This is a genomic window from Azospirillum sp. A1-3 (assembly GCF_023806445.1).
GTDB lineage: Bacteria > Pseudomonadota > Alphaproteobacteria > Azospirillales > Azospirillaceae > Azospirillum.
This window is the reverse complement of the sequence record NZ_JAMSLU010000002.1, coordinates 55,589-169,223: the sequence shown is the minus strand read 5'-3', so window position 1 is coordinate 169,223 and position 113,635 is coordinate 55,589. Positions and strand designations below refer to the sequence as shown.

101 protein-coding genes and 11 pseudogenes (1 of these 112 only partly in view) are annotated in these 113,635 nt (G+C 66.7%); 45 read left to right on the top strand and 67 right to left on the bottom strand.

The genetic code is table 11. The features are described 5' to 3' along the window. Window positions 1-53 precede the first annotated feature (53 nt). The 3 genes from M5E06_RS14125 to M5E06_RS14115 all read right to left on the bottom strand — a co-directional run bounded on the left by M5E06_RS14125 (window position 54) and on the right by M5E06_RS14115 (window position 3,323). On the bottom strand, window positions 54-785 hold the full coding sequence (locus M5E06_RS14125; RefSeq protein WP_252138699.1) for an HAD-IA family hydrolase: 732 nt from the start codon (window positions 783-785) through the stop codon (window positions 54-56). A gap of 266 nt (window positions 786-1,051) precedes the next feature. Beyond that, entirely contained in the window at window positions 1,052-2,428 is a 1,377-nt protein-coding gene (locus M5E06_RS14120) for an aspartate aminotransferase family protein (RefSeq protein ID WP_252138698.1), read from the bottom strand. Window positions 2,429-2,441: 13 nt separating this feature from the next. Next, window positions 2,442-3,323, bottom strand: a complete 882-nt coding sequence (locus M5E06_RS14115) for a GNAT family N-acetyltransferase (protein ID WP_353654329.1) — start codon at window positions 3,321-3,323, stop codon at window positions 2,442-2,444. Window positions 3,324-3,661: 338 nt separating this feature from the next. Between M5E06_RS14115 and M5E06_RS14110 the strand changes: the two genes are divergently transcribed. After that, complete coding sequence (locus M5E06_RS14110; RefSeq protein WP_109072791.1) at window positions 3,662-4,330, top strand: haloacid dehalogenase type II; 669 nt, start codon at window positions 3,662-3,664, stop codon at window positions 4,328-4,330. A gap of 45 nt (window positions 4,331-4,375) precedes the next feature. Further along, window positions 4,376-5,650, top strand: coding sequence for an NAD(P)/FAD-dependent oxidoreductase (locus tag M5E06_RS14105; protein ID WP_252138696.1), 1,275 nt, complete (start codon window positions 4,376-4,378; stop codon window positions 5,648-5,650). 67 nt (window positions 5,651-5,717) lie between these two features. Here M5E06_RS14105 and M5E06_RS14100 read toward each other — a convergent pair whose 3' ends face one another. Genes M5E06_RS14100 through argE form a run of 6 tightly spaced genes read right to left on the bottom strand, consistent with a single transcriptional unit; the run spans window position 5,718 to window position 12,245 of the window. After that, window positions 5,718-7,178, bottom strand: a complete 1,461-nt coding sequence (locus tag M5E06_RS14100; RefSeq protein WP_252138695.1) for an NAD-dependent succinate-semialdehyde dehydrogenase — start codon at window positions 7,176-7,178, stop codon at window positions 5,718-5,720. 43 nt (window positions 7,179-7,221) lie between these two features. Further along, window positions 7,222-8,265 carry a tartrate dehydrogenase gene (locus M5E06_RS14095; RefSeq protein ID WP_252138694.1) on the bottom strand — a complete coding sequence of 348 codons (1,044 nt, stop codon included), beginning with the start codon at window positions 8,263-8,265 and terminating at the stop codon, window positions 7,222-7,224. 10 nt (window positions 8,266-8,275) lie between these two features. After that, a complete protein-coding gene (locus tag M5E06_RS14090) occupies window positions 8,276-9,739 on the bottom strand; it encodes an aldehyde dehydrogenase family protein (RefSeq protein WP_252138693.1) in 1,464 nt (487 codons plus the stop codon). Window positions 9,740-9,748: 9 nt separating this feature from the next. Next, the gene (locus M5E06_RS14085) at window positions 9,749-10,102 is read right to left on the bottom strand and encodes a cupin domain-containing protein (RefSeq protein WP_252138692.1); all 354 of its coding nucleotides are present in this window, start codon (window positions 10,100-10,102) and stop codon (window positions 9,749-9,751) included. A gap of 54 nt (window positions 10,103-10,156) precedes the next feature. Then, window positions 10,157-11,080: a 2-hydroxyacid dehydrogenase gene (locus tag M5E06_RS14080; RefSeq protein WP_252138691.1), complete on the bottom strand. Its 924-nt coding sequence runs from the start codon at window positions 11,078-11,080 to the stop codon at window positions 10,157-10,159. Window positions 11,081-11,120: 40 nt separating this feature from the next. Continuing rightward, complete coding sequence (gene argE / locus M5E06_RS14075; protein ID WP_252138690.1) at window positions 11,121-12,245, bottom strand: acetylornithine deacetylase; 1,125 nt, start codon at window positions 12,243-12,245, stop codon at window positions 11,121-11,123. Between the two features lie 305 nt (window positions 12,246-12,550). Between argE and M5E06_RS14070 the strand changes: the two genes are divergently transcribed. Both M5E06_RS14070 and M5E06_RS14065 read left to right on the top strand, forming a co-directional pair. Further along, complete coding sequence (locus tag M5E06_RS14070; RefSeq protein WP_252138689.1) at window positions 12,551-13,474, top strand: GNAT family N-acetyltransferase; 924 nt, start codon at window positions 12,551-12,553, stop codon at window positions 13,472-13,474. A 36-nt stretch (window positions 13,475-13,510) separates the two neighbouring features. Then, entirely contained in the window at window positions 13,511-14,500 is a 990-nt protein-coding gene (locus M5E06_RS14065) for a DMT family transporter (protein WP_252138688.1), read from the top strand. 22 nt (window positions 14,501-14,522) lie between these two features. On the opposite strand, the gene M5E06_RS14060 is transcribed toward M5E06_RS14065, so the two are convergent. Next, window positions 14,523-15,653, bottom strand: a complete 1,131-nt coding sequence (locus tag M5E06_RS14060) for an NAD(P)/FAD-dependent oxidoreductase (protein ID WP_252138687.1) — start codon at window positions 15,651-15,653, stop codon at window positions 14,523-14,525. 257 nt (window positions 15,654-15,910) lie between these two features. Here M5E06_RS14060 and M5E06_RS14055 point away from each other — a divergent pair, with 257 nt between their 5' ends. The 7 genes and pseudogenes from M5E06_RS14055 to M5E06_RS14025 all read left to right on the top strand — a co-directional run. Continuing rightward, a complete protein-coding gene (locus M5E06_RS14055; protein ID WP_252138686.1) occupies window positions 15,911-17,959 on the top strand; it encodes a hydantoinase/oxoprolinase family protein in 2,049 nt (682 codons plus the stop codon). Between the two features lie 5 nt (window positions 17,960-17,964). After that, window positions 17,965-19,953, top strand: a complete 1,989-nt coding sequence (locus tag M5E06_RS14050; protein WP_252138685.1) for a hydantoinase B/oxoprolinase family protein — start codon at window positions 17,965-17,967, stop codon at window positions 19,951-19,953. Beyond that, the gene (locus M5E06_RS14045; protein ID WP_252138684.1) at window positions 19,950-20,258 is read left to right on the top strand and encodes a (2Fe-2S)-binding protein; all 309 of its coding nucleotides are present in this window, start codon (window positions 19,950-19,952) and stop codon (window positions 20,256-20,258) included. Before M5E06_RS14050 ends, M5E06_RS14045 begins: the two co-directional genes overlap by 4 nt. Next, on the top strand, window positions 20,255-21,616 hold the full coding sequence (locus M5E06_RS14040; RefSeq protein WP_252138683.1) for an NAD(P)/FAD-dependent oxidoreductase: 1,362 nt from the start codon (window positions 20,255-20,257) through the stop codon (window positions 21,614-21,616). Before M5E06_RS14045 ends, M5E06_RS14040 begins: the two co-directional genes overlap by 4 nt. 140 nt (window positions 21,617-21,756) lie before the next feature. Continuing rightward, window positions 21,757-22,746 (top strand): IS110 family RNA-guided transposase, encoded by a 990-nt coding sequence (locus tag M5E06_RS14035; RefSeq protein WP_502801980.1) that lies wholly within the window; start codon window positions 21,757-21,759, stop codon window positions 22,744-22,746. 377 nt (window positions 22,747-23,123) lie between these two features. Further along, window positions 23,124-24,080, top strand: a pseudogene (locus M5E06_RS14030) (IS630 family transposase); the annotation flags it as partial. A gap of 55 nt (window positions 24,081-24,135) precedes the next feature. Continuing rightward, window positions 24,136-24,771, top strand: a pseudogene (locus M5E06_RS14025) (IS6 family transposase); the annotation flags it as partial. A 312-nt stretch (window positions 24,772-25,083) separates the two neighbouring features. On the opposite strand, the gene M5E06_RS14020 reads toward M5E06_RS14025, so the two are convergent. The 5 genes from M5E06_RS14020 to M5E06_RS35565 form a co-directional block, all read right to left on the bottom strand. Next, window positions 25,084-26,739 (bottom strand): ABC transporter ATP-binding protein, encoded by a 1,656-nt coding sequence (locus M5E06_RS14020; RefSeq protein WP_252138681.1) that lies wholly within the window; start codon window positions 26,737-26,739, stop codon window positions 25,084-25,086. Beyond that, window positions 26,739-27,593, bottom strand: coding sequence for an ABC transporter permease (locus M5E06_RS14015; RefSeq protein ID WP_252138680.1), 855 nt, complete (start codon window positions 27,591-27,593; stop codon window positions 26,739-26,741). The genes M5E06_RS14020 and M5E06_RS14015 overlap by 1 nt, the downstream gene beginning before the upstream one ends. After that, complete coding sequence (locus M5E06_RS14010; RefSeq protein ID WP_252138679.1) at window positions 27,590-28,540, bottom strand: ABC transporter permease; 951 nt, start codon at window positions 28,538-28,540, stop codon at window positions 27,590-27,592. The genes M5E06_RS14015 and M5E06_RS14010 overlap by 4 nt, the downstream gene beginning before the upstream one ends. 121 nt (window positions 28,541-28,661) lie before the next feature. After that, window positions 28,662-30,266 carry an ABC transporter substrate-binding protein gene (locus tag M5E06_RS14005; RefSeq protein ID WP_252138678.1) on the bottom strand — a complete coding sequence of 535 codons (1,605 nt, stop codon included), beginning with the start codon at window positions 30,264-30,266 and terminating at the stop codon, window positions 28,662-28,664. 26 nt (window positions 30,267-30,292) lie between these two features. Continuing rightward, complete coding sequence (locus M5E06_RS35565) at window positions 30,293-32,356, bottom strand: oxidoreductase (protein WP_286208815.1); 2,064 nt, start codon at window positions 32,354-32,356, stop codon at window positions 30,293-30,295. Between the two features lie 108 nt (window positions 32,357-32,464). On the opposite strand from M5E06_RS35565, the gene M5E06_RS13990 reads away from it, so the two are divergent. Then, window positions 32,465-33,385 carry a LysR substrate-binding domain-containing protein gene (locus tag M5E06_RS13990; RefSeq protein WP_252138677.1) on the top strand — a complete coding sequence of 307 codons (921 nt, stop codon included), beginning with the start codon at window positions 32,465-32,467 and terminating at the stop codon, window positions 33,383-33,385. Here M5E06_RS13990 and M5E06_RS35560 read toward each other — a convergent pair. From M5E06_RS35560 to M5E06_RS13955, 6 genes are all read right to left on the bottom strand, one after another. Next, complete coding sequence (locus M5E06_RS35560; RefSeq protein ID WP_286208814.1) at window positions 33,273-34,028, bottom strand: FAD-dependent oxidoreductase; 756 nt, start codon at window positions 34,026-34,028, stop codon at window positions 33,273-33,275. The two genes, M5E06_RS13990 and M5E06_RS35560, sit on opposite strands and share 113 nt — an antisense overlap. A gap of 13 nt (window positions 34,029-34,041) precedes the next feature. Further along, a complete protein-coding gene (locus tag M5E06_RS13975; protein ID WP_252138676.1) occupies window positions 34,042-34,728 on the bottom strand; it encodes a cupin domain-containing protein in 687 nt (228 codons plus the stop codon). Beyond that, on the bottom strand, window positions 34,715-35,749 hold the full coding sequence (locus M5E06_RS13970; protein WP_252138619.1) for an alcohol dehydrogenase catalytic domain-containing protein: 1,035 nt from the start codon (window positions 35,747-35,749) through the stop codon (window positions 34,715-34,717). The genes M5E06_RS13975 and M5E06_RS13970 overlap by 14 nt, the downstream gene beginning before the upstream one ends. A 166-nt stretch (window positions 35,750-35,915) precedes the next feature. Then, window positions 35,916-36,452 carry a peptide deformylase gene (gene def, locus M5E06_RS13965; RefSeq protein WP_252138618.1) on the bottom strand — a complete coding sequence of 179 codons (537 nt, stop codon included), beginning with the start codon at window positions 36,450-36,452 and terminating at the stop codon, window positions 35,916-35,918. A gap of 89 nt (window positions 36,453-36,541) precedes the next feature. Continuing rightward, window positions 36,542-39,031 (bottom strand): bifunctional diguanylate cyclase/phosphodiesterase, encoded by a 2,490-nt coding sequence (locus M5E06_RS13960; RefSeq protein WP_252138675.1) that lies wholly within the window; start codon window positions 39,029-39,031, stop codon window positions 36,542-36,544. Window positions 39,032-39,341: 310 nt separating this feature from the next. Further along, complete coding sequence (locus tag M5E06_RS13955; protein WP_252138674.1) at window positions 39,342-39,611, bottom strand: LysR substrate-binding domain-containing protein; 270 nt, start codon at window positions 39,609-39,611, stop codon at window positions 39,342-39,344. 62 nt (window positions 39,612-39,673) lie between these two features. Here M5E06_RS13955 and M5E06_RS13950 point away from each other — a divergent pair, with 62 nt between their 5' ends. Further along, window positions 39,674-40,387, top strand: a complete 714-nt coding sequence (locus tag M5E06_RS13950; protein ID WP_252138673.1) for an IS6 family transposase — start codon at window positions 39,674-39,676, stop codon at window positions 40,385-40,387. Between the two features lie 91 nt (window positions 40,388-40,478). Beyond that, window positions 40,479-41,474 (top strand): MDR family oxidoreductase, encoded by a 996-nt coding sequence (locus M5E06_RS13945; protein WP_252138672.1) that lies wholly within the window; start codon window positions 40,479-40,481, stop codon window positions 41,472-41,474. A 206-nt stretch (window positions 41,475-41,680) separates the two neighbouring features. On the opposite strand, the pseudogene M5E06_RS13940 reads toward M5E06_RS13945, so the two are convergent. After that, window positions 41,681-42,888, bottom strand: a pseudogene (locus tag M5E06_RS13940) (IS256 family transposase). A gap of 384 nt (window positions 42,889-43,272) precedes the next feature. Here M5E06_RS13940 and M5E06_RS13935 point away from each other — a divergent pair. The 4 genes from M5E06_RS13935 (at window position 43,273) to M5E06_RS13920 (ending at window position 46,129) form a co-directional block, all read left to right on the top strand. Continuing rightward, the gene (locus tag M5E06_RS13935; protein ID WP_252138671.1) at window positions 43,273-43,662 is read left to right on the top strand and encodes an MbcA/ParS/Xre antitoxin family protein; all 390 of its coding nucleotides are present in this window, start codon (window positions 43,273-43,275) and stop codon (window positions 43,660-43,662) included. Further along, on the top strand, window positions 43,649-44,434 hold the full coding sequence (locus tag M5E06_RS13930; RefSeq protein WP_252138670.1) for an RES family NAD+ phosphorylase: 786 nt from the start codon (window positions 43,649-43,651) through the stop codon (window positions 44,432-44,434). The genes M5E06_RS13935 and M5E06_RS13930 overlap by 14 nt, the downstream gene beginning before the upstream one ends. A gap of 89 nt (window positions 44,435-44,523) precedes the next feature. Next, entirely contained in the window at window positions 44,524-45,723 is a 1,200-nt protein-coding gene (locus M5E06_RS13925) for an IS256 family transposase (RefSeq protein ID WP_252138668.1), read from the top strand. A 205-nt stretch (window positions 45,724-45,928) separates the two neighbouring features. Beyond that, window positions 45,929-46,129, top strand: coding sequence for a site-specific integrase (locus tag M5E06_RS13920; RefSeq protein ID WP_252138669.1), 201 nt, complete (start codon window positions 45,929-45,931; stop codon window positions 46,127-46,129). A 297-nt stretch (window positions 46,130-46,426) separates the two neighbouring features. Here the strand turns inward: M5E06_RS13920 and M5E06_RS13915 are convergent, their stop codons facing one another. After that, the gene (locus M5E06_RS13915) at window positions 46,427-47,626 is read right to left on the bottom strand and encodes an IS256 family transposase (RefSeq protein ID WP_252138668.1); all 1,200 of its coding nucleotides are present in this window, start codon (window positions 47,624-47,626) and stop codon (window positions 46,427-46,429) included. A 138-nt stretch (window positions 47,627-47,764) separates the two neighbouring features. Next, on the bottom strand, window positions 47,765-47,962 hold the full coding sequence (locus M5E06_RS35555; protein ID WP_286208813.1) for a helix-turn-helix domain-containing protein: 198 nt from the start codon (window positions 47,960-47,962) through the stop codon (window positions 47,765-47,767). 547 nt (window positions 47,963-48,509) lie between these two features. On the opposite strand from M5E06_RS35555, the gene M5E06_RS13905 reads away from it, so the two are divergent. Beyond that, a complete protein-coding gene (locus M5E06_RS13905) occupies window positions 48,510-49,478 on the top strand; it encodes an IS5 family transposase (protein ID WP_252138667.1) in 969 nt (322 codons plus the stop codon). Window positions 49,479-49,532: 54 nt separating this feature from the next. Further along, window positions 49,533-49,991, top strand: a pseudogene (locus M5E06_RS13900) (DDE-type integrase/transposase/recombinase); the annotation flags it as partial. 74 nt (window positions 49,992-50,065) lie between these two features. On the opposite strand, the gene M5E06_RS13895 reads toward M5E06_RS13900, so the two are convergent. The 13 genes and pseudogenes from M5E06_RS13895 to M5E06_RS13835 form a co-directional block, all read right to left on the bottom strand. After that, complete coding sequence (locus M5E06_RS13895) at window positions 50,066-50,482, bottom strand: hypothetical protein (RefSeq protein ID WP_252138666.1); 417 nt, start codon at window positions 50,480-50,482, stop codon at window positions 50,066-50,068. A gap of 82 nt (window positions 50,483-50,564) precedes the next feature. Beyond that, window positions 50,565-51,182 carry a TetR/AcrR family transcriptional regulator gene (locus tag M5E06_RS13890; RefSeq protein ID WP_252138665.1) on the bottom strand — a complete coding sequence of 206 codons (618 nt, stop codon included), beginning with the start codon at window positions 51,180-51,182 and terminating at the stop codon, window positions 50,565-50,567. 190 nt (window positions 51,183-51,372) lie between these two features. Further along, window positions 51,373-51,987: an isochorismatase family protein gene (locus M5E06_RS13885; protein WP_252138664.1), complete on the bottom strand. Its 615-nt coding sequence runs from the start codon at window positions 51,985-51,987 to the stop codon at window positions 51,373-51,375. Then, entirely contained in the window at window positions 51,984-53,030 is a 1,047-nt protein-coding gene (locus M5E06_RS13880) for a 2,5-dihydroxypyridine 5,6-dioxygenase NicX family protein (RefSeq protein WP_252138663.1), read from the bottom strand. The genes M5E06_RS13885 and M5E06_RS13880 overlap by 4 nt, the downstream gene beginning before the upstream one ends. A gap of 26 nt (window positions 53,031-53,056) precedes the next feature. Beyond that, the gene (locus M5E06_RS13875) at window positions 53,057-53,863 is read right to left on the bottom strand and encodes an alpha/beta fold hydrolase (RefSeq protein WP_252138662.1); all 807 of its coding nucleotides are present in this window, start codon (window positions 53,861-53,863) and stop codon (window positions 53,057-53,059) included. 11 nt (window positions 53,864-53,874) lie between these two features. Further along, window positions 53,875-54,630 carry a maleate cis-trans isomerase family protein gene (locus tag M5E06_RS13870; RefSeq protein WP_286208811.1) on the bottom strand — a complete coding sequence of 252 codons (756 nt, stop codon included), beginning with the start codon at window positions 54,628-54,630 and terminating at the stop codon, window positions 53,875-53,877. Window positions 54,631-54,643: 13 nt separating this feature from the next. After that, entirely contained in the window at window positions 54,644-55,864 is a 1,221-nt protein-coding gene (locus M5E06_RS13865; RefSeq protein ID WP_252138661.1) for an FAD-dependent monooxygenase, read from the bottom strand. Window positions 55,865-55,965: 101 nt separating this feature from the next. Then, window positions 55,966-56,724 (bottom strand): ABC transporter ATP-binding protein, encoded by a 759-nt coding sequence (locus M5E06_RS13860; protein ID WP_252138660.1) that lies wholly within the window; start codon window positions 56,722-56,724, stop codon window positions 55,966-55,968. Next, on the bottom strand, window positions 56,721-57,509 hold the full coding sequence (locus M5E06_RS13855; protein ID WP_252138659.1) for an ABC transporter ATP-binding protein: 789 nt from the start codon (window positions 57,507-57,509) through the stop codon (window positions 56,721-56,723). The genes M5E06_RS13860 and M5E06_RS13855 overlap by 4 nt, the downstream gene beginning before the upstream one ends. Beyond that, the gene (locus M5E06_RS13850) at window positions 57,506-58,465 is read right to left on the bottom strand and encodes a branched-chain amino acid ABC transporter permease (protein WP_252138658.1); all 960 of its coding nucleotides are present in this window, start codon (window positions 58,463-58,465) and stop codon (window positions 57,506-57,508) included. The genes M5E06_RS13855 and M5E06_RS13850 overlap by 4 nt, the downstream gene beginning before the upstream one ends. A 1-nt stretch (window position 58,466) precedes the next feature. Further along, the gene (locus M5E06_RS13845) at window positions 58,467-59,339 is read right to left on the bottom strand and encodes a branched-chain amino acid ABC transporter permease (protein ID WP_252138657.1); all 873 of its coding nucleotides are present in this window, start codon (window positions 59,337-59,339) and stop codon (window positions 58,467-58,469) included. A gap of 52 nt (window positions 59,340-59,391) precedes the next feature. Then, a complete protein-coding gene (locus M5E06_RS13840) occupies window positions 59,392-60,528 on the bottom strand; it encodes an ABC transporter substrate-binding protein (RefSeq protein WP_252138656.1) in 1,137 nt (378 codons plus the stop codon). A gap of 762 nt (window positions 60,529-61,290) precedes the next feature. Continuing rightward, window positions 61,291-62,095, bottom strand: a pseudogene (locus tag M5E06_RS13835) (IS6 family transposase); the annotation flags it as partial. 304 nt (window positions 62,096-62,399) lie between these two features. Here M5E06_RS13835 and M5E06_RS13830 point away from each other — a divergent pair. Together M5E06_RS13830 and M5E06_RS13825 are read left to right on the top strand one after the other, a co-directional pair. Beyond that, a complete protein-coding gene (locus M5E06_RS13830; protein WP_252138655.1) occupies window positions 62,400-62,633 on the top strand; it encodes a hypothetical protein in 234 nt (77 codons plus the stop codon). A 5-nt stretch (window positions 62,634-62,638) separates the two neighbouring features. Further along, window positions 62,639-62,956 (top strand): type II toxin-antitoxin system RelE/ParE family toxin, encoded by a 318-nt coding sequence (locus tag M5E06_RS13825; RefSeq protein WP_252138654.1) that lies wholly within the window; start codon window positions 62,639-62,641, stop codon window positions 62,954-62,956. Window positions 62,957-63,364: 408 nt separating this feature from the next. Here M5E06_RS13825 and M5E06_RS13820 read toward each other — a convergent pair. Continuing rightward, a pseudogene (locus M5E06_RS13820) lies at window positions 63,365-63,661 on the bottom strand (IS110 family transposase); the annotation flags it as partial. Between the two features lie 82 nt (window positions 63,662-63,743). Beyond that, window positions 63,744-64,238, bottom strand: a pseudogene (locus M5E06_RS13815) (transposase family protein); the annotation flags it as partial. A gap of 289 nt (window positions 64,239-64,527) precedes the next feature. On the opposite strand from M5E06_RS13815, the gene M5E06_RS35845 reads away from it, so the two are divergent. Then, entirely contained in the window at window positions 64,528-64,689 is a 162-nt protein-coding gene (locus tag M5E06_RS35845) for a BBE domain-containing protein (RefSeq protein WP_252138653.1), read from the top strand. Between the two features lie 157 nt (window positions 64,690-64,846). On the opposite strand, the gene M5E06_RS13805 is transcribed toward M5E06_RS35845, so the two are convergent. Then, window positions 64,847-65,740, bottom strand: a complete 894-nt coding sequence (locus M5E06_RS13805) for a LysR family transcriptional regulator (protein ID WP_252138652.1) — start codon at window positions 65,738-65,740, stop codon at window positions 64,847-64,849. Window positions 65,741-65,877: 137 nt separating this feature from the next. Between M5E06_RS13805 and M5E06_RS13800 the strand changes: the two genes are divergently transcribed. Further along, a complete protein-coding gene (locus M5E06_RS13800) occupies window positions 65,878-67,440 on the top strand; it encodes an MFS transporter (RefSeq protein ID WP_252138651.1) in 1,563 nt (520 codons plus the stop codon). An 82-nt stretch (window positions 67,441-67,522) separates the two neighbouring features. Continuing rightward, window positions 67,523-68,422 carry an alpha/beta hydrolase gene (locus M5E06_RS13795; protein WP_252138650.1) on the top strand — a complete coding sequence of 300 codons (900 nt, stop codon included), beginning with the start codon at window positions 67,523-67,525 and terminating at the stop codon, window positions 68,420-68,422. Window positions 68,423-68,705: 283 nt separating this feature from the next. On the opposite strand, the gene M5E06_RS13790 is transcribed toward M5E06_RS13795, so the two are convergent. After that, window positions 68,706-69,305 carry a TetR/AcrR family transcriptional regulator gene (locus M5E06_RS13790; protein ID WP_252138649.1) on the bottom strand — a complete coding sequence of 200 codons (600 nt, stop codon included), beginning with the start codon at window positions 69,303-69,305 and terminating at the stop codon, window positions 68,706-68,708. A gap of 86 nt (window positions 69,306-69,391) precedes the next feature. Here M5E06_RS13790 and M5E06_RS13785 point away from each other — a divergent pair, with 86 nt between their 5' ends. From M5E06_RS13785 to ltrA, 4 genes and pseudogenes are all read left to right on the top strand, one after another. Next, the gene (locus tag M5E06_RS13785) at window positions 69,392-70,201 is read left to right on the top strand and encodes a crotonase/enoyl-CoA hydratase family protein (RefSeq protein ID WP_252138648.1); all 810 of its coding nucleotides are present in this window, start codon (window positions 69,392-69,394) and stop codon (window positions 70,199-70,201) included. Window positions 70,202-70,204: 3 nt separating this feature from the next. After that, window positions 70,205-70,435 carry a DUF1330 domain-containing protein gene (locus M5E06_RS13780; protein WP_252138647.1) on the top strand — a complete coding sequence of 77 codons (231 nt, stop codon included), beginning with the start codon at window positions 70,205-70,207 and terminating at the stop codon, window positions 70,433-70,435. 92 nt (window positions 70,436-70,527) lie between these two features. Then, window positions 70,528-71,220 (top strand): annotated as a pseudogene (locus M5E06_RS13775) (ISL3 family transposase); the annotation flags it as partial. 606 nt (window positions 71,221-71,826) lie between these two features. Next, the gene (ltrA, locus tag M5E06_RS13770; protein ID WP_252138646.1) at window positions 71,827-73,494 is read left to right on the top strand and encodes a group II intron reverse transcriptase/maturase; all 1,668 of its coding nucleotides are present in this window, start codon (window positions 71,827-71,829) and stop codon (window positions 73,492-73,494) included. 289 nt (window positions 73,495-73,783) lie between these two features. Here ltrA and M5E06_RS35840 read toward each other — a convergent pair whose 3' ends face one another. Next, window positions 73,784-74,029 carry a winged helix-turn-helix transcriptional regulator gene (locus M5E06_RS35840; RefSeq protein ID WP_353654328.1) on the bottom strand — a complete coding sequence of 82 codons (246 nt, stop codon included), beginning with the start codon at window positions 74,027-74,029 and terminating at the stop codon, window positions 73,784-73,786. Between the two features lie 99 nt (window positions 74,030-74,128). Between M5E06_RS35840 and M5E06_RS13765 the strand changes: the two genes are divergently transcribed. Continuing rightward, window positions 74,129-75,328 carry an IS256 family transposase gene (locus tag M5E06_RS13765; RefSeq protein WP_252136941.1) on the top strand — a complete coding sequence of 400 codons (1,200 nt, stop codon included), beginning with the start codon at window positions 74,129-74,131 and terminating at the stop codon, window positions 75,326-75,328. A 45-nt stretch (window positions 75,329-75,373) separates the two neighbouring features. Here the strand turns inward: M5E06_RS13765 and M5E06_RS13760 are convergent, their stop codons facing one another. After that, window positions 75,374-75,643 carry a winged helix-turn-helix transcriptional regulator gene (locus M5E06_RS13760; RefSeq protein ID WP_252138645.1) on the bottom strand — a complete coding sequence of 90 codons (270 nt, stop codon included), beginning with the start codon at window positions 75,641-75,643 and terminating at the stop codon, window positions 75,374-75,376. A gap of 98 nt (window positions 75,644-75,741) precedes the next feature. Here M5E06_RS13760 and M5E06_RS13755 point away from each other — a divergent pair, with 98 nt between their 5' ends. Continuing rightward, on the top strand, window positions 75,742-76,659 hold the full coding sequence (locus M5E06_RS13755; protein ID WP_252138644.1) for an NmrA/HSCARG family protein: 918 nt from the start codon (window positions 75,742-75,744) through the stop codon (window positions 76,657-76,659). A 12-nt stretch (window positions 76,660-76,671) separates the two neighbouring features. Here M5E06_RS13755 and M5E06_RS13750 read toward each other — a convergent pair. Continuing rightward, a pseudogene (locus M5E06_RS13750) lies at window positions 76,672-76,800 on the bottom strand (IS5/IS1182 family transposase); the annotation flags it as partial. A gap of 244 nt (window positions 76,801-77,044) precedes the next feature. Here M5E06_RS13750 and M5E06_RS13745 point away from each other — a divergent pair. After that, window positions 77,045-77,179: pseudogene (locus M5E06_RS13745) on the top strand (IS6 family transposase); the annotation flags it as partial. Between the two features lie 24 nt (window positions 77,180-77,203). On the opposite strand, the gene M5E06_RS13740 reads toward M5E06_RS13745, so the two are convergent. The 14 genes from M5E06_RS13740 to M5E06_RS13675 all read right to left on the bottom strand — a co-directional run bounded on the left by M5E06_RS13740 (window position 77,204) and on the right by M5E06_RS13675 (window position 91,160). Further along, window positions 77,204-78,088, bottom strand: coding sequence for a transposase (locus M5E06_RS13740; RefSeq protein ID WP_252138643.1), 885 nt, complete (start codon window positions 78,086-78,088; stop codon window positions 77,204-77,206). 310 nt (window positions 78,089-78,398) lie between these two features. Beyond that, entirely contained in the window at window positions 78,399-79,220 is an 822-nt protein-coding gene (locus tag M5E06_RS13735) for an amidohydrolase family protein (RefSeq protein ID WP_252138642.1), read from the bottom strand. Then, entirely contained in the window at window positions 79,213-79,983 is a 771-nt protein-coding gene (locus M5E06_RS13730; protein ID WP_252138641.1) for an enoyl-CoA hydratase/isomerase family protein, read from the bottom strand. Before M5E06_RS13730 ends, M5E06_RS13735 begins: the two co-directional genes overlap by 8 nt. Before the next feature lies 1 nt (window position 79,984). Next, window positions 79,985-81,184, bottom strand: a complete 1,200-nt coding sequence (locus tag M5E06_RS13725; RefSeq protein WP_252138640.1) for an amino acid ABC transporter substrate-binding protein — start codon at window positions 81,182-81,184, stop codon at window positions 79,985-79,987. A gap of 52 nt (window positions 81,185-81,236) precedes the next feature. Next, window positions 81,237-81,653, bottom strand: a complete 417-nt coding sequence (locus M5E06_RS13720; protein ID WP_252138639.1) for a Zn-ribbon domain-containing OB-fold protein — start codon at window positions 81,651-81,653, stop codon at window positions 81,237-81,239. Then, a complete protein-coding gene (locus M5E06_RS13715) occupies window positions 81,653-82,816 on the bottom strand; it encodes a thiolase family protein (RefSeq protein WP_252138638.1) in 1,164 nt (387 codons plus the stop codon). The genes M5E06_RS13720 and M5E06_RS13715 overlap by 1 nt, the downstream gene beginning before the upstream one ends. Before the next feature lie 24 nt (window positions 82,817-82,840). Then, on the bottom strand, window positions 82,841-83,563 hold the full coding sequence (locus M5E06_RS13710) for an ABC transporter ATP-binding protein (protein WP_252138637.1): 723 nt from the start codon (window positions 83,561-83,563) through the stop codon (window positions 82,841-82,843). Beyond that, window positions 83,560-84,330 carry an ABC transporter ATP-binding protein gene (locus M5E06_RS13705; protein WP_252138636.1) on the bottom strand — a complete coding sequence of 257 codons (771 nt, stop codon included), beginning with the start codon at window positions 84,328-84,330 and terminating at the stop codon, window positions 83,560-83,562. Before M5E06_RS13705 ends, M5E06_RS13710 begins: the two co-directional genes overlap by 4 nt. Beyond that, the gene (locus M5E06_RS13700) at window positions 84,323-85,291 is read right to left on the bottom strand and encodes a branched-chain amino acid ABC transporter permease (RefSeq protein WP_252138635.1); all 969 of its coding nucleotides are present in this window, start codon (window positions 85,289-85,291) and stop codon (window positions 84,323-84,325) included. Before M5E06_RS13700 ends, M5E06_RS13705 begins: the two co-directional genes overlap by 8 nt. After that, window positions 85,288-86,169 carry a branched-chain amino acid ABC transporter permease gene (locus tag M5E06_RS13695; RefSeq protein WP_252138634.1) on the bottom strand — a complete coding sequence of 294 codons (882 nt, stop codon included), beginning with the start codon at window positions 86,167-86,169 and terminating at the stop codon, window positions 85,288-85,290. The genes M5E06_RS13700 and M5E06_RS13695 overlap by 4 nt, the downstream gene beginning before the upstream one ends. Window positions 86,170-86,181: 12 nt before the next feature. Beyond that, window positions 86,182-87,363: an acyl-CoA dehydrogenase family protein gene (locus M5E06_RS13690; protein WP_252138633.1), complete on the bottom strand. Its 1,182-nt coding sequence runs from the start codon at window positions 87,361-87,363 to the stop codon at window positions 86,182-86,184. Then, the gene (locus M5E06_RS13685) at window positions 87,360-88,937 is read right to left on the bottom strand and encodes a class I adenylate-forming enzyme family protein (protein ID WP_252138632.1); all 1,578 of its coding nucleotides are present in this window, start codon (window positions 88,935-88,937) and stop codon (window positions 87,360-87,362) included. The genes M5E06_RS13690 and M5E06_RS13685 overlap by 4 nt, the downstream gene beginning before the upstream one ends. Window positions 88,938-89,039: 102 nt before the next feature. Next, the gene (locus M5E06_RS13680; protein WP_252138631.1) at window positions 89,040-89,957 is read right to left on the bottom strand and encodes a hydroxymethylglutaryl-CoA lyase; all 918 of its coding nucleotides are present in this window, start codon (window positions 89,955-89,957) and stop codon (window positions 89,040-89,042) included. Between the two features lie 3 nt (window positions 89,958-89,960). Then, window positions 89,961-91,160, bottom strand: coding sequence for a CaiB/BaiF CoA transferase family protein (locus tag M5E06_RS13675; protein ID WP_252138630.1), 1,200 nt, complete (start codon window positions 91,158-91,160; stop codon window positions 89,961-89,963). 264 nt (window positions 91,161-91,424) lie between these two features. On the opposite strand from M5E06_RS13675, the gene prpR reads away from it, so the two are divergent. Beyond that, on the top strand, window positions 91,425-93,419 hold the full coding sequence (prpR, locus tag M5E06_RS13670; RefSeq protein WP_252138629.1) for a propionate catabolism operon regulatory protein PrpR: 1,995 nt from the start codon (window positions 91,425-91,427) through the stop codon (window positions 93,417-93,419). 7 nt (window positions 93,420-93,426) lie between these two features. On the opposite strand, the gene M5E06_RS13665 is transcribed toward prpR, so the two are convergent. Next, on the bottom strand, window positions 93,427-94,917 hold the full coding sequence (locus M5E06_RS13665) for a class I adenylate-forming enzyme family protein (RefSeq protein WP_252138628.1): 1,491 nt from the start codon (window positions 94,915-94,917) through the stop codon (window positions 93,427-93,429). Next, on the bottom strand, window positions 94,914-96,080 hold the full coding sequence (locus M5E06_RS13660; RefSeq protein ID WP_252138627.1) for an acyl-CoA dehydrogenase family protein: 1,167 nt from the start codon (window positions 96,078-96,080) through the stop codon (window positions 94,914-94,916). The genes M5E06_RS13665 and M5E06_RS13660 overlap by 4 nt, the downstream gene beginning before the upstream one ends. Window positions 96,081-96,287: 207 nt before the next feature. Here M5E06_RS13660 and M5E06_RS13655 point away from each other — a divergent pair, with 207 nt between their 5' ends. From M5E06_RS13655 to M5E06_RS13630, 6 genes and pseudogenes are all read left to right on the top strand, one after another. Then, window positions 96,288-97,118, top strand: a complete 831-nt coding sequence (locus M5E06_RS13655) for a phytanoyl-CoA dioxygenase family protein (protein WP_252138626.1) — start codon at window positions 96,288-96,290, stop codon at window positions 97,116-97,118. A 5-nt stretch (window positions 97,119-97,123) separates the two neighbouring features. After that, window positions 97,124-98,239 (top strand): alcohol dehydrogenase catalytic domain-containing protein, encoded by a 1,116-nt coding sequence (locus M5E06_RS13650; RefSeq protein WP_252138625.1) that lies wholly within the window; start codon window positions 97,124-97,126, stop codon window positions 98,237-98,239. After that, window positions 98,232-99,035: an enoyl-CoA hydratase-related protein gene (locus M5E06_RS13645; protein WP_252138624.1), complete on the top strand. Its 804-nt coding sequence runs from the start codon at window positions 98,232-98,234 to the stop codon at window positions 99,033-99,035. Before M5E06_RS13650 ends, M5E06_RS13645 begins: the two co-directional genes overlap by 8 nt. A 103-nt stretch (window positions 99,036-99,138) precedes the next feature. Further along, a complete protein-coding gene (locus tag M5E06_RS13640) occupies window positions 99,139-100,419 on the top strand; it encodes an ABC transporter substrate-binding protein (RefSeq protein WP_252138623.1) in 1,281 nt (426 codons plus the stop codon). A 109-nt stretch (window positions 100,420-100,528) separates the two neighbouring features. Further along, window positions 100,529-101,260, top strand: coding sequence for a GntR family transcriptional regulator (locus M5E06_RS13635; protein WP_252138622.1), 732 nt, complete (start codon window positions 100,529-100,531; stop codon window positions 101,258-101,260). A gap of 175 nt (window positions 101,261-101,435) precedes the next feature. After that, window positions 101,436-102,404: pseudogene (locus M5E06_RS13630) on the top strand (IS5 family transposase). 174 nt (window positions 102,405-102,578) lie between these two features. Here M5E06_RS13630 and M5E06_RS13625 read toward each other — a convergent pair. From M5E06_RS13625 to M5E06_RS13595, 6 genes are all read right to left on the bottom strand, one after another. After that, window positions 102,579-103,442 (bottom strand): VOC family protein, encoded by an 864-nt coding sequence (locus tag M5E06_RS13625; RefSeq protein WP_252138621.1) that lies wholly within the window; start codon window positions 103,440-103,442, stop codon window positions 102,579-102,581. After that, entirely contained in the window at window positions 103,439-104,554 is a 1,116-nt protein-coding gene (locus M5E06_RS13620; protein ID WP_286208810.1) for a flavin monoamine oxidase family protein, read from the bottom strand. Before M5E06_RS13620 ends, M5E06_RS13625 begins: the two co-directional genes overlap by 4 nt. Before the next feature lie 13 nt (window positions 104,555-104,567). After that, complete coding sequence (locus M5E06_RS13610) at window positions 104,568-105,254, bottom strand: cupin domain-containing protein (RefSeq protein WP_252138620.1); 687 nt, start codon at window positions 105,252-105,254, stop codon at window positions 104,568-104,570. Next, complete coding sequence (locus M5E06_RS13605; RefSeq protein WP_252138619.1) at window positions 105,241-106,275, bottom strand: alcohol dehydrogenase catalytic domain-containing protein; 1,035 nt, start codon at window positions 106,273-106,275, stop codon at window positions 105,241-105,243. The genes M5E06_RS13610 and M5E06_RS13605 overlap by 14 nt, the downstream gene beginning before the upstream one ends. A gap of 166 nt (window positions 106,276-106,441) precedes the next feature. Next, complete coding sequence (gene def / locus M5E06_RS13600) at window positions 106,442-106,978, bottom strand: peptide deformylase (protein WP_252138618.1); 537 nt, start codon at window positions 106,976-106,978, stop codon at window positions 106,442-106,444. 103 nt (window positions 106,979-107,081) lie between these two features. Beyond that, a complete protein-coding gene (locus tag M5E06_RS13595; protein WP_252138617.1) occupies window positions 107,082-107,855 on the bottom strand; it encodes an urea carboxylase-associated family protein in 774 nt (257 codons plus the stop codon). A gap of 19 nt (window positions 107,856-107,874) precedes the next feature. On the opposite strand from M5E06_RS13595, the gene M5E06_RS13590 reads away from it, so the two are divergent. Both M5E06_RS13590 and M5E06_RS13585 read left to right on the top strand, forming a co-directional pair. Beyond that, on the top strand, window positions 107,875-108,087 hold the full coding sequence (locus tag M5E06_RS13590; protein WP_252138616.1) for a hypothetical protein: 213 nt from the start codon (window positions 107,875-107,877) through the stop codon (window positions 108,085-108,087). A gap of 36 nt (window positions 108,088-108,123) precedes the next feature. Beyond that, the gene (locus M5E06_RS13585) at window positions 108,124-108,807 is read left to right on the top strand and encodes a GntR family transcriptional regulator (protein WP_252138615.1); all 684 of its coding nucleotides are present in this window, start codon (window positions 108,124-108,126) and stop codon (window positions 108,805-108,807) included. Window positions 108,808-108,848: 41 nt separating this feature from the next. Here M5E06_RS13585 and M5E06_RS13580 read toward each other — a convergent pair whose 3' ends face one another. Continuing rightward, window positions 108,849-109,781, bottom strand: coding sequence for a LysR family transcriptional regulator (locus M5E06_RS13580; protein WP_252138614.1), 933 nt, complete (start codon window positions 109,779-109,781; stop codon window positions 108,849-108,851). A 236-nt stretch (window positions 109,782-110,017) separates the two neighbouring features. Between M5E06_RS13580 and M5E06_RS13575 the strand changes: the two genes are divergently transcribed. From M5E06_RS13575 to M5E06_RS13560, 4 genes are all read left to right on the top strand, one after another. Next, window positions 110,018-110,950 carry an ABC transporter ATP-binding protein gene (locus tag M5E06_RS13575; protein WP_252138613.1) on the top strand — a complete coding sequence of 311 codons (933 nt, stop codon included), beginning with the start codon at window positions 110,018-110,020 and terminating at the stop codon, window positions 110,948-110,950. Beyond that, the gene (locus M5E06_RS13570) at window positions 110,947-112,464 is read left to right on the top strand and encodes an ABC transporter permease (RefSeq protein ID WP_252138612.1); all 1,518 of its coding nucleotides are present in this window, start codon (window positions 110,947-110,949) and stop codon (window positions 112,462-112,464) included. The genes M5E06_RS13575 and M5E06_RS13570 overlap by 4 nt, the downstream gene beginning before the upstream one ends. Window positions 112,465-112,544: 80 nt before the next feature. Then, complete coding sequence (locus M5E06_RS13565) at window positions 112,545-113,567, top strand: amidohydrolase family protein (RefSeq protein WP_252138611.1); 1,023 nt, start codon at window positions 112,545-112,547, stop codon at window positions 113,565-113,567. Next, window positions 113,564-113,635, top strand: partial view of an ABC transporter substrate-binding protein gene (locus M5E06_RS13560; protein ID WP_252138610.1) — the 5' end (the start) only. Its footprint extends 909 nt past the window's final position; 72 of the gene's 981 nt are visible here — the first part of the coding sequence; it begins with the start codon at window positions 113,564-113,566; the stop codon falls past the right edge of the window. Before M5E06_RS13565 ends, M5E06_RS13560 begins: the two co-directional genes overlap by 4 nt.

Here is a 113,635-nt window from a genome sequence, read left to right as displayed (position 1 = left end):
CTGTTCGTGTGTTGTCTGTTTCTTATTTTTTGGCGCGCTCCGGTTTGGCCCGGTTACGCGGAGACGGTCTTCGGCGTAGCGGTGGCATCGACCGCATCGGCCAGTTCCGCCATCGAGCGGAAATGGAAATCCGGTTCGGTGAATTCGGCGGGTTCGATGGTGCCGCCATAGCCCTTCTGCGCATGCCGCCGCTGGATCCAGCAATTGGTCATGCCGAGGCGACGCGAAACGCCGATGTCGTGATACTGGCTCTGGGCGACGTGCAGGATGTCGTCCTTGTTGCCGCCGTCGCGTTCGACGAAGTCAAACACCTGCTGAAAAAAGGCGGGGTCGGGCTTCTCGACGCCGGTGTCGTCAGCGGTGAAGCCGGCATAGAAGGGGTCGCCCAGCTCGCGGGAGAAATGTGTGAAGGCCCAGCGTCGCGCATTGGTCATCGCGATCAGCTTGTAGCGCTTGGCCAGACGGGCCATGGCGTCCCTGCTGTCGGGGAAGCCGGCCCAGGACGCCGCGGAATCACGCAGGCGTTCACCGTACTGCGTGCCGGTGGGAAGTCCCAGCTTCGGCGCGATGACCGAATAGACCCGTACCAGATCGTCCGGGAAAAGGTCGGTGGCGTCGGTGTAGCGCGCTTCGCGGTAGAGGGTCAGCGCCGCTTCGCCGTCCACCGTGGTTCCCGCCTCCGCCGCGATTTCGGCGAGGCAGTCCTTGATGCCGCCTTCGAAGTCGATCAGCGTGCCAACGACGTCGAAGGTCAGATATTTGAAATTCAGCAGACTCTTGGGCAACGCACCAACTCCTCATCAAGGACCGCGTGGGAACCGTGTCGGTTCGGCGGGGCGTTTCAGGTCCGGCGGGATCGGCCGCCGGGTGTATCGGGCCGACGCCGGGGTGCCGTCCCGGCGTCTGTGGAGGTGGTCCGGAGAACCGGTCTTCTGTCCCATCAGTGTGGTCGATGGGCCGGACGCGGGTCTCTGAATTTCGGTGCCGGACGGCAGAAAATGCTGGATATGGGGATATTCGCGGATTCTTCCGCGGGCTGCCCCTTTTTCGTCTATCGCATCGCCCGGCGGACATCGGGATCCTCCAGAGTCTGGTCGAGCGTGCGGGCCGTGCGCTCCAGGATCGCGTCGATGTCGTCGTCGGTGCAGCAAAGCGGCGGGGCATAGCCCAGGACGCCGTTCGCGAAGGCGCGGATGACCAGTCCGTTTTCCCAGGCTCGGTCGAAAATCCGCCGGGACGGCTCGGCGGCGGCCGGCAGCGGGGTCTTGCGGTCCTTGTCCACCACCAGCTCAATGGCGGCCAGCATGCCGCGCCCGCGCACATCGCCGACCAGCGGGTGGTCGCGTAGGGCATGCAGTCCGGCCATCAGTCGGGCGCCGGCCTTCACGCCGTTGGCCAGCAGGCCGTCCTCGTAGAGCCGCAACGCCTCCAGCCCCACCGCGGCACTCACGGGGTGGGCGGAGTAGGTGTAGCCATGACCGACCGCGGCGGTGCCGGCGGCATCGGCGATGGTGGCATAAACCGCGTCGGACAGGAAGACGGCCCCCATCGGCACATAGCCGGAGGTCAGGCCCTTGGCGGTGGTCATCAGGTCGGGGACCACGCCGTCGTCGGTGCAGGCGAACAGCGGGCCGGTGCGGCCGAAGCCGGTGATGACCTCGTCGGCGACGAACAGGATGCCGAGGCTGCGGCAACGGTCGCACATCGCCTTCATCCAGCCGTCGGGCGGAACCAGGACGCCGCCGGACCCCTGGATCGGTTCGGCATAGAAGGCCGCGACCCGCTCCGGCCCGCCGATCTCGGCGATCTTGGCGTCGAGCGCGGCCAGCGATGCGGCGATGATCGCGTCGGCATCGTCGCCGACCGGGTTGCGGTAGGCGTAGTGCGACGGAATCTTGTGCTGCCAATCGAACGGCACGCCGAAGCCGGCATGGAAGGCGGGCAAGGCGGTCAGCCCGGCGCCGACGGTGGAGGAGCCGTGATAGCCCTGTTCGATCGAGATGAACTGATCGCGCAGCGGCTGGCCCTTGGCCTGCCAGTAGTAGCGGATGTAGCGGATGGTGCTGTCCACCGCGTCCGACCCGCCGAGCGTGAAGAAGACGTGGTTCAGGTCGCCGGGAGCGCGTTCGGCCAGCGCCGCCGCCAGCCGGATCGCCGGTTCGCTGCCGAGCCCGAAATAACCGGTGGCGTAGGGCAGTTCCTGCATCTGGCGGGTGGCGGCCTCGACGAGGCTCTGCTGCCCATAGCCGGCATTGACACACCACAGGCCGGCGAAGCCATCCACCAGTCGGTGGCCGGAGGTGTCGGTGAGGGTCGCCCCGGAGCCGGAGGCGATCACCCGGACGCCGGCCTTCTCATGGCCGCGGTAAGAGGCGACGGGATGCACCAGATGGGCACGGTCGAGTTCGATCAGGGAATTGCTGAGCATGGTCCTCTCCGGATCAGCCGAGTGCCTGGCTGGCGAGCGCGAAAGTCGAGACGGGGGCTGCCGCTGCGGGCGCCGATGCCGTTGGAGCGGGGCGGCGCATGGCGATGCCGCCGCCGACATGGCGAAGACCACAGTCGGCCAGCCATGGGCCGAGGCCGGTGTCGGCGGTGGTGTCCACCCGCAGGAATTTGCTGGGATTTGCGGCGATGATCGGGCCGATCAGGGCCTTGGCGCCGTCCACATCGGGCGCCACCGCCGGGCCGATGACCTGACCGCGGCCGAAGTCGCGCAGCGCGGCGAATCCGACGGGGTTACCGTTCCGGCGCAGCAGCGTGAAGGAACCAAGCTCGGCGAACCGCTCCAGCAGCAGGCCGCGGTCGGCGCCGAAGGCCTGCCAGTCGAGGGCAGCGATGGCGGTGCGGTCGTTGGCGCCCGCTGGCGTGACGTCTTCCGTTGCAAACGGCGGAACCGGACCGCCTTCTCCCTGGTGCTGAAGGACGGTGCCGACCTCGCGGAAACCCAGCTTTTCGTAGAGCGGCAGCCCATCGGTCGTGGCGACAAGGCGCAAGGGGCGGTCTTCCGCGAGAGCCATGGCCTCGTCCATCAGGCGGCGGCCAAGGCCCTGCCCCCGCCAGCCTTCATCGACGATGACCATGTTGATGGTGGCGGCATCCTCGCCATAGGGGGTCATCAGCACCGTGCCGACCACATGTGCACCCTCCGGCGCCTCCGCATCCACAGCGACAAGCCCCTGGCTGAGCGCGAGGGTCAAGGACCAGTCTTCCAGACGGTGCGGCCATTGCGCCTGCCGCGACAAGGCGAGCGCATCCTTAAGATGCTTCGGTTCGAAAGCCAGACAGTGAACCGTTCTTTTGGAAACCGTATTTTTGCTCATGGGCAGTCCTTTCACCCTCTGCCTCAAGAGTGAGCGCACAGGCCCCGGACGTTCGTCTGAAGGCGACGCCCGCCGCGACATCTTCCACCTTTGCTTCGGCGGCCGGCCGCATCTTATGCCGTGGCGGAGCGCCTGGGTTAGGTTCCGAGCCGGCTCTGGGGGCGCGAACGCCGCTCCGCTCCCAACCAAATGCTGAGCGTCGAGACGGAAACGGAACTTTGTGCTTTCGCGCCGGGCAATTCGGTCAGGCCCGGCATTGCGACAAGGCTAGGATCATGGGGCAGGGCGAGATCGCGCCCCAATCCATTCCCCCACCGCTCCATCCCGAGGAAGCAGCCATGAGCCAGTTTCGGCCGAAATACGTCACCTTCGATTGCCACGGCACGCTGATCAACTTTCAAATGGCTGAAGCCGCGCGCGATCTGTACGGGTCGATCCTCGATGAGGCGCGAATGACGGAGTTCATCAAGAACTTCGCCGCTTATCGCCTCGACGAGATCATGGGCGACTGGAAGCCCTACGCCGAGGTCGTGCACAATTCGCTGGAGCGCACCTGCAAGCGCAACAACGTCGTCTTCCGCGACGAGGATGCGCGGATGGTCTATGAGCGGGTTCCAACCTGGGGGCCGCACCCGGACGTTCCGGCCGGGCTGGCGAAGGTCGCCAAGGAAATCCCGCTGGTCATCCTGTCCAACGCCATGAACGACCAGATCCCGTCGAACGTGGCGAAGCTGGGCGCGCCCTTCCACGCCGTTTACACCGCCGAACAGGCGCAGGCCTACAAGCCGCGATTCAAGGCGTTCGAATACATGTTCGACATGCTCGGCTGCGGGCCGGAGGACATCCTGCACTGCTCGTCCTCCTTCCGCTACGACCTGATGTCGGCGCATGATCTGGGGATCCGCAACAAGGTGTGGGTCAACCGCGGCCACGAACCGGCCAACCCCTATTACGGCTATACCGAGATCCGCGACATCTCCGGCCTGCCCGGCGTGGTCGGGCTGTAAGGGACGGATTTCACGGTTCAGGCTGTAACGAGAAGGACCCAGGTCATGAAATTCGTCTCCTACTGGCACGACACCGCTCCCGCCTTTGCGGGCGGCGCCGAGGGAATTGTCGAGGGCCAGTATGACGTCGCCATCGTCGGAGGGGGGTTCACCGGCCTGGGTGCCGCCCGCCAGCTGGCCAAGGCCGGCGCGCGGGTGATCGTGCTGGAGGCCGGCCGCGTCGGCGGCGGGGCATCGGGGCGCAACGGCGGGCACCTCAACAACGGTCTGGCGCACAGCTTCATCGCCGCCAAGGCGGCGCTGGGGGCGGAGCGCGCCGTCGCGCTCTACCGCGCCTTCGACCAGTCCATCGACATGCTGGAGGCGCTGATCGCCGAGGAGGGCATCGAGTGCGATTTCCGCCATGCCGGCAAGTTGAAGCTGGCCTCCAAGCCGGCGCATTTCGACGCCATCGCCCGCAATTTTGAGGTCGTCCACCGCGAGGTCGATCCCGACACCGCGCTGCTGAGCGCCGAGGAGTTGAAGGGGGAGGTCGGCTCGCCCTTCTATGGCGCGATGCTGTCGCGCAAAAGCGCCATGATGCACATGGGCCGCTTCGTCGTTGGGCTGGCGGATGCCGTCAAGCGGCATGGCGCGGTGCTGGTGGAGAACGCGCCGGTTGAAGCCATCACCCGCTCGGGCGACCGCCACACGCTGTTCACCCCGCGCGGGACGGTGACCGCCAAGGAGGTGCTTGTCGCGACCGGCGCCTACACCACGCCGAATTTCAGCCATTTCCGCCGCCGCATCATCTCGGTCGGCAGCTTCATCATCGCAACCAGGCCGCTGAGCGACGACGAGGTGGCGTCGGTGGTGCCCGGCAACCGCACCTACGTCACGTCGATGAACATCGGCAACTACTTCCGCCTGTCGCCCGACCGGCGACTGATCTTCGGCGGCCGAGCGCGCTTCTCGGCGAGCTCGGACCAGCAGTCCGACGCCAAGAGCGGCGCGATCCTGCGGGCGAGCCTTGCGAAGATCTTCCCGCAGATCGCCGGCGTCGACATCGATTATTGCTGGGGTGGGCTGGTGGATATGACCAGCGACCGCTACCCGCGCGCCGGCTATCACGACGGGCAGTGGTACGCCATGGGCTATTCCGGCCACGGGGCGCAGCTGTCCACCCATCTCGGCATGACCATGGCCGACGCGATCCTGGGGCGGGAGGACAAAAACCCGCTGAAGGGGTTGTCCTGGCCCGCGGTGCCCGGCCATTTCGGCAAGCCCTGGTTCCTGCCGCTGGTCGGACTGTACTACAAGGCGCTCGACCGGATTCAGTAATCGTCGGAAAACAAAAGGCCCGGCGGGAGTGCTTCGCTCCTGCCGGGCCTTTTGTTGCGCTTTGGCGTCAGCCCAGCCCGCCGATGTGGAAGGTCTTCAGCTCCAGATATTCCTCGATCCCCACCTGCGCCCCTTCGCGGCCCAAGCCGGACTGCTTGACGCCGCCGAAGGGGGCGACCTCGGTGGAAATCAGGCCGGTGTTCAGCCCGACCATGCCGGCCTCCAGCGCTTCGCCCACCCGCCAGGACCGCGCGAGGTTCTGCGTGTAGAAATAGGCGGCGAGACCGAAGGGCGTGGCGTTGGCGAGCGCGATGGCCTCCTCCTCCGTCTCGAAGCGGAACAACGGCGCCACCGGGCCGAAGGTCTCCTCATGGGCGAGCAGCATGTCGGTGGTGGCATCGGTCAGCACCACCGGTGCGACGAACTGCGGACCTGGCGTCGTGACGGCGGCGGCGGATGCGATGCTCGCCCCTTTGGCGACGGCGTCGGCGACGTGGCGCTCGATCTTTTCAACGGCAGCGGCGTTGATCATCGGACCGATGGCGACCCCCGGCTCCAACCCGGATCCAACCCGCATGGCGTTGACGCGGGCCACCAGACGGTCGCGGAATGCGTCATAGACGCTCGCCTGCACCAGGATGCGGTTGGCGCAGACGCAGGTTTGTCCGCCGTTGCGGAACTTGGACAGGAGCACGCCTTCCATCGCCTGATCCAGATCGGCGTCATCGAACACGATGAAGGGCGCGTTGCCGCCCAGCTCCAGGCTCAGCCGCTTGATCCCGGCCGCGGCCCCGCGCATCAGCAGCGAACCGACGCGGGTGGAGCCGGTGAAGGAGATCTTGCGGACGGTCTCGTTCGCCAGGATTTCCTCGCCGATGGCCTCGGGACGGCCGGTCAGAATGTTGACCACGCCGGCCGGGATGCCGGCCCGTTCGGCCAGCACGCCGAGCGCCAGTGCCGAATAGGGGGTGAAGTCCGACGGCTTGATGACCACGGTGCAGCCGGCGGCCAGGGCCGGGGCCACCTTGCGGGTGATCATGGCGTTGGGGAAATTCCACGGCGTGATGATCCCGCAGACGCCGACCGGCTCCTTCAGCACGACGATGCGCCGGTCGGGGGTAGGGGAGGGGATGGTGGTGCCGCCGATGCGTCGCGCCTCTTCGGCGAACCATTTGACGAAAGAGGCGCCGTAGCGGATCTCACCCCGCGCCTCGTCCAGCGGCTTGCCCTGCTCCAGCGTCAGGAGGCGGGCCAGATCCTCCAGATTCTCGAACATCAGGGCGTGCCAGCGCTCCAGCAGAGCGGCACGGTCGGCATGGGTGCGTCGCTTCCAGGCAGGGTGGGCCTCGGCTGCGGCGGCGATGGCGTCGCGGGCGTCGGTGCCGTCCATGTCGGGAACGCTGCCGAGGGCGCGGCCGGTCGCCGGGTTCTGGACATCGATGGTCCGTCCGGCCACCCCGTCGCACCAGCGCCCGCCGATCAGCCCCTGTTCGCGGAACAGGGAGGGGTCCGTCAGGTGATGGGTCATGATCGTGTGGTTTCCGCTGCGGGTATTCTTGAAGGGGCTGGCATCACGACAGCGCCGACAGCACGGCGGCGGTGATCGCGTCCGTCTTGTCCTTGCCGGGAACCGTGCCGATGCCGCGTCCGGTGGTGTCGCCCAGCGCCGCCATCACACGGTCGGCGGCCGCCTTTTCCCCCAGATGCTCCAGCATCATCGCGCCCGACCAGATGGCGGCGATCGGGTTGGCGATGCCGAGATGGGCGATGTCGGGCGCCGAGCCGTGCACCGGTTCGAACATCGACGGCGCCTTGCGGTCGGGGTTCAGGTTGGCCGAGGCGGCGAAGCCCAGCCCGCCCTGGATCGCGGCACCCAGGTCGGTGAGGATGTCGCCGAACAGGTTGGAGGCGACGACGACGTCCAGGCTTTCCGGCGCCGTCACCATACGCGCCGCCATGGCGTCGACGTGATAGCTGGTGATCTCGACGTCCGGGTGCTCGGCGGCCAGCTGGCGGGTGATCTCGTCCCAGAACACCATCGAATATTTCTGCGCGTTCGACTTGGTGACGGAGGCCAGCTTGCCGCGCCGGGCGCGGGCCTGGGCGAAGGCGAAGCGCAGGATGCGCTCCACCCCCATGCGGGTGAAGACGCCGGTCTCCACCGCCACCTCATGCGGCGTTCCCTGATGGATGCGTCCGCCGGCGCCGGCATATTCGCCCTCGGTGTTCTCGCGGATGCACAGGATGTCGAAGCCGCCGCGGCGCAGCGGCCCCTCCACCCCCGGCAACAGGCGGTGCGGGCGGACGTTGGCATACTGGTCGAACGCCTTGCGGATCGGCAGCAGCAGCCCGTGCAGCGACACCGCGTCCGGCACCTCCGCCGGCCAGCCGACGGCGCCCAGCAGGATGGCGTCGTACTTCCGCAGCGTGTCGATGCCGTCGGACGGCATCATGACGCCGGTTTCCTTGTAATGGGCGCAGGACCACGGCATCTCCGTGCCGGTCAGCGCGAAGCCGGACTGCTTCGCCGCGGCCTGCAGAACCTCCCAGGCGGCGTCGACCACGGGATGCCCGATGCCGTCGCCCTTGATGATCGCAATGTTGTGGGTTTTCATCGAACGTCCCTTAAAGGCCGATCAGCACGCTTTTGCTGCGGCGGTTGGCGAGATAGGCCTCTCGGCCCAGGTCCTTGCCGATGCCGGAGCGTTTGTAGCCGCCGGTCGGCAGGATGTGGTCGCGCGAGCGGCCATAGCGGTTGACCCACACTGTGCCAGCCTGGAGCCGCCGGGTCAGGCGGATGGCGCGCGACAGGTCGCGGGTGTAGAGCCCGGCGGCCAGCCCGTAGATGGGATGGTCGGCCAGCGCCATCGCCTCCTCCTCGCTGTCGAAGCTCTGCACGGTCAGGACCGGGCCGAAGATTTCTTCCATAACGGCGGGGGAGCTTTGCTCGACACCGGCCAGCAGGGTCGGCGCGTAGAAATACCCGTCGCCGTCCATGGACGCCCCGCCGGTCAGGCACTCCACCGACCCGCCGAGTGACGCCGACACGATCGAATGGATGCGGGCACGCTGCCGTTCGGAGATGATGGGGGAATAGCGCGTCTTCTCGTCCCAGGTCGGGCCGGGGCGGACGGCGCGCATGTGGCCCAGGATCATCCCGATCAGCGGTTCGGCCACCGATCTTTCGACCAGCAGGCGCGATCCGGCGACACAGGCCTGTCCGGCATTCGACAGCACGCTGGTGGCGATGGCGGCGGCAGCCTTCTCCAGATCGGCGTCGGCGAAGACGATTTGCGGGCTCTTGCCGCCCAGTTCCAGCGTCATCGGCTTGACGCCCGTGCGTGCGATGTCGGCCATGATCGCCGACCCCGCCGCCGTCGATCCGGTGAAGCTGACCTTGGCGATGCCGGGATGGCGGGTGATGGCGGCGCCGGTGGTCGGACCGTCGCCTTGGACAACGTTGATCAGCCCGGCGGGAACCCCCGCCTTCACCGCGAGCTGCGCCAGCAGGACGGTGGAGAAGGGCGTCATCTCAGACGGTTTCAGCACCACCGCGTTGCCGGCGGCCAGCGCCGGGCCGAGCTTCCAGCCCGCCATCGACAGCGGGAAGTTCCACGGCGTGATGGCGCCGACGACGCCGTAGGGCTCCGTCATCACCATGCCGAGGCTGCCGTCGTCGGTGGGCGCGAGGTCGCCGCCCTCCTTGTCGGCGAACTCGGCGAAGAAGCGGATCTGCTCGGCGGTCACCGCGACGTCGCCGGCGACCAGCTGGCCGACCGGACGGGTGGAGGACAGCGCCTCCACCTTCGCCAGGGTTTCCGCCTCCTCCTCGATCAGCGCGGCCCAGCGCTGCAGCACGGCGGTGCGCTCGCGCGGGCGCACGCCGCCCCAGTTGCTGGACTTCAGCGCGGCCTGCGCGGTGGCGACCGCCTCGTCGACGAGGTCCGGCGACGCCACCGGGCAGTCGGCATAGGCCCGGCCGTCCGACGGCCGGTGCATCGGCAGCCCGTCCTCTGCCGGAATCAGGCGGTCACCGATGAAGTGCCCGATCGGCAGCGGCAGGCGGTCCGGGTCGAAGGACAGGCTCATGACGCTTCCTCAGGTGATGGTGACGTAGATCTTGCGGACCGTCTCGATGGTCTTCCACACCCCGGTGAAGCCCGGCTTCATCACAAAGCTGTCGCCCGCCCGGTAGATCACCGGCTCCCCGGCGTCCGGGGTGATTTCGACGACACCGGACAGGATGTGGCAGAACTCGAAGGTCTCGCCCTTGCTGGAGCGGGTTTCGCCCGGCGTGGCTTCCCACACGCCGGTCTTGATGGTGTCGTCCTTGGCGGCGTCCTGAGCCCAGGTCTTGAAGGCGGGCGAACCGGCGATCAGCCGCTCCGGCATCGGCGTCGATTCGCGCGGGGCGAAGCTCGGGGCAGTATCGATGGTCTTCAGCAGCGACATGGGAGAATCCTTGTTGGTGAGCGGCTGTGCCGCAGAGAGAAGCGGGCGTCGGCGTCAATATCCGCGCCGGCGGTCGACCAGACCGACCGGGTCCTGACCGGCGAAATGCCGACGAAGGTTGCCGATGACCGCGCGTGCGGCGCCGTCCGGCTGGGTGATGCTGGCGATGTGCGGGGTCAGCACGATGTTCGGATGGGTCCAGAATGGATGGTCGGCCGGCAGCGGCTCCGGATCGGTCACGTCGACCACCGCGCCGGACAGCTGCCCGCTGTCGAGCGCGTCCAGCAGCGCCGCATGATCCAACTGCGGCCCGCGCCCGGTGTGGACCAGCGCGGCACCTTTGGGCAGCTTGGCCAACAGTGCCGTATCAAGGAATCCGCGGGTGTCGGTCGTCAGCGGCAGCAGGACGATCAGGATGTCGGTCTCGGCCAGCATCGCGTCGAGGCCGTCCGCGCCGTGATGGCAGGTCACGCCGTCGATGTCGCGCGGCGAGCGGCTCCAGCCCGCAAGCGGGAAGCCGAAGAGCTTCAGCCGCTCCAACACCGCTTGGCCCAGCACGCCCAGCCCCAGCACGCCGACCCTGCGCTGTGCCGCCTGCGGCTGGGGTAGGGGACGCCAGACGCGCTCCGCCTGCTGGGCGCGGTAGGCCGGCATTTGGCGGTGCAGGGTCAGCACGGCCAGCGTGGCGTATTCCTGCATCATCCGGACGATGCCGTCCTCCACCATGCGCACCACCTTCACGGAGGGGGGCAGGGCGGTCATGGCGAACTGGTCGACCCCGGCTCCGATCGAGAAGACGATCTCCAGATTGCGGTAACGGGTGAGGTTGTCCGGGATGGTCCAGGTGATGAGGTAGCGCACCGCGTCGGGATCGACGCCGGCCGGGTCCATCGAAAAGGGCAGGTCCGGCAGCTCGCGGGCGAAGGCCTCGGCGAAGATGGCGCCCCGCACGGCATCCGAGTTGAATAGGAAGGTCATGCACGGTCCTCTTGCGATGCGCGGCACTTTTGAATGGCTGTCAGAGGCGGCAGCGCTGGCCTAGCGCCTCGATCATCGATTGGCAGGCGTTCAATTCCTCGACGAGGATGTGTTCGTTGGGACGGTGCGCCCGCGCGATGTCGCCGGGGCCGCAGATGATCGCGTCGATTCCGGCGGTCTGGTACAGCCCGGCCTCCGTGCCATAGCTGACGGCGGCCAGCGGTTCCTGTCCGGTCAGCTCCTCCAGCAGGCGGGCCAGCGGCGAGCGGGCGGCCAGGAACAGGGCGGGATAGGCGCCGGTTTGGGTCCAATCCACGGCGAAGCCGCGCTCCTCCAGCCGCTCCGCCGCCTCGCGCACCGGCTCCAGCAGGGTGACAGGGTCGATGCCGGCGATGGCGCGGGCTTCGAACTCGGCAGTGCAGGCGTCGGGGATGATGTTCACCGCAAGCCCGCCCTGGATGGTGCCGACCTGCAGCGAGGAATAGGGCGGCTCGAAGACCGAATCCAGCGGCCCCCGGGTCAGCCGGTCGGCCTGGGCGACGGCGGCGGTCAGCGCGTCGGCCATTGCGTGGATGGCGTTCAGCCCCTGGTCGGGACGGGAGGAATGACCGGAGCGTCCGCGTACCGTCAGCCGGGCCGCCGCCTTGCCCTTGTGGGCGCGGACGGCGCGCAGGCCGCTCGGCTCCCCGACGATGACGCCCAGCGGCGGCGCGCACAGGTCGGGCAGATGCGGCAGAAGATGCGGCGCACCCTGGCAGCCGGCCTCCTCGTCATAGGTGAAGGCCAGATGGATCGGCCGGGCCAGCGGGGCAGCGGTCAGGGCCGGCAATGCCGCCAGCGCCGCGGCGATGAAGCCCTTCATGTCGGACGTGCCGCGCCCGTAGAGACGGTTGCCGTCGAGGCGCAGCCGGAACGGATCGCTGGTCCATTCGGGTTCGGTGGCGGGAACGACGTCCATATGGCCGGACAGGACATAGCCCGGAACCATCGCCGGACCGATGGTGGCGAACAGGTTGTACCGGTCGCCCTCCGGCCCCGGCAGAATCCGGACGCGCACCCCGGCACCTTCCAGAACGCCGCGAATCCCGTCGACGATGGCGCCGTTGGGGGTTCCGACGACGGAGGGAAAGGCGATCAGGTCCTTGAGGATGTCGATCACGGTCATGGCGGCCTCACCTTGTCCCATGCTGCGCGCCATGGGCGCCGGGAGTCGTTCTTGGGTTCACTGCGGGCTGCGGAGAGGGGCGGCGGCCTTGGCGGCTGCGACACTCACGATCTTAGCGGGCGGGCGCTCCATTCCATGCTGAATGCATGGGTGATTTGGAGGATTGTTGTGCCGAGCCGGTCCTTTGCGGTGAATTGTGCGGTGGGTACCCCGTTAGTCTGGGGGAGCGGTGGGTGGCTCAGGCATACCGGTTGACCCATAGGCGCACCGCCTCACGCTATGGAAACTCCAGGGAGGAGGCAGCTTTGAGCGAACGCGGGCATGCGGATGGAGCGGGGGACGGTGCGTTATCGCCCTCTCTGACGGTCGACGCCTTCGACGTGCGGATGGCCGACGTTGCCGACATCGATCTGGAACGCCTGCAGGCGCTGTCGATCTCGGTCGGCTGGCCGCACCGTGCGGAGGATTGGCAGTTCGCGCGCGAGGTCGGCCACGGCTTCGTCGCCCTTGACGAGATCGACCGCGTCCTGGCGTCGGCGATGTGGTTTCCCCATGGCGACGACTTCGCGACCATCGGCATGGTCATGACCTCGCCCCGGCTGCAATCGCTGGGGGTCGGCGAATGGCTGATGAAGCGGGTGTTGTCGGCGTCGGCCGGGCGGACCTACCGGCTCAACGCCACCCGGGCGGCGCTGGCGCTGTACCGCTCGCTCGGCTTCATCGGCCACCGGACCGTGTTCCAGTGCCAGGGCGAGGCGCGGCGCGGCGACCAGCCACCCACGGAGGGAGCGGTGCGGCGCCTGGAGGCGGCGGATCTCGCCGCGGTGACGGCGCTGGACGAGCGCGCCTTCGGAACCTCGCGGGCCGGGCTGATCGCGCGGCTGTTCAAGCAGTCGGTCGGCTATGGGCTGGAGCGTGACGGCAAGCTGGCGGCCTTCGCCCTCTGCCGTCCCTTCGGCCGCGGCCATGTCGTCGGTCCGGTGGTCGCCGGAACGGACGAGGACGCGGTCGCCGTTGTCCAGCCTCATGTCGACGAGCATGACGGCCGCTTCCTGCGTCTGGACACCCATCTGGACGAAGGGGCCTTCCCGCTGTTCGTCGCGCGGTCGGGGCTGCGGATCCACGACACGGTTCTGACCATGTCGCTGGGGGCGCCGCTGACCGATCCGTCGACGCGGGCGCCGGACCGTCCCGTCACCTACGCGCTCGCCACCCAGGCCCTGGGCTGAGCCGCCACCGGCTTTACCAATAAGGATGTGCCGATCATGCCGGGACAGACGCCGGAACCCTCCGCTGGCCCCCAGTCCGTGTCTTCGTCCAAACCTCTGCCAGAACCAGCGCCCGAACCATCCCCCTCCGGCATCCGCAGCGGCGTGCTGCTTCGGCTGGTGTCGGCCGGGCTGTTCGTGGTGATGTCGCTGTTCGTCCGGCTGGCCACCGCCGAGGCGCCGATCGGACAGATCGTCTTCTACCGCAGCGCCTTCGCCCTGCCGCCGATCGTCGCCTATCTGATGTGGCGCGGGCAATTCCCCTCGGCCCTGAAGACACGGCAGCCGGTCGGCCATCTGAAGCGCAACCTGTATGGCGGCGCGGCGATGGTGCTCTCCTTCATTTCGCTGGCCTATCTGCCGCTGGCCCTGGCGACGGCGCTGGGGTTCCTGGCGCCGCTGTTCGCGGTCCCGGCCGCCATGCTGTTCCTGCGGGAGCGGCCGGGTGCCGTCGCCATCGGTGCGGCGCTGACCGGCTTCGCGGGTGTGGTCCTGATGCTCGCCCCCGCCTTCGAAGGGCCGGCGCTGGATCGGAACACCATCATCGGGGTGGCGGCCGGGCTGGCCATGGCCGTCGCGACCGCCGCCGGGCGGGTCGAAATCAAAACGCTGACCGCCACCGAAGCGCCGGGGACCATCGCCTTCTACTTCGCCCTGCTCTGCGCGCTCGGCGGTCTGGCGAGCATGCCGTTCGGCTGGAGCGCCCCGACGGGCCACTCGCTGGCCTATCTGGTCAGCGCAGGCGTCACCGGCGGCTTGGCGCACATCACCATGACCGAGGCGATGGCCCGCGCGCCGGTTTCGACCCAGGCGCCCTTCGACTACACCGCCATGCTGTGGGCGCTGATCCTCGACGCGGCGATCTTTGGCCTGCTACCGTCTCCGGCCAGTCTAGCCGGCGCCTTCGTCATCGCCGCCTCGGCGCTGGTCATCCCCGTGGCCGGCCGGTTTACCACCCGGTCCGAAGCCCTCCGGCCCGCGCGCTGAAGCGCGGGCCGGATCGGCCCGGTCAGGTCGGCCCGGTCAGGTCGGCGGTCTGGAAACGGTCGATGCGGAAATCCTGCAGCGGCGTGTCGGTGCGCCCGGTGGCAATGATTTCCGCCATCACGTCGCCGACGCCGGGGCCGAGTTGAAAGCCGTGGCCGCTGAAGCCGAAGGCGTGGAACAATCCCGGCGTCGTCGCCGACGGCCCCATCACCGGCAGCTTGTCGGCGACATAGCCCTCGCAGCCCGACCAGGTGCGGATCACCGTGACATCGGCGATGGCCGGCAGCAGCCGGATCAGGCCGCGCAACTGCCCAGGCAGCCTCGCCGGGTCCGCCTTGGCGTGACCGGGGTCGAGCGGCACCGCCACGCGCTCCGCCGCTCCGCCGAAGACGATGTTTCCGCGCTCCACCTGACGCAGATAGCCATCCCCGCCCGCCCGCGACCACATGCCCACCACCGGCAGGATCCTGTGCGGCAAGGGTTCGGTGACGCCCATCTGCGGCCCGTAGGCCGACATCGGCACAGGCTCGCCGAAGCCGGCGGCGACGCGGGCCCCCCAGGCGCCGGCGGCGTTCAGCAGGCAGTCGGCGGTGAAGCGGCCCCGCTGCGTCACCGCTTCGAACCCCGAACCCGTCGCCGACACCTCCACCGAACCGCAGTCTTCCACGATCTCGGCCCCCAGGCGGCGGGCGGCGTCGGCGAAGGCGGGGGCGATCAGGCGCGGGTTGCCGCTGCCGTCCTGCGGCGAGAAGGAGGCGGCGATGGCGCCCGGCCCCAGCCCCGGAAAGCGGCGGCGGATTTCCGGCGGCGTCAGCTCTTCGAGTTCCAGCCCCCAGGGCCGGGCGTCGGCGATGTAGCGGCGCATGTCGGCAAGGCCATCCTCGTCGAACACCAGCCGCAGATGGCCGGTGGCGCGGAACTCCACGTCGCGGCCCAGCAGCCGCTCCGCCTCGCCCCACAGCGCCCGCGAGCGGTGGGCGAGCGGCAGCTGCGGCAGATAGCGCCCGCTGCGGCGGATGTTGCCGAAGGACGCCACGGTGGCGCCCGAGCCGACGCGGTTGCGCTCCAGCAGCGTGACGCGCAGTCCGCGCCGGGCCAGGAAAAAGGCGGCGGCCGATCCCATCAACCCGCCGCCCAGCACGATAACCCTCATCGACCTCTCCCATATGCGGGCGGACGCGGCTCCGCCCCATCGGTCAGGCTGCCCAGGACGGACGGGCGGGTCAAAGACGGGTTGGGCATGATCCCATAAGGCCGGGCTATGGATCGAGCCATTGGAGGCCCGGTGCATAAGTCCGCCTTATGCGTTTGCTTTCATTGGGTCTTAGACCGCCCTCGTCCCGCCATGTCAGCTTTTGCCCAACACAGGCATTGGCTGATTTGCCGAAGGGAGCGAAGATGGACGGGGGCATGGGTGAGGCCGATTGGAAGGTCGGGGTCGATATCGGCGGGACCTTCATTGATTTCTGCGCACTCGACACCCGGTCGGGCCGGGTGGCGTCGCTGAAGGTGCTGACGACGCCGGACGATCCCGGTGCGGAGCTGATGACCGGACTGACCCTGCTGGCCGAGCGCGAGGGGATGGACCCGGGCGCCGTCACCCGCTTCGTGCACGGCACGACGGTGGGGATGAACACGGTCATCCAGCGCAAGGGCGCGCCCCTAGCGCTGCTGACCAACGCAGGCTTCGAGGATGTGATCGAACTCGCCCGGCTGCGCATGCCGGATACCTATTCGCTGTTCTGCTCGCGCCCCGACCAGTTGGTGGCGCGCGACATGATCTTCGGCATTCCCGCCCGTTTGCGGTCCGACGGGACGGAGCGGAAGGCTCCCGACATGGCGGCTGTCACCGACGCCGTGGCCGCCCTTAAGGCCAAGGGAGCGGTGGGCGTCGTCGTCGGCTTCCTCCATTCCTGGCGCGACGGCGGCCATGAAACCGCGGTGAAGGAGGAGATCGCCCGGCTGGCTCCCGACCTGTTCGTCTTCACCTCCGCCGAGGTCTGGCCGGTGATCCGCGAGTATGAGCGGACGACGACCGCGATCCTGAACGCCTATGTCCATCCCCGTATCTCCGGCTATCTGTCGGCGCTGGAGGAGCGGCTGGCCGGGCGCGGGGTGCCTGCCCGTCCGTTGCTGACCAAGTCCAACGGCGGCGTGATGAACGCGGCGGAGGGCAAGCGGGCCTGCGTGCACATGCTGCTGTCCGGTGCCGCCTCGGGCGTCAACGGCGCGGCGTGGCTGGCCCGGCAGGCGGGAGAGCCGCGCATCCTGACGCTCGACATCGGCGGCACCTCGGCTGATTTCGCCCTTATCATCGACGGTCAGGCCCAGTTCGGCACCGGCGAGATGATCGGCGAGTTTCCGCTGCACATCCCGTCGGTGTCGGTCAGCTCCATCGGCATCGGCGGCGGGTCGATCGCCAGCGTCGACGGGCAGGGCGTGTTGCGCGTCGGCCCGGAGTCCGCCGGATCGACGCCGGGTCCGGCCTGCTATGGCCGTGGCGGCGAATGGGCGACGGTGACCGACGCCATGGTGGTGTGCGGCTGGCTCGGCCACAGCCAGATGGCCTACGGGCAGCTGCGGATGGACGCCGATCTTGCCCGCGCCGCCGTCCGGCGGCTGGCCGACGAGCTGGGCCGTTCGGTGGAGGCCACCGCCCAGGCAATCCTCGACGTCGCGGTGTCGGAAATGTTCGCTGAGGTCGAGAAGATGGCGGCGCGCGCCGGTGTCGACGTGCGGGACTTTGCGCTGATGCCCTTCGGCGGCGGCGGGCCGATGCTGGGGACTTTCCTGGCGCGTGAACTGGGGATGCCACGCGTCGTCGCCCCGCGCTGGCCGGGCGTGGTGTCGGCGCTGGGTGGGTTGGTCGCCGACCTGCGCGGCGACTTCGTCCGCACCCTGTTCGCGGAACTGTCCTCCGCACTGATGCCGGTTCTGCGCGAAGCCTTCGCCGCGATGGGTGCGGAGGGGCGCGACTGGCTCGCCGCCCAGGGCCATTCCGGCGCGGCCGAGCTGAGGATCGTCGCCGACATGCGCTATGCCGGCCAGAGCTATGAGATCGAGACGCCGTTGGACCCCTCCTGGCTGGAGGGCGACGATCCCGGCGCGATCGCCACCGCATTCCACGCGGCGCATGCGCGTCTCTACGACTTCCACGACCCGGACGGGCGGATCGAGATCGTCAATCTGCGCCTGTCGGCCATCGGCAACGGTCCGGCGCTGCACTTCCCCACCGCGTCGGAGGAGCCGCGTGCCGCGTCGGCGGAGCGGACGGTTCCGGTCTTCACCGGCGGCATCGTGACCCCGGTCGGGCTGTACCGCCGCGCGGATCTCCAGGCCGGCGCGCGCTTCCAGGGGCCGGCCATCGTCGCCCAGGAGGATACCACCTTCGCCATCCCGGCCGGCACCGCGGCCCGCGTCGATGCGCACCTCAACCTCCACCTGACCTTTGCGGAGTGATCGCCGTGTTTGACCGTATGAAGCTTCAGGTTCTGGCGAACCATGCGCGCTCGGCAGCCGAGAACATGGCCCACACGCTCCAGCGCACCGCCCATTCCGCCTTCGTCAAGGAGACGGAGGATTTCACCGTCATGCTGCTGAACCGCCGGGGCGAGACCTTCGGCGTGCCGATGGAACTGGGGGCGACCTGGTATCCGGGCCTGACCTACGGCCGCGCCATCGACATGATCGAGGATTACCGGCCCGGCGACGTCGCCTTCACCAACGATCCCTATTCCGGCTTCGTCGCGACCCACGCCCCCGACACCCATCTGTGGAAGCCGGTCTTCTACGACGGGGAGATCATCGCCTGGACCGGTGGGCACATCCACAACACCGACATGGGTGGTGCCGTCCCGGCCTCGCTGTCGCGGGGGCTGACTGAAATCCATCAGGAGGGCATCCGCTTCCCGCCGATGAAGCTGGTCCGCGAAGGGGTTTTCGACGAGCAGATCCTGCGGATCATGACCACCAATGTCCGCAAGCCCGACCTGAACATCGGCGACATCAAGGCGCTGGTCGGCGCGCTGAACACCGGCGAGCGCAAGATCCTCGCCATGGTCGAGAAGTTCGGCAAGACCGCCTTCCTCGACGGCGTCGATGCGCTGCTGGACCATGCGGAGGCGCAGGCCCGCGACGTTCTGCGCGCGATGCCCGACGGACGATGGGAGTTCGCCGACTATGCCGACGAGGATTCCGTCACGGCCAATCCCTGCCGTCTGAAACTGACCCTGACCATCCAGGGGGACGAGGCGGTCCTGGACTTCACCGGATCGGACCCGCAGCTCGCATCCTCGCTCAACGTGCCGTCGGGCGGCGATCCGCGCCACACCATCCTGCTGGTCGGGGTTTATTACGTCCTCTACACCCTCAACCCGAAAATCCTGCTCAACACCGGCCTGACCCGGCCCTTCACCTGCATCGCTCCGGAAGGGACGGTCCTGAACCCGGTCTTCCCGGCGGCGGTGGGCATGCGGTCGCTGACCTGCGCGCGGCTGCGCTCGGTCATCTTCGGCGCCTTCTCCCAGGCGGTGCCGGAGCGTCTTCCGGCGGCGCCGGCCGGCAACAACTGCATCGTCAACGTGATGACCACCGACGAGCGGAACGGCAACCGCATCATCGCCGCGGTCAACCCGGTGGTCGGCGGCGGCGGCGGGATGCCGCACCGCGACGGTACCAACGGGTCGGGAGCGGACGCCGCCTATCTGAAGAACACGCCGATCGAGATCACCGAGATGGAAACCCCGGTGGAGTTCGTCCGCTACGGGCTGGCGACCGACAGCGGCGGGGCCGGGCGCTGGCGCGGCGGTCTCGCCACCCACATGGCCTTCCGCGTCTTCTCCCCCGACACCCGGATCACCGCGCGCAACCGCGACCGTGGCTTCTTCCGCCCCTGGGGCGTGCTGGGCGGCCGGGCGGCCGGGCTGTCGGACATGGTGGTCAATCCCGGCACGCCGGGGGAACGGCGGCTGGGCAACATCGACACCGCCGTGCTGCAGCCGGGCGACGTGCTGGACATCCGCTCGGCCGGCGGCGGTGGCCGCGGCGACCCCTTCACGCGCGAGGCGTGGCGGGTGGCCCGCGACGTGGCCCGCGGCTACGTCTCGCTGGAGGCCGCGGAGCGGGAGTATGGGGTCGTCATCCACGACGGGGTCCTGGACACCGACGCCACCGACCGGCTGCGTGCGGCCCGGCCGGCCCGCACCGGGCATTTCCATTACGGTCCCGAGCGCGACGGATACGAGCGGCAATGGACGGCGGCCGCCTATGATTTGCTTACGCGGACCCTCGCCGGCTTGCCGATCCATTGGCGCTTCTTCGCCAAGACCGAGATCTTCAGTCGTATGGGAGGCCGCGGCGGGGCCGAAGGGGTGGAAGCCGCGCTCGAGGAGGTCCATGCCCGCTTCCCCGAAATGCCGCGGTCCAAGGCTCCGGCCCGGGAGGCGGCGGAATGAGCGGGATGGCTGGCGGCCGGCTGGTCAGGCTGGCCGAAACGGAACGGGCGCCGGTCCGCTTCCTCCTGGATGGCGTGGAGCGCGTGGCCCTGGCGGGCGATACGGTGCTGACGGCGGTCCTCATCAATGCCCCGGCGCTGCGGCAGGCGGAGTTCGGCCCGGAACAGCGTGCCGGCTTCTGCCTGATGGGGGCCTGCCAGGATTGCTGGATCTGGCAGGAACAGGGGCCGCGCATCCGTGCCTGTTCAACTCCGGTCGCCGACGGCATGCGGCTGCTGACTCGGACGCGGGAGGATTGGCCATGACCGAACCGCAAGTGGTGATCGTCGGCGCCGGTCCCGCCGGGATCCGCGCGGCGGAGACCTTGGCGGCGGCCGGGGTGCGCCCGACGGTGATCGACGAGGGCGCGCGGGCCGGCGGGCAGATCTACCGTCGCCCGCCCGACGGCTTCACCCGTCCGCCGGGGACGCTCTACGGATCGCAGGCCGCCAAGGCGGTGGCGCTGCACACCACCTTCGACGGGCTGGCGGCGGCGGGACGCATCGTCCATCTGCCGCGTCATACGGTCGTCGCTCTGGCCGGCGGGGTGCTGCACGCGGTGGGGGACGGCAGAAGCCGCCGGATCGGCTATGACCGGTTGATCCTGGCGACCGGCGCGACCGACCGTCTCGCCCCGGTGCCGGGATGGCAGGCGCCCGGCGTCTACAGCCTCGGCGCGATGCAGATCGCGCTCAAGGCCCAGGGTATCGCGATGGGGCGGCGGATTGTGCTGGCCGGGTCGGGGCCGCTGCTGACCCTGCTGGCGACGCAGCTCCTCAAGGCGGGAGCAGGGGTCGCGGCGGTTCTCGACACTGCCGGTCTGCGCGGCCAGATGGCCGCCTTTCCAGACCTTGCCGTCCGTCCGTCCTTCGCCCTGCAAGGGCTGGCGATGAGGGCGCGGCTGGGGCGGCTCTACCATGCCGGCGTCGCCCTGGAGGCGATTGAGGCGTCGAACACCGGGGTGACGGCGGTCCGCTGGAAGGATGCGGATGGACGGACGCGGCGGACGGCCTGCGACGCAGTCGGGCTGGGCTGGCATCTGAGGGCGGAAACCCAGCTTGCCGATCTGGCCGGATGCCAGTTCGCCTATGACGCGACCTGGGCGCAGTGGTTGCCCTGCGCCGACCGGATGGGCCGTGCCGGGGACGTTGTCTATCTCGCTGGAGACGGCTTGCGCCTGCTGGGGGCCGACGGGGCGGAGGTCGCCGGGCGGCTCGCCGCCTCCGCCTGCCTGTCCGACCTGGGCCTGCCGGGGCCCGACGGCACCGCCGACCTGAAGCGGCTCGACCGGTTGGACCGCTTCGCCCGCGGCATCGCGCGGGCCTTCCCCTGGCCGGCCGATCAGCTGCGCGCCCTGCCCGACGATGCCGTCCTGTGCCGCTGCGAGGGGGTCACCGCCGGTTCGGTGCGGGAAACCGCCGTCTATGGTGGGGCGGAGGCGAACAGGGTGAAATCGCTGGGCCGTGCCGGGATGGGGCGCTGCCAGGGCCGCTATTGCCAGATCGCGGCGACCGACCTGATCGCGTCCGCCAGCGGGCTTGCGCATGCCGGAGAGGCCGGGCGCCTGCGTGCGCAAGCGCCGATCCGCCCGACGGCGATAGGTGAGTGGCTGGAGCAGGAATGAACGACGGCGAAGCTCCTCCCTCCCGGGGAACCGCGCTTGGTCGATCCCGCTCGGACAGGGGGGGCGCCCATCCTGCTCGCAGTCCTGAATCGTCGCCCCGACCGTAGCAGACAATGCCGGCCTGCCGGCCATGATCAACAGTGCGTCGGCTGGTCGAAAAGCTGGCCGGCAAGCACGGCCGGCTGAGCGTGTGCTACGAGGCTGGGCCGTGCGGCTATGAACTGCACCGGCAGATCAGTGATCTTGGCTATGAGTGCGTGGTGGTTGCGCCTTCACTCATTCCAGTGCGCAGCGGCGATCACGTTAAGACCAACCGGCGCGATGCCCTGACCTTGGCGCGGCTGCACCGTGCCGGCGAACTCACTGCGGTCTGGGTGCCCGACGCGGCTCATGAAGCCATGCGCGACCTGGTCCGGGCGCGAACCGCGGCAATGGAGATGGTGCGCCGAGCCCGTCAGCAGTTGCAGAGTTTCCTGCTGCGCCATAACCGAACCTTCACCGGACGCTGCCCATGGACGGGAGCGCATCGCCGGTGGCTGGCCACCCAGCGCTTTGAGCACCCGGCCCAGCAGATCGTACTCCAGGAATTGATTGACACCGTGACGGATGCCGAGACACGGCGAGATCGGCTGAACGGGCAAATCGAGGAGCTCGCCCAGTCCTGGACATTGCGACCATTGGTCGAGGCTCTGCAGGCGATGCGCGGCGTCGCCTTCCTGTCGGCTGTGGTGCTGGCAACAGAGATCGGCGACTTCCGCCGCTTTGCCAGTCCCCGTCAGCTCATGGCGTATCTTGGTTTGGTGCCGTCGGAGCATTCCAGCGGCCGTAAGGTGCAGCGTGAGGGCATCACCAAGGCCGGCAATACACGGGCTCGCAGGGTGTTGATTGAAGGGGCGTGGAGCTACCGCTGGCCGGCGCGGGTTACCAACGAGATCCGCGCCCGTTTGGAGAGCCTGCCGAAGGCGGTGCAGGGTATCGCTTGGAAGGCTCAGACACGGCTGTGTGCCCGGTTCCGGCCGCTTACGGCCACGGGAAAGAACCACAACGTGGTGGTCACGGCGATCGCCCGGGAGATGGCCGCTTTCGCCTGGGCGATTGCCCGCGAAGTGGAGCCGGTCCAGGCCCCTTAACCGCTGGAGATGAGGGGAACACACGGAGAGGAGGACAGATCGGCTCAGCGACAACGACTGTCGCGCATAGCTGGAGGCGGAGCGCGCCAGGGGAACCCTCGTGTGCACTATGTGGCCGCTTTGCGACGCCCGCTGCTAGACCGAGGCAGCCCCGAGACGGAACACGGTCCTGCGGTAACCAACCCGCGCATCAGAGTTTGATCAGCTGTCGTCTCGACTGCTCCGCCTCCTGCTATGCGTGCCAGTCTCACCGTCTTTCTATCCGGCCTTAAACCGGAGACGACTACCTGCGCCCATAGCCCTCGAAACGGGACATGAGATTGCACTGACACAGACATAGGATTCACAGCGGGCGGACAACGTGCGATTCTGGGGGCATGCCCCAGACCGTCAGCGTCATCATTGGAGCGGAGGATCGTGTGCGTTTGGCCGCGATCCTCGCTGACCGCAATCGCCCGCTGAAACATGCGCAACGGGCGAACATCGTTCTGCTTTCGGCCGAGGGACTGCCCGTGCTGGAGGTGGCCCGTCGGGCCGACGTCAGCCGCCCGGCGGTGTGGCGCTGGCAAGTGCGCTACGCCGAACAAGGCGTCGACGGGCTGTTGCGCGACAAGACGCGCAAGCCCGGCCGGGCGCCTCTGCCGACCGCCACCGTGGCCAAGGTGCTGGCGCTGACGTGTTCGGAACCACCCGGCGCCGTCACCCATTGGACCGATCGAGCCGTGGCCAAGATCATCGGCATCAGCCTGCGTGCCGTTCAGCGCATCTGGGAGGCCAACCGCCTCCAGCCCCATCGCATCCGTACCTTCAAGCGCTCCAACGATCCGGCTTTCGCCACCAAGGTGGAGGACATCGTCGGCCTCTACATGGACCCGCCATGCCATGCGGTGGTTCTGTCCATCGACGAGAAGAGCCAGATCCAGGCACTTGACCGCACCCAGCCGGGTTTACCGCTGAAGCCCGGCAAGTGCGGGACGATGACGCACGATTACAAGCGCAACGGAACCACCACGCTGTTTGCCGCGCTGAACACCCTGGACGGCACCGTGGTGGGGCGCTGCCTGCCCAAGCACACCCACAAGGAGTTCATCAAGTTCCTCAACGCCGTCGAGCGCGTCGTGCCGGTCGGCAAGGTGATCCACGCCATCGTCGACAACTACGCCACCCACAAGCATCCCAAGGTGCTGGAATGGTTGGCCGATCATCCACGATGGGTCTTCCACTTCACGCCGACCTCGGCATCCTGGATCAACGCCGTCGAGGGCTTCTTCTCCATCATCACCCGCCGCAGCATCCGGCGCGGCGTCTTCAAGTCCGTGGCCGATCACCACGACGGGCATTGTCACGGGAATGGTGGCGGCTCGCCAGTCGTGACATTATCCTCCTGGGATGTCGTCGCTCTCGTATGCCCGCCATCAGTTTCCGCCCGCGATCATCCAGCATGCAATTGGGCTCTATCTCCGCTTCACGCTGAGTTACCGGGATGTCGAGGAGCTACTGGCCGAACGCGGCGTGGAGGTGTCCTACGAGACCGTCCGCCGCTGGGTCCTGAAGTTTGGGCCGGCCATCGCCGGCAACCTGCTGCGCCTCCGGCCCAAGCCCAGCCCACGCTGGCATCTGGACGAGGTGGTGATTAGGGCCAGCGGAAAGCTGATGTATTTGTGGCGGGCTGTCGATGACGAAGGCGAGGTGTTGGAAGCGCTTGTCCAGCGCCGGCGCGATAAGGCCGCAGCCCGCAAGCTGATGCGTAAACTGCTGAAGAAGCATGGTTTCGCGCCCACCCAGGTCACCACCGACAAGCTCCGGTCCTACGGGGCCGCCTTCCGCCAACTCAGTCTGAGCGCCCACCACGAACAAGGGCGGCGAACAAACAACCGCGCCGAGGTCTCACACCAGCCGGTGCGGCGACGAGAGCGCAAAATGCAGCGGTTCAAATCAGCGGGTTCCGCCCAGCGCTTCGTCTCTCTGCATGCCGCCGTATACAACACTTTCAACCTTCAGCGACATCTAGTCTCCCGCCACACCTAGCGCACCTTCCGTGCGCAGGCCATGGCCGCCTGGCAATTCGCGACCGCGGCCGCGCAAGCGAACGTCGAACTGAGGGTGTTCTGCACACCGGCTCAGTTCCCGTGACAGTGCCCCCGCCACTTCATCGCGCCCCCGGACCGCTGCTATAGGAGCGCCGTATCATCCCTCCCCCAGGTTTGCGACGGTCTCAAGTCCAGATAATCGCGGGCGGGAATTGGTGGCGGGCGTACGAGAGCGGCAACATTCCGCGAGGTTACCGTCACGACCGACACGCCACCATCGTTGATGTGACAATGCCGAGCCGACGGGTCAGGCCACCCGCATCCGGTCGGCGTCGATGTCTAGCGTGTCGAGCCAGCTCGGATCCAGCTTCGGAACAGACGAGAACAGCAGCTGCGAATAGGGGTGCTGCGGTTGCTGCCGGACGGAGGGGATGATGGTCTCGACCGCCTGCCCGCGATACATCACGATGATCTCGTCGCAGATCGCCTCGATCACCGACAGGTCGTGGCTGATGAAGACATAGGACAGGCCGAGCTCGCGCTGCAATTCCTTCAGCAGATCGATGATCGTCGACGCGACGACGGTGTCGAGGGCCGAGGTGATCTCGTCGCACAGGATCAGTTTCGGTTCGGCGGCGAGCGCACGGGCGAAGTTCACCCGCTGTTTCTGGCCTCCCGACAGTTCCGCCGGAAGGCGGTGACGCAGGGCGCGGGGCAGGCGGACCATGTCCATCAGCGCGTCGATCCGCGCATCGCGGGCCTTGCCTCGCAGGCCGTGATAGAAGGTCAGCGGGCGGCCGAGAATGTCCTCGATCGACTTGGCCGGGTTGAGCGCCGTATCGGCATGCTGGAAGACGATCTGAAGGTCGCGCAACTGCTCGCGGCTGCGCTGGCGGGCGCTGTGCCACAACTCCCGCCCGTCGAACTGGATGTCGCCGTTGCAGGCCGGCAGGATGCCGGCGATGGCGCGCGCCAGGGTCGATTTCCCACAGCCGGACTCCCCGATGATGCCGAGGTTGGTGCCCCGCTTCACCTGCAGGCTCACCCCCTTGACCGCGAGGGCCAGCGGTAGCCCGTTCGACTGCGGCGGGCCGTAGCCGGCGCTCAGCGTCTTGATTTCCAGCAGCGGGGAGGAATCGGTGGCAAAAGCTTCCGCCGCGGCAACCCGCCCGCCGGTGTCGGGGTGGAAGGCGTGCAGCAATTCCTTGGTGTAGGGATGGGTCGGGCGCGTCAGGATATCGTTGACGCTGCCGGTTTCCTGCACCTCTCCGTGGCGCAGCACCATGATGCGGTCGGCGATCTGGGCGACGACGGCAAGATCGTGGGACACATAGACACAGGCGATCCGGCGCTTGGTGGTCACCGCCTTGAAGGCGCGCAGCACCTCGACCTGGGTGGTGACGTCGAGCGCCGTGGTCGGCTCGTCGAAGATCACCACCTTGGGATCGCCGATCAGGGCCATCGCCGCCGCCAGCCGCTGCAGCTGCCCGCCGGACACCTGGTGCGGGTAGCGGTCGCCGATGCTGTCGGGATTGGGCAGCGACAGGGCGCGGAACAGGGCGACCGCCCGGCGGCGGGCCTCGTCCGGCGGCATCAAATTGTGAATCCGCGTCACCTCGATGACCTGATCCATGATCGTCGCCGCCGGGTTGAAGGCGGCCGCCGCACTCTGCGGCACATAGGCCACGACCGTGCCGCGCAGGGCCGCCCGTTGCTTTTCCGACAGGGTCACCATGTCATGGCCGTCGACCCGCACCGTCCCGCCGGAAATCCGGCAGCCGGGACGGGCGTAGCCCAGCAGGGTCATCGCGGCGGTCGTCTTGCCGGACCCGCTTTCGCCGATGAAGGCGACGGTTTCGCCGGCGGCAATGTCGAGGTCGATGCCCTTCAGGATTTGGATCCAGCGGCCGGAATCGGTGGTCGCCTCGACCGTCAGGTCGCGGATTTCGACGAGGTTCGTCATCAGGAGGCACTCCGATCCCGGATCTTCTGCGGAAGATTGTCGATCAGCAGATTGACGCTGATGGTCAGGGTGGCGATGGCCAGCGACGGCACGATCACCGCCGGCGCCGCGAAGGGCAGGCCGCCGATGTTCTCGCGCACCAGCGCGCCCCAGTCGGCGTAGGGCGGCTGGACACCCAGCCCCAGGAAGGACAGGCCCGACAGCAGCAGCACGATGAAGACGAAACGCAGGCCAAGATCGGCCAGAACCGGACCGACGATGTTGGGCAGAATCTCCGACCCGATCAGGTAGGGCAGGCTTTCCCCGCGGATGCGGGCGACCATGATGAAGTCCATCGTGTCGATGTTGATCGCCAGCGACCGGCTGAAGCGATAGGCTCCGGGGATATAGATGACCGACAGGGTCAGGATCAGAACCGGGATCGACGATCCGACCGCCGCCACGACCATCAGGCCGAACAGCTTGCTGGGGATCGAGTTCATGGCGTCGAGCACCCGGCTGACCACCATGTCCACCGGTCCGCGCAGGACGGCCGAGGTCATGCCCAGCACGACGCCGGTGAAGCAGGCGATGGAGACCGCGGCCAGCGAGATGCCGACGGTGTAGCGGGCTCCGAAAATGACGCGGGACAGCATGTCACGGCCGAGATAATCCGATCCGAGCCACAGGCCTGGCCGCATCGGGCCGAAGTAATCGAGGTCGATCATGTCCCCCACCGAATGGGGGGCGATGTAGGGGGCGAACAGGGCAACCAGCGCCCAGAACAGAACCACGCAGAAGCTGACCAGGCCTACCGGATTGATCCTGTAGCCGGACCATGTTGCGAGGGAGCCGGTGGAGGTGTGTGTCTTCATCGGAGCCTCGGGTTCGACAGGATAGCGACGATGTCGGCGGCGGTGATCAGGATCAGATACCCTACGCAGAAAATCATCGCGCAGGACTGGATCAGCGGCAGGTCGCGGGTGGACACCGCGTCAACCATCAGCTTGGCGATGCCGGGATAGTTGAAGATCGTCTCGACGATGATGACGCCGCCCACCAGATAGGACAGCGACAGCGCCACCGCGTTGGAGATCGGGCCGAGCGCATTGGGCAAGGCATGGCGCAGGACCAGCCGGGGGCGCGACGCGCCCTTCAGCAGTGCCATCTCGACATAGGGCGTGTTCAGCGTTTCGATCACGGCGGCCCGGCTCATGCGGATCATCTGCGCCGAAACCCCGAAGGTCAGCGTGATGACGGGCATGGCATAGGCCCGCAGCAGCCCGGAGAAGCTGTCCACCTGATAGGTGAAGGACAGGGCGGGCAGCCATTTCAGGTAAACCGCGAACACCAGGACGGCCAAGGTCGCAACCACGAATTCCGGAACCGAGATGATGCCGATGGTGGCGATGGTGACGACGCGGTCATACAGCGTGCGCCGCCACATGGCGGCGGTGATGCCGAGCGTGAGCGCAAGGGGAACCGATATCAGGGTGGTCAGGCCGGCCAGCTTTAGCGTGTTGAGCAGCCGTCCGCCGATCAGCGACGCCACCGGCATATGGTTGGCGTAGGAGGTGCCGAGATCGCCCTGGAACAGCCCGCCGATCCAGTAGAGGAAGCGCAGCAGGGCCGGTTCGTCGAGATGCATGGCGGTGCGCAGGCCGGCGATCGCTTCCGGCGTTGCCGCCTGACCCAGCAGGATGGTCGCCGTATCGCCGGGCAGCAGCGTGGTGGCGAAGAAGACCGCGAAGGACACGATGGTCAGCGTGACCAGCGCGATGAGCAGCCGGCCGAGGACGAGGGAGGGAACGCGTGATGTCATGCCTGGCCTCCGCATGGTGAGGCGCCCCCGGAGGGCTTGCCCGGTTGGGCGGCGACGAGAGGGGCCACGGCGGGTTGGGACGGTCGGACAGCCGCCCGCCCCGGCCCGCCGATCCATTGTATCAGGCGGCCAGCCAGACATGTTCCGCGAACGCATAGCCTTCCAGATTGCCCAGAGGACTTTTCCGCATGCCCTTCACCTTCTGAGAAAAGGCGTCGACGTTGGAGATATAGGCGGGGATGATCGTTCCGGCCTCGGTCGCGATCATGCCCTGCATCTCGCCATAGATCTGCTTTCGCTGCGTGTCGTCCAGACTGCCGCGCGCCTCGACCAGCAGCCGGTCGAACCGTTCGGACCGATAATGGCTTTCGTTCCAGGGCGCGTCCGAGGCGTAAAGCAGCGAGAACAGGATGTCCGGCGTCGGGCGAGGATTGATATTGCCGAAATGCACCGGCGCCTTCAGCCAATAATTCGACCAATAGCCGTCCGAGGGCACGCGGTTGATCTGAAAGTTCATGCCAATCCCGGCGCCAGCCTGCTGCACGATCGTCGCCATGTCGATCGATCCCACCGCGGCATCCGACGCGACGATCGGGATCGCCTGTCCCAGCACTCCCGCCTTGCTGAACAGCGCTTTTGCTTTTTCGGGGTCATGGACGGGGGCGGCGAGGTCCGCGTTGAAATACGGGCTGGACGGTGGCACGGGCTGATCATTCCCAGGCTCGCAGATACCACGCAAGACGGTTTTCTGAATCTGCGCGCGGTTGACCAGATGGCGCATGCCGGTAACGAAATCGGCCCGGTCCCCCGGCGCCATGTCCAGCCGCATGTTCAGGTTGGTGTAGTTCCCGGCGATGCTGCGTTCCAGCACCACGCCCGGCTGGGTCTCCAGCAGGCGGAGCTGCGCGGGCTTCATGTTCGCGGCGATGTGCACGTCCCCGCTCAGCAGCGCGTTGGCGCGGGCGGTGTCGTCCGCCACCGCAAAGAATTCGAAGCTCTGCAACGGCGCAGGCATCTTGAAATACGCCTCGTTGCGCGACATGACCGACCGGGTGCCCGGCTCGAACCGCTCCAGCCGGAACGCGCCGGTGCCGACGCCCTTGCTGAAATCGGTGGTGCCGTCGGCCACGATCATGAAGTGATGCATGGCAAGGATCGTCGGCAGGTCGGCATTGGGCGCGGCCAGCGTGATTCGGACGGTCGCGGGGTCGAGCGCCTTGATGGCCGTCATCTGCTTGGAGATCGCCGCGACCTTCGAGGCCACCTGCGGATCGAGATGGCGGCGCAGGGAGAACACCACGTCGTCGGCGGTCAGCGTCTTGCCGTCGTGGAAGGTCACGCCCCGCTTCAGCTTGACGGTCCAGACCTTGGCATCGGGGGTCTCGATGCCGTCGGCCAGTTCCATCTGCACGGCACCCGCCGGATCCAGCACCGTCAGGCGGCTGTAGAGCGAACAGCAGCGGACATAGTCGGTCGAGAGCGACGCCTTGGCCGGGTCCAGCGTGTCGGCGGTCGACGCCGACCAGCCCGCCGCGATCAGGTGGCCGCCCTTGACCGGCGTGGCCGCCAGCGCCGCGGCCGCCCGCCCCAGGATCGCGCCGCCCGCTGCAAGCCCGATCCCGCCCGCCATGACCATCTGCAACAGCTCGCGCCGGCTGGCGCCGCGGCGCATGGCGTCCTCGACCTGTCGGTCGTCGCGCGGGGTCCAGTTCGTGATCGTCGTCATTGTCGCCGCTCCCTGTTCTATTGTGGTTAAAGCTGGCTGCACAGGCGGTAGGCATCGAAGATCGAGGCATGCAGATCGCGGCTGGCCACCGCGTCGCCGATGCGGTGCAGGGCGAAACGACCCGGCTGCAGATCCTGCGGCTGGCCCGCCAGCAGGCGGTCGATGTCGGTGATGCCGTCATTCAGGGATGCGGCGCGCAGATCGTGGAACAGATCGTCCATCGGCAGCGTGCCGTGTTCGACGACGATCTGGCCGGTGACGATCACGCGCTCCTGCTCCGTCATCTCGTTGCGCAGGACAGCGGCGAGGCGGTTGCCCTCGCGGCGCACCCGGATCAGGCGGTGATCGACCAGCGGGGTGACGCCCTTCTGGTACAGCCTTTTGCGGAAGCTGGAGGTGTCCTGGTACGGCATCTCGACCGCCGCGGCGGCATCGGGCGTGACGAAAGTCACCGTCTTTCCCGCCGCCGCCAGTTTCAGCGCGCAGGAGGGTGCGGCCTGCCGGCCGGTGCCGTCATAGATCAGCACGTCATCCTGCGCCGGGACATGGCCGGACAGCATGTCCCAGACGCTGGTGCAATGGTCGCCACCATCCAGCCAATCCAGGTCGGGCACGCCGCCGGTGGCGACGATGACGATGTCCGGGCTTTCGGCGGAAACGTCGGCGGCTTCGGCATACATGTTCAGGCGAACGTCCACCTCCAGCCGCTCAAGCTCGCTCCGGCGCCATTCGGTGATGCCGAGAAGGTCCTGCCGCCCATCGGCGCCGGCGGCGATCAGGACCTGCCCGCCCAGCCGGCTTCCCGCCTCGAACAGGGTGACGCGATGGCCGCGCTCGGCCAGCACGCGGGCGGCCTCCATCCCGGCGGGACCGCCGCCGACCACCACCGCGCGGCGCCGCGTATCGGCGGGGGTGACCTCGTGGCTCAGCGTGGTTTCGCGGGTGGTGGCGGGGTTGTGGATGCAATGCGCCTTGCGGTACAGGCAATAGGACGCCCCGACGCAGGGCCGGATGCGATCCTCCTCGCCGCGCTGGATCTTCGCGACCAGATGCGGGTCGGCGATGTGCGCCCGCGTCATGCCGACCAGATCGGCGATGCCTTCGTGCAGGACATGCCGCGCCGTCGCCACGTCCCGGATGCCGGCGGCGTGCATGACCGGCAGCGCGACCTCAGCGCGGAAGCGCCGCACCTCGGCCAGGAACGGCGCGCTGCGCTGGAACATGCCGGGCATGTTGTGCTCGGTCAGCAGCAGATCGCTGTCCATCCGGCCATAGATGCAGTTGAAGAAGTCAATATGGCCTTCCCGCTGCAGCATGTGGGCGATTTCAAGGCTTTCGTCCATGTGCAGCCCGTCCTCGCCCCCCTCGTCGACGACGTAGCGGATGCCGATGACGAAATCCGGGCCGACAGCCTTGCGCATCGCCTCGTGCACCATCAGCACGAAGCGGGCGCGGTTCTCGGTCGAACCGCCGAAGCCATCGGTGCGCAGGTTGGTACGCGGCGACAGGAACTGGCCCATCAGATGCCCGCCGGCCAGCGTTTCCACCCCGTCCAGCCCGGCCTGCCGGCAGCGCCTTGCGGCGGCGGCGTAGTCGGCGATGACGCGGTCGATGTCGGCGCGGTCCATTTCCTTGGGAAAGCTGCGGGTTCGCGTTTCGCGCACGCGCGACGGCGCGATTGCCGGCAGCCAGCCGCTGCCGAGCGCGGTCGCACGCCGCCCCAGATGCGACACCTGGCACATGATGGCGGCGCCATGGTCGTGGATGCGCCCTGCCATCGCCTCCAGATGCGGCAGGATGGCGTCGCTCGACAGGTTGAGCTGCCCGCCACCCCAGCTGGAATCGCGCGAGGTCATGGCGGAGCCGCCGATCATCGTCATGGCGATGCCGCCCTTGGACTTTTCCTCGTGGTAGCGTTGGTACCGCTCGGTCGGCATGCCGCCCTCGTCCAGCATCGAGGCATGGCTTGTGCTGATGATGCGGTTGCGCAGCAGCAGCCCGCCCAGCCGGAACGGCGACAGCAGGGGATCGGAAGTCTGGGAGCTGTTCTGGGAATTGGGCTGGGCCGCGAGATGCACCGCGATCTGCATGGCTGGGGATTCTCCTTGGCGTACCCAGGGGGGCATGGGTCAAGGATGTACCTGTGGAGCACAGGCCGGGAAGCTTGATAAAACGTGCAAGGGGTATACACTGAGCGTATGGCCCTGCGCAGCATCGCTCCCCTTGCTCGGACCTTGTTCATCTTCGAGGCAGCCGCCCGGACGGGCAGCTTTTCGGCTGCAGCGCGAGAATTCAACGTCACGCAGCCGTCCGTCAGCCGCAGCATCGCGCAGCTCGAGGATCGGCTGGGCCTGCGGCTGTTCCAGCGCACCCCCACCGGCATTATCCTGACCGCCGACGGTGACGAGATTTTCCGCACGATGCGCGACAGTCTGGAGGCGATCGACCGCACAGTTGATGCTGTGCGTCAGCGCGCGGAAAGAACACGGGTTACCCTGTCCTTCTCCAGTTCTTTCGCCACCCATTGGCTGGTGCCTCGGCTACGCACCTTCAAGGCGGCATTCCCGACCGTCGAACTGCGTCTGGATCTGGTGCAGGGAATGCTGGGCCAGCCCCCGTCCGACGCGGACGTCGCCACCCGCATCGTCGAGGCCGACGACCCGCGCTATCACGTTTGGCCGTTTGCGCCGGAGATCATCATGCCGGTTTGCAGCCCTACCTATCTTGCGGAGCGCGGCCCCCTGGAGGCCGATCCGCAGCGCCATGTCTTTCTGAACCTGAACGACGAGCATAAGGCTCACTGGAATAGGCTTCTGAACCCGCGTGAGCGTCTGGAGAGCATCGGGACCTGGGATGTGTTCTCGGACTATTCGGTGGCGCTGCAGGCCGCGCAGAATGGCGAGGGGATCGCGCTCGGCTGGGTAAGCGTCGCATCTCGCGCGCTTTGCGAAGGGCATCTGGTTCGCGCAGGCGCTGGCGAAATTCGCACCAGGCGCTGGCATTCGCTCATCGCGCCGAAAGACCGTCCGCTGCAGCCCGTTGTGTCGGCAATCTGCGAATGGCTGATCGCGGTGATGCGCGACGATCTGGATCGCCTTGACGTTGTCCGGCCCGCGTGACCATCGAGTGATGAGACGATGCGCCCCGCCACCGCTCACTCCTCTTCCAGCAATGCGCGAACGGGGGTGGCGGCAGGGCAGGGGAAAGCCCGACCGTGCTTTCCAGCAGACGCGGCGGCAGGGCGGCGACGACTTGTGCGGCGCGCACGGTCTCTTCACGGCCATCGCGGTGGCGCAGCGACACCTCCACCCCATCCTGAAGAAGGCGCAAGGCGACCGCCTGGGCGCCGGCCCGAACCCGGTCCGGCGGCAGCGAGTCCGCCAGGGTGCGGATCAGCGCGGCGGAGCCGCCGGTGAGGCGCAGCGACTGCGGGTCCTGGCCAAGGCCGGGAAGGCGGTGGGGGCGTTCGCGCGACATCCGTTCGAACACCACGTCGCCCTTGCTGTGCTGACCGCAGCTTGCGAGCCCCAGTTCGGCGACCAGCGCGCCAATGGCCGGCTGCATGTCCGGCCAGAACCAGGACGGGCCGAGATCGAAGCCGTCGTCAGCCGGCTCGCCGGCGGCATTCACGGTCAGGATGCGGCCGCCGAGCCGGTCGCGGGCCTCGTACAGCCGAAAATCGATGCCGGCGCGGTGCAGCAGCCGTGCCGCATTCAGCCCGGAAAGACCGCCGCCGAGAATGACGACCTGTGTCTCTGTCATGGTGGGTGTCCTCTCAGGAGCGCTCTGGAATCGGCAGGATGTCGGGGTGCTGCAACGGCGCGTCCTTGATCCAGAGGCTGGCGCCCTCCGGCCCGACGACGGCGGTGACGTCGTACCCCGCCGGCAGCCGGCACCAGCCGTGGGGAGCGAGATCCTCGCCGTCCTGGGTCAGCCGGCCGGCAATGACGAACAGTTCCAAGCCGCGTTGGCTCGGGATCGTCACCGTGGCGCCGGGCCTCCAATCCTCGATCACCACCCGCTCGGCGCCATCGTCGAACAGAAGCCGCGCTGCCGATGCGCCGTCGCGCAACGGTGCGGCCTCGCCCTCGCCGGGCCGGCGGACGATCTGCTTGCGGTCGCCCTCGCGGAACTGCCAGAGCCGCACCAGAATGGTGCAGCCGTCCGCCGCGGCGGGGCTGTGGTACGTGCCGGGCGGGTTGCGGAAATAGGTTCCTGCCGGGTAGTCGCCATGCTCGTCCTGGAACGTGCCGTCGAGCACCAGGATTTCCTCGCCGCCGGGATGGGGGTGGGCGGGAAAGGCGCTGCCCCTGGCATAGCGCACGATGGAGGTGGCGCGGGCCACCTCGCCGCCTTCGCGGTAGAGCATGCGGCGGTCGACACCGGCGACGGGGCTCGGCATCCAGTCGAGCGTGCCGGCCTGGACGGTGACCGGACGGATCAGATCGTCATTGAGGCGCAACGGCGGAATCTCCCATGGTCAGCACCATCCGAAACTTCACGTCGCCGGACAGCATCCTGCGAAAGGCTTCGTCGGCCCGTGCCAGCGGCAGGGTCTCGATCCAGGGGCGGGCGCCGGTCAGCACGCTGAAATCGAGCGCCCGCTCGTTGTCCCAGGGCGAACCGGTGATCGAGCCGACGACGGATCGCTCGCCGCCCACCAGATGCGGCGTCGACACCGCCAGCGGATCCTTGCCGATGCCGAGCAGCACCAGACGCCCCTCCGGCGCGAGCCCGGGCATCACCGACGCGACCACGCCCATGTCGCCGATGGTCGAGAGAAGCGCTGCGGCTCCCCCGAACGTCATCAGCACGGAGGCGGCGTCTTCCCGTTCGGCATCGACATAGTGGTGGGCGCCGAGCGTCAAGGCATCCGCGGCGATGTCCTGCCCGCGGCCGATGGCGATCACGCGGAATCCCATCCGGCAGGCATATTGTACCGCCATGTGGCCAAGGCCGCCGATGCCGAGCACGGCCACGGTGTCGCCCGGTCCGGCGCCGGAGGCCTTCAGCCCGTTGAAGGTGGCGAGACCCGCGCACAGGATCGGCGCGGCTTCCTGCGAGGAGAGGTCGTCGGGAATGGAGACGAGGCCGGTGGCGCGGGCGGTCATCATCTCGGCATAGCCGCCGTCGCGGCTCGCTCCCATCACCGGCTGCTGCCGGCACAGGTGAAACCTGCCGCGGCGGCACTCCCGGCAATCGCTGCAATGTCCGCCGAAGCGGCCGATGCCGACGCGCCGGCGGACCGTCCAGACCGCCGGCACCTGCGGCCCGACGGCGGCGATCCGCCCCACCACCTCATGACCGGGAACCCGGCCCAGCGCGGGGTCCGCCTTCTCGACATCGCTGCGGTCGGCCCCGCAGATGCCGCAGGCCTCGACCGCGATCAGCACCTCGCCTGCCTCCGGAACCGGGACCGGTCGCTCGACAAGCTCCAGCCGACCCGGAGCGGTGACCGCCATGGCGCGATGGGTAGCCGTCATCCTTCGTCTCCCCGATGTCCGCCGAAGCCCCTGGCGCGCACCCATCGTGGTGAGGATGGCGCGTCAGGGGGCTTTCATCAGGTGGTAGCAGACGCCGGTCATGACCAAAAATGGCATTATTTCATCGAGCGATGAATCTCCTGCATGAGACGCGAGCCGTGCCGTGTCAGTGCGCTTCCAGATCCGCGAGCCCGGAATCGGGGAACAGGGCGTCGATGAACCCGAATTTCGTCATGTCCACGATCCGCTGGGGATAGAGAAAGCCGTCGAGATGGTCGAACTCGTGCTGGAAAACCCGGGCGTGGAAGCCCTTCGCCTCGCGGACGAGCGTCGTGCCGTCTTCCAGCGTGCCGCCATAGCGGATGTGCGCACAGCGCGGAACCATGCCGCGCATTCCCGGAACCGACAGGCAGCCCTCCCAGGATTCTTCCACCTCGTCCGCGAGCTTTTCGAACCAGGGGTTGATCAGCGTGGTGACCGGCACCGGCGGCACGTCCGGATAGCGCGGATTGGAGTCGAAACCGAAGATGATCACCCGCAGGTCGACGCCGATCTGCGGCGCAGCCAATCCCGCGCCGTTGATGGCATGCATGGTTTCGAACATCTCGGCGATCAGCGACTTCAATGCCGGGTCGTGAATGTCCTCAACCGGCTTCGCCACCCGCTGGAGCCGGGGATCACCCATCTTCAGGATTTCACGCATGATGTTGTCCGTCGTTCCGATCCGATCGGCTCAATGAGGCATGGAGACCGGTCGAAGTGCAAGTGCGGCCTGTCAGGACACGCCGCCTGTCAGGACACGCGCGCCGGCACGGTTGCGTCGGCGTATCCGTCCTGCCCCAGAGCCAGCGTCTCCAGCCAAGCCGGATCGGGGGCCCAGCCGTGCATCCAGGGCAGGAAGGCGGAGGCCGGCATCGGCCGGGCGATGCCATAGCCCTGGCCCAGGTCGCACCCCAGCATCAGCAGGGTGGTGCCGTGCTCGACCTTTTCCACCCCCTCGGCCACCACCGCACGGCCGAGGCCCTGGGCAAGGACGATGATGCTCTTCACGATGGTCAGATCGTCGGCGTCCTCTTCCAGATGCCGGATGAAGGACTGGTCGATCTTCAGCGTGTCGATCGGCAGGTGGCGCAGGTAGGTCAGCGAGGAATAGCCGGTGCCGAAATCGTCCAGCGCCCCGCTGACCCCGAGATGCCGGCAGGTGTCCAGCGTCAGCTTGGCGCGGGCGATGTCTTCGAGCGCTGCCGTTTCCACCACCTCGATCTGCAGCATGCCGGGCGGCACCGACGGATATTCGGCGAGGATCGCCGTCAGACGGACCGGAAAATCCGGGTGCAGCAGATGCGCGGCGGCGATGTTGACGCTGACGGGAATGGCGTGGCCGGTCGTCTTCCAGGCGGCGATCTGGGCCAGGGCGGTGCGGATCACCCATTCGCCGACTTCGATGTCCAGTTCGGAACTTTCGATCAGCGGCAGGAATTGGCCTGGGGGCAGGAATCCCTGCTCGGGGTGGTTCCATCGGATCAGCGCCTCGGCACCGACCACGGTGCCCAGCCGCATGTTGACCTTCGGCTGGTAGTAGAGTTCGAACTGTCCCGCATGCAAGGCGGCGTAAATGCAGTCGCGGTTGGCCTGCCAGGTGGCGTGGTGCCGCTCCTCCTCCGGATCGTACAGCTGATAGCAGTTCCGCCCCTTGTTCTTGGCCTGATACATGGCATGGTCGGCGTGACGCAGAAGGGTATCCGGGTCGGCGTCGTCGAACGGGTACAGCGTGACGCCGAGCGAGGCGGTGACCGACAGGGGATCGGTCAGCTGGGGAAGATGGATGTGCTCGCGCACCGCCGCCAGCAGGTGGTCGAGCGTCGCGGTGCAATCGTCCAGCCCCTTCAGGTCGAGCAGAAGGACGACGAACTCGTCGCCGCCCAGCCGTGCCAGGGTGTCGCCCGCCTGCATGACGTCGCTCAGGCGATAGGCGAGCTCCTGCAAAAGGATGTCGCCCATATGATGGCCGAAGCGGTCGTTGATCGGCTTGAACCCGTCCAGATCCAGATAGGCGACGGCGATGGTCCGGCCGGTCCGCTTGGCCTCCGTCATCGCCTGTTCCATGCGGTCGGCCAGCAGGATGCGGTTGGGCAGCCCGGTCAGGGCGTCGTGGTGCGCCAGCCGCTGGAGAGCCAGTTCGGCCTGGTTGCGCGCCTTCAGGAATTCGTTGAAGGCACGGGCGACAGTGCGGATTTCCGGACTGCCGGTTTCGGCCACCGCAATGGCGGGTTCCCCCCGGAGCATCCGGGTGGCGCACCCGTGCATTGCATCGGCCAGCCGCAAAAGCGGCTTCAGCAGCGACTGCGCCAGCACCCACAATACCGGCGTCGCCACCAGGATCAGCAGCAGGGTGGTCAGGATCATGCGCCGCTGGATCACATAGATCGAACTGAACGCCTCGCCGGACGGGATGACCGATGCCAGGACCCAGCGGGTGGTCGCCAGCCGCTTGAAGGTGAACAGCCCTTCCAGCCCCTGGCTGTTCACCCCCTCCCCAGTACCTTCGAAGCCGGCGAACGCGCTGTCCAGCAGCGAGTTGATCCCCGGTTCGGTGATCCGCCGCATGATCCGGTCGTGGTCCGGATGGGCGATGGTGGTACGGTCCTCGGCCACCAGATAGAAATATCCGCCGTCCCCGACACGGCGGTCGGCCAGTGCCCCGATCAGGTTTTGTTTGAAGAGGTTCAGCACCCCGCCGATGATCCCGACCAGATTGCCCTCGGCGTCCAGGATCGGCGCCGCCAGCACGATGATCGGCTGGTGCGTGGCCTGGCCGAGGATCGGCCTGGAGATGGCCGGGCGCAGGGTGGCGCGGACCTGCTGGATATAGTCGCGGTTGCTCATGTTCAGGCCGCGCCGGCCGGGCTTGTGCGGCCAGTCCACCAGCAGCTGGCCGGCGGCGTCGAACAGATAGAGGTCGTCGACCATGCTGAGCAGGGCGGTCTCCTCGCGCAGATGGTCTTCCATCCTGACCGGGTCCGCCATCATCTCCGGCGACACCACAGTGCCGGCCTGGGCGAGCGCCGTCATCCGTTCGGAAATCTGGTCGTCCATATGGGCGGCGAGTTCCGACAGCAGATCGAACTGCTGCCGTTCGATCCGCTCCAGCACCTCGCTGCGCAGAGCATAGAACTGAAGAACCGACTGCGCGAGCAGCAGCACCCCGCCCAGCACGATCGCGCCAAGCGTAAGCTTCAGTTTCAGGCTGAGATTCCCGACACGCATCAAGATCTTCGTCACCGTTTCACGACATCCGCCCCATTCGGGGACGCCACCCGAGTCAGCAGACACATTACAGAGCCGTCGACAATTTCATGTGCAAGCCCGTATTTCATTGGAATGCAAACTCATCAACAATATTGACCTCGAAGAGAAAAGATAAAACAAGCGCGGAACCCGCAATGCCTCGATAAAACCATATAGCCCCTATACATGATATCTTCCGGGTTCTCTCCTCTATCAATCCTTGCGCTCCATTTTGACTCTAAGCACCAATTTGGCGAAAGTCAAAATCAGTCGACCTGATCTGACAGGTCATTGTCCCGTGCCGTCAGGCCGATGGTTCGGCCGCGGCGGCGAGATGCTGAACCAGTTGCCGGGCGCTCACCGGCAGCGATGCCATGTCACGCTCGCACAGGAACAGGCGGCGCGCGGCCCAGGATTCGGCCAGCGGAATGGCACGGATGCGCCCCGTGGCGATCTGATGCTCGATCGCCATCAGGTGTAGGATGCCGATGCCGAGATTTTCCTCGATCATCCGGCACATCCCGTCGAAGCTGCGGACCTGGATGCGCAGCTTGATCGAACGGTTCCGTTGCAAAGTTTGCGGGCGGGCAGAGATCGGGTAAAACCCAGCCATTTCGGCGTTGAGGTGACGCGGTGATGCGCAGCAGGAAGAGCCTGTTCAAGGGGCGGCAGTTCACGGCAGAGGTGATCCTGTGGGCGGTCCGCTGGTATCTGCAATTCCCGATCAGCTATCGCGATCTGGAGCGGATGCTGGCCGACCGCGGCGTCGCCGTCGATCACACAATCATCTTCCGCTGGATCCAGGCCTACGCGCCAGAACTGGACAAACGCCTGCGTCCGCACCTGAGCATGACCACCGGCTCCTGGCGGGTGGACGAGACCTACGTCAAGGTGAAGGGCCGCTGGATGTATCTGTACCGCGCCGTAGACGCGCATGGGCAGACGATCGACTTTCTGCTCAGCGCCAAACGCGATGTCGCCGCCGCCCGGCGCTTCTTCCGCAAGGCGCTGAAGCAGCCGTACACCGTGAACCCGCGCACCCTCACGGTGGACAAGAACGCTGCCTACCCGAGCGCGACCAAGACGATGAAGAAGAACGGCGAGCTGTGGCGCTTCACCAAGCTGCGCCAGGTCAAGTATCTGAATAACATCGTTGAACAGGATCACCGAGGGATCAAACGGCTGGTCCGGCCGGGGCTCGGGTTCCAGGGCTTTCACACGGCGCGCCGGACGCTCGCCGGCTACGAGATCCTGGCGATGGTGCGCAAAGGGCAGGTCGCCGCCATTCCCGCCAACGACATGTCGGCCCAGACCACCTTTGTCGCCACGCTGTTCGGAGTTGCCACCTGACAGTGCTGATGCCACGGTTCTCCGCGACCAACGTCAGGCTTTGCAACAGAACCCTCCGGCGGTAACTCCTCATTGCAGGGAAAGACCAACCATGGCCGAGAACTTCAAAGCCTTTGTGATCAAGGATGTCGACGGCAAGCCCAAGGGGGGCTTCACGACGCTGACGCTGGCCGACCTGCCGGACAACGATGTACTGGTCGAGGTCGCCTATTCCACCGTCAACTACAAGGACGGGCTCGCGGTCAGCGGCAAGGGCCGGATCGCCCGCAAGCTGCCGATGGTCGCCGGCATCGACTTGGCCGGCACCGTGGTCGAATCCCGCTCTCCCGACTGGAAGCCCGGCGACAAGGTGGTCGCCAACGGCTGGGGCATGTCGGAAACGCAGTGGGGCGGCTACACCCGCTTCCAGCGCCTGAAGGCAGAGTGGCTGACCCGTCTGCCGGACGCCTTCTCGTTCGAAGAGGCGATGGGCATCGGCACCGCCGGCTATACCGCCGCGCTGTGCGTGGACGCGTTGGAGCGTTGGGGCGCCGTTCAGCCGGGCGGCAAGGAAGTGCTGGTCACGGGAGCCGCCGGCGGTGTCGGCTCCGTCGCGGTGGCGCTGCTCGCCAAGCGCGGCTACCCGGTGGTGGCCTCCACTGGCCGACCTGAGACGCACGACTATTTGCGGGGGCTCGGCGCCACCGGCTTCATCGACCGCGCCGCCCTTCTGGAAAAGGGCGCGCCCTTGCAGAAGGAACGTTGGGCCGGCGGCGTCGACTCGGTGGGCGGGCAAACGCTGGTCAACGCGTTGTCGCAAACCGTGTGGGGTGGCGCGATTGCCGCCTGTGGCTTGGCCGGTTCGTCCGACCTGCCCGGCACGGTGCTGCCGCACATCCTGCGCAGCGTCGCGCTGCTCGGCGTTGATTCGGTGATGGCTCCGCAGCGCCTCCGCAACGCCGCCTGGGCGCGGCTGGCCCGCGACATGGACAAGACCGCGTTGAAGGCGATGTACGACGTGCAGCCCTTCGACGCACTGCCCGATCTGGCCACTAAGATCCTCGCTGGACAGATCCGCGGCCGTGTCGTCATCGACGTCACCCGTTGAGGGGGTAACGCCGCAACGTTTCCGTCAAGGTGGTGGACATTGGAATGTGGCCGGGCTCGTCGGCGGCGATACCGGCCATCGTTTCGAGGGTCAGGCAACGATGCCGGAGCTGCCGGTCATCGTTTTGCTCCAGCAAGATCGCGCCGACGAGCCGGTCACGTCCGTCAAGGTGGTGGAAATTGGAAGGTGGTCAGGAGCGTCGTCGGTTAGGCCGCCTTTGCTGAGGGGAGCGGTGTGATGGCGGGCTCATTGGCGGCGGCGATCCCGGCCATGGTTTCGAGCGTCAGGTAACGATGCTGGAGCTGCCAGTCATCATTTTGCTCCAGCAAGACCGCGCCGACGAGCCTTCGAACACTTTCCTCGTTCGGGAATATACCAACAACATCAGTGCGGCGTTTGACCTCCTTGTTGAGACGTTCAAGAGGATTGGTTGAGTGTAGTTTGGTGCGGTGCGCCTCGGGATATTCCATGTCGGCGAGCACGTCATGTTCGGCGTCGTCGAGTAGTGCTGCTACCTTGGAAAAGCGTGCCCGCAGCTGATCGGCGACATGGCGCCAGACCTCACCGGCGTTCTTGCGGTCGGACTGCACGAAGACTTGGCGCACAGCGGCCGACACCACGGTTTGCTGGCCCTTGGGCACGTGGCAGAGCAGCGAGCGGAGAAAATGAACACGGCAACGTTGAGGTGGCGGTCAGCACCTGGCTGATCGCCGCCTTCAGCCCCTCATGGGCATCAGAGATCACCAGCTTCACGCCTTTCAGGCCACGCCGCACGAGGCCGCGCAGGAACTCAATCCAGAAGATCGCCGCCTCCGATTGCCCAAGCCCAAGGCCGAGGATCTCGCGCCGCCTGTCCTGATTCACGCCGGTGGCGATTATCGCGGCGATCGACACGATGCGGCCGCCCTGGCGGACCTTCAGGTAGGTGGCATCCAGCCAGAGGTACGGCCAGTCCCCCTCCAGCGGACGCTCTAGGAAGGACTGCACACGCTCATCAATTTTCCTGGCACAGCGTCGAGACCTGGGACTTGGAGATGCCGGTCATGCCGAGCGCCTGGACGAGGTCGTCGACCTTGCGCGTGGAAACGCCCTGAATCCACGCTTCCTGGATGACGGCGGTGAGCGCCTTCTCGGCGGTTTTGCGCGGCTCCAGGAAAGCCGGGAAGTAGGAGCCCTGGCGCAGCCTGGGGATCTTCAGGTCCAGCGTGCCGAGCCGGGTGTCGAGCTGGCGCGGGCGCGAGCCGTTGCGGTAGGTGGAGCGCGTGTCGGTGCGTTCATGGCGAGCGGCGCCGAGCAGCCCCTCAACCTCGAAGTCCATCAGCCGATGCAACGTGTGCTCGGCGACAGAGCGCAGGAAGTCGCCGTCCGTGCTCTTCTGGATTTGCTCGATCAGTGCCATTCTGTCGTCGGTCATCGTCGTGTCCTTGGTCGTGGTCGCGTGTTGCAACTTGACCTTACCGAAGATGCGCGATGACCACCTCCTGCCGCCGAACACACCGCCTGCGAGGCGGAGGATCAGGCTGGGGCCGGGCTACGCTGTGTGCGAGCTTCGCCCGGCCCCAGCCCGATCCTTCATGGGCGCTTTTTCCACCACGCCCATGGATGTTACCGCGCGCGCCCGTTCTGGTGAAAGCGCAAGGGTTCAGGAGCCTCCGAACGATCTGTCGCAAGGGTGAGTTTTGGCACCAGCCTGGGCGATCTCGAACCATGCTGCGGTGTACGGCCTTGACCCCGGGCATCCTAAAGCCTAACTTGATCCACAGATAAGCAGAGGTCTTTTTTTTTCAGGAGACGAACAATGCCAAACACCAAGAGGCAAGCTGATCCCGACCGCGCCACCCGGCGCCAGAAGGTTCTGACGACGGCGACGGTGCGGGCGGCCGAGCACCTTGCCATGCCGAACGCCGCGGTGGCGGAGATGCTGGGCGTGTCGGTGCCGACCGTGTCCCGAATGAAGACTGGGGCCTACCTGTTGGCCGACGGCTCGAAGCCGTTCGAACTGGCGCAGCTGTTCCTGCGGCTGTTCCGGAGCCTGGATGCGATCGTCGGAAGCGATGACGCCGCCTCGCAGTCGTGGATGCAGACGGAAAACCGGGCTTTGAACGGCCGGCCGATTGATCTTGTCCAGACGGTCACCGGCCTGGTCAGCAGCGTCACCTACCTGGACAGCCGCCGTGCCATCGTTTGAGCCTGAGCCGTATCGCGGCGAGATCTGGCGCGTGGTCGAGAGCCAGAACAAAGCCTCGACCATGCGTTTGACCGAGGATCTCGACGATCAGGCCCTGCTGGAGGAGCTGATCGAGGAGGTCAAGCCATCGCTGCCGGCGGAGTGTGCTGGTCTCCACTTCCTTCTGGCGACACCGTTCCGTTACACGCCCTATCCGAACGCTTCGCGCTTTCGCCGGGCGATCGCCTATCCGGGGGTGTTCTATGCCGCCGAACAGGTGATGACGGCGATGACCGAGCTGGCCTTCTACCGGATGCTCTTTTTCCGCGAAGCCCCGGGCATGGTGCTGCCGGCCCGGCCCGTCGAGCATCGGGCCTTCTCGGCGATGTGCGAGACCGAGCGGTCCATCGACCTGACGGAGCCGCCGCTTTCCGCCGCCGCGGACTGGACACATCCCACCGATTACGCCGCGTGTCAGGATCTGGCCGACCGGTCGCGGGAGACCGGGATCGAGGTCATCCGGTACCAATCAGCACGCGATCCGGACGGTCGCTGTCTGGCGGTCCTGACGCCTTCGGCCTTTTCCGAGCCCAACCCGCGGCGGCTCGAGACGTGGCATTTGTTCGCCCGCCCGACCAAGGTGCAGGTCTGGCGTGAATTTCCGCCGCTGCAGCGAGAGTTCGACCTCGCCGAGTTCGACGCCGACCCGAGGGTCCGGGGGTCGTGCCCCACGGGGTGGTGTAGGAGCTGTGGGGAACCGGCCCGCCGTAGCGCCCTCCGATGGCTGGCGTAGGCGGGCCGGTTATCCATAGCGGGGCGGTCATCGCGGTTCTTCGGTAGAGTCTGGTCACCACACCTCAACCCGACCGAAGGGTGACCACGATGACCGACGAGATGATGGCGCTTCGCGCGATGCTTGAGAAGGGCGCGGATGCCGATGTTCTGCGTGAGATGATCGGCTTTGCCGCTGAACGGCTGATGGAGTTGGAGGTGCAGGGCCTGACCGGGGCCGGTCATGGCGAGCGGTCTGCCGAGCGGCTCGTCCAGCGCAATGGCTACCGGGATCGCGACTGGGAGACCCGCGCCGGCACCGTCGAGCTGCGCATTCCCAAACTGCGCAAGGGCTCCTACTTCCCCGGCTTTCTGGAGCCGCGGCGGATGGCCGAGAAGGCACTGACGGCAGTGATCCAGGAGGCCTACATCCAGGGCATCTCGACGCGCTCAGTGGACGATCTGGTCCAGGCGATGGGAATGTCTGGCATCTCCAAGAGCCAGGTCAGTCGGTTGTGCGCCGAGATCGACGAGCGGGTGAAGACCTTTCTCGGCCGTCCCATCGAGGGCGACTGGCCCTACCTGTGGCTGGATGCCACCTACGTGAAGGTGCGCCAGAACGGACGCATCGTTTCGGTCGCCGTGACCATCGCGGTGGCGGTCAACACCGACGGCCGGCGCGAGGTGCTGGGCATGGACATCGGCCCGTCCGAGGCGGAAACCTTCTGGATCGAGTTCCTGCGCAAGCTCAAGCGCCGTGGTCTGAGCGGCGTCAAGCTGGTGATCTCCGACGCCCATGGCGGCATCAAGGCCGCCGTCACCCGGGTCTTCCAGGCGACGTGGCAAAGGTGCCGGGTCCATTTCTCCAGGACAGCGCTTGCCCACGCCGGCAAGAGCGGGCGCCGTGTCGTGGCGGCCTTCATCGCCACGGCCTTCGCCCAGGACGATGCGGCATCTGCTCGCACGCAGTGGCGGCAAGTGGCCGATCAGGTCCGGGCCAAGCTGCCGAAACTGGCCACCCTGATGGACGAGGCGGAAGAAGACGTCCTGGCCTACATGACCTTTCCCAGGGAGCATCGGGCCAAGCTCCACTCGACAAACCCGATTGAACGTCTCAACGGTGAGATCAAGCGGCGCACCGAGGTTGTCGGCATATTTCCCAACGAGGAAGCGATTACGAGGCTCATCGGCGCCATCCTCTTGGAGCAAAACGATGAATGGGCCGTTCAGCGGGCACGCTACATGACGCTGGAAACAATCGCCCCGCTCGGCGATGATCCCCTCGTCAGCCTGCCCGCCGTGGCCGCCTGACAATTCCGGCCAGACCAGCCGGAGAACCCGGTGAGCGACCCAACTCCTACACCACGCTCAGGGGCACGATCGGTCCGGGCGTTGCTCCCACCGCAGGAGTGAAGATCAAGGTGTGGGCGGCTTGTCATGAATCGATTCATGAAAAGCCGTTCTTAAAACAGCAAGCCGATTTGGATTGCTCATCGCCAGTGGTGCCGGCGAACGGATGAGCTCGGCGGCAGTGCGCCGCGTGGTGGAGCGGCGCACCGGCAAAGCCAACCCGCTGGCCGCCGGCGTCGATCTGCCCGGGCTGATGCAGGCGGTGCGGTGGACGTCGCCGGTGATGCCGGCACGCTACACCGAGCGCCTGCGGGCGACGCGAGGTGCGGTGGCTCGGGTGCGGCGGGGGAAGGATGAGCGCACATAGCGGTCGACTGGAATGTGCAGGTAGAATTAAAGCCGCTGTGGCACTGCCCAATTTGTAATTCAAATCTTTCCTGGATGTCGACCTGTTGATTTCATTGGACTTGCCGGACGCCCCAACTGCTTTGGGTTACGCGAGCGAGGTTGTTTGACCCCAAAATTTTAATGAAAAATCTCGGGAGAAAGCGACACTGGTGCTCGTCGATCCGATGCGAGCGGACATTGCCACCGATCGTGCCCCTGAGCGTGGTGTAGGAGTTGGGTCGCTCACCGGGTTCTCCGGCTGGTCTGGCCGGAATTGTCAGGCGGCCACGGCGGGCAGGCTGACGAGGGGATCATCGCCGAGCGGGGCGATTGTTTCCAGCGTCATGTAGCGTGCCCGCTGAACGGCCCATTCATCGTTTTGCTCCAAGAGGATGGCGCCGATGAGCCTCGTAATCGCTTCCTCGTTGGGAAATATGCCGACAACCTCGGTGCGCCGCTTGATCTCACCGTTGAGACGTTCAATCGGGTTTGTCGAGTGGAGCTTGGCCCGATGCTCCCTGGGAAAGGTCATGTAGGCCAGGACGTCTTCTTCCGCCTCGTCCATCAGGGTGGCCAGTTTCGGCAGCTTGGCCCGGACCTGATCGGCCACTTGCCGCCACTGCGTGCGAGCAGATGCCGCATCGTCCTGGGCGAAGGCCGTGGCGATGAAGGCCGCCACGACACGGCGCCCGCTCTTGCCGGCGTGGGCAAGCGCTGTCCTGGAGAAATGGACCCGGCACCTTTGCCACGTCGCCTGGAAGACCCGGGTGACGGCGGCCTTGATGCCGCCATGGGCGTCGGAGATCACCAGCTTGACGCCGCTCAGACCACGGCGCTTGAGCTTGCGCAGGAACTCGATCCAGAAGGTTTCCGCCTCGGACGGGCCGATGTCCATGCCCAGCACCTCGCGCCGGCCGTCGGTGTTGACCGCCACCGCGATGGTCACGGCGACCGAAACGATGCGTCCGTTCTGGCGCACCTTCACGTAGGTGGCATCCAGCCACAGGTAGGGCCAGTCGCCCTCGATGGGACGGCCGAGAAAGGTCTTCACCCGCTCGTCGATCTCGGCGCACAACCGACTGACCTGGCTCTTGGAGATGCCAGACATTCCCATCGCCTGGACCAGATCGTCCACTGAGCGCGTCGAGATGCCCTGGATGTAGGCCTCCTGGATCACTGCCGTCAGTGCCTTCTCGGCCATCCGCCGCGGCTCCAGAAAGCCGGGGAAGTAGGAGCCCTTGCGCAGTTTGGGAATGCGCAGCTCGACGGTGCCGGCGCGGGTCTCCCAGTCGCGATCCCGGTAGCCATTGCGCTGGACGAGCCGCTCGGCAGACCGCTCGCCATGACCGGCCCCGGTCAGGCCCTGCACCTCCAACTCCATCAGCCGTTCAGCGGCAAAGCCGATCATCTCACGCAGAACATCGGCATCCGCGCCCTTCTCAAGCATCGCGCGAAGCGCCATCATCTCGTCGGTCATCGTGGTCACCCTTCGGTCGGGTTGAGGTGTGGTGACCAGACTCTACCGAAGAACCGCGATGACCGCCCCGCTATGGATAACCGGCCCGCCTACGCCAGCCATCGGAGGGCGCTACGGCGGGCCGGTTCCCCACAGCTCCTACACCACCCCGTGGGGCACGACCTTGCCACCGCGCTTGTCCGGGCTCAGGTCGCCGCGCGTTCGTGCACGGGCAACCCATCGGATCGCCGAGGAAACCCCGACCTCGAAGCGCGTAGCTGCCGCTCGGCAAGAGGCTCCAGCCGCAACCGCCTCCACCACGCGCCGACGAAGATCGACCGACAGTGCTTTCGCCATCCAGACCGGCCTCCTTCAACCAGTCCGAACCTTCAATCATAACTGCCCGGTAATGGGAATCCCCGATTCAGATGCCCCGCAATCCGCTCTAGTCGATTGATTTCAATATATTCTGTTCGGGTCTCATCTGGATTCTTGTTATGTGATCAGGGTCGTTTGACGCTGAAATCTTTCAATGAAAATTCCTAGGAGAAAGCGACAGCGGCTCTCCTTCACATGGTACGGCATCGGGGGCTCGACTTCATCAGGGCCGCTTTCCTACCTCGTTGTCCTGACGCAGCCGATCTCCCGCCAATTTATGCGCCAAAGTCGGCAACGACGGTTAACTACTGCCTGGCTCATCGACGCGGATGCAGAAGTCGTGACGGCAGTCTGATCTTGCCCCGCCTGGGTGGACACCTCAGCTAAGCTCCGAGTGGAGCGGGAAGGTGTCTGATGACGAAGACGAGGCGATCCTTCACGGACGAGTTCAAGCGTGAGACGGGTTGTTGCACGGATGGGATCGCTATCGTAGGCAACGGCCCCGTCTACGTTTAGGTTTCCGGCCGTGCCCTACAAAGCGAACGCCGCTCGCCGTCACCACATTCCGCGACCGAAACGGCGCGTGACCAATTGGGCCGGTTATGATGCGGCCTTGCGTCAGCGCGGCAGCCTCACCGTCTGGGTCACGGACGAGGCGATCCAGCAATGGAAGGCGGTGCCACGCACCACACCGGGTGGGCAGCCCTACTACTCGGACCTGGCGATCACTACGGCGCTGATGCTGCGCGCGGTGTTTCGTCTGGCACTGCGCCAGACGGAAGGTCTCCTCGCCTCCATTCTCCAGTTGCTCGGCGTGAATCTGGCGGTGCCGGATCATTCCACCATCGCCCGTCGCGCTCGGATGGTCACGCTGCCGTCAGCACCGCGCTCTAACGGCGGCCCCCTTCATCTGCTGGTAGACAGCACAGGGCTGAAGCTGTGTGGACCGGGCGAATGGCTGATCGAGAAGCACGGCACCAGAAAACGGCGCTCCCGGCGCGCCCTGCAAATCGGCATGGATGCGTGCAGCGGCCGGATTGTCGCTGCCACGCTGACCGACCGTGGTGTTGATGATGCCTCGCAGGTGGGTCCCTTGCTCGATCAGATCACCGAGCCGGTGGCTTCGCTGACCGGGGACGGCGCGTATGACCGGAACCGGGTTTACGCGGCGCTCCAGCAGCGTCATCCCAAGGCCATGGTCGTGGCGCCGCCGCGCAGAGACGCCGTGCTTAGCGACACCGCTGAGACGGCGCCCACCCAGCGCGACCACCACATCCTGACCATCGCTGAGAAGGGCCGGATGGCGTGGCAGCGGATCAGCGGCTACAACGAGCAGGCGGGCGTGGAAAGCCAAATGGCGCGCTGGAAGGGCGTCCTCGGTGACGCGTTGCGGTTCCACTGTGACGCGGCGCAGGCCACCGATATCGCCTTTGGCGTCGCGATTCTCAACCGCATGCTCGACCTCGGACGCCCGAACTCCGTCCGCATCGCCTGATCAGCGGTGGAGTTGCGGCTTCTCTTGCCCTCGGAACCTCCATGCAACAGCCCGACGCGCAACACCGCCGCTGCCAAGCGCTTCCTGTCCAAGGCGCTGAACAGCTTGAAGGAGTGGGAGACACCGACGGTCATCAACACCGACAAGGCGCCAACTTATGGGCCGGCCTTGGCGGAGCTGAAGGCCGAGGGCAAGTGTCCCGAGGAGACCGAGCACCGGCAGGTCAAATATCTGAACAACGTGGTGGAGGCCGACCATGGCAAGCTGAAGCAGCTGATCCGCCCGGTGCGAGGCTTCAAGACCCTGAAGACGGCCTACGCAACGATCAGGGGATTTGAGGTGATGCGGGCGCTCCGCAAAGGCCAAGCGTCCAGCTTCAACATCACCCGAGACATGCGGGGTGAGGCGCGCCTCGTCGAACGCGCCTTCAACCTTGGATCCGGTGTGTTCGCCGAGGCCGTCCAGTTCATCAACCAGCAGTTCGAACTCCGGGACGCATCGTGTCGGCGGTGATTCCTGCAACCATTATCTCCCGCTTGCCGGCAAACTTTGCGACAGAGCCCTTGGTTCCAGCAGGGACCGATCCTTTACCCGCCGTCCGGCTTGCTTAGCATGTCCAGGGTCAACACATTCGGACACAGGCCGGCGTGTTCAGCACGATCGATGTCGCCGGTCAGCGTGCGAGCACAGGCGCGCGCACTGCGGCAATGCATGCATACTCTCACGAGATCCCGCATCACGTCCGCCCGCTCGGCTTCCAACGCAGTGCCATCGACGCCGTGCAGAGCGAGAGCAGCCGGCAACAATGCGTGAACGTGGACCGCGCGCGCAGCTTTAGCCAAGTCCGATCCGGCCAAGCCGGCATCGTGTAGGACCGCCTTACCGTTTAGCGGTTCCAGCGCCATAAACTCATGCAGCCAACGACCAATACGCCAGCGGTCGACAAAGGCGGTGCACCACCCCATAGGGACCAAAGACTTGGACGCTCCTGCGATGGACGACATGGTGGCTCTCCATAAATTAATCGACCGGTTAATATCGCCCAAGGAGCACGTGCCGCGTTGATCCAAATCAGATTTGGACCCTTCAGTCAGCGCCAGGAGATGGAGCCAGCATGCCTGCAGTGACGAAGCTAGTGATGGCATTCAGTATTTCGTCGGAGTCATCCAGGTTGACAATACCAGGCGCCATCTCCTCCAGTCTGTGGGTGTCGGAGAAGGCGTAGAGATAGGCGCCGATCATCAGCGTCATCCGCCAATAGACATCCCTTTCCGACAGATGCGGCAGGGCATCGCGCAGGGTCTCGGTGAAGAGGCGGGTGGAGGTCTCGTAGGCCTCGTTGCGGAGCTTATAGGAGATTTCCGGCGGTTCGGTGTGCAGCCGGGCCTGCAGCCGCATGAAGGTGCGGCCGGCCGCAGTGGAGCGCATCGAAAGGGCCGGCATCAGGAAGGCGCGGACGATGTCCGCCACCGCAGGAGGCTTGCCGGCGCGACGCAGTTCTTCCAGCCGCTGCATGCGGTCTTCCGCGATCTGCCGTCCCCGGCGTAGGAAGACCTCTTCGAACAGGCCATATTTGGAGCCGAAATAGTAATTGATGAGCGCCTGCGTCACCTGGGCGGCCTCGGCGACGTTGCGCAGGCTGGTGCCGGCATAGCCGAGATTGGCGAACTCGAACTCCGCCGCGTCGAGGATCTCGTCGCGCACGTTGCTTACGCCTTCCGGCCGACCGGGGCCGGCCCGGCGGCGTTGCGCCGGGCGTCCCCGCTTGGCCGCCGTCTCCGGAGCCGCTTTGGACTGTGAACTCACTGATTTCATGACATCCGCGGAGGAATCGTCCTTGTCGCGGGCACGTATATCATCGTTGGGCAAAGGTGCATCCACTCCTTTCACCCTGTCACAGTGCCAACACACGCTCGGCGGGTACGACGTCGCCGTATTTCTGGGCGATGTCGAACAGGTTGGCCTCGTGCGGCGCGATCGCCCGGTCGCCGACGCAGTCGGACAGCACCACCGGCCGGAAGCCGTGGCACATGGCGTCCACCACGCTGGCCCGCACGCATCCCGATGTGGTGCAGCCGGCGACCAGCAGCGTCTCCACCCCCTTCTGCGTCAACCAGGGGGCAAGGCCGGTGCCGAAGAAGGCCGACGGGTTGGTCTTGCGCACTACCAGTTCGCCCGCGGCCGGCGTCAGTTCCGGGACGATGGCGCTGGCCGGGGCGTCCTCCGTCAGCGTCAACATGCCCGGCACCTTGATCGAGAAGACGGTGGCGTCCGATCCGTCGTCGGCATAGACGATGCGGCTGTGGGCGACCGGCCAGCCGCGTTTGCGCGCCTCCTCCAGCACCGTGACCGTACGGGCGATGGCGGCGGGGATGTTGCCGCCGCCGAACACCACCGGGTCGGCGAAGCCGTTGACGAAATCGACGATCAGCAGGCCGATCCGCCCCTGTATGCCCAGTGATTGGCCGAAGCCCTGACGCTCGTAGACCGCTTGTGTCGGCTCGCTCATGCCACGGACTCCTGTTCGAGAAGGCGGCCTTCACGGACCACCTCGCGGCCGTCCAGCCGGACGGTGCAGTTGCGCATGGGAATGTCGATGTGGCAGGCGGTGGTGCGCGACCCGCCGCCCTCGTTGTTCGGCCCCATGGAGAACAGGAAATTGCCGGCGAAGGCGCGGGCGTCCATGCCGATGGTGCCCTCCCGGTCATACAGGCCGAGCGTCGACCAGCGCGCCCGCTTCTGCAGGCCCCAGCCGATATGGGAAACGGCATAGGCCTCCGGATCGTCGAAGACCTCCATGTAGTCGTTCAGCAGGTCGGCATCCATGCCGCCGGTGATCGCGGTGACATAGCCTTTCTCCACCGTCATCTCGATGCGGTTGGTGACGTAGGACTTCATCGGCAGCAGGATGTCGCCGCGTTCCAGCACGACGCGGCCCTCCGCCTTGCCCTCGTTGGGGAAGGTCAGGCCGAAGCCGCTCGGCCAATGGTCCCAGCGGCCGGGCTCGTCGACGAAGCCATATTCCTGGATCGCCGGGAACTCGCCCAGCGGCAGCCGAAGGTCGGTGCCGGCGGCCGAGGTGACGGTCATCTCCCGAGCGCCCGACAGCAGGGCGGCGGCCTCGCCGACGCGGGCCTTGTCCTCCAGGCTGGGCAGCAGGCGGACCAGCACCTCGGGCGGCTCGACCGCCAGCAGGATGCGGGTGCCGCTCTCCAGGATTTTCGCCTGCTCGGGCGAGAACAGCAGCGTCATCAGATCCAGCACGATATCGCTTTCCTTCAGCGCCGCGATGGCGGCGCCGTTCCCGGTCAGCGGCGTGGTGCCGAGATAGGCCAGGCTGTCGCGGCTGTGCGCGAACTCGGCGTTCATCGGCGGCAGGTCGAGCCGGTTCACCACGGCCCCCATCATCCCGGCGGCGATCCGCGCGGTCTGCAGGGTCTGCGGGTGGGTGTTGGCGCTGGTCAGCAGGGTGACAGTATCGCCGGGCTTCAGGTTGGACAGGGTGAGGACATGGGTCCAGGCGCGGACCATGTCGGCATCGCTGACGGACATCGCGGGGGTCCTTTTATGTGTAAGGGTCAGACTGGATTGCCGAGGAAATCGCCGAACGCGCGGTAGAAGCCTTCCTCGTTGTCCCAGGGGATCATGTGGCCGGCATTCTCCACGCGGACGACACCGATGGCCGGGTGGAGGTTGCGGATCTCTGTTTCCTCATCCGGCAGGATCACGTCGCCGCGGCCGGCGGCGATCAGCAGGGCCGGGCAGCGCACGCGCGGCAGATCGGCGTGGATGTCGTCGGTCTGGAAGCCCTCATAGGCGACGACGATGGCCCGCTCGTCGCAGGTGTGCAGCCATTCCGCGCGCAGGCGCAGCTGTTCGTCGGTCCAGGTCGGGCAGAAGGGACGCATCGCCTCCAGATCGGCGCCCTGCGCCATCAGGCGGATGGAATCCACATACCAGGGAAGCTGCGCTGGGTAAGGGCGGCGGCCCGGTCCCGACACCGGCGGATCGACCATGACGAGGCAACCAGGCTCCGCCCCATGGCGGCTGACCGCGCGCAGCCCGATGCGCGCACCCATGGAGTGCCCGACCAGCGCATAGTCCCTGAGCCCAAGCTCCGTCGCGAAGACCGCTACGTCGGCAGCCATGGCGTCCAGCCCATAGTCCAGGCTGTCCGAGCATTCCGACAGGCCGCGGCCCCGCACGTCCAGCACATAGGTGTCGAAGTTGCGGCCGAAGCGTTCGGCGACGAAGCCCCAGGTCGGCGCCGGGCTGGTGATGCCTGGAACGATCACGACCGGACGGCCGCTGCCGCCATAGCGCAGGTAATGCTGGCGGATGCCGTTGGCTCGGATGTTGGCGCCGTATTGAAAGGTGCTGCTCATGCCGTTTCCCCTCAATAGGCGCCGGAGAGCAGCGCGCCGGCGCCGGGCACCGCCGTCTTCAGGTCCAGCGCCTTCAGCATAGCGTAGGTGGTGGCGACGGCGGCGGTCACCACCGGCTTGCCGGTCATCGCCTCCACCTTCGCGATCACCGGCAGCGACGGCATCTGGACGCAGGCCGACAGGACGATGGCGTCGACGTTGCAGGTGTCTATGCCGGCGACGATCTCCGGCAGGCGTTCGGGGTCGTGGCGGCCGACGGCGATGTTGTCGGGGATCTCCAGCGCCCGCCAGTCGGCGACCTCCACACCTTCATGCTCGATGTAGTCGATGACCAGCTTGGTCAGCGGCTTCATGTAGGGGGCGACCAGGGCGATGCGCTTGGCGCCGAGGACGGGGAGCGCGTCGACCAGGGCACCGGCGCTGGTGATGACCGGGGCCGGTGCGGCGTTCTCCACCGTGCGTCCCTGCAGCCGCTCCTGCGAGACGCGGTGATAACCGCGGCCAATGCTCATGATCGCGACGAGGCAGGCATAGCCCAGCACGTCGACGCGGGCGTCGGTGAGTTCCAGCGCGCAACGGTCGGACTCGCCGTCCATCGCCGCCAGCTCCTCCTTCGCGACCGTCTTCATGCGCATGCGGCTGGAATGGAAGGTGAAGCGGGTGCCGTGCGCGAGCGCGTGGGCGGTCAGCATCGCCGGGATCTCCGTCTCCATCGTGGTGTTGGAGCTGGGGACGATCTGGCCGATGCGGTAGGTGCGGGTGGTCATTGCGGGGTGTCCCTCAGGCGGCGAGTTCGGAGGCGGCGGCGACGCCGGGGCGGAACTTGCGGGCGTCGTATTCGTAGACCCAGTTGGCCTGGATGCCGGTGGCCTGCGGGTTGATCAGGCCGCGCAGCCAATAGACGAAGTCACGCTTCGCCTGGGCGATGGGCGAGGGCAGGTGATAGGTCCGCCCGCGTTCCCGCGCCTCCAGCTGGACCCGGCTGGTGCGGGGCAGCCGCTCGCGCTCATAGTCGCGCAGGGCGGCGGGCACGTCGCGGCCATGGCTCTCCAGCGAGGCGGCCAGCACATAGGCGTCCTCGATCGCCATGGCGGCGCCCTGCGACAGGAAGGGCAGCATCGGGTGGGCGGCGTCGCCCATCAGCGTCACCCGGCCCTTCGACCAGCCCGTCATCGGATCGCGGTCGAACAGGCCCCATTTGTAGACGGTGTCCACCCGCTGGAAGAGCGTTTCCACATTGTGGTGCCAGCCCTGGAAGGCGTTCAGCAGCTCGTCCCGGTTGCTCGGCGCGTTCCAGCTTTCCTCAACCCACTCGCTGGTTTCAGCGACCGCGACGATGTTCACCGCCTTGCCGCCGCGGACATAGTAGGTGACGACGTGGCTTTTCGGGCCGAACCAGAAGGATGCCTCCGGCGCCACGAAATCCACCGGGCTGCCGACCGGCACCACGGCGCGATAGCACATGTGGCCGGTGAAGCGCGGCGCCTCCTGCCCGAACAGGGCGGTGCGCACGGCGGAGCGCACACCGTCGGCGCCGACGATCAAGTCGGCCTCGAACTCGCTGCCGTCGTCGAAGATGGCGACGGCGCCGTTCGGCTCCTGCCGGACGCCGGTGCAGCCGATGCCGAAGGTCGCAATCGACTCCGGCACCACCGAAGCCAGGATGGAATGCAGGTCAGCGCGGTGGATATGGATGAAGGGTGCGTCGTACAGCGTCGGGCAGTTGGTCAGCGGCGTGCGGAAATTCTCCCGCGCCGTGCGCCAGTTGCGCCCGACCAGCGCCTGCGGCAGGAAGCCCGCCTCCAGCATCTTGTCCAGCAGGCCCAGGGTCTTGATGACCTTGACGGCGTTCGGCGTCATTTGGATGCCGGCGCCGATCTCGCCAAAGCCGCCGGCGCGCTCGAACAGACGCACTTCGAAGCCCCGTTGCAGCAGGCAGCCGGCCAATGCCACGCCGCCGATGCCGCCACCGACGATTCCGATACGCGGTTTGCTTCTCACTCTATCCCTCCTTCAGGGAGACACCGATAATTAATCGGTCGGCTGTTTAATTAATATTCGCACTTGACGCCAGCGGTTTGCTGACGGGCCGCGCTCGCCGCTCAGCCGCCGAGATAGGCCTTCAGCAGCTCCGGGTCGCCGCGCAGTTCCGCTGCCGGGCGGGCGGCGGCGATGCGGCCGGTCTTCACCACATAGGCGCGTCTGGCGACGGCCAGTGCGTTGTGGATGTTCTGTTCAACCAGCAGAACCGTGACGCCATGGGCGTTGATGGCGCGCACCACGTCGAACACCTCCTCGGCCATGCGTGGGCTGAGACCCAGGCTGGGCTCGTCCAGCATCAGCAGGCGAGGCTCCGACATCAGCGCGCGGGCGATGGCCAGCATCTGCTGTTCGCCGCCGCTGAGCGTGCCCGCCATCTGCCGCGCCCGTTCGCGCAGGCGCGGGAAGCGATGGAAAGCCATGCCCACGCGGGTGCGCACCTCGTCCTTCGAGCGGCAGAGATAGGCGCCCAGCGCGATGTTCTCCTCCACCGTCATGCCGGGCCAGACATGGCGTTCCTCAGGGCAATGGGCGATGCCGGCGGCGACGATCTCCTCCGGCGGGCGGTTGGCGATCGATTTGCCGTTCCAGGCGATGCTCCCCGACCGCGTCTTCAGCAGGCCGGAGATGGCGCGCAGCGTCGTGCTCTTGCCGGCACCGTTGGCACCGATCAGCGCCACCGTCTCCCCGGCATGGACGTCGAGCGAGATGCCGTGCAGAGCCGCGGTGCTGCCGTAGGAGACATGCAGGTCCCGCACCCGCAGCACCGGTTCCGCCGCGCCCGCGGCTGCGTCCGGGGCGTTCATCGTAATCGTGCTCATGCCGCCGCCTTGCCGAGATAAGCCTCGGCGACCTTCGGGTTGTCCAGGATTGCGCGCGGTTCGCCTTCCGCCAGCATCTGGCCGAAGTTCAGCACGACGATGCGGTCGCACACCCCCATCACCAGCTCCATGTTGTGTTCGACGATCAGCAGCGACTGCACCGCCTTGCCGACCAGCGTCTTCAGCGTCTCGCCGAACTGCATGGCCTCGTGGCTGTTCAGCCCGGCAGCCGGCTCGTCCAGCATCAGCAGGGTCGGCTTGGCGGCCAGCGCCACGGCGACCTCCAGCAGGCGAAGCTCGCCGCAGGACAGCAGATGCGCCGGGGCGTTCATGCGGCGCGACAGGCCCATGGTCTCGACGATGGCGGCCGCGCTCTCCCGCGCCTCGCGTTCGGCGCGGCGGACCTTCTCGCCGGGGAAGTAGGTAGCGAGCAGCGACTGGCGGCCTTCCATGTAATGGCCGGTCAGTACATTCTCGAACACCGTCAGCCGCTTCATCACATTGGTCTTCTGGAAGCTGCGGATCAGGCCGAGCCGCGCGATGGCGTGCGGCTTGTGGCTGGTGATGTCGGTGCCCTTGAAGAAGACCCGGCCTTCGGTCGGCGTGTAGAAGCCGGTCAGCATGTTGAAGCAGGTGGTCTTGCCGGCGCCGTTGGGGCCGATCAGTCCGACGATCTCGCCGGGAGCGACCGCGAACCCCACCTGCTTCACCGCGGTGATGCCGCCGAAGCGCATCGTCAGGTTTTCGGCCCGCAGAAGCGGTTCGGTCATGCGGAGGGCGGTCATACGGTGCGCTCCTCAATGGCGGGGGAAAGGGACGGGGTATCGCCGCGCTGCTCGCGGCGGCGGCCGATGAAGCCCATCAGGCCGTTGGGCAGGAACAGCACGATCGCCATCACGATCAGCCCGAACAGCGACAGGCGCAGTTCCTGCAGCTCGCGCAGATATTCCTCCAGCAGGGTGACGATGACAGCGCCCACCACCGGGCCCAGCAGCGTGCCCTTGCCGCCCATCAGCACCATGATGATGATCGTCGCCATGAAGGCGAAGCGGAACACCTCCGGCCCGACGAAGGAGATGTAGAAGGCATAGAAGCCGCCAGCCAATCCGGCCAGGAAGGCGCCCAGGACGAAGGCCTGCATGGCGGTGCCGAAGGGGTTCACGCCGATGGACTGCGCGACGTAGCGGTTCTCGCGCACCGCCACCGCGGCGCGGCCAGCATTGGAATAGACGAAGCGGTAGGACAGGTAGAAGGTCAGCGCCGCCAGCCCCAGCACGATGGCGAGGAAGGTGCTCTTGTCGGCGATGCCGCCCTGACCGACGCCGGCCAGCCCCATCGGACCGTTGGTCACGGCGATCCAGTTGTTGGCGACGATGCGCAGCACCTCGGCGAAGGACAGGGTGACGATGACGAAGTAAGGCCCCTGCAGGCGCAACGTGATGGCGCCTATGGCAAGCCCGAACAGCGCGGCCACCACGCCAGCCGCCGGTATCGCCGCCCACATCGGCCAGCCGGCATTCACCGACAGCAGCGCCGCGGTGTAGGCGCCGGTGCCGAGGAAGGCCGTATGGCCGAGCGAGAATTCGCCGACATAGCCCACCACCAGATTCAGGCTGTTGGCGAGGATGGCGTAGAAGATCGCCATGATGGCGAGGTGCAGGATGTACTGGTCGGTGATCGCGAAGGGCAGCAGCGCCGCCAGGACCCCGAGGCCGAGGAGGATGTTGCGTTCGAGCGTCATGTTAGGCCCTCTCCGCCCGGATCGAGAAGAGACCCTGCGGCCGCAGCACCAGGATCAGGATAACCAGCAGGAAGCCGATGATGTCGACCATGCCGGTGGCGACATAGCCGCCCCACAGCGCCTCTGCCACGCCCAGCAGCAGGCCGCCGGCGATGGCGCCGGGGAAGCTGCCCATGCCGCCCAGGATCACCACGACGAAGCTCTTCAGGCTGACCAGCCCGCCGACCGACGCCTGCGCCGAATAGATGCTGGCCAGCAGCATGCCGGACAGCGCCGACAGGGTGCAGCCCAGCGCGAAGGTCGCGGCATAGACCTGCCTGGTGCGGATGCCGGCGAGGCTGGCTGCCATCGGGTCCTGAAAGGTGGCGCGCATGGCGCTGCCCAGCCGGGTGCGGTGGATGATGGCGTGCGCGCCGAAGATCAGCGCGACGCCGATGACCATCGCGAGCAGCCGCATCTTGGTGATGGTGACGGGGCCGAGAAAGATCGGCCCTTCGGTGATGGCGCGGGCGACCTTCAGCGGCGCCGGGCCGATGGCGAGCAGGGTGATGTTGACCAGGAAGATCGACAGCCCGATGGTCAGCAGGATACCCGGCTCCTCGCCCTGGCCGCGGACGCGCTCGATCAGGAAGCGGTCCACCAGCCAGCCGAAGCTGCCCATTGCCAGCGCCACCAGCACCAGTCCTGAGAAGAAATCGAGCCCGAGGTAGGTGGTGACGAACCATCCCACCACGCCGCCCAGCATGTAGAATTCGCCATGGGCGAAGTTGACCACCCGCATCAGGCCGAAGATCAGCGTCAGCCCCAGCGCCGACAGCGCATAGAAGACGCCGACCACCAGCCCGTTGGTCAGGAATTGCAGGAACAGATCCATTGCAGTCTCAGCCTCGCTGTGGCGTGGGGCATGGGCCGTGTGGCGTGCCGCCTCACTGCGGCGCTTCGACGGGGGAGGATGCGACGACCTTCGGCGTCCCGGCTTCGATGCGCACCAGAACGGCGTCGAAGCCGTAGGCCTGGCCCTTGGCGGTGAAGCGGTACTCGCCGTTCGGCGCCTTGTAATCGGTCTTGCCCAGCGCCGTGCGGATGCCCTCGGGATCGGTGCTGCCGGCCTGCGCGATGGCTTGAGCCGTGATGTACAGCGCGTTGTAGCCGGCCGCGCCATACTTGCCGGGCTTCACCTTGTATTTAGCCTCATAGGCCTTGACGAAGTCCTGGTTGCGCGGGGTGTCGACGCTGGAGACGTAGGGAACGGCGGCATAGATGCCCTCGGCCGCGTCGCCAGTCAGGTTGATGAAGTCGGCCGTCGCCCAGGACCCGACGCCGAACACCTTGCTCTGCACGCCCATTTCCTGAAGCTGCTTGACCAGGATCGAGCCGTCCTGCGTCTCGGCCGCGACGAAGATACCGTCGGGCTTGGCGGCACGCAGCTTGGTCAGCAGCGTGAAGAAATCGGTGGTGCCATGGTCGAAATACTCGGTCAGGGCCGTCTTCACCCCCAGTGCCGACAGATCGCGGGAGAATTCCTCCACCCCGCCGCGGCCCCAGTCGTCGTTGACGCCGACATAGGCGACCGACTTCAGCTTCAGATCGTTGGCGAGGATCTTGGCGAAGGCCTTGGCCATCAGCGCATCGGTTTCGGCCGCCCGGAAGAACCAGGGGTTGTTCTGTTCGGTCAGGGCGGCGCTCGACGACACGCCGGTGACCAGCGGGATCTTGTATTTCGCCGCCACCGGCATGATCGCCGCGGTGGCGGAGCTGCAGAAGGCGCCGACCAGCACGGCAACCTTGTCTTTCTGCACCAGCTTCTCGACCGCGTTGACTGAGTTGGCGGGCGCGCATTGCCCGTCCTCGATCACCAGTTCGACCGGCTTGCCGAGCAGGCCGCCCTTGGCGTTGATCTGCTCGACCGCCAACTTGGCGCCCTCCACGACCGACTTGCCGTTGTAGGCGACGGATCCCGTAAGCGGCTCGACGAGGCCGATCTTCACGCTGTTCTGCGCATTGGCCGGACCAGCCACGGCAATGCCCGCAGCGAGAGTGCATCCCAGAGCGTAGCGGTACATCTTAACCCTCCTGTCCCTTGCGGAATTCCGCATTGATTTTTTGGAATTGCCTAAGATCCCGCGCCTGCGCGGGTACCGACCTTACGGGAGACGTGCGAAGAGGTTGCTCCCCATTTCGGGTGCTTCTGCGTCTAAAGTCAGTCAGTTAGACGATTTTATTATTCGCCCAATTAATTCTTGGCTCAACGTTAACGAGGGCTGCAGCTCCCTGTCAATCCTGAATCTTAGCTGATCCGCGGCTTGAGCCCGCGACAGCTAATTCCACATCAAACACATTGGTTATGAACCGGTCAGGAGCAGCGCCTTCCCACGCTGCAAGACGTGGGCCAGAACAGTGGACAATGCGTGGTGAAGGAAGTCCACAGACTGAATGACCGTTCGACAATAGGCGCCAGATCTTCTCGCTGCACAAGGTATGAGCACAGGATCGCTTTCCCGGCAGCTTGAGCAATCGACCGCGTCACCCATTCATGGCTATTTGCCAATGTCGGCAAATCGCTGGGTAACGACCAGCTTGACGTCTTGCTCTATGACTTTGTCGACAACGCTTTGGCGCAGACCGCCTCGACCATCACTCTGCAGCGTATGAGGCTGGCAACGCAGCCGTAAGCGGATTAACGCCGGGGCGGGCAAAGCCATCTGAGCCCGGCCGCCGGCAATCGGCGGCTGTCCCCTCTAACCCTCGGCCAAGTCACCTACTGGACGCTGCGGGTGACTTGGCCACTGTACACCACCTTTTGAACCGCCGCTCGTCCCAACCCTCGCGTGCTGGAGTTCGAGCTGCTGGCTGATGAACTGGACAGCCTCGGCGAGCACACAGGGGCCAAGGTTGAAGGCGGGTTCGATGAGGCGCGCCTCGCTCCGCATGTCGCAAGTGATGTTGAAGCTGGACGCTTGGCCTTTGCGGAGCGCCCGTATCACCTCAAAGCACTTGATCGTTGCGTAGGCCATCTTCAGGGTCTTGAAGCCCCGCACCGGGCGGATCAACTGCTTCCGCTTGCCATGGTCGGCCTCCACCACGTTGTTATCCGGCATGAATCAGTCGGTGCCCCCGATCGGAGCCGAGAGATATTTGACCTGCCGGTGCTCGGTCTCCTCAGGACATTTGCCCTCGACCTTCAGCTCCGCTAAGGCCGGTCGGTAAGTTGGCGCCTTGTCGGTGTTGATGACCGTCGGCTTCTCCCACGCCTTCAGACCATTGAGCGCCTTCGACAGAAAACGCTTGGCAGCGGCGGTGTTTCGCGTGGGAGAGAGGGAGAAGTCGATGGTATTGCCATGCTTGTCGACGGCCCGGTACAGGTAGGCCCACTTGCCACCGACCTTCACGTAGGTTTCATCGACCCGCCAGTTGGTTGACCGTGGGCAGCGCCACTGCCAGCGAAGCCGCTTCTCGATCTCCGGCGCGTACTTCTGCATCCAGCGGTAAATGGTCGAGTGATCGACCGCAACGCCGCGCTCGGCCATCATCTGCTTGAAGTCGCGATAGCTGATACCGTATCGGCAGGGATCAGCGCACCGCCCACAGCACGATCTCACCCTCAAAGTGGCGTCCCTTGAAGTCCGACACGGCTTGGCTCCATCCAACCTCCAGCCATTCCAGCGCGTGCCGGCCGAATTTGCAACAGAGCCCCCCCCGCCACCCCCGGCCATGCCAGCCCGGCTTCAGCGCCTGGAATTGGACTACGCCGCGCTCGACACCCTCATCGCCGACACCAACCGGGCCGTCGAACGGGTGCAGCGCCTGCTCAAGAGCCGGTGACGGCCACGGCGGCAGCCGGCTTCAGTCGTCGACACGGTCGTGATAGCTCCCCCTGGACATTGCCCGCTTGGCTGCCGACCTGTTACTGTCTGGGACAACAAGGAGCACGGGTATGGATCTGCCACAGGAAATCGAACGGATGGCGGCACGCCGCGCCGCCGAAGGCGGTTACCGGGACGTGGCCGACTATGTGGCGCAGTTGGTCGCCGCCGATATCCGTGATGCCTCCGATAGTGCGCTTGAGGGTACTCTTCTGGAGGGGCTCGACGGCGACGGCGAGGAATGGAACCTGGAGGCGATGCGAGCCGAGTGCCACGCCTCTCTCAAGGCCGCTAGGGGCGCCTGACCGCCTTGCGCGTTATCCAGAGTCCCCGCGCCAAGAGGGACGGGATCGACCACTACACACGCATCGGCCCGCGGAACGAGGACGCTGCCGAACGTTTCCTCGTGGCCGTCGACCGGGCCATCCGTCGGATCGCAGAGCGCCCCGACATCGGATCGACCCGGTTGTGGCGGAATCCCACTCTGCGGGGCGTGCGGGCTTGGCCCGTGATCGGCTTCGAGCGCTATATCGTCTACTATCGCCGCCAGACGCCCGACAGCCTGCGGATCCTCCGCCTGTTGCACGGCGCGGCTCTGCCCGAAGGCGCACTGCGGACGCCGGACTGACGTCGGCCGCCATGATCCATAGGGCCATGGCGGCCTTCACCGAAGACCATCCGAGCGACCATGCCGTGACCGACGGCGCCGTCCAGCCCGATGCACAGGCATGCGTCAGCCGTAGAGCACGCCGATCACCTCCCGCGCACCGACGAAGCGCGGTACGGCGACATCCTTGTCCTCCACATCCTCCATCCGAATGACGCGGGAGTCGCCCAGGCCGCTCACGCTTTCGAACAGGCGCAGCCGCGGCAATCCGGGCAGCGGGTCCCCCACGCGCTTGAAGAAAGCTTCGCCGTCGTCCGTGCATACCGCCACCAGGCGTCGGCGGTACTGGTCGATGCCGTCCGGCATGATCGCCACACCGCCGAGCACCGTCTGGCCGTCCAGAATCAGCGGCACGCCGCTGCTGCCGCGTGCCTGGTACATGGCCTCGGCATCGGCCTGATCGTTCTTGTGACGCTTGACGTAGGGCTTCACGTACTGCGGCGGCATCAGGCGGACGGTATGGCCGAACTTGGCAATTTGCCGCGCCCAATGGTGTGCGGTGGCGCATGCCTCCATACCGACCACGCAGGGTGGCAGGGTGGCGAAGAAGCCGAGCACAGCATCACGGCGCAGTCGTTTGATCACCATCACCTTTCCGTGCAGGTCGACGCCATGCACCTGGAAGATCGACTTTGCCAGATCGAGGCCGATGGTCGTAGCATGCATCTGGGCGGTCTCCTTGCTGAAGGACCTCAACACCCTTCATATGGCACCTCGATGCCGGAAACGGGGGCCGTCCATCCCATCAGTCGTCCACGCCCAAAACCGTCACTGGGGCGGCCGCCATGTCGGTGCCGACGCGCACCCTGTGCACCAGCGTTGTCTGGCTGATCGGCACGCCCATGGCCCTGGCATGACGGGACCCCGGGTTGCCACCGAGCGCCAGACCAATGGTCCGGTGCACGGCCCGCAGCCGGTCGGTTTGGCGTGCCCGCGGGCGGGCGACGCCGGGCAAGGGTTCGGCAAAGGTGCGGCGCGGACACGTGGGATTGGAGCAGCGGAAGCGCCGGACGCGGATCAGCAGCACGGTGGGGCGTCCGAAGCACGCCACATCACCAAGGCTGCGCCAGTAGGCGCCGTGAACGCGGCGTGACGGTGTTCCGCAGCCAGTGCAGGATACTGACGCAGGAACTGGCTGTGCACGCACGGTGATCCGATGGCAGCTCTGATCGATGTGATCCAGGACCTGAAGGTTAGGCAGAAAGCCGATCAATGACAGAGAGATGTTCAAGGGCGCGACCATGATGAAGGAGATTTCTCTTCATATGGCGGTCTCGGGCCCGCGAAGGAGATTGCACCTACTCCCGGCTTTTCAGCGCCATCCGCTCAACTTCTGTTTGGTCACACAAAACTTGGAAGAGCCTCCTATCTCAAGTCGATTGACAGTCCGGAAACCCGTCCGACAATCAGTTTGTCCGGAAAGCCATCCTCAACGCGGGTTTCCGGACAGTTTGGCGGCTGGCCGTCAAACAGCCGATTGCCCGACTGCGGAGGTAGTTGGAGTCTGCTTCTCGCCGACGACGGACTGGAATGTGACCAAGGCGGCCGGCCCCTTCCAGAACGTCCCCGCTCGGTCGCTGACTAACTGGCAGCGCGCCTATTGCGGCGAGAACCTCGCGCGCTTGGCCCAGGTGAATAAGACGGTCGATCCGATCATGCTCTTCACCTCCGCGCAGGCGATCGGCCCGGTGTGATCCTTGCCCGGAGCAACCCGGCATTGCGGGCGGGAGCGCCGCCCATCCGCAATGTGGGAGCTTTCAGGGCCGATCGGTGTCGTGGCAGTCGGAACGGCAGCAAGGATGGACCTTACAGGCCCGAAAGGCCAAAGCTGCTCGAGCAGCTATTCCATCTTCAGTCGGAGCGGAAAAGAGTTTCCACCGTGTGGTCGATGAACACGCGTAATCGGGGTGACACGAGACGGTTGGACGGCCATAGAATGCTGAATTGCCCCTGATCGACCAGATGGGCGTCAAGAACGTTGCGCAGCAGGCCGGCGTCCAAATCGTCTCTCGCCAGGAAATCAGGCATGTAGGCAATTCCCAAACCGGCAATCGCCGCTCCCCGCAAAGCCTCCATGTTGTTGCAGGTCAGTGGCGACGGACGACGGAAGGCATCGACCCCGTCCGCGTTCCCAAGCTGCCATGCCTGGAGCTTGCCTGAGGTCGGGAAACGGAACCGGAGGCAATCGTGCTCTTCCAGGTCGCGGGGAAGTTGCGGGATGCCCTTCCGCTCCAGATAGGATGGGGATGCGCAAAGGATGAAGCGGAACGGCCCGAGGCGGCGCGACATCAGTCTTGAATCATTCAGTGGACCGCTGCGGATCACCGCATCCAGGCCCTCTTCGACAACGTCGACGAGGCGATCGTTGAAGTCGATGTCCAGTTCAATATCGGGATAGCGACGACGAAACTCAGGTATAACCGGCAGGAGAAAATGGTAGCCGATCGTCGGCACGCCGACGCGCAGCCTGCCACGCGGGGCGCGTGTTCTATTCGACAACATCGTTTCGGCGTCGCGAAGATCATCGAGAATGCGATGGCACCGCTCATAGAATGCCGCGCCTTCTTCCGTAAGCGAAACACGCCTTGTCGTGCGATGAAACAGCCGGGTACCGACGCTCTCTTCCAGCTTTGCGATGCTCTTGCCAACAGCGGAGGCAGATACTCCAAGCTTGCGGCCAGCAGCGACAAAGCTCAGATGCTCTGCCGCCGCCACGAAGGCGACGATGCTGTTCAAGCTTTCCATCTTCTCATATTAGAGAATTTCTCTCCGTAGTCAACGGACTTCCGAGCCGTTTATCGCGATCTCTTTCCGCGATAGGTCTGCTTGGCGGCTGGATTGGTGTCTGCGTCGCAATCCCACCCAGCGATGGAGAACAGCACATGGCCATAGCATCGGCTGAAACTCCGACTGGCAAGATGCCGGTTCTGATAGCGGTCTGCCTGTCCGCGCTGGTTCTACCTCTAAGTTTCTCCGGCGGAGCGGTCGCGACGCCGGCGATTGGCGGTGATCTCGGCGGCGGCCCAACTGCACTGAATTGGATCACCAACGCCTTCATGCTCACATTCGGCAGCTCGCTCATGGCCGCAGGAGCCTTGGCCGACCAGTTCGGCCGTAAGCGTCTCTTCATGACAGGCATCGCCGCTTTCGCACTTCTCTCGCTTGCGCTGAGCTTGGCCCCGTCGATCCTCGTTCTGGATAGTCTCCGTGCGGGACAAGGCTTCGCAGCGGCGGCGGCGCTCGCGGGCGGAACGGCTGCACTCGCGCAGGATTTCGAGGGTCCGGCGCGGACAAGAGCCTTCAGCCTGCTCGGCACGACGTTCGGCGTCGGACTGGCTTTCGGCCCTCTTCTGGCCGGCGTCCTGATCTCGGCCTTCGGTTGGCGGTCAATATTCCTATCGGGAACAATCATCGGCGTGCTCTCTCTGTTCCTGACCGCCAGGAGGATGCGGGAAAGCCGGGATCCCGACGCGATTGGCCTCGACCATGCTGGTGCGCTTGCCTTCACGTCTATGCTGGGCCTCTTCACCTATGGCGTAATCGAAGCGCCCGAGATCGGCTGGAACCACCTAATCGTGGTGGCGTCGCTGCTGGGCGCGGCTGCGATGCTCGTCGCATTCATCCTCGTCGAAATCCGATCGGAGAGGCCGATGCTCGATCTTTCGCTCTTTCGCTATCCCCGCTTTGTCGGCGTGCAGGTTCTCCCGGTCGCCACCTGTTATTGCTACGTCGTCCTTCTCGTCCTGCTGCCGCTGCGCTTCATCGGGGTGGCCCGACTCGGCGAGATCGATGCCGGCCTGCTGCTCGTCGCCCTGTCCGCCCCGCTGCTGGTCGTGCCTCTCGCAGCATCGTACCTCGTCCGCTGGTTGTCCGCGGGCGTTCTTTCCGGTGTCGGCCTGTTGGCGGCGGCAAGCGGGCTGTTCTGGCTCGGCCGCGTCGATCCCGCATCGAGCGGCATCGACGTGATCCTCCCGATGCTTGTCATCGGCATCGGCACCGGCTTGCCGTGGGGGCTCATGGACGGACTTTCCGTCAGCGTCGTTCCCAAAGAGCGCGCCGGCATGGCGACCGGGATTTTCAGCACTACGCGCGTGGCAGGAGAAGGCGTCGCACTGGCGATTGTGAACGCCGCCCTCGCGGCTCTTGCGAAAAGTCGGATGGCTGCGGTGATCCCGCAGCATGAATGGGATGTATCGCAAGCCGCTCAACGGCTCGCGCTGGGCGATATCCGAGGAGCATCGGCAATCCTGCCCAACCTAACGGAATCGGACATCCACGAGAGCTATGCAGTTGCCTTCCAGCATTTGAGCATCGTGCTCATCGTCATCACCGTCGTCTCGGCACTTGTCATCCTCCTTTTGCTCAGCCGGCGCAGTGCGCAAACCGAAGATACCAACGAGGAAAGTTTCCCGGACCGCGAGCCGGCGAGGAGATCCGAAGTCTGACGGCGCGGATTTCGACCAAGGAAATTTTAGATTCTGCAATCGGCAGGAGTTGCCAGTGCCCCTTCACCCGCAAGCGAAAGCTATGATCGACGCCTTCAGCGAAGGCCCTGCATTAAACTACTCGATACTGACGGCCCAGGAATTTCGTGCCGCGTTCGATGTTCCGGCACCTCTCTTCCAAACAACAGATTCAGTTAAGATAAAACAAAGAACCGTGGCTCGTCCCGACGGTGCTGTTCGAGTGAGGCTCTACTATCCGGAAGGAGGCGGACCGTTCCCGATCACGCTCTATATACACGGCGGAGGTTTCGTTATCGGAACCCCGGAAACGACCGACGGCATATGCCGAACACTCGCGGCCAGGGCAAAAAGCTTGATCGTGTCGCCTGATTATAGACTGGCCCCCGAGGAGCCGTTCCCTGCGGGGCTAGAGGATTGCTGGGCTACGCTTCAGTGGGCATTGGATAATGCCAACGCGCTCGACGGTATCGTGGAGCGCGTTGCCGTCGCCGGGGATAGCTCGGGCGGGAACTTTGCCGCCGTGATCGCCCAGATGGCACGCAATTGCGGCTTGACCTTGAAGCATCAGCTGCTTCTCTACCCAGTGCTCGACCACAACTTTCAAACGCCCTCTTACTCCGAGTTCGCGCAGGGGTATTTCTTGACTTCGGAGATGATGCGGTGGTTCTGGCGTCAGTATCTGCCGGCTCACGCCGAGGACAACGACTGGCGCATTTCTCCGTCGAGGCAAGAGACTTTGGAGGGCCTCCCCGCCGCTACGATCATCACCGCCGAATACGATGTTTTGCGCGACGAGGCGGAGGCCTTCGCGTGCCGGCTGATCCTGTCGGGCGTACCCACGGCGTTTCGTCGCTACCAGGGGCAAATTCACGGCTTCCTCCTGCAGCAGGGAGCGATCGACGATGCCGATGCCGCGCTCTGCGCAGCGGCGGAAGCGTTGCGATTGGCGCTCCACGCGTAGGTTTGCGCCACGCAATTGAGCATCAGTACCCGGATCAAGGGGGTGGAAGAGGCACTCGGCATCATGCTGTTCTGGAGTCCAGGGGCGTGGTGGAAAAACGCCCCTGGACGTTACTGCGAACTCGTTTCAAACAATTCGCCAACAGTATGCGACCGGATGGCGGACACCCTGGCGGCAGGGCGCAACAGCGGAAGGGCGAGGTCCGTGTCCGTCAAAGGGTGGGAAAGCGGGCACTCTGATCCAGGAGGATCGGAGTGTCGCGAAAGGGAGAGCCTTGGCGCGATCAGGCTTGGCTCTGCTGGTCCTCGTGTTTCCGTGGATGGCCATCCACCAAAGAACGGGCGGCGTGACCGGCCTCTTCGAACCAACCGGCATCGCGGTGCACCAGCGATGCGGAGAAGGCGCCGTCGAGCAGCAACAGGATCTGGCGTGCGAGGGCTTGCGGGTTGTTATAACCCGCAAGCTCAAGTTCGTCCGCAAGCCATGAGGCGAAGGCGCTCTTGTGACGCGCACCGATCTTCACGGCGGGATGGCCCGGCATGGCGGCAAGTTCCGCCGTGGTCCGCAGGAAGCCGCAGCCCTTCCATTTCGGGTGGCGTGCGTTGCGCGCGAGGCTGGTAAAGATGGCTGCAACCTTCTCCGCCGCCCCGCCTTCGGCGCCGGCGAACCAGTTCGCCATCTGCTTCAGGTTGGGCTGGTCACGCGCGTCAAGATAGGCGGCGACGAGGTCATCCTTGCTCTCGAAATGATAGTAGAGCGTGCGCTTGGTGATGCCCGCCTTCTCCGCGATGGCATCGACACTGACGCGGCCGATCCCCTCCGCATAGAAGAGCTTGGAGGCTGCCTGGATGATCCGTCCGCGCGTGTCTGCATGTCTTGGCATGACGGCCAAAGTATACCGTACAGTGAGTATACTCAAGCCGTCACGGCGGCCATCCTGCCCTCCTCACCGACGAAGAGGAGACGATCATGATCAAGTGTGTCCTGAAGGAGATCGACGGAGCGGTTGCGATGCTGACGCTGAACCGCCCGGAAAAGCTCAACGCCCTCAATTACGAAACCATCGACGCCTTGCTCGCGGTTCTCGACGACATCGAGGGCGACAGCCATGTACGTGGGGTGATCCTCACCGGAACAGGGTGCGCCTTCTCCGCCGGCGGCGACATTCCCGAGTTCTCACGCTCCGTGGCGGAGAGTCCCGAAGCGGTACTTCGCGACTTCGTGGCGCGCGGCCAGCGGCTCACCGCCCGCATCGAGGCGTTCCGCAAACCCATCCTGGTGGCGGTCAACGGCCTCGCCTATGGCGGCGGCTGCGAGGTGACGGAAGCCGCTCCCCTCGCCATCGCGAGCGAGCGCGCCGTCTTCGCCAAGCCCGAGATCCGCCTTGGGATGCCGCCCACCTTTGGCGGCACCCAGCGTCTGCCCAGGCTCGCCGGGCGTAAGCGCGCCATGCAGTTGCTGCTCACCGGCGAGACCTTTTCACCCGAAAGGGCGCTGGAACTGGGCCTCGTCAACGCGGTCGTTCCTCATGAGGAACTGTTGCCGGCGGCGCGGATGCTGCTGGAGCGCATCCTCGTCCACTCGCCGCTCGCCGTTGCCACCATCCTCACCGCGGTCACGCGGGGCATCAATCTGCCCATCGCCGAAGGGTTGGCTGTGGAGGCCGAGCAGTTCGCCCGGATGGCACCGACCGCCGACCTGCGCGAGGGGCTGGACGCCTGGATCGCCCGGCGAGCGCCGGCCTATCCGGGCGTCTGGTCCTCCGCCGTCAGGAGCTGAACGATGGAAGGCTATACCAGCTTCACGAAGCAGGTCTTCGAGGCGTTCGTGGCCGCTGATCGGCCGGTCCCGGTACATATGCTCAACCTCATCCGCCTGCGCAGGCTGGCCGCCTACGAGGATGGTCGCGACGCCACGGGCCTTGAGGCCTATCAAGCGTACAGCCGGCTGAGCGCGCCAGTTCTAGCCGAGCTTGGTGGGCGCATCCTGTGGCGCGGGGGATTCGAGCTCTGATCTTGCCCTGGTTCGGTGGTTCTTGCGCACTTTGCGTGGATGGTCTGGGTTGCGGTAGCGAGCAGAGCGGGTATTGCCCACATGGAAGGAACATGCAGACGTTCTCTTTCCTTCCAGGCTGCCGCGTGCTTCAGATCGAGCGCGGCAGCCGCGGCTCCCTTGTCATTCTCGCAGAAAGTCGCCGAGGTAGTGCTCGTTGCCCGCACTGTGGTGCCGTCAGCCGCGTGGTTCACAGCCGATACCGGCGATCTCCTGCCGACCTCCCGGCCTTTGGGCATGAGATCCGTGTTGCCTTGCTGGTCCGGCGGTTCTACTGCCGGCAAGCGACCTGCCCCAAACGCACGTTCGCCGAGCGCTTTATAGGCGCTGTAGAGCCCCACGCCCGACGCACCCGGCGGCTGTCCAAGGCACTGGGCCGGGTCGGGATTGCTCTCGGTGGCGCTGCGGGGGCGCGGCTCGCCCGCGGGCTTGGGATGCCCGTCAGCAGGGACACCCTGCTACGTGTCATCCGAGCATTGCCCTTGCCGGCCGTTGAACCGCCACGCGTCGTCGGCGTGGATGACTGGGCGCTGCGCAAGGGGCGGACCTATGGCACCATCCTGGTCGACCTGGAACGTCGTCGTGTCCTCGACCTGCTGGCTGATCGATCCGCCAACACCGTTGCGGGCTGGTTGCGCGACCACCCCGGCATCGCCGTAGTGGCGCGGGATCGCTCCACCGAATACGCTCGTGCCGCCACCAACGGCGCTGGTCAAGCGACCCAGGTTGCCGACCGCTGGCGTGTGACCTGAGGGTTGTCGGGAAACACACCTTCCCGACAGTCCGCAAGGTTTGATGTTGGAGTGTCCTATGAAGGAACCTTGTCCACCCAAGTGCTGCTACCTGGACAGGCGAAGGAGTAATCCGACGTCTGAAGCTCTGGGAACAACGGCCACAATCTGGGAGCACCAATCCGGAGGCGGCCCAGCAGAGGATGGAAGGCTGAACGCATGTGAATGCCCGTCGTTAAGGTCCGTCATCGGCAACCGGCCAAAGGTGCTGACAGGCCGGCGCCAAAATGGCACGTGGGTCGGATCGTCGGTTGCCAGCCCCGACGACGGTGGCACGAAGACCCGCCGGACCATAGGGCGCAGCCTCCCCATCCGCTTCTCCACATCAGACAACAGGGTAAGCCCCATTCATCCCGTCTGCCGCGAGGCGACGGTATGCCAACCGCAAGGAAGGAGATGGTGAAGGGGGTAGAGGAAGGCGGAGAAAGCGAAAGCCATCCTGTAATGGGGTGGATAGGGCCTCGGTGATGAGGAAATACCCAGCCCGAAAGGGCGCAGACTTCCGCCATGGTCTCAACGGTCGAGCCCCCTTGGGGTGCTTGGAATTGCCGGAGACGTTGGATGGTGCAAACCGAACAGACCGGTGAACGTCCGCCGACGATGGCGTGGTCCGAGATCGATTGGACCACGACGGAAGCGGTCGTGAAGCGCCTTCAAGGACGCATCTACCGTGCCGCGGCGGCTGGGAACGGGCGGCAGGTGAAGAACCTGCAGAAGCTCCTGGTCCGCTCTACATCCGCAAAACGGCTGGCGGTCCGCCGGGTTACCCAGCAGAACACTGGCCGCAACACTCCCGGCATTGATGGCGTGGTGTGCAAAACGCCCGAAGGCCGGATGAGGTTGAGCACTGATCTGAGCCTCAAGGACTACCGCCCACAGCCGGTCCGCAGGGTGTACATCCCGAAGGCGGACGGCCGGAAGCGGCCCTTGGGCATTCCGACGATCCGGGATCGAGCCTTGCAGATGCTCGTCAAGATGGCGCTGGAACCCGAATGGGAGACACGCTTCGAGGCGAACAGCTACGGGTTCCGGCCTGGACGGTGCACGATGGATGCGATCGTCGCCCTGCACGCGATGCTAGCTCCTGCCGGCGCGAGTGAATGGGTACTCGACGCAGACATTGCCGGCTGCTTTGACAACATCGGACACGATCCGCTGCTGGCGAAGCTGCCGACGTTCACCACCACCATCCATCGCTGGCTCAAGGCCGGTACGGTGGAACTCGGCACATGGACGCCAACGACGGCCGGCACACCACAAGGTGGCATCGCGTCGCCCCTGTTGTCCAACATTGCCCTCGACGGCATGGAGCGGCTCTTCGGAGCCGAAGACACGCGGGGCCGCCCCGTTCGTCCAAGCCGGCGTCACGGCCTCAACCGTGGCCTCGGTCTGGTGCGCTATGCCGACGATCTGGTGGTGACGGCACCGACACGTGAAGTCTTGGAGACGTATGTTGTCCCCACGCTGACGCGATTTCTCGGAGAGCGTGGGTTGACGCTGAGCGAGAAGAAGACCCGGATCGTTCATATCGACGAGGGCTTCGACTTCCTCGGCTTCACCGTGCGAAGGTATCGTGGCGTGATCCTGACGACCCCTCAGAAGGCGAAGGTGGTGCAGCATCTGCGCACCATCCATGACTATCTGAGCAGCCATCGTCAGGCAACCGCCAGCCAAGTCATCGGCGAGCTCAACCCGCTGATCCGGGGATGGGCGAACTACTATCGGCATGGCGCCTCGAAGCGGACGTTCCATTCCATGGACCATCATGTCCACGCGAAGCTGTGGCACTGGGCCAAGCGCCGCCACCCGACCAAGTCGGCGGCCTGGGTCCGGTCGCGCTACTTCGACGCCAAATGGAATTTCGTGGATGGCCGTACCCGGCTCGCTCGGCACGACGACACTCCGGTCACCCGGCACAGCAAGGTCCAAGGAAAGCGAAGCCCGCTCAATCCCGACGACCAGGCTTACTGGGAAGAGCGGCAGCAACGACGCATGAAGGTGACGATGCACTCTCCCATGCGATTGGCCTTGCTGCGGCGACAAGACTTTCAATGCGCGATGTGTCGTGTTGGTTTTGATCCGGATGAGGATCTTCCTCTGATCGACGAACATCACAACATCCCGCGACATCGCGGCGGATCGGACCAGATCGACAACCTACAACTGGTACACCGGTGGTGCCACTATGGGCACCACGCGCGGATCGGGTACCGGGCGGCGGAGGCTTGAGCCGGATGACGGGAGATCGTCACGTCCGGTTCTGAGGGGGCTGGGCTTCGGCAACGGAGCCCAGCTACCCGACACCTGCTCGCCAATACGCGCCAGATGCTTGAACGCTGGCTCTTTGCCGTCCATGGTCGGCTTCGCCGGTTGCCGCCGGTCCACACCGACGCATCGGCCATCGCACCCCGACGCACCCGAGCCGAGAGAGTGGCGAGCGTTGCAAGCCGCGAGCGGTGGCTGGCCGTCTATAAACGCCCGGATCGACGGGACACCGCCCCGGCGCGCTTGCGGCGGATCACCGAGCCGCGGCCTGTTTAGCTTCGGCGTCGAACGCCTCTCGGCTGGCCTCAATTCCGGGCCAGTTGTCGCGGATCCAGGAGGTGAAGCCCTCGAGAGCGGGCAGCATGCTTGCCCCCCTTTTAGTCAGCTCATACTCCACGCGCGGCGGCACCTCTGGAAAATAGTGGCGGCTGATCAGGGTCGTGCCCCACGGGGTGGTGTAGGAGCTGTGGGGAACCGGCCCGCCGCAGCGCCCTCCCATGGCTGGCGTAGGCGGGCCGGTTATCCACAGCGGGCGGTCATCGTGGTTCTTCGGTAGAGTCTGGTCACCACAACACAACCTCGACCGAGGGTGACCACGATGACCGACGAGATGATGGCGCTTCGCGCGATGCTTGAGAAGGGCGCGGATGCCGATGTTCTGCGTGAGATGATCGGCTTCGCCGCCGAACGGCTGATGGAACTGGAGGTGCAGGGCCTGACCGGGGCCGGTCATGGCGAGCGGTCTGCCGAGCGGCTCGTCCAGCGTAACGGCTACCGGGATCGCGACTGGGAGACCCGCGCCGGCACTGTTGAGTTGCGCATTCCCAAGCTGCGCAAGGGGTCTTACTTCCCCGGCTTTTTGGAGCCGCGGCGGATGGCCGAGAAGGCGCTCACCGCGGTGATCCAGGAGGCCTACATCCAGGGCATCTCGACCCGCTCGGTCGACGATCTGGTCCAGGCCATGGGGATGTCGGGCATCTCCAAGAGCCAGGTCAGCCGGCTGTGCGAGGAGATCGACGAACGGGTGAAGACCTTTCTTGGCCGTCCCATCGAAGGCGATTGGCCCTACCTGTGGCTGGACGCCACCTACGTGAAGGTCCGCCAGAACGGGCGCATCGTCTCGGTGGCCGTCACCATCGCGGTGGCGGTCAACACCGACGGCCGCCGCGAGGTCCTGGGCATGGACATCGGCCCGTCGGAGGCCGAGACCTTCTGGATCGAGTTCCTGCGCAAGCTAAAACGCCGGGGGCTGAGCGGCGTCAAGCTGGTGATCTCCGACGCCCATGGCGGCATCAAGGCGGCGGTCACCCGCGTCTTCCAGGCGACGTGGCAAAGGTGCCGGGTGCATTTCTCCAGGACCGCGCTTGCCCATGCCGGCAAAAGCGGCCGGCGCGTCGTGGCGGCCTTCATCGCCACTGCTTTCGCACAGGACGATGCGGCATCCGCCCGAACGCAGTGGCGGCAAGTGGCTGATCAGGTCCGTCCAAAGCTGCCGAAGCTAGCCGACCTGATGGACGAGGCGGAGGAAGACGTCCTGGCCTTCATGACCTTTCCCAAGGAGCATCGGGCCAAGCTCCACTCGACAAACCCGATTGAACGTCTCAACGGCGAGATCAAGCGACGCACCGAGGTTGTCGGCATATTTCCGAACGAGGAGGCGATTACGCGCCTCATTGGTGCCATCCTCTTGGAACAGAACGACGAATGGGCTGTCCAGAGGGCGCGCTACATGACGCTGGAAACCATCGCCCCACTCGGCGATGATCCCCTCGTCAGCCTGCCCGCTGTGGCCGCCTGACAATCCCGGCCAGACCACCCGGAGACCATGAGCGCCTCTCCGCTCCTACACCACGGCCAGGGACACGATCCTGATCAGTCCATCACGTTCGAGATTGCGCAGGGTGAGCGTCAGCATTCTCTGGGTGATCCCTTCAATGCCGTTTTTGAGCTCAGAGAAGCGCAGTCGGTGGCCGTCGGCGACCGCCAGATGGGACATCACGAGGATGGTCCATTTGTCGCCCAAACGGGCGAGCACGCCGTTGGGCGCACACGGGCGAAACCGCGGGCCCTGTTCCGTCTCCTCGTAGGGGCGACCGTGAATGGTGCGGTTCATGCGTATCATCCGTGTGCCTGAGGCTGAAAAATGTGCCGTCTTCCGACAGCTTTCCAGTAGTATATATAGGTAACCCTCAACCGTAACGAGGGTCTGCAATGTCCACCTCTCAAGCTCCCATCCTGGTCTTCGGCGCTACCGGCCAACAGGGCGGATCCGTCGCCGCCGCCCTGTTGAAGGCCGGCTGGCCCGTCCGCGCGATGGTGCGGGATCCCCACGCCGTCAAGGCCGTCGCCCTGAAGGACGCGGGCGCCGAACTGTTCGAGGGCGGCTTGGACGATACGGCCTCCCTGCGCCGGGCCATGAGCGGCGTCCACGGCGTCTTCAGCGTCCAGCCCAGTTCGCCGGGCGGCGTGATCAGCGATGCCGACGAGGTCCGCTATGGTATGACGGTCGCGGATCTCGCCGCCGAGAGTAGGGTGCGGCATCTGGTTTACAGCTCGACCGCCGCCATCAGCGATCGGCCTTCAGGCGTCGGCCATTTCGACAGCAAGGCCGAGATCGAGGCGCATATCCGCACCCTGCCGGTGCCCTATACGATCGTCCAACCGGCCTCCTTTATGGAAATGCTGATGATGCCGGGCTTCGGGCTGGACGAAGGCCGATTCACCTTCTTCATGCGGCCGGACCAGACGATGCAGTTCATCGCCGTGGCCGACATCGGCAAGATCGTTGCGCCGGTGTTCGCCGATCCCGGCGCCTTCGTCGGGCGAACCTTCGACATCGCCAGCGATGGCGTCACCGGCCAGGAACTGGAGGCGCTGTTCGGCGAGGCGGCCGGACGCCGCATCCTCTATTCGCGGTTCCCGGAAGAGGTGCTTGCGGCCACGCCCTTTCTCGCCAAGCTGATGGGAGTGATGGATGCGGGGCCGCTGGCGGGCGCGGCCGATCTGGACAATCTGCGCCGAATCAACCCTGAGTTGCAGTCCTTTCGGGACTGGCTGGCCGGCGACGGACGCGAGCTGTTCCGCGCGGCGCTGAACGCCAGCGGGGCATGGGCCTACGCCCAGCCCTAGGCTCAGAACACATAGCAAAAAGAGCACTGTGGCGGCGAGAGCGATGGCAGACAGGAAGACGGTCGGGCATCGATCGTAGCGAGTGGCGCCGCGCCGCCAGTCTTTCAGGCGTCCGAACACTACGTCTATGGGATTGCGTTTATGCGATTACGTCGCACTATGTCGTCCGCCGCTCGGCCGATCACAGCGCCTATCCTGACAACGAAGACAAGCTGGCACTGCAAGACACGCTGATGAACCTCGTCAGCCTTGGGCAGGGAGTGAGGGACGCAACCGGCGGCAGTGGTATGGATCCGGCGGCGAATTTCCGCCGTCGCGCAATGCCGCTGCTGGCACAGTCAAGTTCAGGCTGGCTTGCGGGAATGCAGGTCGGTAAAGGGTCGCGATGACGACGTCCCGTGATCCTCGTTACGCCGGCTACCGCTTCCCTGCCGAGGTCATTACGACGGCGCTGTGGCTGTACTTCCGTTTTCCACTGAGCTTGCACATGGTGGAGGAGATGCTGGCGGCCCGCGGCATCATACCGGCGAGCGGAGGCGCTGACTCAGAGCATGTTCGTAGACATCATGCGTTGAAGTCCTTGGGTATGAACCGCTGCAGGCGCCTGGAGAGGATGGAGATGAAGGCGATTTGGACGAAGGCGACGAAGTGCTCCTTTGTTCGCTCGACGATGGGGTTCAATCGGCGGTAGCGGCTGATCCAGCTGAAGGAGCGCTCCACCACCCAGGCGATTTCGGTGGAGATGAATACCCCCCTTTCGGCCGCGGGCGATCCGCCGGACCGTGATGCCGAACGCTTCCGCGGCTTTGGCCAGACGTTCGCCGCGATTGCCAAGATCGCCAATGGCCGGCCCTTGGAAGCCACGTTCGGCGAGCTGGCGCAGCACCGGCACGATGCCTCTGGTGTCGTGCACGTTGGCTGACGCAGCATCGATCGCCAGCGGAATGCCATACTTCTCCACCGCGAGATGGACCTTCTCGCCGCGGATCTTCTTACCGCCGTCCACGCCCCGCGCAAAGCAACTCGGGGCCGAAGGGCAGGTGCGGCTGTCGATCACGATGGCACTCGGCTCCGCAGTATCGCCGCAGGTCAGCCGCCACGTGCGGCGCAGTCGGTCAAGCAAGCGCCGCCACAGCCCGAGCCGAGTCCAGCGGGCGAATAGGCTGTACAGCGTGCCGAAGGGCATGCCGGAGAGCTGGCCGATGACGCGCCATAGCGTGCCACAAAAGCACACGCACCAGATCGCCATGATCGCCTTGCGCAACGCTGCTCCGGTGAGCGCCGGCTTGGGCCCGGAACGGGTTGGGCGACGGCCATCGGCCGCCATCGCTGTCAGCTCGCTCAGCACCTCCTCGACAAAAGCATCGACGTCCGAGAACGCATCCCAAGACGCCGGCGTGGTGCTTGCGGGACGAACGGCCGTGCCCACAGAGTGCGAATCCAGGTGGTCAGAACAAGGGCCGCAGATCTACCAGACCTTGCCCCGCCGCACCACTCCTGTTCAGCTTAAAGTAGCATCCCGCACAGCACCAGTTAGGACGTGCCTGCCACGAACAAGCTCTCAGGTGTTCGAACAGGTAAAGTTCGTCAGTCAGGCGCCCCTTTGATCGGCAAGGACGCGGAGTGCCGGCATCCCGGCGCTAGGCCGGTATGATCTACGCCTCCGAATGACGCGCCGCCCGCGCTCGCGCCCTCCATTTGGCGCGAGGCGGCCGGCCTTGTCCTGTCGGCCGGAACTATCAGGCAAGCCCAAGCAGGCGCCGGGCGTTGTTGCCGAGTATTTCCGCGCACTCCCGGTCCGTCAGGTCGGAGCCCAGGATCTCCAACAGGGGGAAGGGAACGCTGAACAGTTTGGGCGAGGAGTAGAAGTCGGTGCCCAGCAGCAGCCGGTGCGCTCCCGCCTCGCGCACGAAGCGTTCGACCATGTGGGAAACCGGAACCATCACCCCCGTGTCGAACAGGATGTTAGGATGGCGCCGCGCGATGTGCGGCATCCAATGCGCGAAGTCGGGAGACGAGAAGGCGTCCAGCGCGACGAATTGGACATCGCGGAACCGTTCGGCCAGCACCTCCAGCTTCCAAGGAGATTCCAACTTGGAATCGCCGATGATGTGGATGAAGGCCGGTACACCATGATGACGGACGCGCTCCAGCAGCGCGTCCATGCGCGGATGGTCGATGGCGCATCCCTGGAACCGATGGTGCCAGACGATGCCCTTCATCCCCAGAACCTGGATGCAGCGGTCGATCTCGTCCAGCGCCGCATCCCCTTCCAGCGGGGACACGGTGGCGAGCGCCGCGGGAAAGCGATCGCTCCAGCGGTCGCGGTACTCGGCGACCTGATCGTTGACACGACGGGTATCGGCAATGCCGTTCGGCGCCTGATAGCCGTTTGACGGCATCAGCAGCGCCTGGGCGATGCCGTGGCGGTCCATGAAGGCGATCCGCTGTTCGGCATCCACCGCCATGCCCCCTGCGCCGCCCCCTGCGCCGCCGACGATGTCGAGCGAGCCGACATGGTGATGCAGGTCGAAGACCTGGAAGGATTTGGCGTCACGCATCCGATGTCCTCCAGAATTCGCTGTAGTCCGGCCGCCGCCGGTCGCGGAAGGCGCCCAGCCCCTCCGCCCATTCGCCGGGAGGCACCTCGGCCAACATTGCCCGCACCCCCGGCCAGTCGAGCGGTGCTGCGCGGCGCACTGCGCGCTTGACCGTGGCGATGGCCCCAGGCGGCGCCCCGTCGGTGATGGCGCGCGCCAGTTCCACCGCACCGTCCACCGCGCCTCCGGCCGGAACGACGCGGGAGACCAGCCCCATCGCCGCCGCCTCCTCTGCACTGATGCGGCGCCGGGTCAGGATCAGGTCCAGGGCGTGGCGGGGGCCGGCGATCTGCACCAGCCTTTCCAGCCCGGTGTTGGGCACGACCCCCAGCCCCAGTTCGGGCAGCGCAAAGACGGCGTCCGCCGCTGCGACCACCAGATCGCAGCACAGCGACAGCTCGAATCCGCCACCGAGCGCCCGGCCATGGACGGCGGCGATGGTCGGACGGGGATGGCCGTCCAGCCGTTCGAACAGGTCCATCGGCGTCGGCCCGCTGGGCGCCGGCGTCATCCAGCCGGCGTCCAGCAGATCGCCGATGTCCGCCCCCGCGCAGAAGGAGGGACCATCGCCGGCGATGACCAGGGCGGCGGCCTGGTGCGCCTCGGGTCGGTCGAGCGTGGCGAGCAGGTCGGCCACCAGATCGCCGGCCAGCGCGTTGTGGCGGTCGGGCTTCGCCAGGGTGATCAGCCCGACCGTTCCGCGCCGTTCGAAACGGACCGTCATCTCACGGCGCCGGATAGACGAGCTTGCCGCTCGCCTTGGCCGGGGGATAGACGATCTCTTCGCCCTCCTTGCGGTGCTGGACGATGACCATCGTCTCGTCCGACAGAAGCTGGTGCAGGCCGCCGCCTTCCGACGGCCGGTAGCCGATCTTGCCGTAGGGGGTGTCGAAGGTGGCGGTGGACAGCGCCTTGCGCACCTTGTCCTGGTCCAGCGTGCCGGCGCTCTCGATCGCCTTGGCCAGGGTCATCATGCCGGTATAGCCCTGGGGAAAGACGGGGGCGATGGTCTGGCCCTTCGCTTCCACCTTGCGGATCAACTCGGCGGCGGCGGGGGTGCGGTCGGCGGTGGACCATTCGGTGATCATGGTCAGCCCCTCGCTCATGTCGCCGTAGTCGGCACGGCGGTCGCCGGCGGACACCACCATGGTCAGCTTCGGCTTGATCCCGAGGCTCTTCATCTGACGGACGAGTTGGAGGTTGTCGCCCGAATAGCCGACGGAGAAGAAAGCGTCGGGGTTCAGCGACTTGACGCGGGTCAGCACCGGAGAGAAGTCGGGCGAGCCGGATTTGAACGGCTCCTTCATCACCAGCTTGATCCCGGCCTTGGTCAGATATTCTTCGGCAAATTTGGCGGCGTCGGCGCCGTAGAGCCCATCCTCATAGGCCAGCGCCACCGTCTTGACCTTCGGGTCGATGGAGGCGAGGAAGCTCGAAGCCGCCTTCTGGCGGTGATAATCCCAGATGTAGATGTGATAGTACCAGTCTTCCGTGCCGAAGGTCTTCTCCAGCTTAACGGACGAGGAGCCGGTGTGGATGAACAGCGGCTTGTAGCGCTTGATGCTGGACAGCAGCGCGAAGTCGGCGGTGCTGCCGTATCCGCCGACGAAGGCGTAGACCTTGTCTTCGGTCACCATCTTGGAGGCGATGGTGGCGGCGGTGTTCGGCTCGCTCTTGGTGTCCTCGATCAGCAGGGAGACCGGACGACCCAGCAGGCCGCCGGCGGCGTTGATCTCGCCCGCCGCGAACTGCACGCCGGCCAGGATGGTCTGGCCGCCCACCGCCAGGACGCCGGTCAGCGGCAGCGGCACACCGATCCGGATCGGCTCCGCCGTCTGTGCGGCGGCCGGAGTTGGCCCGGTCATTGTCAGCGCGGCAATGCCAAGTGCTGCGGCGCCGGTCGCCAGCCGTTTCACGAAACGCATGGTTTCCTCCTGTTTTTATGGTCGTTGTTCGCAGGTGATATTCGCCGCCGGTTCAGCCGGCGGCGACACGTTGGAAGAAGGGGTATCGGCGGTCGCCGATCCGGGGAAAGACGACGGACACGGAGTCACCGCCGCGCACGGCCCCGGCGTTGTCGCCGATCAGCCGGCTCAGCATCCGAGGACCTTCGGCCAGATCGACGAGCACCACCATGTAGGGAAGCTGGCCGTCCCACGCCCCGCCCTGGAAGGCGACATGGACATGGCTGTGGGAGAAGACGGTGCCCCGGCCCGACATCCGCTGCCAGCCGAGCGCCGTGTCGCCGCAGAGCGGGCAATGCCGGCGCGGGTAGTAGAAGAGATGTCCGCAGCGTCCGCATTTGGGAAACAGCAGCTCTCCCCGGTCGCACGCGTCCCAGAAGGGCGCGCTGGCCCCGGTCGGGTTCGGTGGGGTGGCGAGAAGATCCAGCATCAGGGTTTCTCCAGAATCATGGCGCCACAGACCGAGAAGATGCCGCCGTTGCCGCTGACCAACGCCCGGCGTGCCCCCTCCACCTGCCGCCGCCCGGCCTCGCCGCGCAGCTGGCGCACCGCCTCGGTGATGTGGAGCATCCCGCCGATGTGCGCCTGGGACAGCAGGCCGCCATGGGGGTTCAGCGGCCAGCGTCCGCCAAGATCCATGGCGCCCGACCGCACCAACGCTCCGCCTTCGCCTGGTCGGGCGAAGCCCAGAGCTTCCAGAGACACCAGGACCGAGATGGTGAAGGCGTCGTGCAGGTTGGCGACCTGGATGTCCTCCGGTCCTATCCTCGCCGCCTCGTAGGCGTCGGCGCCGGCGGCGGCCATCCCCAGCTCGGGAATGTCCGGCATCAGCGCCACCGAATTGTGGGTGGTCTTCATGCCGATGGCGCGAATGGCGACGCCGCGTCCGCGGCCCTGCGGCGCGCGCCCGGCCCGCGTCAGCACCAGCGCTCCGCCGCCGTCAGACACCAGCGAACAGTCGAGCAGGCGCAACGGGCTGCTGATCATACGGCTGGCCCGGTAATCCTCCAGCGTCATCGGCTTGCGCATCTGCGCGTTGTCGTTCAGCAGCGCGTGGCGACGCGTGACCAGGGCGACCGCCGCCAGATCCTCATCGGTGGCGCCGTAGAGGTCGAGATAGCGCTGGGCGAGCAGGGCATAGGGGATCACCATGCCGTGCAGGCCGAACGGCTCCTCCCACTCCTCCCCGCCCAGCAGGTTGTGCATGTGCAGGCCCTGGGCGCCGACCGGGCGGCCGGTCAGGGTGTTCTCGCCATAGACGCAGGCGGCCACGTCGCAATAGCCGCTTTCGATGGCCCAGACCGCCTGCTGCAGCATGGTCATGCCGGTGACGGTGCCGCCGACGTCGACCGTGCAGGCGAAGCGGGGCGCCACGCCCAGATGCTCGGCCAGCGTGGACGAGAACATGCTGTTGGGGGTGGCGTAGGGATCGAGATTGATCAGTCCGTCGAGGTCGGACAGGGCGAAGCCCGCGTCGCGCAGCGCCGCGAGAACGGCCGCCGCCTGAATTTCGACCGACGACCAACCGGGCAGGCGACCGACGGGGGTCTCGCCGATGCCCGCGATGACGACGTCGGAACCGACTGTCGGCATGGGGTGTGCTCCGTTTCCGATGCGTCAGATGCCGAGATAGGCGCTGCGCAACTTTTGATGGTTGACGACCTCGGCCATCGGTCCGGAGAGGGCGGTCCGCCCTTCTTCCAGCACGACGCAATGGTCGGCGATGTGGGTGGCGTAGCCGACATTCTGCTCGGCCATGACGATGGCGCAGCCGGTCTCCCGCTTGATTTTGGCGAGGGTCACGAACAGTTCCTCGACGATGATCGGGGCCAAGCCAGCCGAGGGCTCGTCCAGGATCAGGGCCGATGGCTCGGCCATCAGGGCGCGGCCGATCGCCAGCATCTGGCGCTGGCCGCCGCTCATGGTTCCGGCGATCTGGCGGCTGCGGTCTCGCAGGATCGGGAAATAGCCGCACACCATGTCGCGCAGCTGCCCGTAGGGCGCCTGCCGCCGCCGACCCGCCGCGGCGCCATGGGCGCCCAGCAGATTGTCCTCGACGCTCAGGTTCGGGAAGCAGCGCGCCCCGTCCGGGACCAGCACCACGCCATGGGCCGGAAGCTGCCAGGGCGCGCAATTGCTGAGGTCCTGCCCGTCCAGCGCCAGATGGCGACCGCTGGTGGCGACGGTGCCGGCGAGCGCGCGCAGCGCCGTGGTCTTGCCGGCGCCGTTGGAGCCGAGGATGACGAGCATGTGCCCGCTCTCTACCGCGATGTCGAGCTGGTGGAGGACGCGCAGGCGGTCGTAGGAGGCGCCGCCGATCCGTCCGACGAAGCGGCTCATGACGCGAATCCCTTGCCCAGATAAGCCTCCCGCACCGCCTGGTCGGCGAGCACCGTGGCCGGCGCCCCTTCGGCCAGCAGGCGGCCGTTGTTCAGGACCACGACGCGGTGGCACAGGCTGGTGATGACGCGCATCAGATGCTCGATGATCACGATGCTGATCCCCTGTTCGTGGACATTGCGGATGAGGCCCATCACCTCCACCGAATCCTCGTGCGACAGGCCGGCCATCGCCTCGTCCAACAGCAGCAGGTCGGGCGCGCAGGCGAGCGCGCGGGCAATCTCCAGCCGCCTGAGATCGGTGACCGACAGGTCGCCGCAGAAGCGGCGGAACAGTGGACCCAGTCCACAGAAGGCGGCGATCGATGCGGCGTCGTCCAACCCCGGCAGCCGGTGGCGGTCGCGCCCGGCATAGAGCAGGGGAACCGACAGCACCTCCTCGACGGTCAGCGTGGGGGGAACGCGCGGGATCTGGTAGGTGCGGGCCATTCCGGCCCGGACGATCCGGTCGGGACGCCGCCCGGTCACATCGCCTCCGCGCAGGCTGATGCGCCCGCTGCGGACGGGAAGCTGGCCCGACACGGTGTTGACCAGCGTGCTCTTGCCCGAGCCGTTGGGGCCGATCAGGCCGGTGATCTCGCCCGCCGCGATGGACAACGACACCCCGTCGAGCGCCTTCAGGCCGCCGAAGGCCACGGTCAGATCCTCGACCGCCAGGATCGCGCCGCCGGAGGTCCGGGCGGGGGCGGGAGAGGCTGTGTCACGCATGGCGTTCCCGCTCCTTCTTCTTCTCGCCGGCGGCGGTCCTGCGTCCGGACAGCGTCGCGGCCTTGCGCAGCAGGCCGACGATCCCCTGCGGCATGCCGATGACGAACAGGATGATGACGGCGCCGTAGACCACCTGATAGCCGGTGCCTCCGATCACCGAGCGCGCCACCTCCTCCAGCGCCTTCAGCACGATGGCGCCCAGCAGCGGGCCGATGGTGGTGTCCATCCCGCCCAGCGTGGCGATGGCCAGCGGCAGCACGCTCCAGTTGGTGGTGAATACGTCGGTCGGCACAACGTAGCCGTAGAGGCCGCCATAGCAGGCTCCGGCCAAGCCGATCAGCACGCCCGACACGATGAAGGCGAAGATCTTCATGCGCACCACCGGCACGCCGCTGGCCGCGGCCAGTTCCGGCTTGGTGCGGATCATGAAGAAGGCCGGGCGGAAGCGCAGTCCCAGCAGCGTGTCCGACAAGGCAACAGCCGCCAGCAGCAGCAGCCCGATCAGCCCGAGCTGCCAGCGCGGATCGCCGTCCGCCAGCACCGGCGGCGCGATGCCGCCCGAGCCGCCGGTCCAGTCGGGGAACACCACGACCAGCACCTGCATCGACAGGGCGAAACCCAGTGTGGCGATGGCGAAATACATCCGGCGCAGCCGTAGGGTCAGCAGGCCAAGCAGCGTCGCCGCCAGCGCGCAGACCACCGCCACCGCGATCCAGGCCAGCGTTAGCCCGATCAGCGGCTCGAAGATCGCCAGCGTGTAGGATCCGATGCCGAAGAAGGCTGCCGACCCCAGCGAAACCTGGCCGGTGCGGGACAGGATGTCCCAGGCCAATGCCGTGATCGCGGTGAGGGCGACGCCGATGGCGAGCTGAATCCAGAAGGGCTTGTCGATCCACACCAGGGTCAGCGTGACCAAAAGGATGAGGGCGTAGGGAAGAAGTCGCGTAAGTCCGGTCTTCATGCCCGTCGCTCCGATCCGAACAGCCCGGTGGGCCGCACGACCAGCACCAGGACGATGATGACGAAGGCGACGCCGTAACCCCAGCTTCCCCCGCCCGGCACGAAGGTGGCGGTCAGGTTTTCCGCCGCCGACAGCAGCACCGCGCCGATCAGCGCGCCGCCGATGCTGCCCAGCCCGCCCAGCGCCACGATGGCGAAGGCGCGCATCACCAGATCGACACCCACCAGCGGCTGGACATAGAGGATCAGCGCCACCAAACCGCCGCTGACGCCCGCCGTCAGTCCGCCGATCAGGAAGGACAGGCGGAACATCCGCGTCACGTCCACCCCGGCCAGAACCGCCAGCTGCGGGTCGTCGGCGGCCAGACGCAGCAGCAGCCCCTGGCGGGTGTGCCGCATGAACCAGATCATCCCGGCATAGAGCGCGATGCCGACCAGCAGCACGACCAGATTGTTGCCGGGAACGATGACGTCGCCGAGCTGCAGCGGCGGCAGCAGGGCCGGGGCGTGCATCACCCGGGCATCCGGCGTCCAGGCGATCATCGCCAGATTGATCAGTAGGATCGACAGCCCGATGGTGGCGAGGATCTGGTTGTGCTCGTCCTGTTTCAACACCCTCGACAGGAAGCCATCGAAGACAAGCCAGGACAATGCCGTCATCGCCAGACCGGACAGGACCATGCCGGCCAGCGGCGGCACGCCCGCCGCCTCGTATAGGAAATAGGTCAGGAAGGCGCCCAGCATGACGAACTCGCCATGGGCGAAGTTGATGATGCCGGTTACGCCGAATTCCAGGGTGAGGCCGGAGGCGATAGCGGCGTAGAGCCCGGCGGTGGTCAGGGCCAGCAGCAGGGATTGGGCCAGGAGCGTGGTTTCCATCCGCAATTGTCCTCACATCCGGTCGATCAGGCTGCGCGCGATCTGGAGCCGCTGCATCTCCGAGGTGCCCTCGCCGATGCGGAAGCCGCGCGCGTCGCGATAGATGCGCTCCACCGGAAGGTCGGCCGTAAAGCCGGCCCCGCCGAAGATCTGGAGGACCCGGTCGGCCACCCGCCCGACCATCTCGGTGCAGAAGAGCTTGGCGCGCGAGGCGGCGATGCGGGCGTCAGGATGCCCTTGGTCCGACAGGCGGGCCGCCTTGGCGCAGAGCAGCCGGCCAGCGTCGATCTCCACGTCGCAGTCCGCCAGCATGAAGGCGATGGCCTGATGGTCGGCCAGCCGCCGCCCGAAGGTGGTGCGGTCGCGGGCGTGCGGCACCGCCAGATCGATCAACCGCTGGGCCATGCCGACGCAGCGGCAGGACACGAACAGCCGGTCGTTGTTGATGGTCGCCATCATCACGCCGAACCCGGCGCCAGGCGCGCCCAGCACATGGTCGTCCGGCACGAAGCAGTCGTCGAAGGCGAGCGCCGAGAGGTGGTAGCCGTGCCAGCCCAGCTTGCGGAAGCGACGTTCGACGATGAAACCCTGTGCGCCGCGCGGCACGATGAAGGTGGTCAGCCGCCCCTTCAGCGGCGCGTCGCGGTCGGTCACCGCCAGCACGATGGTGTGGTCGGCGGTCTCCGCATGCGAGATGAAGGTCTTGGCGCCCGACAGCAGCCAGCCGCCGTCGGTCCGCCGCGCCCGCGTCCGCAGCGCGTTCAGGTCGGAACCGGCGTCCGGTTCGGTCAGGGCATAGGCGACGGTGCGTTCACCGCGCATCAGCGGTCCGACGAACCAGTCGCGCTGGGCCGCGTTGGCGAACAGCAGCGATCCCGGCAGATGACCGCAGGCTTCGGCCAGCGGCATGCTGGTGTGGCCGGTCGCCTCGTCGATGGCCGAGATGGCAACCCGGCTCAACCCCGGCCCGCCGATTTCCTCCGGCATGTTGTAGCCGTAGATGCCGAGGTCGGCGGCCGACCGGCGCAGGTCGCGCATCAGGTCGGGATCGACGTCGTCGGCGCGGTCCACCGCCTCCTCGTGCGGCCGCAGGGAGGTCTGGACGAAGCCGCTCACGGTGCGGACCAGCGCGTCGAGGTCGGCGGCGTCGTCGCCGGTGGCGGCGGCGGCATATGTGGACAGGCTGTCGCTCATGATGGCTCCACCGTCTGGCTTTCGACCCAACTTTCGATCGCGCCGCGCTGCACCTTGCCGGTGGTGGAGCGGACGATGCGCTCGGGCGGCACGAAGTGGATGGCCTTGGGTTGTTTGAAGCCGGCCAGTTCCCGCCGGCACAGGGCGGACAGTTCGGCGGCCTCCAGGCGGGGGTTGGCGGACACCACCACCGCCACCGGGATCTCGCCCCAGCGATCGTCCTTCTTGCGCACGACCACGGCGTCGCGCACGTCGGGATGCCCGACCAGAACCCGTTCGATCTCCGCCGGGTAGATGTTCTCACCGCCGGATTTGATCAGGTATTTGGCGCGGTCGACGAAATCAAAGAGGCCGTCCGGCCTGCGGCGGAGCAGGTCGCCCATGTGGAACCAGCCGTTGCGGAAGTCCTTGCGGGTGGCTGCCTCGTTGTTCCAATAGCCGCTGAACAGCGTCGGACCACGCATGGCCAGTTCGCCGATCCCGCCATCAGGAACGTCGTTGTCATCCGGATCGACCAGCCGGATTTCCGCGCCAACGCTTGGCGCCTTGCCGAGATCGCCGGTGGCGCCGCGGGGAAGCTGGCGGCCGGACAGCGGCGGGGTGCCGGTCTCGGTCGATCCGAAGCAGTTGAGGAAGTCGGCGCCCAGCAGCTCGCTCAGCCGTGCCACCTCGGCGGGCGGCGACAGGTCGGCCATCACGCCGCAGGTCCGTAGGCCAAGCGGCTTGACGTCTCGCCGTTCCAGCACCTCGATCATCCGGCCCAGCGTGCCCGGCATGATCGACACCCATTCGAGTCGCTCGGTCTCGATCTTGTCGGCGATCCGGTCGGGATCGAAGGCGTCCAACACGATCACCCGTCCGCCGGTCAGCAGCGCGTAATGGGCAGGCTCGGTGCCACCCATGTGGTAGAGCGGCGGCCAGCACAGGTTGGTGTTGCCTGGCCGCACCCCCAGGTCGAACGGGGCCGCCGCCATGCGGGCGAGCTGGCTGCGATGGGTCAGCACCGCCCCCTTGGGCAGGCCGGTGGTGCCGCTTGTATAGAGGATCAGCAGCGGATCCTCGGGCTTGGCGACATCCGGCGGCGTGTCGGCGGACGCTGCGGCGAGGCGGCGCTCCCACTCCGCACCGAATTCGATCACCGGAATCCCGGCGGTGGCGGTGTCCGACAGGGTGCCCGTATGCCGGGGCGAGACCAGGATCGCTGTCGGCGCGACAAGGCCGATGCAATGCTCCAGTTCCCGTGGGCTGAGGCGCCAGTTCTGACAGGCGGTGATGGCTCCCAGCAGGGCGCAGGCAAGCTGCGTTTCGATGTATTCCAGCCGGTTCTCCGACAGCACCGCAACCCGCGCGCCGCGCGTCACCCCCAGCGCTGCCAGCGCTGAGGCGCTGCGGTTCACGCGTTCGGCCAATTGGGCGAAGGTCAGGACGCGGCGGTCTGCCTGGCCATCGTCCTCGATGGCGATCCGCTGCGGATAGAGCCGCGCGATGGAACCGAACAGGCTTCCCACGGTGGAGGCGGCGGCCCGTGCCACCAGTGCGGCGGCCGGTTGGTCCGTGCCGGTTGTCAAACTCATGACCATGCTCCTCCCTACTTCCATTGGACTGTTGAGGATTTAAATCCTTTTAATATTCTAATTATCGGCAGCCCAAATGATGTCGAATATCCCGGTATGCACTCAACGACGATCTCCGACGGCTTGCGCGTGGCTGCGTCTTAGCCACGGCATGGCCCGTCCGCCCAGGGGCCGGTCCAGCAGCCGCCCGGCGATATCGACCGCTGCGATCAGAGCCGACAGATCGACGCCCGTGGCGAGACCGGATTTCTCCGCCAGCAGCACCACATCCTCCGTGGCAAGATTGCCGGCGGCACCGGGGGCGAAGGGGCAGCCGCCGATCCCGCCGGCGCTGGCATCGAGCCGGCGGATGCCCGCTTCGATGGCCGCATGGGCGTTGGCGATGCCGAAGCCGCGCGTGTCGTGGAAATGCATGCCGATCCGCTCCGCCGGCAGGCTGGGAAGCAGCGCCCGCAGCAGCCCAGTCACCTGACCGGGAGCGGCGGCGCCGATGGTGTCGGCGATCACCACCTCGCCGGCGCCGATGGCGGCGAAGCGTTCCGCCAGCCGGACGACGACAGCCGGTTCCACCGGGCCTTCAAACGGGCATTCGAAAGCGACGGCGACATAAGCCCGCACGCCCACACCCGCCTGCAAGGCGCGGCCGATCACCTCCTCGGCGGCGGCGGTCGCCTGATCCAGCGTCATGTTGATGTTGCGCCGGTTCATTTCCTCCGTCGCGGCCACCACGGTGGCGATCTGCGGCGTTCCGCAGGTCAGCGCACGGTCCAGTCCGCGTCCGTTCATCGCCAGGGCGGAGACCTCCACGCCCGGCAGGGAGCGGGTTCCGGCGATGATCTCCTCGGCATCCACCATCTGCGGCACCGCCTTGGGCGAGGCGAAGCTGGCGGCCTCGATCCGCGTCAGTCCGGCCTCGGCCAGCCGCTGGATCAGTTCCAGCTTGCCGGCGGTGGGAACGAAGATTGGCTGGTTCTGCAATCCGTCGCGCGGGGCGACTTCGGTCAGCAGCAAGCGGTCCATGGCTCACCCCACCCGTCCGGCGCGGCGCAGCTCGCCGATGCGTTCGGGTCCGTAGCCCAACAGCGTTTCCAGCACCGTATCGGTGTCCTGGCCGAGTTCGGGCGGAGCCGTGAACCGGTCGGCCTCGCCTCCGGACAGCTTGATCGGGTTGCCCGGCATCCGGACCGAGCCGCCCTGCGACAGCGGAACCTCCACCACCATGTCGCGGGCGACCACCTGCGGATCGGACATCGCCTGAGCGAAGTCGTTGACCGGGCCGCAGGGCACCCGCGCCTCCCGCAGCCGGGCGAGCCAATTGGCGGAACTGTCCTTGATCAGCTCCTCCGCGACGATACGCTCGATCCTCGCCTTGTCGGCGTAGCGGCCGGGCTGCCGACGGTATTCCGGCGCGTCCAGTTCGGGCCGCCCGATGACCGGCAGGAGCCGCTCGAAGAAGGCGTCGCCGATGCAGGCGATGATGATGTGGCCGTCGGCGGTCTGGAAGGTGTTGTAGGGGACATGGACGAAATGGCCGTTGCCCAGCCGCTCCGGCACATTTCCCGACATGAGGTGCATGGTGCCCATGTAGTTGAGCAGTGAGATCTGCACGTCGAGCATCGACACGTCCACATGGCGGCCGACGCCGGTCCGCTCGCGCTCCTGCAATGCGGCGAGTACGCCCAGCGCGCCGAACAGCCCGCCGCCCAGGTCGCCGATGGGGATGCCGGACCGCAGTGGCGGTCCGTCGGGCAGGCCGGTGATGCTCATGCCGCCGCCCATCGCCTGGACCACCTGATCGAAGGCGGGCCGGTTCGGATCGGGGCCGTTGCCGCCGAAGCCGGTGACCGAGCAGGTGACGATGCGCGGGTTGACGGCCGACAGCGACGCGAAGTCGATGCCCAGACGTTCCGTCACGCCGGCGCTGAAATTGTCGAAGACCACGTCGCTCTTGCGGACGAGATCGAGGAAGACCCCGCGCCCCTCCTCGCTTTTCAGGTCGATGCAGACGCTGCGCTTGCCCCGGTTGAGCGTAAGGAAATAGGCGCCCATGCCGTGCCTGGAATAATCGGGGTCCCCGGCCAGCAGTTGCCGCGTGCCTTCCCCCCGGCCCGGCGGTTCGACCTTGATCGTCTCGGCTCCCAAATCGGTCAGCAGCATGGTGCCGTAGGGACCGGACAACATGTGTGTCAGGTCGATCAGCCGGATGCCGTTCAGTGGTGCCATGCCCTTCGCCCCAGATGCTTCGATTGCGGAATGTTTGTTCCCCTATCAAACAGCAAAGGGTGTGCCAGCTTGAGGCGGCCGACCGACATCGAAGCAAATCAATAGGTTGTGGATTGATGGGGCAGCACAGGCCGTTTCATGAAACTGGTGGTGCGTTGCGCTGAAACGTGTCATGAAACATTTGTTTGCAACACTGATGAAACGGCTGCGACTTGGCGTCCACGCCAGCGGCAACTTTGGAGTGGACGGTTGGGGGGAGGAACCATGCCGATGACGCTGGGCTATCCGAACAATGGGCGATTGCGCCTGTGCTTTCTCAGCTACCGCCATCTCACCCGTCTGGCGCGCGCGGTCCTGGACGAATACGCCCAGCGGGCCGAGATCGAGGTGATCGACCAGGCCTATGAGGCGGCTCTCGCCGTGGCGCGGGAGCGCGAGGCGTCGGGAGCGGTGGATGCCTTCGTCAGTGCCGGCGCCAATGCAAGCTACCTGCGCAGCACCGTGAAGTCGCCGGTCGCCACCATCAAGGTCGGCGGGTACGACATCCTGCTGGCTCTGCTGAAGGCACGGGAGCGGTCGAACCGGGTCGGCATCGTCATGCACCGCCGCATCATCCCGGAATTGGATGCCATCAAGGGTCTGCTGCGGACCGAGGTGGAGCAGGGATGCTACGAAACCCCGGACGAGGCCGTGGCATGCGTCAAGGGCATGGCGGACCGCGGCTATCCCGTCATCATCGGGTCGAGCGTGGTGGTAGAGGCGACCGAACGGCTGGGAATGGAGGGCATCCTTGCCTATTCGGTGGCGGGCGTGCGCCAGGGATTGGACGACGCGCTGGAAATGGCTCGCATTGCCCGGCTGGAAAGCGCCCGTTACAGCCAGTTGAACGGTGTCCTCCAGAATGTCCAGGAAGCGGTGCTGGCCGTCGATCTCGGCGACCGGGTGACGGCGGTCAATCCGGCGATGGAGGCGCTGCTGGGCTTTTCCCCGAACGCCATCCTCGGCCGCGTCGCCGCCGAGGTGGCGCCGGAGCTGTCGCTGCGCGGGGTGTTGAGCAGCGGCGAAGCGGAAAAAGGCAGCGTCCTGCGCTTTCGCCGTCGCGACTGGATCGCCAACCGCATCCCGATCCGCGAGCATGGGCAGGTCACCGGCGCCATGATCACCGTCTACGACGCCCGTGCCATCAGCGAGGCCGAGGTCAGCCTGCGGTCCCAGACCCGGGGCCGTTCCAACCGGACGACCCGCTACACGCTGGAGGACATCCGGGGCGACAGCCCGGCCATCGAACAGGCGCGCGCCACCGCGCGGCGCTTCGCGGCGAGCGACCTGACGGTGCTGATTTCCGGTGACAGCGGGACGGGGAAGGAGCTGTTCGCCCAGGCCATCCACAATCTCGGCCCGCGCGCCGGCCGCCCCTTCGTGGCGATCAACTGCTCGGCTTTTCCCGATTCCCTGCTGGAATCGGAGCTGTTCGGCCATGAGGAGGGGGCCTTCACCGGGGCCCGCAAAGGTGGCAAGGTCGGCTTGTTCGAGGCGGCGCACACCGGCACGCTGTTCCTCGACGAGATCGGCGACATGCCGCTGGCCCTGCAAACCCGGTTGCTGCGTGTGCTTCAGGAGCGCGAGATCGTGCGGTTGGGCAGCGTCGTGCCGGTTCCGGTCGATCTGCGGGTGATCGCGGCGACTCATCAGCCTCTGGAGGAACTGGTGCCGCAGCGTGCGTTCCGGGCCGACCTGCTTTACCGGCTGAACACGCTGCGCCTGCGCCTGCCGCCGCTGTGCGACCGGGTGGAGGATGTGGCGGTGCTGGCCGAGGGCTTCGTCGCCGCCTGCCTGGAGCGAACCGGGATCCGGATGGCGCCTTCGGTCGTGGTCGAGCCTTTGAAATTCCGGCTCGCCACCTACCGGTGGCCGGGCAACGTCCGCGAACTGGAGAATATCTGCGAGCGTCTGACCATGCTTGTTCTGCAATTCGGCACCGTCGAGGACATTCCCGCCGGGATTCTGCGCCATGACTGTCCGGAGCTGTTTCTTGAACCGCTCAGGCAGGACGAGCCGGCCGGCGGGGGCAGGAGCGAGGCAGCGGGCCGGGATGGAGACCACGCGCGGGCCGCCATCGAGAGCGCGCTGTCCAGCAACCACGGCAATCGGGCGGAGGCGGCGCGCGCTCTGGGCATCAGCAGGGCGACGCTGTGGCGGCGCATGCGCCAGCTTGGCCTCGGCGGCTCCGCGGATGGCGGGGGCGCCGCCCGGGATTAGCGGCGCGTCATGTTTTGTGCCGCTCCAGGTCCACGATGTCGCCGGGATGGTCGTGCAGCAGATGGCGCTGCACCTTCTGCGTCGCGGTCTTCGGGATCTCCGTCCGCATCTCGACGAAGCGCGGGATCATGAAGGCCGGGATGCGGCCGGTCAGGAAGGCCGGCAGTTCCCGAGGATCGAAGCCGGGGCGGGGAACGATCACCGCTTTGATCTCCTCGCCAAGGACGTCGTCCTCCACGCCGACGACGGCACAGTCCTGAACGGCCGGATGCTTCAGCAGGGCCATCTCGATTTCCACTGGGGCAATCATCTCCCCGGCGCGCCGGATCAGTTCCTTCATCCGGCTGTCGAAATGCAGGAAGCCGTCGGCGTCGATCATGCCGCGGTCGCCGGTGTGCAGCCACAGGTTCCGCGTCGCAGCCACCGTCGCTTCGGGCTTTTTCCAGTAGCCGTCGAACATCAGGCCGGGACGTCGGGGACGGACGACGATCTCACCCTTCTCGCCGGGAGGGAGCGGGGTGTCGTCGGCATCGACCACGCACAGCTCGGTGTCCGGCCGGGGAGCGCCGACGCTGCCGAACTTCGCGGCCTGCGCGGTGTTCATCGACACCCAGCCGCCGGTCTCGGTCATGCCGTATAGCTCGCGCACGGCGATACCCAGCCGCTCCTCGATCTCGCGCCAGACGCCGGGGGGGGCGCCGCCGCCGACCGCCCAGCGTAGGGAATGGTCGCGCTCCGGCCCGCTCAGCCGCTTGGCGAGGATGCTCAACACCGTGCCGACATAGGTGAATCCGGTGGCGCCGTAGCGCCGCGCATCCTCCAGCAGCCGCGATGCCGAAAAGCGCGGCAGAAGCGCCAGCGCTGCCCCGACCCGCAGGCAGGACATAACGCCGTACATCTGCGGGTTGGCGTGGAACAGCGGCAGGAACAGCAGGATCCGGTCCTCCGCCGTAAGCTCCAGCGCCGCCGCCATATGCTCGCCCGCCAATTCGTAACAGGCGTTCGGAATGACCGCCCCCTTCGGCAGGCCGGTGGTGCCGGAGGTGTAGAGGATGGCGTTGGCCGTTCCGCTGGGCAGCGCGAGACGGCGGCGCGGTGGCCGTTCGGGGCCGGCAGCCGTTTCGAAGCGCTCGTCCATCGGCAGCAGCGGCGGGGCGGAGGCGGGCAGGGCAGGGAGGAATTCCTCCTCGGCGATCAGCAGGGAGGCTTCGCTCTGCTCCAGAAGGTAGCGCAGCCCCTCGCCGACCAGGGCGGTGTTGAGCGGAACCGTGATGGCTCCAAGTTCCGACAGCGCAAACCATGCGACGAGGAAGCCCGGCCGGTTGCCGACCATCATCGCCACGGTCTGGCCGGCCGTCACACCTTGGGCCGCTAGCCGCTCGACGGCGGCGTCCACCAGCGCCGCCATGGCGCCGTAGGTGATGCTCCGATCGCCGAACAGCAGGAACGGACGGTCGGGCGTGGCGGTGGCGCGGGCATAGAGCGGATCGGCGATCACGACAGCGCCTCCTGCTGCCGGATCACATGCTGTTGCAGCCGCTTGGCGATGGTGTTCTTGAGGATTTCCGACGATCCGCCGGCGATCTCGTAAGCCTTGGCGTCGCGCAGGTATCGTCCGAAGCGTGCCGATTCCATAACGCCGTAGGCGCCGCAGATCTGCACGGCACGGGCGGCGGTGTCGGTGGCGACCCGGCTTGCCAGCAGCTTGGCCTCACTGCCGAAACGGGCGATGTCGTCGTGGTCGTCAAGCTTGCGCGCGGCTTCGTAGGTCAACAGCCGGGCGGCGTCGATTTCCGCCAGCATGTCGGCGAAGTACCATTGGATTCCCTGGAAATCCAGGATCTTGCGGTCGAAGGCGCTGCGCCCGGCGGCAAAGGCCAGGGCATCGTCGAAGGCGGCCCGGGCGATGCCGAGGCTGATGGCAGCGGCCATGGTCCGCGAATAGTCCAGTGTCGTCACCGCTTGGCGAACGCCCTTGCCCTCCACCCCGATCAGATGATCGGCAGGCAGCGCCACCCGGTCCAGCACCAGATCGACGTGCGGCCCGTTGCGCAGGCCGAAGGTGGCGGCGTTCGGCCCTTTCTCCGTCGACACGCCATCCATGCGTTGGCGGACGAAGAAGGCCGACACCCCGACCGGCGTTTCCGCCAGGATCACATAGGCTTCCGCCGCCGAGCCGGAGGTGATGAAGGATTTGCGCCCGCTCAGGATCCAGCGGTCGCCGTCGCGCACTGCTTTGGTGTCCAGGCTGCGGATGTCGCTGCCGTGGTTGGCCTCGGTGAGGGCATAGGAGGTGATGAGTCCGCGACCGAACTCCGGCAGCACCGCCCGCTTCAGGCTGTCGGCGCCGAACAGGTGGATGATGGTCTGGGCCTGCAGGATGGTGATCAGGCTGATGCCGACGGCGGCGCTGGCGTAGGAGGCTTCTTCGAACAGCGCCGCGCAATGGGCGAAGCCCAGGCCGCGCCCGCCGAATTCCTCCGGCAGGGTCAGGCTGGTGTAGCCCCGGCGGGCCAGTTCCTTGATTGCCGCCACCGGATAGACGTCCTCGCGATCGACGGCGTCGGCGTCAGGCTCCACATGCTCGGCAACAGCACGTCTCAGCGGAACAAGGAATTCCGGTTCGACCAGATCGGTCCACAACGCTGTCGGCATCTGCATCGGCCATGTCCTCCCTTGGGATCCTGTCGGCATCGGCGCCGGTCGCCGGCTCTAAGTGGTTGGATGAGCCGGTCTGTCTCCGCGCATGTTGTTCGATGTGCTGATCGTTGACGTTTTCCATTGAACCCGTTCGCATACGATAATATGGTACCGATATATCGGCTGTACATCAACAGTATCTTCAAGTTGAATCCGAGGGAGGATGGCATGAGGCTGACCGACGCGCAGATGGCGGAGTATGAGGAGCGCGGATATCTGGTGTTTCCCGGCCTCGTGTCGCGCGAGGAGGTGGAGCTCCTGCGCCGCGATCTTCTGAGGGTGACGGGAAACGAAGCCGAGGGGGTGATCCGTGAGAAGAGCGGCACCGTTCGGACGGTCTTCCGCGTCCACGACGAACGCAGCCCGACCGCCTCGCCGCCGTTCCAGGCTTTGGCGACGCTGCCGCGGGTGATCGATCCGGCGCGACAGGTGCTGGGCGACGAGCCGGTCTATGTCTACCACACCAAATGCAACCTGAAGGACGCAATCGACGGCGCCATCTGGCAGTGGCACCAGGATTACGGCTATTGGAAGACCGACGGCGTCGACCGCCCGGACATGACCACGTCGCTGCTGATGCTGGACGAGGCAACGGAGATCGGCGGCTGCCTGTATTTTATCCCCGGCAGCCACAAGCTGGGCCGGCTCGATCCTGAGATGGACGAAACCACGACGTCCTACAAGCTGTGGACCGTTCCCAAGGATCAGGTCATCGACATCATGCAGCGCTTTGGCGACCCGGTGGCGATCACCGGTAAACCGGGCACCGTGGTGCTGTTCCATCCGAACATCGTCCACGGCTCCGGCCACAACATGTCGCGCCATTCGCGCTGGCACATCTACACCGTCTACAATCAGGTCTCCAACCGGCCGCATGGCGTCGAAAATCCCCGCCCCGAATGGGTGGTGGCCCGGAACTGCGAGCCTCTGCAGACCGGCAGCGACGACGGCATCCTGCGTCGGGCCGAGGCCGAAATCCGGCGGCCGGCGGCGGAGTAGGGTGGATGGCGGGATCGACCTTCCAGGCGGCAGTGCTTCGCGAGACGGGAGCGCCGCTGTCCATCGAACCGCTTACCCTGGCGCCGCTGGAGCCGGGCGACGTGCTGATCCGCATGCATGCCGCCGGCCTGTGCCACACCGACCGCGAAGCCATGACTGGAGCCTTCGCGGTGCCCCCGCCGGTGGTGCTCGGCCATGAGGGCGCCGGCGTGGTCGAGGCGGTCGGCTCCGCGGTGCAACGGGTGAAGCCGGGCCAGCATGTGGTGTGCACGATCTACGCCGCCTGCGGCCAATGCTATTACTGCCGCCATGACCAGCCGATGCTGTGCGACATGGTGGTGCCCAACCATCGCGCCGCCACCCTGTCGGCAGGCCGCAAGCGGCTGCGCGATGCCGCCGGGGCGGAGGTCGGCCATTTCCTCAGCGTTTCGTCCTTCGCCGAATATGCCGTGGTGCCGGAGGCGGCGGCCATCCCGGTGCCGGACGAGATGCCGTTCGACCGGGCCTGCCTGCTGGGCTGCAGCGTCATCACCGGCGTCGGTGCGGCGCTGCGCGTCGCCCGTGTCGGCCTGGGCGACAGCGTGGTGGTGGTCGGCTGTGGCCCGGTCGGGCTGAACGTCGTGCAGGGTGCAAGGCTGGCCGGAGCCGGGGCGATCATCGCCATCGACCGCCGCGCCGACAAGCTGGAGCGCGCCAGCGCTTTCGGCGCCACCCACACCATGCTCGGCGGCGAGGAACTGGCCACCCAGGTGCGCGCAATCACCGGCGGGCGCGGGGCCGACCACGCCTTCGAGGCGGCGGGCATCATCGGTTCGCTGCAGGATTCGGTGGACTGCACCCGGCCGGGCGGCAGCGTCACCATTCTCGGCAAAACCGATCCCAACCGGCTCGTTGAACTCCGCTTCGGCTCGATCAGCGGGGAACGGCGCATCCTGCGCTCCAGCCTGGGCGGGGCGAAGGCGGCCGACGATTTCCCGGCTTATGCGCGGGCCTATCTCGACGGCCGCCTGTGTCTGGACGAGCTGATCGACCGGCGCCTTCCGCTCGGGTCTATCAACGAGGCCTTCGAAGACGTGGAGCGCGGCGACGTGATCCGCGCCGTGGTGGTGATGCATGAGTGACGACACCGACGAAAGCGCCGGCACGGTCCGGCTGGAACGCCGAGGCTTCGTCGCGATCCTGACGCTGGACGCGCCGAAGACCCGCAACGCCGTCACCGATCCGCCGGTGCTGGAGCCGCTGGTGGCGACGCTGGAGGAGATGAGAGCCGACCGCTCAGTGCGCGTGCTGGTGGTGACCGGCGCCGGCAAGGCATTCAGCGCCGGCGGCAACATCCATGACATCCGTGACCGGCGCGGCATGTTCGGCGGCCCCGCCGATCAGGTGCGCAACGCCTACCGCGACGGGGTACAGCGTATCCCGCGCGCCATGGCCGCTCTTGAGATCCCGGTGATCGCGGCGGTCAACGGCCCGGCCTATGGCGCCGGCTGCGATTTGGCCTTCATGTGCGACCTGCGCATTGCCGGGGAGTCGGCGCGCATCAGTTCCAACTTCGTCAAGCTGGGGCTGATTTCCGGCGACGGCGGGCTGTGGTTTCTGACGCGCGTCGCCGGACCGGCGGTCGCCGCCGAGTTGGCCTTCACCGGACGGGCCGTCGGCGGGGTGGAGGCCGCAGCCCTGGGCCTGGTGTCCCGCGTGGTGCCGGACGCCGAGTTGATGCCGACGGCGCTCGCCCTGGCGGAGGAGATCGCCGCCAATCCGCCGGAGGCGGTTCGGATGACCAAACGCATGCTGCAGCAGGCGGGCCGGGTCGACCTTTCCACCATGCTGGACATGGCGGCGGCGTTGCAGGGCATCTGCCATGCCGGCGAGGAATCGCGTCTGGCCATCGCGGCGGCGATGAAGCCGACAACCTGATTCTGTGCATTTCAGCCGCTGTAAGGGCCGGCGCCCAACGACCGGCCCGCCAAGAGAAGGCTTCAGACAACCAGACGATCATCTGAAAAGGGAGGGACGATCCATGATGAAACTCGTGTCCCACGGGTTCCTGGCCGCCACGGCCGCCAGCATCGCGCTGGCGTTCGGCACGCTATCCTGGCCGGCCGCGGCCCAGACGACCGCCACACAGGCACCGCCGGCTCAGGCGACCGGTCCGATCCGCATCGGTGTGCTGACCGACCTGTCCGGCTCGCTTGCCGACCTCAGCGGCAGCGGCAGCGTCGAGGCAGTGAAGATGGCCGTGGAGGATTTTGGCGCCACCGTGCTCGGCCGTCCGGTGGAGGTGCTTTCCGCCGACCACCAGAACAAGGCCGACATCGGCGTGCAGATCGCTGCCGACTGGTACGACAACAAGAATGTCGAGGTGGTTATCGACCTGCCCAACTCGGCCGTGATGCTGGCGATCCAGGAACTGACGCGGCGCAAGAACAAGATTGTCTTCGGCACCGCCGGCGGCTCGTCGGACTTCACCGGCAAGGCCTGCTCGCCCAACGGCATCCACTGGGTTTACGACACCTATGCGCTGGCCGCCGGGACCGGACGAACCATGGTGAAGCAGGGCGGCGACAGCTGGTACTTCATCACGCTCGATTATTCCTTTGGCCTGTCGCTGGAGCGCGACACCGCCGCCTTCGTCACCGGGGCCGGCGGCAAGGTCCTGGGTTCGGCCCGTCATCCGCTGAACAGCGCCGACTTCTCCTCCTACCTGTTGCAGGCACAGGCGAGCGGCGCCAAGGTCATCGGGCTTGCCAACGCTGGCGGCGACCTTATCAATACCGTTAAGCAGGCGGCGGAATTCGGCATCACAAAGCAGGGGCAGAAGCTGGCCGGACTGTTGATGTTCCTGTCCGACATCCATGCGCTCGGCCTGGAGACGGCGCAGGGGCTGGTGCTGACGGAGGCCTTCTACTGGGATCAGAACGAGGAGACCCGCGCCTTTTCCAAACGCTTCTTCGAGCGGACCGGCCGCATGCCGACCATGGTGCAGGCCGGCAATTACGGTGCGATCACCCATTATCTGAAGGCGGTGAAAGCGGCCGGCGCCATCGACGCGCCGACCGTCATGAAGACGATGCGCGACACGCCGATCAACGACTTCATGACCAAAAACGGCCGCATTCGCGAGGATGGCCGGGTGTTGCGCGACATGTACCTGTTCGAGGTGAAGACCCCGGCGGAATCCAAGGGCAAATGGGACTATTACAAGCAGTTGGGCATCATCGCCGCCGCCGAGGCGGCCCGTCCGCTGGCGGAGAGCGAGTGCCCGCTGGTCCGCAAATCCGCCGACGCCGGCAAGCCGTAATCGGACGGGCAAGTTCGCCGCGCCTGTGTTCGCTTGCGTCCCCCGTCCCAGCGCGTTAAAGCCAGAACAGGAGACGCGAGCGGGCGTCGGGTCGGACCAGCGGCAATGGATGAGGGGCGACAGGGTGACGGAGCCGGCCAATCAGCAGATGGGGCAGCAGGCGGGAGCTCAGACCGAAGCCGGATCGATGGCCGATCAGGCCTATGCCGCCATCGAGGAGCTGATCGTGTCGGGCACGCTGCCGCCGCGCAGCTTCGTGTCGGAGAAGCAGATCAGCACGCAGCTCGGGATCGGCCGCACCCCCGTGCGCGAGGCGCTGAAGCGGCTGGAACTGGATGGCATGGTGACCATCGTCCCCTCACGCGGGATCATGGTCACCGAGGTGGACGTGAAGCTCCAGCTCTATGTTCTGGACGTGCGGCGCGAGCTGGAGCGGCTGATCGCCCGGCGGGCCGCCCGCTTCGCCCTGCCGGTCGAGCGGGAGCGCTGCCGCGCCATAGCCGACGAGATGCTGGAGGCGGCCCGCACCGGCGACGGCATGCGTTTCATGCATCTCGACCAGGAGGTGAACCAACTGCTCGACCAGTGCGCCCGCAACCCGGTGGCGACCCAGACCATCCGGCCGTTGCGGTCGCTGTCCCGCCGCTTCTGGTTCCAGAACTATCATGCCCATACCGGCAGCCTGGAGGATGGGGCCAAAACCCATGCCGACCTGATGCTGGCGATCCACCGCGGCGACGCGGAGGAAGCGGCGGCGGCCTCCGACCGGCTGATGGCCTATGTCGAGGCCTACGCGCGCGAGACCCTGCGCTACCCGTTTGACGGTCGCGCCGCCCAGTAGGACGGCGTGTTGGGCCGGTGAACGGACCAACGCGCCAGTTCGAAAATCAGAACGGCTGCTGGAGCAGTCCGTTCAGCCTCTTCACGCCCGATAGACGCTGGTGCAAAAAGGCCGGGCTGGTGGCGGTCGGGCGGGCGAGCGGGTATAGAGGCGGCCCGCTGAAGCCGAGACCCCGATGCCGTACAAGGCCAACGAGCCCCGCCGCCACAAGATCCCGAGGGCCCGCTATCGGGTTGAGAACTGGTCAGCTTACGATGCGGCGCTGCGCCGGCGGGGTGACCTGACGATCTGGGTGTCGCCGGAGGCGATCGCCGCGTGGACGCCGCCCGCCACTGGGAGGCGTGGCCGGCCGGTGCGCTACTCGGACTTGGCGATCGAAGCCGGGATGCTGCTGCGCCTGGCGTTCGGTCGGCCGTGGCGACAGACCGAGGGGCTGCTGGGATCGCTCATGCGCCTGCTCGGCCTGGAGTTGCCGGTCCCCGATCACACCACCTTCTCCCGGCGCAGCGCCAACTTGGAGGTGGTAAGCGATCTGGCGAAGGCAGACGGGCCGGTCACCGTGGTCATCGATTCCACGGGGCTGAAGGTGTTCGACACGGGCGAGTGGCATCTGGCAAAGCACGGCGGCCACGCGTGCCGGAGTTGGCGCAAATTGCACTTGGCGGTCGATCCGGACACCGGTGAGATCCTGGCATCGGCGTTGACGTCCAACGAGGAAGGGGATGCCTCTCTGGTTCGCCCGTTGCTCGACCAGATTGCCCGCCCGATCGGCACGGTGCTGGCCGGCGGCGCGTACGACGGTGAACCGGTCTATCGTGCGGTCGCCGCCCACATCCCTGCGGCGGAGGTGATCATCCCGCCGCGCTCGACGGCGGTGCCGAGCGCCACGACCGGAAATGCCCCCAGCCAACGCGACCGCCACATCCAGAGGATTGCCGAGTGTGGTCGGCTGGCCTGGCAGCGGGCCGTCCGGTACGGCCGCCGCTCCTTGGGCGAGGTGGCGATGATGCGCTACAAACAGGTGATCAGCCGCAGCCTCCGCGCCCGGACTCTGCCCACGTAGAAGGTCGAGGCCGCCGTCGGCTGCAAGGTCCTGAACATCATGGCCACCCTCGGCATGCCCGTCTCCCGCAAGGGCGCCTGATTACCCGCCACCGGCCGCTGGACTCCGTTTTCACGGCGATTTACGCGCCAAAGTCGTGCTGGACCGGTTCCTGGAAGTCCTGCGCGGCAACGGCGAGGGCGATTGAGGAGGCGAGGGCAATGGGAGAGGACAGTGGGTGGGTGTTGAGCCCGTCCACTGCCTTCCGCCGGAGGGTCAACGGGGCTTTCCGGACGCGCCGAATTGGATCGCCACACCGAAAGCCGCATCGGCACCGATGGTCACGACATCGTCGGCGGTTTGGAACGGGAGACCCAGGCGGCCGAGGCGCTTGGCAACGGCAGCCGGATCGGTGACCGCGACCCGATAGCTCATATGGCCGGGGGCGCGGGTGTCCGGCGCGACCACTAGCCGGCCGTCGGCTTGGAGCGGAAGGACGATGTCCGGCTTGCCGCCGGTTTGCCCGGCGACGCCGGTGAAGGCGGCGAGGAACTCCGCGTGCGCCGACGGGTCGGAGACTTCCAGCGTCACCGATGCGACACTGGCGGCGCCGTTCGCATGCTGCTGGAAGGCGGGGTTCCAGAAGGCTTCCGGATTGTGCTGCTGACAGACGAAGAAGGACGTGTCGGGCAGGCGCGGGTCGAGCGCGAAGGCCAAGGAGAAGGCGACGACGATTTCGCCGCCGTCCGGTCGTCGGCCCTTGCGTTCGAAATGGAAGGGCTCGAACCGGCCGATCCCCGTCCGCGCGAACTCCGCCGCATCGGCCGGCGCGTCGCCGCTGTCCAGCACGACCATGGCGAGGCCTTCGCGCTTGCCCAGATAGTCGCGGACGAATGCGCCGAAGCTGAAGCGCCCGGGGGCATGCGGCGGGATCCGAGTGCCGTTCCCCACCGTGATCAGTTCGAGGAAGGAGAATCGGAACTGGACCAGACGGTTCTCGGTGCCCCAGGGATGGCGATTGCGGGCGCCGACCTGGAAGCCGAGGCTTTCGTAGAAGGCGGCGGCGCGGTCGAGGTCCCGGACCGCCAGGACCAGATGGTCGATCCGCCGGTGGGACACCGTCATGCCCGGCGCCGTCATGCCCGGTCCCCCGTCCGGTCTTGCAGCCGCCGGCTCACCGCCTGCACGGCGCGTTCGGACGCTTCGACCGCCCCGGCGAGATAGCCGGCCTCTTGCGGGCTGACTTCGCTGCCCGCGAGGATGAGCTGGTCCTGCCACGGGCCATCCACCCAGCTCTCGGCCGGCGCCGGATGACCGGCCGACGACGGATCGGCCGCGGTCGCCGTCAGGGGATCGGCGGCCCAGTCCTTCCACAGCGTCGCACGCGGGTGGGCGGCCTCCGGCCCGAAGAGGCGCGCGAACTGCGCGAGGCAAGCGGTGGTCAGCGCCGCTTCGCCGATGCGGGCACGGTCGGCGGCACCGACGCCGAGGAAGCCGAAGAGTGCCGCCTCTCCCGACGCTGTGGTGGCGTCGTGCATTTCCGGCATGGGGCCGACCATGCTCTGCGCCGTGCCGGAGAAGCCGGCATCGCGCCAGAACGGGCGGTCGTAGACGGCGAAGAACTTGGCGTGGGGCGCCATCCAGGTGGGGGTGTCCTGCCACAACCGGCGGGTCTCCGGCGGCAGGGCAGGGGAAAGCCCGACCGTGCTTTCCAGCAGACGCGGCGGCAGGGCGGCGACGACTTGTGCGGCGCGCACGGTCTCTTCACGGCCATCGCGGTGGCGCAGCGACACCTCCACCCCATCCTGAAGAAGGCGCAAGGCGACCGCCTGGGCGCCGGTCCGAACCCGGTCCGGCGGCAGCGAGTCCGCCAGGGTGCGGATCAGCGCGGCGGAGCCGCCGGTGAGGCGCAGCGACTGCGGGTCCTGGCCAAGGCCGGGAAGGCGGTGGGGGCGTTCGCGCGACATCCGTTCGAACACCACGTCGCCCTTGCTGTGCTGACCGAAGCTTGCGAGCCCCAGTTCGGCGACCAGCGCGCCAATGGCCGGCTGCATGTCCGGCCAGAACCAGGATGGGCCGAGATCGAAGCCGTCGTCAGCCGGCTCGCCGGCGGCATTCACGGTCAGGATGCGGCCGCCGAGCCGGTCGCGGGCCTCGTACAGCCGAAAATCGATGCCGGCGCGGTGCAGCAGCCGTGCCGCATTCAGCCCGGAAAGACCGCCGCCGAGAATGACGACCTGTGTCTCTGTCATGGTGGGTGTCCTCTCAGGAGCGCTCTGGAATCGGCAGGATGTCGGGGTGCTGCAACGGCGCGTCCTTGATCCAGAGGCTGGCGCCCTCCGGACCGACGACGGCGGTGACGTCGTACCCCGCCGGCAGCCGGCACCAGCCGTGGGGAGCGAGATCCTCGCCGTCCTGGGTCAGCTGGCCGGATATCACGAACAGTTCCAGCCCGCGTTGGTTCGGGATCGTCACCGTGGCGCCGGGCTTCCAGTCCTCGATCACCACCCGCTCGGCGCCATCGTCGAACAGAAGCCGCGCCGCCGACGCGCCGTCGCGCAACGGCGCCGCCTCGCCCTCGCCGGGTCGGCGGACGATCTGCTTGCGGTCGCCTTCGCGGAACTGCCAGAGCCGCACCAGAATGGTGCAGCCGTCCGCCGCGGCGGGGCTGTGGTACGTGCCGGGCGGGTTGCGGAAATAGGTTCCTGCCGGGTAGTCGCCATGCTCGTCCTGGAACGTGCCGTCGAGCACCAGGATTTCCTCGCCGCCGGGATGGGGGTGGGCGGGAAAGGCGCTGCCCCTGGCATAGCGCACGATGGAGGTGGCGCGGGCGACCTCTCCGCCTTCGCGGTAGAGCATGCGGCGGTCGACGCCGGCGACGGGGCTCGGCATCCAGTCGAGCGTGCCGGCCTGGACGGTGACCGGACGGATCAGATCGTCATTGAGGCGCAACGGCGGAATCTCCCATGGTCAGCACCATCCGGAACTTCACGTCGCCGGACAGCATCCTGCGAAAGGCTTCGTCGGCCCGTGCCAGCGGCAGGGTCTCGATCCAGGGGCGGGCGCCGGTCAGCACGCTGAAATCGAGCGCCCGCTCGTTGTCCCAGGGCGAACCGGTGATCGAGCCGACGACGGATCGCTCGCCGCCCACCAGATGCGGCGTCGAAACCGCCAGCGGATCCTTGCCGATGCCGAGCAGCACCAGACGCCCCTCCGGCGCGAGCCCGGGCATCACCGACGCGACCACGCCCATGTCGCCGATGGTCGAGAGAAGCGCTGCGGCTCCCCCGAACGTCATCAGCACGGAGGCGGCGTCTTCCCGTTCGGCATCGACATAGTGGTGGGCGCCGAGCGTCAAGGCATCCGCGGCGATGTCCTGCCCGCGGCCGATGGCGATCACGCGGAATCCCATCCGGCAGGCATATTGTACCGCCATGTGGCCAAGGCCGCCGATGCCGAGCACGGCCACGGTGTCGCCCGGTCCGGCGCCGGAGGCCTTCAGCCCGTTGAAGGTGGCGAGACCCGCGCACAGGATCGGCGCGGCTTCCTGCGAGGAGAGGTCGTCGGGAATGGAGACGAGGCCGGTGGCGCGGGCGGTCATCATCTCGGCATAGCCGCCGTCGCGGCTCGCTCCCATCACCGGCTGCTGCCGGCACAGGTGAAACCTGCCGCGGCGGCACTCCCGGCAATCGCTGCAATGTCCGCCGAAGCGGCCGATGCCGACGCGCCGGCGGACCGTCCAGACCGCCGGCACCTGCGGCCCGACGGCGGCGATCCGCCCCACCACCTCATGACCGGGAACCCGGCCCAGCGCGGGGTCCGCCTTCTCGACATCGCTGCGGTCGGCCCCGCAGATGCCGCAGGCCTCGACCGCGATCAGCACCTCGCCTGCCTCCGGAACCGGGACCGGTCGCTCGACAAGCTCCAGCCGACCCGGAGCGGTGACCGCCATGGCGCGATGGGTAGCCGTCATCCTTCGTCTCCCCGATGTCCGCCGAAGCCCCTGGCGCGCACCCATCGTGGTGAGGATGGCGCGTCAGGGGGCTTTCATCAGGTGGTAGCAGACGCCGGTCATGACCAAAAATGGCATTATTTCATCGAGCGATGAATCTCCTGCATGAGACGCGAGCCGTGCCGTGTCAGTGCGCTTCCAGATCCGCGAGCCCGGAATCGGGGAACAGGGCGTCGATGAACCCGAATTTCGTCATGTCCACGATCCGCTGGGGATAGAGAAAGCCGTCGAGATGGTCGAACTCGTGCTGGAAAACCCGGGCGTGGAAGCCCTTCGCCTCGCGGACGAGCGTCGTGCCGTCTTCCAGCGTGCCGCCATAGCGGATGTGCGCACAGCGCGGAACCATGCCGCGCATTCCCGGAACCGACAGGCAGCCCTCCCAGGATTCTTCCACCTCGTCCGCGAGCTTTTCGAACCAGGGGTTGATCAGCGTGGTGACCGGCACCGGCGGCACGTCCGGATAGCGCGGATTGGAGTCGAAACCGAAGATGATCACCCGCAGGTCGACGCCGATCTGCGGCGCAGCCAATCCCGCGCCGTTGATGGCATGCATGGTTTCGAACATCTCGGCGATCAGCGACTTCAATGCCGGGTCGTGAATGTCCTCAACCGGCTTCGCCACCCGCTGGAGCCGGGGATCACCCATCTTCAGGATTTCACGCATGATGTTGTCCGTCGTTCCGCTCGATAGCCGGTCAATGAGTCATCGGGATCGGCTGCGGTGCAAGTGTGATCTGCGATCTGCGATCTGCGATGTGCGGAGCCGTTCAGCAGCCGTGGCTTCGGTCGTAGCCATTGATGGCCGGTGCGCGCCATCCCTCCGGCAGTCGAGCGGGCTTGTAGATCTCGACGAGGAGCGGATGGCAACTGGCCGCGTCCGAGGAATGCTCCGACGAGCAATCGCCGCCGGGGCAGGCGGACATGCAGCCGAGCAGGTCGACTTCGGCGAAAAACTCGAGATAGTCGCCCGGCCGCACGGGGCTTGCCTTCATGAAATACTGCCCGGTGTCCCGGGTGAAGCCCGTGCACATGAAAACGTTCAGCACATCGTGGATGTAGGGTTCGGCCTCGGGCAGGGTCATGCCGGTGGCTTTCGCCAGGGCGCGGGTGAGATTCGAATGGCAGCAGTGGTGGTAGTGGTCCCCGGCGCTGAGCAGGTTGTGCGTGTAGGGGTCGCAGCGGGTGCCGATGACATCATGCACCGATCCGCCGAATTCGTCGAAACCGTACCAGTCGAGCGTGTCGTTCGTGATGGTGGCGATGGGGCGGAGATAGGGGAGGTTGGAAAACAGCTGATCGCCAAGCCCCACATGGGTGCCGTTCAGCGCGCGGGTCTTGCCGGTGTAGAGCCGCTCCTTCAAATCGTTCGCGTTGAAGAGGTTGAGGTCGCCAACCTGGGCGCCCTCGGTCGAGACGATGCGGAAGACGTGGCCGGCGGGCACGGTCCAGGTGGCCGCATCGCGCGGCGGGATCACCACCGTCCCGACCAGCTCCATCCCGTCCCGCACCGCGCGGTATGCCGCCAGATCGGCACGCGGCAAGCTCGGCGTCGGATAGCAGATGACCGGCCTGACTGCCTTGCGTGCAGCGGCATCTGCGGGGGGCGTGGTGATGGGGGTGGGCTTCATTGGCTTTTCCGTTCGGTTCATCAGGATCGCCGCCACCATCGCCGCCACGATCACCATTGAGATCGATGACGGCCATGCGGTAACCTGCTCAACGAGTAAGTATCGATTGTTGAGTACCATAAAAGTCATTGTTCAACAAAATTGATTCGATCCGGCAGCGCCGGGATCTTGGGAGATGCCGATGACGATCAGGACGACGATGGAAGCCGACGAGGCATCCCTTGCCGGCGCGGTGGCGATCCGCATCCGCGACATGCTGATCGCCGGTGAGTTCGAGCCCGGCCAGAAGCTTTCGGAACACCGGGTGGCGGCGGATTTCGCAGTGTCGCGGAACACGCTGCGCGAAGCGTTCCGCTTTCTGATCAGCCAGCGGCTGCTTTCCTACATCCCCAACCGCGGCGTCTTCGTCGTGGTGCCGGACGAGGCTGCGATCATCGACATCTACCGTGTCCGCGCGGTGATCCAGCGTGGCGCCATCGAGGCGGCGAGCCGGGGCCATCCTGCCTTCGCCCGCATGCGGGCTCTGGTCGAAGAGGGCAGGGAGCTTGGCGTTAAGCGGGACTGGCAAAAGGTCGGGACGAACAACATGGAGTTCCACCGCGCCATGGTCGGCCTGTGCGACAGCCCCCGGCTAAGCGCCAGCTTCGACCTCGTGCTCGCCGAACTCCGGCTTGCCTTCGGGCAGCTCAAGGACATGGCCCATCTTCACGAGCCCTATATCGACCTCAACCACGCCCTCCTTCGTGCGCTGGAGACGGGCGAACGGCTTGCATCGATGACGACGCTCGACGCGTATCTGCGGCAATCGGAGCGTGGTGTGCTCGGGGCGTTGCAGCATCGAAGGGCGGCCGAGCCGGCCGAATGACCGCTGGCGCTTCCGCGTCGGCAGCAGGATCACGGAAACGATCACTCCTCTTCCGTCGCGACGGTGAAGTTCCGGTCCCTCCGCCTCAGCTCGTCCAGCAGGCCGTCGATGATGCGGAGCGCCTGTGCCGTGGCGGCATTCACTTCGGTTCCGGCGGGATGGATGAGGAACAGCGTGCGCATCAGCGCCGGGTCGCAGATCGGCCGGATCACCAGGGCGCCGGCCTGGATGTCTTCCGCGACGGCGCTGTGCGGCAGGATTGCGCAGGCCAGTCCGCGCCGGACCATGTCCTTGATCGCCTGCATCGATTCGAGCGAGAAGGCGATGTTCGGCTCCAGCCCGCGCGCCGTCATCGCGTCGGTGACCAGACGTCTGACCAGATCGCCCTCGTTGGGCATCGCCAGTTCGGCGTCCGCGATGGCCGCCAGTGACAGCGGTCCGCTCCCGTCGAACCGCGAACCCGGATGGGTGATCAGGCACAGGGCCTCGTTCAGCCGCGGTTCCCGGTGCAGCATGCGGCTGCGCGGCACCGTGTAGGCCAGCGCCAGATCGAGCTTGCCCGATGAGACATGGCCGATGAGGGCATGGCTCAGCTCTTCAAACAGCTTCAATTCCACCCCCGGCAGGGCGCCGTGCAGCCGTTCCATCAGCCTGCCGGCCAGCAGCCCGGACAGGCTGGGGGTCAGTCCCACGGCCAGCGTTCTCGGGACCTGCCCGGCGACCTCGCGCAGCGAACGTTTCAAATCCTGCAGGCGCCGCACCATCAGCCGCGCCTCTTCCAGAAAGAGGAGGCCGGCCGGGGTGGGGTGGGTTCCGGTGACGGTGCGGACCAGCAGCGGCACGCCGAACTCCCGCTCCAGCGCCTTAATCTGCACCCCCAGCGCCGGCTGCGCGATGTTCAGCGCCAACGCCGCCTTGCTGATGCTGCCCAGTTCGCAGACGAGGATGAAGCTTTCCAGCTGGCGGCTGCGCATCGGTCGGGATCCATCGTTGCGGCCCAGTGGGGCGGCCCATCGTGGCGGCCCTGCGGCATGCCACCGGCAGGGACGGAAGCCTCGCATCGGCGGCGGGGGAGGGCAAACAATTTTTATATGGGGGGTGGTCCAAAGCTGTCCTAGACAGAGCCGGCAGGCTGCATTTGTATGCTTGCAAAGCAAACAGAAGTCGGGCGCAACGCCGAACGCCCGACACGGGGAGGGAGATGCAGCCCATGCGTGGCCTATCGTCAGAAAGAGCACCGACCCCGCAGGATCCCTCCCAGGGTCCGGCAGGCGCGTCCCATCCGGCGCAGCCCATTCCCTTCGGCCGCGCCCAGGGTCCGAACGGTGCCCAGAGTTCCAACGGCCTCGCGGCCGGCGCCCACGCGGTGATGACCGGCGTCACCCGCATCTTCGGATCGGCGGTCCATGCGCTGGGTCCGGTCGATCTTGAACTGCGCCGGGGAGAGTTCTTCTCCATCGTCGGGCCGTCCGGCTGCGGCAAATCCACCCTGCTCGACGTGCTGGCCGGGCTGAGCAGCCCAACCGACGGCACAATCACCTTCGAAGGCAAGCGCGTGCGTGGCACGGTCCCCGACGGGGTCGGCGTGGTCTTCCAGGAGGATGCGTCGTTCCCCTGGCTGTCCGTGCGCGACAACATCGCCTTCGGCCTGCGCCGCGCCGGCTTCCGCGGCGCCGAGGCGGAGGAGCGCGTTCGCCATGCCATCGATTTCATGGGGCTGAACGATTTCGCCGCCGCCTACCCCAACCAGCTGTCCGGCGGCATGCGCCAGCGCGTCTGCATCGCCCGGACGCTGGTGATGCGCCCGCGCTTGGTGCTGCTCGACGAGCCGTTCGGCGCGCTCGACCAGCAGACGCGCTTGCTGATGGGCGACGAGTTGCTGCGGCTGTGGCGGGCCAGCGGGGCGACCGTCCTGCTGATCACCCATGCGCTGGACGAGGCGGCGATGCTATCCGACCGCATCGGCGTGATGTCGTCGCGCCCCGGCCGCTTCATCGAGATCGTCGAAACCGGCTGGCCGCGCGACCGCACCAGCGCCATCGCTGCCGAACCCGCCTTCGGCGAGGTCACCACCCGCCTGTGGAACACGCTGCGCGAGGAGTCGCTGAAGGCGATGGCCAGCCAGCGGAGGGTCGCGGGATGACGCGGGACGGCATCCAGCGCCTGCTGATCACCGCCGCGGCCGTCCTGGCGCTGGAGGCGTCCTGCCGGCTGGGCTATGTCGGGCGCGGCACCATGATCCCGCCGTCGGAGATGCTGGCCGAACTGCTCCGTCTGATGGGAACCGACGGGTTCTGGTCACAGATCGGCTTCACCCTGCGCAACATCCTGGCCGCCGCCGTCGCCGCGATGGTGGCGGGCTTCGCCGGCGGCGTCGCGCTCCACGCCCTGCCGCGGGTCCGCCGGGCGGTCGAGCCGCTGATCGCCAGCTATTACGCCCTGCCGTTCTTCGTGCTGTATCCGCTGTTCATCGTGCTGCTTGGCATGAACGCGCTGCCGATCATCGCTATGGGCTTCCTCTACGCGGTGATGGCGATGGTGACGGCGACGCTGTCCGGGCTGGATCGCATCCCGCCGGTGCTGCGCAAGGTCGGCCGCACCTACCGCCTCGATCGCGTGCAGGACGCGCTGCTGATCCAGCTTCCGGCCGCCGGGCCGCACATCTTCACCGGGGTGAAGCTGGCGCTGAGCTATTCGGTGACCGGCGTCATCGGGGCCGAGTTCATCCTGGCCGGCAGCGGGCTCGGCTACTCCATCGCTTTCGCGTACAACAATCTTCAGGACCGGACGATGTACGCGCTGCTGCTGTTCGTCGTGGTCTTCGTCTCCAGCCTAACCGTGCTGCTGCACTGGGCGGAACAGCGGGTGCGCCACCGCTCCGGTGCCGGCCGCGTCGGCGCCGCCCGCGACACCGCCGGGGCGGGGGAGAAGCTGGTGGCCGCCGTCGTCATCGCCCTGCTGATCCTGGGCGGCTGGCAGCTGTTCCACGGGCTCGCGGGGGACGAGGCGCTGGCTTCGCCCGCCGTTACCCTGAACCGGATGACCGTCCTGTTCGGCAACCCGTCCTTCTGGGAAAACGTGGCGGAGACCACCAAGGCGCTGGGGCTGTCGCTGCTGATCTCCTGCATCGGCGGCGGGCTGGCGGGCGTGCTGATCGGTGCCAACCGGTCGCTGTCGGACGTGCTGGAACCGCTGTTCGTCACCCTCTACGCCATTCCCAAGGTCACGCTCTATCCGGTGATTCTGCTGCTGTTCGGGCTTGGCATGCCGGCAAAGGTCGCCTTCGGCACGCTCCACGGCTTCATCCCGATGATGCTGGTCACCATGGGCGCCATCCGCGCCATGAACCCGGTGCTGCGGCGCTCGGCCCGCGCCATGCGGCTGACGCGGATGCAGACCCTGACCGCGGTCCTGGTGCCGGCGACGGTGCCGGAGATCGTGACCGGCCTGCGCATCAGCTTCTCCATTACCCTGCTGGGCGTGATGGTCGGCGAGATGTTCGCGTCTAAGCGCGGGCTGGGCTTCATGATCATGAACGGCATCAGCGTCAACGACACTGCGACGATGATGAGCGTCACCGTGCTGATCGGCCTGTTTGCCCTGGCGGTCAACAGCGCGCTGCTCGCGCTCGACAGCCGGATGCACCGGGTCGCCTGAGCGCGCTCCGCGCCCGTCCGCCTTTTTCGCCCGTCACCTCCTTCCCGGCCGCCGGCCCGTCCGGCGGAAAGGACCCTCTCATGCCCATCGAAACCGCGAAGCTGATCGACGTCCATGCCCATGTCCGCCTGGAGGCGACCAACGGCGCCGCCGGCATCCACGGGCCGGAGCATGGCGTCGACGAGAACGGCCAGCCCTGGTACCGCGTCGGCAATTACCGGCTGAGCGGCGTCCGCCACCTGAACAGCCCCTTCACCGACCCGGAGCTGCGGCTGCACCGCATGGACCGGTCCGGCATCGATTTCCAGGTGCTGTCGGCCAGTCCGCTGAACTACTTCCACCACATCGACATGCCCTCCGCCGTCTCCTTCTGCCGCCGGCACAACGACGCGCTGGCCGAGCTGGTCGCGCGCTATCCGGACAGGCTGGGCGGGCTGGCCGCCCTGCCGATGCAGGACCCGCGCGCCGCGACAGAGGAGCTGGAGCGCTCCGTCGGCGAGCTGGGACTGTGGGGGGCGGCGACCGGCACCGAATTCGCGGGCGAGCCGCTGCACAGCCCGGAGTTCGACAGGCTCTATGAAACATTCGTCCGGCTCGACGTGCCGCTGTTCCTGCATCCGGCACCGGCCGGCATCGACGGGCCGCCCGGCGATCCGGCGTTGAAGCGTTTCGACCTCGACGTCATCATCGGCTTCGCCGCGCAGGAGACCATCGCCGTCGCCACCCTGATCTTCGGTGGCGTGCTGGAGCGTCACCCCCGGCTGGACGTCTGGATCAGCCATGGCGGCGGTGCCGCCGCCTTCACCGCCGGGCGGCTGGCGCAGGCCGGCATGAAGCGGCCCTGGGCCAGCCAGTCGATGAAGAAAGACGGCGCCTTCGAGGAGATGCTTTCGCGCCTGTGGTTCGACACGCACCTGAACGACGACCGGGCGCTCGCGCTGCTGACCCAGGTGGTGGGGCCGGACCGGCTGGTCTTCGGCACCAATTTCGCCGGCTGGGACCAGCCGGAGGACGGGCATCACGACGCCGTGTCGCCCGCGCTGGCCGGCAACGCCCGCCGCCTGCTGAGAAAAGACAAAACTTACAACGGAGGGACGCCATGACCATCACCCGTTTCCTGACACGCGCGCTGGCGGCGGTGCCGCTGATCGGCGGCCTTCTGGCCTCGGCG

Coding starts and splice junctions, on each gene's coding strand:
- M5E06_RS14120 (WP_252138698.1), bottom strand. CDS start 2,428: ATGCTCAGCAATTCCCTGATCGAACTCGACCGTGCCCATCTGGTGCAT.
- M5E06_RS14115 (WP_353654329.1), bottom strand. CDS start 3,323: ATGAGCAAAAATACGGTTTCCAAAAGAACGGTTCACTGTCTGGCTTTC.
- M5E06_RS14110 (WP_109072791.1), top strand. CDS start 3,662: ATGAGCCAGTTTCGGCCGAAATACGTCACCTTCGATTGCCACGGCACG.
- M5E06_RS14105 (WP_252138696.1), top strand. CDS start 4,376: ATGAAATTCGTCTCCTACTGGCACGACACCGCTCCCGCCTTTGCGGGC.
- M5E06_RS14100 (WP_252138695.1), bottom strand. CDS start 7,178: ATGACCCATCACCTGACGGACCCCTCCCTGTTCCGCGAACAGGGGCTG.
- M5E06_RS14095 (WP_252138694.1), bottom strand. CDS start 8,265: ATGAAAACCCACAACATTGCGATCATCAAGGGCGACGGCATCGGGCAT.
- M5E06_RS14090 (WP_252138693.1), bottom strand. CDS start 9,739: ATGAGCCTGTCCTTCGACCCGGACCGCCTGCCGCTGCCGATCGGGCAC.
- M5E06_RS14085 (WP_252138692.1), bottom strand. CDS start 10,102: ATGTCGCTGCTGAAGACCATCGATACTGCCCCGAGCTTCGCCCCGCGC.
- M5E06_RS14080 (WP_252138691.1), bottom strand. CDS start 11,080: ATGACCTTCCTATTCAACTCGGATGCCGTGCGGGGCGCCATCTTCGCC.
- argE (WP_252138690.1), bottom strand. CDS start 12,245: ATGACCGTGATCGACATCCTCAAGGACCTGATCGCCTTTCCCTCCGTC.
- M5E06_RS14065 (WP_252138688.1), top strand. CDS start 13,511: ATGCCGGGACAGACGCCGGAACCCTCCGCTGGCCCCCAGTCCGTGTCT.
- M5E06_RS14060 (WP_252138687.1), bottom strand. CDS start 15,653: ATGAGGGTTATCGTGCTGGGCGGCGGGTTGATGGGATCGGCCGCCGCC.
- M5E06_RS14055 (WP_252138686.1), top strand. CDS start 15,911: ATGGGTGAGGCCGATTGGAAGGTCGGGGTCGATATCGGCGGGACCTTC.
- M5E06_RS14045 (WP_252138684.1), top strand. CDS start 19,950: ATGAGCGGGATGGCTGGCGGCCGGCTGGTCAGGCTGGCCGAAACGGAA.
- M5E06_RS14040 (WP_252138683.1), top strand. CDS start 20,255: ATGACCGAACCGCAAGTGGTGATCGTCGGCGCCGGTCCCGCCGGGATC.
- M5E06_RS14020 (WP_252138681.1), bottom strand. CDS start 26,739: ATGACGAACCTCGTCGAAATCCGCGACCTGACGGTCGAGGCGACCACC.
- M5E06_RS14015 (WP_252138680.1), bottom strand. CDS start 27,593: ATGAAGACACACACCTCCACCGGCTCCCTCGCAACATGGTCCGGCTAC.
- M5E06_RS14010 (WP_252138679.1), bottom strand. CDS start 28,540: ATGACATCACGCGTTCCCTCCCTCGTCCTCGGCCGGCTGCTCATCGCG.
- M5E06_RS14005 (WP_252138678.1), bottom strand. CDS start 30,266: ATGACGACGATCACGAACTGGACCCCGCGCGACGACCGACAGGTCGAG.
- M5E06_RS35565 (WP_286208815.1), bottom strand. CDS start 32,356: ATGCAGATCGCGGTGCATCTCGCGGCCCAGCCCAATTCCCAGAACAGC.
- M5E06_RS13990 (WP_252138677.1), top strand. CDS start 32,465: ATGGCCCTGCGCAGCATCGCTCCCCTTGCTCGGACCTTGTTCATCTTC.
- M5E06_RS35560 (WP_286208814.1), bottom strand. CDS start 34,028: ATGACAGAGACACAGGTCGTCATTCTCGGCGGCGGTCTTTCCGGGCTG.
- M5E06_RS13970 (WP_252138619.1), bottom strand. CDS start 35,749: ATGACGGCTACCCATCGCGCCATGGCGGTCACCGCTCCGGGTCGGCTG.
- def (WP_252138618.1), bottom strand. CDS start 36,452: ATGCGTGAAATCCTGAAGATGGGTGATCCCCGGCTCCAGCGGGTGGCG.
- M5E06_RS13950 (WP_252138673.1), top strand. CDS start 39,674: ATGCGCAGCAGGAAGAGCCTGTTCAAGGGGCGGCAGTTCACGGCAGAG.
- M5E06_RS13945 (WP_252138672.1), top strand. CDS start 40,479: ATGGCCGAGAACTTCAAAGCCTTTGTGATCAAGGATGTCGACGGCAAG.
- M5E06_RS13935 (WP_252138671.1), top strand. CDS start 43,273: ATGCCAAACACCAAGAGGCAAGCTGATCCCGACCGCGCCACCCGGCGC.
- M5E06_RS13925 (WP_252138668.1), top strand. CDS start 44,524: ATGACCGACGAGATGATGGCGCTTCGCGCGATGCTTGAGAAGGGCGCG.
- M5E06_RS13920 (WP_252138669.1), top strand. CDS start 45,929: ATGAGCTCGGCGGCAGTGCGCCGCGTGGTGGAGCGGCGCACCGGCAAA.
- M5E06_RS13915 (WP_252138668.1), bottom strand. CDS start 47,626: ATGACCGACGAGATGATGGCGCTTCGCGCGATGCTTGAGAAGGGCGCG.
- M5E06_RS35555 (WP_286208813.1), bottom strand. CDS start 47,962: ATGGCGAAAGCACTGTCGGTCGATCTTCGTCGGCGCGTGGTGGAGGCG.
- M5E06_RS13895 (WP_252138666.1), bottom strand. CDS start 50,482: ATGTCGTCCATCGCAGGAGCGTCCAAGTCTTTGGTCCCTATGGGGTGG.
- M5E06_RS13885 (WP_252138664.1), bottom strand. CDS start 51,987: ATGAGCGAGCCGACACAAGCGGTCTACGAGCGTCAGGGCTTCGGCCAA.
- M5E06_RS13880 (WP_252138663.1), bottom strand. CDS start 53,030: ATGTCCGTCAGCGATGCCGACATGGTCCGCGCCTGGACCCATGTCCTC.
- M5E06_RS13875 (WP_252138662.1), bottom strand. CDS start 53,863: ATGAGCAGCACCTTTCAATACGGCGCCAACATCCGAGCCAACGGCATC.
- M5E06_RS13870 (WP_286208811.1), bottom strand. CDS start 54,630: ATGACCACCCGCACCTACCGCATCGGCCAGATCGTCCCCAGCTCCAAC.
- M5E06_RS13860 (WP_252138660.1), bottom strand. CDS start 56,724: ATGAGCACGATTACGATGAACGCCCCGGACGCAGCCGCGGGCGCGGCG.
- M5E06_RS13855 (WP_252138659.1), bottom strand. CDS start 57,509: ATGACCGCCCTCCGCATGACCGAACCGCTTCTGCGGGCCGAAAACCTG.
- M5E06_RS13850 (WP_252138658.1), bottom strand. CDS start 58,465: ATGACGCTCGAACGCAACATCCTCCTCGGCCTCGGGGTCCTGGCGGCG.
- M5E06_RS13845 (WP_252138657.1), bottom strand. CDS start 59,339: ATGGATCTGTTCCTGCAATTCCTGACCAACGGGCTGGTGGTCGGCGTC.
- M5E06_RS13840 (WP_252138656.1), bottom strand. CDS start 60,528: ATGTACCGCTACGCTCTGGGATGCACTCTCGCTGCGGGCATTGCCGTG.
- M5E06_RS13830 (WP_252138655.1), top strand. CDS start 62,400: ATGGATCTGCCACAGGAAATCGAACGGATGGCGGCACGCCGCGCCGCC.
- M5E06_RS13805 (WP_252138652.1), bottom strand. CDS start 65,740: ATGGAAAGCTTGAACAGCATCGTCGCCTTCGTGGCGGCGGCAGAGCAT.
- M5E06_RS13800 (WP_252138651.1), top strand. CDS start 65,878: ATGGCCATAGCATCGGCTGAAACTCCGACTGGCAAGATGCCGGTTCTG.
- M5E06_RS13795 (WP_252138650.1), top strand. CDS start 67,523: ATGATCGACGCCTTCAGCGAAGGCCCTGCATTAAACTACTCGATACTG.
- M5E06_RS13790 (WP_252138649.1), bottom strand. CDS start 69,305: ATGCCAAGACATGCAGACACGCGCGGACGGATCATCCAGGCAGCCTCC.
- M5E06_RS13785 (WP_252138648.1), top strand. CDS start 69,392: ATGATCAAGTGTGTCCTGAAGGAGATCGACGGAGCGGTTGCGATGCTG.
- M5E06_RS13780 (WP_252138647.1), top strand. CDS start 70,205: ATGGAAGGCTATACCAGCTTCACGAAGCAGGTCTTCGAGGCGTTCGTG.
- ltrA (WP_252138646.1), top strand. CDS start 71,827: ATGGTGCAAACCGAACAGACCGGTGAACGTCCGCCGACGATGGCGTGG.
- M5E06_RS35840 (WP_353654328.1), bottom strand. CDS start 74,029: ATGGGAGGGCGCTGCGGCGGGCCGGTTCCCCACAGCTCCTACACCACC.
- M5E06_RS13765 (WP_252136941.1), top strand. CDS start 74,129: ATGACCGACGAGATGATGGCGCTTCGCGCGATGCTTGAGAAGGGCGCG.
- M5E06_RS13760 (WP_252138645.1), bottom strand. CDS start 75,643: ATGAACCGCACCATTCACGGTCGCCCCTACGAGGAGACGGAACAGGGC.
- M5E06_RS13755 (WP_252138644.1), top strand. CDS start 75,742: ATGTCCACCTCTCAAGCTCCCATCCTGGTCTTCGGCGCTACCGGCCAA.
- M5E06_RS13735 (WP_252138642.1), bottom strand. CDS start 79,220: ATGCGTGACGCCAAATCCTTCCAGGTCTTCGACCTGCATCACCATGTC.
- M5E06_RS13730 (WP_252138641.1), bottom strand. CDS start 79,983: ATGACGGTCCGTTTCGAACGGCGCGGAACGGTCGGGCTGATCACCCTG.
- M5E06_RS13725 (WP_252138640.1), bottom strand. CDS start 81,184: ATGCGTTTCGTGAAACGGCTGGCGACCGGCGCCGCAGCACTTGGCATT.
- M5E06_RS13720 (WP_252138639.1), bottom strand. CDS start 81,653: ATGCTGGATCTTCTCGCCACCCCACCGAACCCGACCGGGGCCAGCGCG.
- M5E06_RS13715 (WP_252138638.1), bottom strand. CDS start 82,816: ATGCCGACAGTCGGTTCCGACGTCGTCATCGCGGGCATCGGCGAGACC.
- M5E06_RS13710 (WP_252138637.1), bottom strand. CDS start 83,563: ATGAGCCGCTTCGTCGGACGGATCGGCGGCGCCTCCTACGACCGCCTG.
- M5E06_RS13705 (WP_252138636.1), bottom strand. CDS start 84,330: ATGCGTGACACAGCCTCTCCCGCCCCCGCCCGGACCTCCGGCGGCGCG.
- M5E06_RS13700 (WP_252138635.1), bottom strand. CDS start 85,291: ATGAAGACCGGACTTACGCGACTTCTTCCCTACGCCCTCATCCTTTTG.
- M5E06_RS13695 (WP_252138634.1), bottom strand. CDS start 86,169: ATGGAAACCACGCTCCTGGCCCAATCCCTGCTGCTGGCCCTGACCACC.
- M5E06_RS13690 (WP_252138633.1), bottom strand. CDS start 87,363: ATGAGCGACAGCCTGTCCACATATGCCGCCGCCGCCACCGGCGACGAC.
- M5E06_RS13685 (WP_252138632.1), bottom strand. CDS start 88,937: ATGAGTTTGACAACCGGCACGGACCAACCGGCCGCCGCACTGGTGGCA.
- M5E06_RS13680 (WP_252138631.1), bottom strand. CDS start 89,957: ATGGACCGCTTGCTGCTGACCGAAGTCGCCCCGCGCGACGGATTGCAG.
- M5E06_RS13675 (WP_252138630.1), bottom strand. CDS start 91,160: ATGGCACCACTGAACGGCATCCGGCTGATCGACCTGACACACATGTTG.
- prpR (WP_252138629.1), top strand. CDS start 91,425: ATGCCGATGACGCTGGGCTATCCGAACAATGGGCGATTGCGCCTGTGC.
- M5E06_RS13660 (WP_252138627.1), bottom strand. CDS start 96,080: ATGCAGATGCCGACAGCGTTGTGGACCGATCTGGTCGAACCGGAATTC.
- M5E06_RS13655 (WP_252138626.1), top strand. CDS start 96,288: ATGAGGCTGACCGACGCGCAGATGGCGGAGTATGAGGAGCGCGGATAT.
- M5E06_RS13650 (WP_252138625.1), top strand. CDS start 97,124: ATGGCGGGATCGACCTTCCAGGCGGCAGTGCTTCGCGAGACGGGAGCG.
- M5E06_RS13645 (WP_252138624.1), top strand. CDS start 98,232: ATGAGTGACGACACCGACGAAAGCGCCGGCACGGTCCGGCTGGAACGC.
- M5E06_RS13640 (WP_252138623.1), top strand. CDS start 99,139: ATGATGAAACTCGTGTCCCACGGGTTCCTGGCCGCCACGGCCGCCAGC.
- M5E06_RS13635 (WP_252138622.1), top strand. CDS start 100,529: ATGAGGGGCGACAGGGTGACGGAGCCGGCCAATCAGCAGATGGGGCAG.
- M5E06_RS13625 (WP_252138621.1), bottom strand. CDS start 103,442: ATGACGGCGCCGGGCATGACGGTGTCCCACCGGCGGATCGACCATCTG.
- M5E06_RS13620 (WP_286208810.1), bottom strand. CDS start 104,554: ATGACAGAGACACAGGTCGTCATTCTCGGCGGCGGTCTTTCCGGGCTG.
- M5E06_RS13605 (WP_252138619.1), bottom strand. CDS start 106,275: ATGACGGCTACCCATCGCGCCATGGCGGTCACCGCTCCGGGTCGGCTG.
- def (WP_252138618.1), bottom strand. CDS start 106,978: ATGCGTGAAATCCTGAAGATGGGTGATCCCCGGCTCCAGCGGGTGGCG.
- M5E06_RS13590 (WP_252138616.1), top strand. CDS start 107,875: ATGACCGGCCTGACTGCCTTGCGTGCAGCGGCATCTGCGGGGGGCGTG.
- M5E06_RS13585 (WP_252138615.1), top strand. CDS start 108,124: ATGACGATCAGGACGACGATGGAAGCCGACGAGGCATCCCTTGCCGGC.
- M5E06_RS13580 (WP_252138614.1), bottom strand. CDS start 109,781: ATGCGCAGCCGCCAGCTGGAAAGCTTCATCCTCGTCTGCGAACTGGGC.
- M5E06_RS13575 (WP_252138613.1), top strand. CDS start 110,018: ATGCGTGGCCTATCGTCAGAAAGAGCACCGACCCCGCAGGATCCCTCC.
- M5E06_RS13570 (WP_252138612.1), top strand. CDS start 110,947: ATGACGCGGGACGGCATCCAGCGCCTGCTGATCACCGCCGCGGCCGTC.
- M5E06_RS13565 (WP_252138611.1), top strand. CDS start 112,545: ATGCCCATCGAAACCGCGAAGCTGATCGACGTCCATGCCCATGTCCGC.